This is a genomic window from Streptomyces sp. NPDC104761 (genome assembly GCF_055583445.1).
This window is the reverse complement of the sequence record NZ_JBVJNZ010000009.1, coordinates 203,958-318,490: the sequence shown is the minus strand read 5'-3', so window position 1 is coordinate 318,490 and position 114,533 is coordinate 203,958. Positions and strand designations below refer to the sequence as shown.

The window sequence follows — 114,533 nt, the reverse complement described above, 5'->3', positions numbered from 1 at the left end:
TCCCATGTACCGAGCCGCGATCCGGGTGGCCGAATCACGCAGTTCGCCCAGGTCCTCCGACAGTCGGGCGCGCCCGTTCAGCACCACGAAGTGGAAAGGGGGCCGGTCGTCGTCCACGCAGAGGGCGACACGCCCGTCACGGGCGAGATTGCGCCCTTTCACGGTGTCCTTGCCGGTGTTGAAGATCAGCTCGTCCCCGTCCAGCAGGAACCAGACGGGCGCCACATGGGGGCTGCCGTCTGCGTTGACGGTGGACAGTTTGCCGGTGCGGGTGCCGTGCGAGACGAACGCCCGCCATTCCTCGTCGGTCATCTTCTCTGCCATGCCCCCCATCCTCCTTGCCCGGACGCCGGTGGTGGGGAAGGCTGGCGGGGAGATCCTCCAGCCAGGGGGAGACGGCACACGGGGAGACGCTTACGACATGGCCCAGAACCAGGGACTCGGCTGGCTGCTCGACGACCTGACCGAGCGCGTGGAGCACGTACGGCACGCGCTGGTCCTGTCGAACGACGGGCTGGTCACGGGAGCAAGCACCGGCCTCCGCCGGGAGGACGCGGAGCACCTGGCCGCCGTCGCCTCCGGGCTGCACAGCCTCGCCAAGGGCTCCGGACGGCACTTCGGGGCGGGGCAGGTCCGGCAGACGATGATCGAGTACGACGAGGCGGTCCTGTTCGTGACCGCGGCCGGGACCGGCAGCTGCCTGTGCGTGTTCAGCGGCGCGGAGGCCGACATCGGCCAGATCGCCTACGAGATGGCCCTGCTGGTCAACCGCGTCGGCGAACACCTCGCGGTGGACGCCCGGCAACCGGAGAGCTCCTCCGCGATAGACCTCTGACCTGCAGTTTCATCCCGCGGTGGAGTTATCCACAGGCCCGCCACGAGTCTCGCCGGACCGGCTACGGTTTTTCCACGGCGAGCGCATCCGGCGCGAGCCATCCGCTCCACGGGGGAGAACGGCCATGTCCGGCACCACCCTTGTCCAGAACCGCCAGCTCACCTGCGCACCGAGCCGCGCCGCCCGCGAACTGGGCCTCAGGCGGGGCGAGTTCGACCTCGCGGTGCACCTCGGACGGATCCGCACCGTGCCCGACGAGGGAGGTGGTGGAGGCCGCCGTGTCCCACGGACCGAGATCGACCGGCTCCGGAGCCGGTCCGAATCCCTCGGTGAGAGCGTGCGGGTCGTGGGGACGACCGAGGCCGCGGCCTTGATGGGGATCCCGGCGGGCAGGTTCACCCGCGTCGCGAAACTCGGCCTGGTCACTCCGGTCAGGTGGTACCCGAACCGCTACCGCGCCGTGGTCTGGCTCTACCTGGCGGAGGAACTGCGGCGGTTCGTGGCCGACGAGACGAACAGGCCGCTGCTCACCGGCCGTACGCCCGCGGAACTGAGCGACCGGCTGAGGGCCGGCGTGGACCAGCGGGCCCGGAACTGGCGCGGACGCCACTGCGGATTCCTGCTCAGGCAGGCCGACGGACCGTGGGAGCGGGCCGGGGTGGTGGCCGGCTTCCTGGACCCCGGCGAGATCGACGAGGTGCTCACCGACCCGCACGAGCGCGCCCGCGTGACGGCTCTGCGGCCGGCCCCGCCGGCCCACGGCGCACCGGGTTCGCCGGCCGCACAGCTCGCCGAGGAGCTCATGACGGCGGCCGACCCGGACGAGATCGACTGGTTCAGGCACGAGCTGGCCCGGGAAGCGGCGCAGGCCCGCGCACACCGGCCGGAGCCTCGTCCCACCGCACCGTCCCGGCCCCCTGCGCCTGGCCGGCCGGCACGCGCCCAAGGCCTGCGCGGCTGGCTGCTGCGCAGAAACCCGAGGCCCGCAGCCCACTGACGACCCCACCGACCCGCGGCCCGGACCGCGCCCGGGTCGGCATCCGCGCCCGCGCCGACCTACGCGTCCGTCAAAGCGCGCGGAACAGTCCCTCCTGGACGACCGACACCAGCAGCCGTCCTTCGAGGTCGTAGACCCGCCCGCGGGCCAGGCCGAGGCCGCCCGTGGCGATGGGGGACTCCTGCTCGTACAGGAACCACTCGTCGGCGCGGAACGGCCGGTGGAACCACATGGCGTGGTCCAGCGAGGCGATGTCGAAGTTCCGCGGCCCCCAGAGCGGTTCGACGGGGACCCGGACCGCGTCCAGGAGCGTCATGTCGCTGGCGTAGGTCAGCGCGCAGGTGTGCACCAGCGGATCGTCGCCCAGCGGACCGACCGCGCGCATCCACACGGCGCTGCGCGGCTCGGCGCCGGTTATCTCCTCGGGGTGCCAGCGCAGCCGGTCGACGTAGCGGATGTCGAAGGGCTGACGGCGCGCCATCCGCTCCAGCTGCTCGGGCAGCTCGCCCAGATGCTTGCGGATCTCCTCCGCGAGCGTCGGCAGCGACTCCGGGTGCGGCACCTCGCGGAACTGCGGCAGCTGGTGCTCGAAAGCTCCCACCTCAGGCTTGTGGAAGGAGGCGGTCAGATTGAAGATCGTGCGGCCCTGCTGCACGGCGGTGACCCGGCGCGTCGTGAACGACCGCCCGTCCCGGACCCGTTCGACCTGGTACACGATCGGCACGCCGGGCCGGCCAGGGCGCAGGAAGTACGCGTGCAGCGAGTGCACCGGACGGTCGCCCTCCACGGTGCGGCTGGCGGCGACCAGCGCCTGTCCCGCCACCTGGCCGCCGAAGACCCGCTGGAGGGACTCCTGCGGGCTGCGGCCACGGAAGATGTTGACCTCGATCTGCTCCAGGTCGAGCAGGTCGACCAGTCTCTCGGCCGGGTTGGTCATCGGCTGGATTCTCCTGTGCTGGGACGTGTGCGCGGGCCTGTGCCCGCAGCTGTGCGCGAACCTGTTCCGGAGCTCTTGCTCAGAGCTGGCCGACATCGGTGACGCGGACGACCGCGCGGCCCTCGGCGTCGGAGGCCGCCAGGTCGATCTCCGCGCTGATGCCCCAGTCGTGGTCGTCGTTCGGGTCGTCGAAGATCTGCCGGACCCGCCACAGCCCGTTCTTCGGCTCCTCCTGGATCACGAGCAGCTTGGGACCGCGGGCGTCGGGGCCGGTGCCCAGGTCCTCGTACTCGTCCCAGTACTTGTCCATCGCCTCGCCCCAGGCATCGGCGTCCCAGCCGGAGTCCGCGTCCATCTCGCCCAGTTCGTCGACCTGGTCGAGGGCGGCGAGCTCCACCCGCCGGAACATCGCGTTGCGCACCAGGACCCGGAAGGCGCGCGCGTTGGCGGTGACCGGCTTGACCTCGTCGGCCTTCTCCTGGGCCTCCTCGGCGGTCATCTCCTCGGGATTGGCGAGCTGCTCCCACTCGTCCAGCAGGCTGGAGTCGACCTGGCGGACCATCTCGCCCAGCCACTCGATCAGGTCCTGCAGGTCGTCGGACTTCAGGTCGTCCGGGATGTTGTGGTCGAGGGCCTTGTAGGCGCTCGCGAGGTAGCGGAGCACGATGCCCTCGGTGCGGGCCAGTTCGTAGAGCGACACCAACTCGGTGAAGGTCAGCGCCCGTTCGTACATGTCCCGGATGACCGACTTCGGCGACAGCGGATGGTCGCCGACCCACGGGTGGCTCTTGCGGTACGTGTTGTAGGCGTGGAAGAGGAGCTCTTCCAGGGGCTTCGGGTAGGTGATGTCCTGGAGGCGCTCCATGCGCTCTTCGTACTCGACACCGTCCGCCTTCATGGCGGCCACGGCCTCGCCCTTCGCCTTGTTCATCTGGGCGGCCAGGATCTGGCGCGGGTCGTCCAGGGTGGACTCGACCACGGACACCATGTCGAGGGCGTAGGACGGCGATTCGGGGTCGAGGAGTTCGAACGCGGCCAGGGCGAAGGTCGACAGCGGCTGGTTGAGCGCGAAGTCCTGCTGGAGGTCGACCGTGAGGCGGACGATACGGCCGGTGGCGTCGGGCTCGTCGAGCTTCTCGACGATGCCGCCGTCGAGCAGCGAGCGGTAGATGGCGATCGCCCGGCGGATGTGCCGCAGTTGCTGCTTGCGCGGCTCGTGGTTGTCCTCCAGAAGGTGGCGCATCGCATCGAAGGCGTTGCCCGGCCGGGCGATCACCGACAGCAGCATCGTGTGCGTCACCCGGAACCGCGACGTCAGCGGCTCCGGCTCGGACGCGATCAGCTTCTCGAAGGTGTTATCGGTCCAGCCGACGAAGCCCTCCGGCGCCTTCTTGCGCACCACCTTGCGCCGCTTCTTCGGGTCGTCGCCCGCCTTGGCAAGGGCCTTCTCGTTCTCGATGACGTGCTCGGGCGCCTGCGCGACCACGAGCCCGGCGGTGTCGAAGCCGGCCCGGCCCGCGCGGCCGGCGATCTGGTGGAACTCACGGGCGCGCAGGGTGCGCACCCGGTTGCCGTCGTACTTGGTGAGGGCGGTGAACAGCACCGTGCGGATGGGCACGTTGACACCCACGCCCAGGGTGTCGGTGCCGCAGATCACCTTCAGCAGACCGGCCTGGGCGAGCTTCTCCACCAGGCGCCGGTACTTGGGGAGCATGCCCGCATGGTGCACGCCGATGCCGTGCCGGACGTACCGGGAGAGGTTCTGGCCGAACTTGGTGGTGAAGCGGAAGTTGCCGATCAGCTCGGCGATCTGCTCCTTCTCCTCCTTCGAGCACATGTTGATGCTCATCAGCGCCTGCGCCCGCTCCACCGCCTGGGCCTGCGTGAAGTGCACGATGTACACCGGCGCCTGCCTGCTCTCCAGGAGCTCGGTGAGCGTCTCGGTCATCGGGGTGAGCTGGTACTCGTAGGAGAGCGGCACCGGGCGGGTCGCCGAGCGGACCACCGCGGTGGGCCGGCCGGTGCGGCGGGTGAGGTCCTTCTCGAAGAAGGAGACGTCGCCGAGGGTGGCCGACATGAGGATGAACTGCGCCTGGGGCAGTTCGAGGAGCGGGATCTGCCAGGCCCAGCCGCGGTCGCCCTCGGCGTAGAAGTGGAACTCGTCCATGACGACCTGGCCGACGTCCGCCTGCTTGCCGTCGCGCAGTGCGATGGAGGCGAGGACCTCGGCGGTGCAGCAGATGACCGGAGCGTCGGAGTTCACGGAGGCGTCGCCGGTGAGCATGCCGACGTTCTCGGTGCCGAAGAGCTTGCACAGCTCGAAGAACTTCTCCGACACGAGCGCCTTGATCGGCGCCGTGTAGAAGGTGACCTCGTCCCGGGCCAGCGCGGCGAAGTGCGCGCCCGCGGCGATCATGCTCTTCCCGGAGCCGGTCGGCGTCGACACGATCACGTTCGCCCCGGAGACCGCCTCGATCAGCGCCTCCTCCTGGTGGGGGTAGAGCGTGAGACCGCGCTCCTGCGCCCAGGCCTCGAAGGCTTCGTACAGGGCGTCGGGGTCGGCGGTCGGCGGCAGCTGATCGATGAGGGTCACGCCCCCATCTTGCCTGGCCCACCCGCCCAGGGGGGAATCGGCTTCGAGCACGAAGATCATGGCCGCTACGCTGTGTCGCCGACGGAGCGTCATCGCACCCGGTCAACTGGACAGCGGCATACGAGGAATGGGGCGGGCAACGGCCATGATGGGACCAGCACACTCACTGTCGGGGGCGGCCGCCTGGCTCGGCGTAGGAGCCGCGGCGGCGGCGACCGGGCACACGATGCCCTGGCCGGTGCTGCTGGTGGGAGCGCTGATCTGTGCCGGGGCCGCGCTCGCCCCGGACCTCGACCACAAGGCGGCGACCATCTCGCGTGCCTTCGGACCGCTGTCGCGCTGGGTCTGCGAGATCGTCGACAAGCTGTCCTACGCCGTCTACAAGGCGACCCGGAAGCAGGGCGACCCGCGCCGTTCCGGCGGCCACCGCACCCTGACGCACACCTGGCTGTGGGCGGTGCTGATCGGCGGGGGCTGTTCGGCGGCGGCGATCCTCGGCGGCCGCTGGGCGGTGCTGGCGATCCTCTTCGCGCACATGGTGCTGGCGATCGAGGGCCTGCTGTGGCGGGCGGCGCGCGGCTCCAGCAGCGACATCCTGGTGTGGCTGCTGGCCGCGACCAGCGCCTGGATCCTGGCCGGCACCCTGGACAAGCCGGGCAACGGCTCGGCCTGGCTGTTCACCCAGCCCGGCCAGGAGTACCTGTGGCTGGGGCTGCCGGTGGTGCTGGGGGCGCTGGTGCACGACATCGGGGACGCACTGACCGTCTCCGGCTGCCCGATCCTGTGGCCCATCCCGATCGGCCGCAAGCGCTGGTACCCGCTGGGCCCGCCGAAGATCATGCGGTTCCGCGCGGGCAGCTGGGTGGAGCTGAAGGTGCTCATGCCGCTTTTCATGGTGCTCGGCGGCATAGGCTGCGCGGCCGCCTTGAACGTGATCTGAACCGGCGGCCGCGGTCGGCCTTCGGGGGTCTGGAGTGCCTTCGAAGGCCACGAGGGTCAGCGAGGGGGTTTCCTTCGAGGGGTTTTCGAGGGTCAGCCCGCCGTCCCCGAGCCGCCCCCGTAGCGGCGCTCGAACGCGGCGACGCGACCCTCCGTGTCCACCGTGCGGGCCTTCCCGGTGTAGAAGGGGTGGCTCTCGGACGAGATCTCCACGTCGACCACCGGGTAGGTCTGGCCGTCGTCCCATTCGATGGTCTGGTCGCTGGTCGCGGTGGACCGGGTCAGGAAGGCGTACCCGGCGGCGCGGTCGCGGAAGACCACGGGGTGGTAGTCGGGGTGCTTGTCCTGCTGCATGGCGGCTCCTCGAAGGAGGGGGCGGTAGGGCCGGGGCGGCCGGGCTCAGCCGTAGGCGGTGTCCTCGTCGACGATGTGCATGGCGGCCTCCTCCGCGGAGGCCCCGGCGCCGTCGATGCCGATGTCGGTCGCGACGAGGCCGCTCTCGTCGTCCTCGTGTGCCCCCTCGTTCGGGGCCACGAGCCGGCCGGAGCGCAGGTCGCCGACCTCGTTGTCCAGGAGTTCGCCGTCGCTGCCCTGGCAGTCGCCGATGCCGTCGCCGTCGGGGGCGGCCGGTTCGGGCAGCTCCTCGGCGAGCCGCTGCTCCAGCGTCTCGCCCTGGTGGCGCTCCGCCGCGGTCACCCCGGTGTGTTCCACCGCCCACGGCCGCTCGGGCGGGGACCAGCCACGGTCCAGGGGATCACTGACGCCGTCGGACTCCAGCGTGTCCTCCACGTCGAGCAGCCCCGTGTCCTCACGGATCTCGGATCCGTCGGGCTGGTAGACGTCGTCCCCCCATCCGTCGGCGGTGGTCACGGCTACCTCCAGGGAGTGAGGACGCGGTCCGTACGGCGGGCCGCCGGCATTCCGGCCAGGGGGCGCGTGCGCCGAGAACCTGACGGTTCGCGGCCGGCCCCCGAACCGGTGCCGCTCTCCAGCCTTCCACCCCTGCTCGCACCCGCGCAACGGCACGCGGGCGCGGCGGGCGCAACCAGCGCATTCGGACCGGTCGTCCAGGGAGAGCGCACCGACCTGTGCGAGGCGCGCATTCGATTTGCCGCACTATGTGATGTATGCGTCGGCTGGGCGGCGCCGACGGCCTGTCCGCCATCACCTCGGTCGGCCGGCGGGGAGACCGACGGCTGTGGTCCGGGGGCGGCGGGTACCCGACGGCCTTCGCCGGGTAAGAACGTGCCGGAGCCACGAGGGAAGGGGCGGACGTATGAGGCGGGTGCTGCGGCCGGGTGCCCGGTGCGCCCGGCTGCGTTTCGACGGCTGGATCGCGGGCCTCGGCACCGCCTCCGGCACCCGCGTCGTGCTCGGCCACTGGCCCCGGTCGCCGTTCGGCCCGTTCAGCGACGTGATGCTGGAACGAGGTGACGGGGAACGGCTGCTGCTCGCTCCGACCCGGCGGACGGCGGAATTCGTCAGCGGCACCTACGGTTTCGACGCGGTGCACGTCGTACCGGTCGACGTCGCCGTGCGCGCCGACACCTGGACCGTCACGGCCGGACCGCTCCGCCTGCGCTTCACCACCGGGCGCCGCACGCTCCTCGGCCACCTGCTGCGCGCGGTCCCCGGCCCGCTCGCCGGCCGTCCGGCGTGGTCCGCGATCACGGACGGGGCCGCCCGCGTGCTGGTGCCCGGCGTGCGGACCCGCGGTACCGCGGGCAGGGGCCGCAGGGAGTGGTACGGCGCGCGGGACCTGCTCGCGATCCGTGAACTGTCGGGCACCTACGACGGTGCGGACCTGGGCGCGCTCACCCCGGTCGAACCTCCTGTGCGGTTCGGGTTCGGCTCGGTCCCGCGCCGCCCCGCGCTCACCCGGGTCACCACGACGGTCGAGGTCGAGTGCTCCCTTCCCCTCGCCGGGGCGTCCGGGGTGGCGGCGTTTCGCGGGCCGCCCGGGTCACACGGTGCGGTCCGAGAGGACCGCTCCGGCCCGTCGTAGTGCCTCATCGTGGCCGAAGAGCCCGGGGAGTCCTCCGGTGTGGACGAAGACGGTGCGCTCACCCGGGCGGATGTCCCCCTCGCGCACCGCCGCGACGAGACCGGCCATGGCCCGCCCGGTGTAGACGGGATCCAGGACGAGCCCCTCGGTCCTGGCGGCGAGCAGGACCGCCTCGGCCACCGGCTCGGTGAGGCTCGAGTAACCGGCCCCGACCTGGTCGAGCCGCAGCCGTGGCCGCCGCGGGGCGGGGGAGGGCGCGTACAGCTCCGTCAGGAGCAGGCCGAGCGTGTGCTCAGGATCCGCCACGGCCCCGCAGTGCACCCCCAGGACGCGGTCCTCGCCCAGGGCACGCACCAGCCCGGCCATCGTGCCACCGCTGCCCAGCGCGACCACGGCGGTGGCGAGGTCGGGAGCCTGCGCGAGGAGCTCGTGGCCGCCGTCGACGTAGCCGAGGGCGCCGAGGGGACTCGATCCGCCGAAGGGGATGAGCGCCGGAGCCGCGTTCCCCTCGCGCAGCTCCGCGACGACACGGTCGAGGACGGCGGCGAGTCCGGCTCCGTCGACCGCGCCGGCCCACACGATCCGGGCGCCGAGGAGGCCGTCGAGTGCCAGGTTGCCCGCGGCCGTGCCGGTGGGCTCGCCCGCGAGGACGAGCACCACGTCCATGCCGAGCCGGGCCCCGGCCGCCGCGGTGAGGCGGGCGTGGTTGCTCTGCGGGGCCCCGCTGGTGACCAGGGTGCGCGCGCCCTCGGCGAGGGCCTGTCCGCAGGTCCACTCGAGCTTGCGGACCTTGTTCCCGCCGCCGCCGAGCCCGATCAGGTCGTCCCGCTTGATCCACAGGTCGTCCGGCCCCAGTCCCAGTGCCTGCGCGAGCCGCGGGGCGGGTTCGAGCGGTGTCGGCCAGGAGGCCAGGGTGACCTTGCGGTGCTCCTCGCGCGTCGTGCCCATCCGACAACCCCTTCGTCTCCGTGCCCGCGTGCCGGTCCCGGTGCACCCCATGCTCTCGCGGGGAAGCGCCTCGTCCGGCACGGGCCTTGCGCCGCCTGGTCCGGCGTCAGCCTCGCGCCGCCCGCGGGAGCCCCGCAGGCCCGTCAGCCGTGCCAGGACCGCCACAGCGCAGCGTAGGCGCCGTCGGCCGCCACCAGCGCGTCGTGGCTGCCGAGTTCGCTGATCCGGCCGTTCTCGACCACGGCGATGACGTCCGCGTCGTGGGCGGTGTGCAGCCGGTGCGCGATGGCGACCACCGTCCGGCCGTCCAGGACCCGGGCCAGGGACCGCTCCAGGTGGCGGGCCGCACGCGGGTCCAGGAGCGAGGTCGCCTCGTCCAGGACCAGCGTGTGCGGGTCGGCCAGTACCAGCCGGGCCAGCGCGATCTGCTGGGCCTGCGCCGGGGTCAGGCCGAGCCCGCCGGAGCCGACCTCGGTGTCCAGGCCCTCCTCCAGGGCCCGTGCCCAGCCGTCCGCGTCGACCGCCCCGAGCGCCGCCCACAGCTCGGCGTCCGCCGCGTCGGTCCGGGCGAGCAGCAGGTTGTCGCGCAGGGAGCCCACGAAGACGTGGTGCTCCTGGTTGACGAGGGCGACATGGGAACGGACCCGCTCGGCGGTCATCCGGGAGAGTTCCGCGCCGCCCAGGGTGATCCGGCCGTCCCGGGGCGCGTAGATCCCGGCGAGCAGCCGGCCGAGCGTGGACTTGCCGGCGCCGGAGGGGCCGACCAGGGCCAGCCGGGTGCCGGGCGCCACCTCCAGGGAGACCTGGCGCAGCACGTCGACGCCCTGGAGGTAGCCGAAGCGGACCGCGTCCGCGTGCACCTCCCGGCCGGCCGGGGCCAGCGCCGCGTCCCCGGCGTCCGGTTCGATGTCCCGGACGCCGACCAGCCGGGCCAGCGACACCTGGGCCACCTGGACCTCGTCGTACCAGCGCAGGATCAGGTTCACCGGCTCGACGAGCATCTGGGCGATGAGCGCGCCCGTGGTCAGCTGGCCGACGTCGATCCAGCCCTTGAGGACGAAGACACCGCCGATCATCAGCACCGAGCCGAGGACCGTGGTGTGGGTGGCGTTGACGGCCGGGAACAGCACCGACCGCAGCCACAGGGTGTAGCGCTCCCACGCCGTCCACTCCTTGACCCGGCGCTCGGACAGGGCGATGCGGCGGGCGGCGAGCCGGTGCGCCTCGATGGTGTGCCCGGCGTCCACGGACTCCGCGAGGGCGGCGGCCACGGACGCGTACCCGGCGGCCTCGGAGCGGTAGCCGGAGGGCGCCCGCCGGAAGTACCAGCGGCAGACGACCACCAGGAGCGGCAGGGCGAGCAGCACGGTGGCCGCCAGCGGCGGAGCCGTCACCACGAGCCCGCCGATCAGCAGCACGACCCAGACCACGCCGATCGACAGCTGCGGCACCGCCTCCCGCATGGCGTTGGCGAGGCGGTCGATGTCCGTGGTGATCCGGGACAGCAGGTCGCCCGTGCCCGCCCGCTCCAGCACGCCCGGCGGCAGCCCGACCGACCGGACCAGGAAGTCCTCGCGCAGATCGGCCAGCATCCGCTCGCCGAGCACGGCTCCCCGCAGCCGTACCTCCCGCACGAAGACGGACTGGACGGCGAGCGCGAGCACGAACAGGCCGATGGTCAGGCCCAGATGGAGTTCGCGCGCGCCGTCGGAGACCCGCTCGACGAGCCCGCCCAGCAGGTAGGGGCCGGCCATGGAGGCGACCACGGCCACCGTGTTGACCGCGATGAGGACGGCGAAGGCCCGGCGGTGCCGGCGGAACAGCTCGGCCACGTAGGCACGGACGGTCGCGGTGGCGCCGACGGGCAGGGTGGTGGCCGTCGTCGGGGCCGCCGGGTCGTACGCCGGCGGTGCGACGCCGATCATGCGCTCTCCTCGATCTCTTCCAGCGCCCTGCGGCCTCGCAGCGCGGTCTCGGTCTCGTCCGTCCCGCGGCCTCGCAGCGCGGTCTCGGTCTCGTCCGTCCCGCGGCCTCGCAGCGCGGTTTCGGTCTCGTCCGCCCTGCGGCCTCGCAGCGCGGTTTCGGTCTCGTCCGCCCTGCGGCCTCGCAGCGCGGCTTTCGTCTCGTCCGTCCCGCGGCCTCGCAGCGCACCTTCGGTCTCGCCGGTCCGTGCGCGCAGCGCGGATGCGTTCTCCTCGGGCGCCGCGTCCCGCAGCGCGGCCTCCTCGTCCGTCTCACGTGTCACCACCGCGCGGTACCGGCGGTCGGTGCGCACCAGTTCCCGGTGCACGCCGACCGCCGCGACCTCGCCCTCGTGGACGAGGACCACCCGGTCGGCCCGGTCGAGGAGCAGCGGCGAGGACGTGAACACCACGGTCGTACGGCCGGACCGCAGCGCGCGGATGCCCTCGGCGATCCGGGCCTCGGTGTGCGAGTCGACGGCGGAGGTCGGTTCGTCGAGGACGAGCACTCCGGGGTCGGTGATCAGTGACCGGGCCAGCGCGAGCCGCTGGCGCTGCCCGCCGGACAGGGACCGGCCCCGCTCGGTGATCCGGGCGTCCAGCGGGTCGGCGACGTCCAGCGAGCCCTGGACCAGGGCCTCCAGGACGTCACCGCACTGGGCGGCGGCCAGCGCGTCCTCGGCCCGCACGGCTCCGGAGGCCGGCACGTCGAGCAGGTCCCGCAGCGATCCGGAGAGCAGCACCGGGTCCTTGTCCTGTACGAGCACCGCGGTGCGGGCGGCCTCCAGGGACAGTTCGTCGAGCGGTACGCCGCCGAGCAGCACCGAGGTGCCGGCGTCGGCGGGGTGACCGCCGAGCCGTTCGGCGAGGAGTCCGGCCGCGTCGGGGTCGCCGCAGACCACGGCGGTCAGCCGGCCGGCGGGGGCGAGCAGGCCGGTGGCCGGGTCGTACAGGTCGCCCTCCGGCACCGTGTCCGCCCGTGAGCCGCCCGTGTCCGTGGCCCGTTCCAGGGAGAGCACCCGAGCCGCCCGCTTCGCCGACGGGCGGGAGAACGAGTAGGCCATGGCGATCTCGGTGAAGTGCTGCAACGGGTAGTTGAGGATCATCACCGCGCTGTAGACGGTGACCAGTTCGCCGACGGTGACGCGGCCCTGCCGGGCCAGGTGGACGCCGTGCCAGACGACCGCGATCAGCAGCAGCCCGGGCAGCAGCACCTGGATCGCGGAGATCAACGACCACATCCGGGCGCTGCGCACGGCGGCGTGCCGTACCTCCTGGGAGGCGCGGCGGTAGCGGTCGAGGAAGAGGTCCTCGCCGCCGATGCCGCGCAGCACGCGCAGTCCCGCGACGGTGTCGGAGGCCAGCTCGGTGGCCCGGCCGGCCTTGGTGCGCTGGAGGTCGGCGCGCCGGGTGGCCCGGGGCAGCAGCGGCAGCACGGACAGCGCCACCAGGGGCAGCCCGGCGGCCACGACCCAGCCGAGGGCAGGCTGGTAGAAGACCAGGGCGACGCCGACCACGACGACCGTCAGCGCGGCGGCGGTGAAGCGTGAGACCGCCTCCACGAACCAGCCGATCTTCTCCACGTCGCCGGTGGAGACGGCCACCACCTCACCGGCCGCCACCCGGCGGGTCAGCGCGGAGCCCAGCAGGGCGGCCTTGCGGGTGAGCAGTTGCTGGACCCGGGCCGCCGCGGTGATCCAGTTGGTGACGGCGGACCGGTGCAGGAAGGTGTCGCCGACGGCGATCGCCGCGCCGCACAGCACCAGCAGACCGCCCGTCAGGGCCAGCCGGGTGCCGGAGCGGTCGACCACGGCCTGGACGGCGAGGCCCACGCAGAACGGGAGCGCGGAGACGGACACGAAGTGCAGCAGCCCCCAGGCCAGTGCCTTGAGCTGACCGCCCAGCTGATTCCGTCCCAGCCACCACAGGAACCGGGGGCCCGAACGCGCGTCCGGCACGCCGGGATCGGAATACGGAAGATCTTGAATCTGCATGGCGTCCCAGCGGTTCGGGTCGGGGGGAGGTGGCGACAAGCCGTGAAAGGTTCGCCTCGGAGCGTGGTCGAAATCAAACGGTTTTCCGCGCCGACCGCGCCGACCGGCGCAATCCACTGCCTTCAGGTCAGGGCTTGCCAGCCCGAACGCGCTGAATGACATGAAATTCAATTAATTGACCGATATCTGATGCCAGGATGGCCGGGTGCAGATCAAGAGTGTCCGGCGGACGGCCGTCACGGCGGCGGCGGTGATCGGGGCCGTCCTGGTGACCCTGAGCGCCTGCGAAGCGTCACCGGGCGGCGGCGCGAAGAACGGTCTGCCGGGGCCGCACGTCGGGGCTCCGGGAGTTCCGCCGGCCGCGTCGGCCCCACCGGCCCCGCGGGCCGCCGCGGCGGACCCGGACTGGCAGCAGCCTGACCGGTCCGTGCCGGTCGGGGATCCGGGCCGGCTGCCGGGAGTCGGCGGGCTGCTGCAGGCGGAGATCCCCGCGGACACCCGCCAGGTCGTCGCCGTGTACGGCGAGGGCGCGGACTCGGCCGACTCCACGGTCGTGCTGTACACCCGGCGGGACCGAGGCTGGCAACCGGCGGGCAGCTGGCCCGCCCACAACGGGCGGTCCGGCTGGACCACCGACCACCACGCGGGTGACGGACGCAGCCCGGTCGGCGTCTTCACCGTCACCGACGCCGGCGGAGTGCTCCCGAACCCGGGCACCCGGCTCTCCTACGCGCAGGGCCGGGACCTCTACACACCCCCGCACTCCTGGAGCCGGGCCTACCGGCACGACTTCGACTACGTCATCGCCATCGACTACAACCGCCTGCGGGGCACACCGCCGCACGACACCACGCGCCCCCTGGGCGCCGCCCGCGGCGGCGCCATCTGGCTGCACCTCGACCACGGCAGCGGCACCTCTGCCTGCATCGGCCTGCCCAGGGAGGCCATGGCGTACCTGCTGCGCACCCTCGACCCGGCCCGCGATCCCGTCGTGGTGATGGGGGACCGGCCGGCCCTGCTGTCCTGAGCGGGTCCGGTGCGGTCCGTGGTCCGGCTGTGGTCACTGGCCGTCCGGGACGGCCTCGCTCCCGGCCGCGCCCGTCGTGCCGTCGGCGTGCGTGTCCAGCACGTCCACGTCGTCCGCCCGGACGTAGGCGAGCCGGTGACCGAACTGGATCTCGTAGTACCGCTGCTGACCCACCACCACGGGCTGGGGTGTGGCGGAGATGGTTGACCGTTCGACGTAGGAGCCGCCCAGCTCGGACTGTGTCACGTACCGCTGGCCCGCCCGAAGGGTGTACGGCAGCGGAGTGTCGTCCTCCTCCTCCATCCCGTCCGGATAGGCCTCCTGCTCCGGCAGGGCCCGCCCGAACACCGGGATCTCGTCCAGGCCCTCCTTCGGCGTCACCATGCGGCCGCTCGCACCGACGGCCGTCGGGTGCACCGCGGGGTTCTTGAACCACGCCTTGTTGCCCTGGTACCAGATCGCCGTCCACTCGCCCCTGCGGTCGGCCACGGCGAAGGTCTGGCCTGTGGAGACCCGCGACCCCAGGTCGCTCACGTCCTCCGTGGACGGGTCGCCGTCCGGCCTGCGGCCCGGGTCCTGGATCAGCGGAGCCTTCTCGTCCGGCCGGGTGTACAGGCGCACGGCGCTGGAGCCGTGCGGCAGGCACCGCTTGCCCTCGCCCTCGCACCCCGTGTACCGCGGTTTGTGGGTGGCGTAGTCCGGCAGGATCATCACCATGGGACTGTCCGGTCCGGCCGTGGCCTTCAACGGTGCGCCGAGGAGGTCGAAGTAGTGCCGCCAGTCCCAGAACGGCCCGGGGTCCTCGTGCATGTCGGGGATGCTGTCGCCGGTCGGGGACGGCACGTTGTCGTGGCCGAAGATGTGCTGCCGGTCCATCGGGACGTCGTACTTCTTGGCCAGGTAGCGCACCAGGCGGGCCGAGGACCGGTACATCTGCTCCGTGTACCAGGTGCCGGGGTGGGCGAGGAACCCCTCGTGCTCGACGCCGATCGAGCGGGCGTTCACGAACTGGTTGCCGGAGTGCCAGGCCTCGTCCTTGGTCCTGACGTGCTGGGTGATGTGGCCGTCACTGGAGCGGATGGAGTAGTGCCAGGACGCCTCGGTCGGGTCCTGCACGGTCTTGAACATGTTCGGCAGCGTCGACTCGGTGTCGTGGATGACGATGTACTCGATCCGCTGGTCCCGGGGCCGGTCGGCGAGGTCGTGGTTGCCGTAGTCGCCGTCCTCGTCGATCTCCTCGTAGGGGGCGGCGAGCCAGTCGCAGGCCAGGTCGGCCGGGCACTCGACCTCCTTCGGCCGCTTGGGGGCCTGCGGGCCGGGGTGCGGGCTGACGCCGGGGGTGGCGGGGAGGTCGACCTTCTGGCCCTCGGCGGTGGTCCGGTGCGCGCCCCGGCGGATCAGCCCGAAGACGTCGTTGGCGTACGTCCTCGCCGACGTGATGTCACGGGTACCGGGGAAACGTTCCACCGCCTGCCACCAGTCCTCCGGGTCGGTGCTGAGCGGCTTGCCCAGGTGCCGTTGGGTGGCGGCCAGCAGCGCCGCGCCGCCGCGTACGTTGGCGACGGCGTCCGTCCGCAGCTGTTTGGCGGGGACCTTGATCAGCCGTGCGGCGCGTTCCAGGTCGGCGGGTCGCACGGCGTGGCCGCCCGCGGCGAACGCCGTTCCGGTGAGCGGGTCGGCCTTGCCGCCGTCCGCCTCCGGCGGGCCCGGCGCGGGTGACCGGTCCGGGGTGCGGACCAGGGTGTTGTCCACCAGGTGCATCGGGCCGTAGCCCCCCGCGATGCTCGGGGCGCCCGGGTGGGTGTCCCAGCGTGACTGCATGTAGGACACGCCCATGAGCACGCTGCGCGGTACGTGGAACTCGCGCGAGGCGTTCGTGAAGGCGTTCTGCAGACTCTGCTCCTCCGAGTCGTCGGTACCGGACGCCGGGAGGATCAGCAGCGGTGGCAGCAGCGCGGCCGTCGCGATCAGGCAGGCCGTCAGGGTGCACGTCCGGAGGGCACTGGGCACATGTTCGGCGACAGTTCTTCTCATACCAGAGGGTCTCCAACCGCTTGCTGAGGGTCTCCAAGCACGCTCGTCGCAACCAGGGCAAGGGGGTTGCCCTTCACGTCACCCCTCGTACGTTTCCGTGCCCGGCGCGACACGGCGCGCCGAGCGTCGACCGGGTGGCCCAGCGCTCCGGCAGAGGCCACCCGGTCGGCGGGCAACGGCCCGTCGGCCGCGGCCGGCCACGCGCCGCGCGGCTCAGTCCTCGACGGGGTCCACCTGCCAGTCGGGATGCCCCGGCATCGGCGGGGTGTGGGGCCCGTACAGCCAAGGCGTCAGAAACGGCGTCAGATCCTCGCCCGCGACCTGGGAAGCGAGCGCGACGAAGTCCTTCGTTCCGGCCGCGCGCCCCCGGAACCGGGTCACCCAGGTGCGTTCGATCCGGTCGAACGTCGCGTCACCGACCTTCTCCCGCAGGGCATACAGCACCAGCGCCGAGCCGTCGTAGCGCATCACCTTGAACAGCGTCGGCTCCGTGGGCTCCGCCGGGGCGCCGTCGTCGTGGCGCCACTGGTCGTGCTGCTCGTAGGCCGCCCGCATGGCGTCCTCCATGCTGACGCCGCCGTGCTCGGCGGAGTACAGCCGTTCGTAGAAACGGGCGTGACCCTCGCTCAGCCACAGGTCGGACCAGCGTCTGACGGCGACGCTGTCGCCCGTCCAATGGTGTGTCAGCTCGTGCACGAGATTGCGTTCGGCATCGACGCGGTCGCCCAGCAGGTCGTCCTTCGGGACGAGGGACAGCGACTGCGTCTCCAGCGCCACCGGCAGGTCGGTGTCGCCGACGAGGACGCCGTAGCGGCTGAACGGGTACGGGCCGAGGTGCTGTTCCAGCCAGGCGAGGTGCTGCGGCGTGAGCGAGCGTTCGGCCTCGGTGTCCGTGACCAGGTCGTCCGGCACCACGTCCCGCACGGCCGGCCCGCCCTGCCCCCGGCCGGCGACGAACGTGAACTTCCCGATCGCCACCTGGATCAGCTGTGCCGCGATGGGCTCCTCGGAGTCGTACGTCCACTGGACCCGCCCGCCGGGCTGCCGGACGCGTTCGACGAGCCGGCCGTTGGCCACCGCGCTGAGATCCGGCGGGGTGGTGATCCGGAACGTCATGGGGGCCCGCAGGCTGGGATGGTCGTCGGCCGGGAAGACCATCTTGGCGCCGTCCGGCTGAGCGCAGATCACCGTGCCGTCGGGGGTGGGCACCCAGCCGTACGTGCGGATCGCGTCGCTCCGCTGCCGTCGCTGGTTCGGGTCGGCCGTGTAGTCGACGCGGACGGTGAACGTCCTGCCGCGCGGGATCGGCCGCGCGGGCGTGACGACGAGTTCGTCGCCGTCGCGCACGGCGCCGGCCGGCGCGCCGTCCACGGTGACCCGGTGCAGCGTGTTGCCCGCGAAGTCCAGGTCGAAGCGGGACAGGGCCTGGGTGGCGGTGGCGCTGATGGTGGTACCGGCCGGGAACGGCGTCCCGGGGGCCCGCCAGTCGAGGTCGAGCGTGTAACGGCGGACCGTGTAGCCGCCGTTGCCGTCCAGCGGCATGAGCGGGTCGCCGATGCCGGGTGCGCCGGGAGCGGGGGCGGCGCCGGACGACGCAGCCGAGGCGCCGGGGGCGGCGGAGCCGTGGCCCCGGTGCGGGGCACCGCCCGAACAACCGGTGCCGGTGAGCGCTACGGCGCCGGTGAGGGCGAGGACGGTGCGCAGGGCGCGAGCGGTCGTGATCTTCATGGCAGCACTGTGGCAGCGTCATCCGCTTATAGCACCATTTGCGGCCGTGGTGTGCGGCCGCCCGGCCGGGGTGGCCGAACGGCCCGTTGTCCACCGGTCCCGCCGTTGCGGGCGGTGGCCAACTCCCCGTAGAACACCGGCCATGAGACGACGGATCGTCATGTCCATGCTCGCGGGGGCGACTCTCCTGGCGAGCGCGCTCCTCGGCACGGGAGCGCCTGCCGCCCGTGCCGCCGACGTCCCGGCCGAGTTCGGCACCGACTGGCACGACCCGGTGACCGCGGCCCCGCCGGTCTCCGTGCCCAAGGGCGCCAAGTCCTGCCAAGTCATTCTGGCCGAGGCCCAGTTCCGCGACTTCACGCCGTACCGGGGAACGTACACGCCCCCGCGGGACTGCGGCGGCGGCTGGAGCAAGGTCGTGCTGCGGCTGGACGGCAAGGTGAAGGGCCGTCAGTACGACCGCCTGGGCTACCTGCACGTCGGCGGGGTCGAGGTGCTGCGCACCTCCACCCCCGAGCCCTCGCCGGACGGCATCCAGTGGCACGTGGAGAAGGACGTCACCCGCTACAGCGACATTTTCCGCTCCGCACAGGACGTCGAGATGCTCGTCGGCAACGTCGTGGACGACACCTACACCGGCGTCATCGACGTCAGGGCCACCCTCACCTTCTACGCGGGACGTCCCGAAGCCTCGGTACCCGACAGGGTGCTCACCCTGGCCGGCGACGGCACCACCCTCACCACCCCGCGCAACAGCGAACGCATCGTCGCCGAGGTGTACGCCACCGGGTCCGGCGGCGGCTGCGAGGAGTTCTGGTACCTGACCGTGGCCGACCCGGCGCCGTACTCCTGCAAGGCGGACAAGGGCCCCTACCGGGAGGTGCAGATCAAGGTCGACGGCCGGTTGGCGGGCATCGCCGCGCCGTTCCCGAACGTGTGGACCGGCGGCTGGTCCAACCCGTTCCTCTGGTATGTCGTGCCGGGCCCGCGCGCCTTCGACGTCAAGCCGATCGAGTACGACCTGACGCCGTTCGCGGGGATCCTCGACGACGGCCGCCCGCACCAGATCGAGGTCTCCGTCGCAGGAGTCCCCGAGGGGCAGGAGGGCTGGAGCGCCCCCGTGAACGTGCTGGTCTGGCAGGACGCGCACCGGGCCCGGGTCACCGGCGGGCTCACCGGGGCCACGGCTTCCGATCCCGTCAACTCCTCCGTCTACACCCCGGGTGCGGGGGAGTACCGGGTCGGCACCGACGCCGGGCACCGCCTCACCGTCTCCGGATACGTCGACACCTCGCACGGCCGGGTGACCACCACCGTCAGCCGCACGCTGGCCAACACCTCCGTGCACCGCTGGAACGACGGCGAGACGACGGACGCCCTCGACGCCACCTGGACGGACGACCAGAGCGTCACGGTCCGGGCGGGCGGTGCGCCCCGGACAACCCGCACCGACCGGACGTACACCATGAACGGCGCCACCACCATCGGCACCGACGACCGGCTGCGCACCGAACTCACCCTCGGCGACCGGGCGGCGGTCCGGCGGTCCGGCGGCGGCTGGTCACGGCTCGACGACACCTACACCGGGGACGCGACGTACACCCTGGACGTGGCGCGCGACCAGCGGCACGCGGTCGGCACGTCGAGCGAGCGCTACCGGCTGTACGGCCCGGACGGCTGCTACGACCGCTCGCTGGCCACCGAACAGGGGGTGCTGACGGTCGACCGCAGCCGCTGCTGAGCGACGCGGGCCGAGTTGTGTGCGACGCGTCACCCGGCACGTTGTTTACACGGCTGTGACACCGCGGTCTCCCACGGGATCAGGAACCCCTCCAGAGTGATCGACACGGAAACCGCTTTCCGCATCGCAGAAGTCCCGCTCGGCTTCGGCGAGTCGATCCCCCACAGGAGTGCCCGTGCCGCTGTCCCCACCGTCCCTGCCGCGCCGCGTCGTACGCCAACTGAGGACCTCCCTCTTCGCGCAGGTCGCCTGCGCGCTCGTGCTCGGCATCGTCGTCGGGCGGCTGTGGCCGGGGTTCGCCTCGGACCTCCAGCCGCTCGGCGACGGTTTCACCCGGCTCATCAAGACGGTCATCTCGCCGCTGGTGTTCTGCGTGGTCGTCGTCGGCATCGCCAAGGCCGGTGACCTCAGGGCCTTCGGGCGGATCGGGCTCAAGGCGCTGATCTGGTTCGAGGTGGCCAGTACGCTGGCGCTGGTCATCGGACTCGTCGCCGCCAACGTCGTCCGGCCAGGCGCCGGGATGCACGTCGATCCGGCCACGCTGAGCGCCACGGCGGTCGACGCCAAGACGGGCGGCGGCTCGCTGCCCACGACGACCGAGTTCGTCCTCGACGCCCTGCCGACCAGTTTCATAGGCGCCTTCGCCGAGAACTCCCTGCTGCAGGTGCTCGTGCTGGCCTGCCTGGTGGGCGCGGCGCTGCTCCACCTCGGGCGGACCAGGGTGCCGCAGGTGCTGCCCGCCGTCGAACAGGCCCAGGAGATCGTCTTCGCCGTCGTCGGCTTCGTGATGCGTCTCGCCCCGGTCGCCGTCTTCGGCGCGACGGCCGTCCTGATCGGCCAGTACGGCCTCGGTGTCATCGAGACCTACGCCAAGCTGATCGTCCTGTGCTACGCGGCCGCCGCGCTCTTCGTCGCCCTGCTCGCCCTCGCCCTGAAGCTTCTCACCGGGCTCAGCCTCTGGCGGTTCGTCCGCCACATCCGCGAGGAACTGCTGCTCGCACTTGGCACCGCCTCCACGGAGTCCGTGCTGCCGCGCGTGATGCAGAAGCTCCGCGGGGCGGGCGCCCGGGACGACGCGGTCGGGCTGGTGCTGCCCACCGGCTACTCCTTCAACCTCGACGGTGCCTCGCTCTACCTCTCCATCGGCACCCTGTTCATCGCCCAGGCGGTGGGCGTCGACCTGAGCCTCGGTCAGCAGATCACCGTGGTCCTGGTGCTGATGCTCACCAGCAAGGGCATGGCGGGCATCCCCGGCTCGGCCTTCCTCGCGCTGTCCGCGACCGCCTCCTCGCTCGGGGCCGTTCCGGCCGGTGCCGTCGCCCTGCTGCTCGGCGTCGACCGCATCATGGACTCGATGCGCGTCGTCACCAACCTGCTCGGCAACTGCGTGGCCGTCTTCGCGGTCTCCCGCTGGGAGGGCGCCCTGGACGTGGACCGGGCGAAGCGGGTGCTGGGCGCAGAGGCCGAGGCCGTGACGGAGGAGCCGGCCGGGGAACTGGTGTCCGAGGGCTGAGACGGTGCGCCGAAGCGGCTCCCCTCACCGGCGGGGAGCCGCTTCGGCGTGCCTCAGCAGTGCTTCGCCGCCACCGGACCGTCGACCAGTGTGTCCAGGAGTCCGGCCAGCATCTCCCGCTGCTCCGGCGAGAGCGGAGCCAGGATCTCCGCGGCCGCCGAGCGCCGCGCCGCCCGCAGTTCGCGCAGGGTCTCGTGCCCCTCGTCCGTGATCTCGATCCGGGTCACCCGGCGGTTCGTCGGATCCGGCACCCGGCACACCTTGCCGCTCGCCTCCAGACCGTCGACCAGTGTCGTCACCGCACGCGGCACCACCTCCAGGCGCTCGGCGAGGTCGGCCATGCGCGGGGGCGCCTCGTAGTGCGCGAGGGTGCGCAGCAGCCGAGACTGGGCGGGGGTGACGCCCAGATCGCGCGCCGCCAGATGGCGCTTCTGGATCCGCCACACCCTGCGGGTGAGGCGCAGCAACTGCTCGGCGAGCGGGCCGTCGGGGTCGGGGGTGCTCATGCGGGAATAATAACAGGACATTGTTCATTGTGAGCGTAGGTAACAGTGAGCTATGCTCCGTGAGTCCGTACACACCACACCCATCCGTAGGAGCCATGCCCCGAGACGAGATCAACTGGACCCCCGACGGCACCTCGGCCGGTCAACCCCGACAGGTGCGCCGCATCCTCAAGCTCTTCCGCCCCTACCGCGGCCGGCTCACGGTCGTCGGCCTGCTGGTCGGCGCCGCCTCGCTGGTCTCGGTCGCCACCCCCTTTCTTCTGAAGGCGACGCTCGACACCGCGATCCCGCAGGGCCGCACCGGACTGCTCAGCCTGCTCGCGCTGGGCATGATCCTCAGCGCCGTCCTCACCAGCGTCTTCGGCGTCCTGCAGACGCTGATATCCACCACCGTCGGCCAGCGCGTCATGCACGACCTGCGCACCGCCGTCTACGGCCGGCTGCAGCGCATGTCGCTCGCCTTCTTCACCCGCACCCGCACCGGCGAGGTGCAGTCCCGCATCGCCAACGACATCGGCGGCATGCAGGCCACCGTCACCTCGACGGCCACCTCCCTGGTCTCCAACCTGACCAGCGTCGTCGCCACCATCGTCGCGATGATCGCCCTCGACTGGCGGCTCACCATCGTCTCGATGGTCCTGCTCCCGCTCTTCGTGTGGATCAGCCGCAGGGTCGGCAACGAGCGCAAGAAGATCACCACGCAGCGCCAGAAGCAGATGGCGGCGATGGCGGCCACGGTCACCGAGTCGCTCTCCGTCAGCGGCATCCTGCTCGGCCGGACCATGGGCCGCGCCGACTCGCTCACCGCCTCCTTCGCCGAGGAGTCCGAGCAACTGGTCGACCTGGAGGTCCGGTCGAACATGGCGGGGCGCTGGCGGATGGCCGTGATCACCATCGTGATGGCCGCGATGCCCGCCGTCATCTACTGGACCGCCGGCATGGCGCTCCAGCTGGGCGGCCCGCAGATCTCGCTCGGCACCATCGTCGCGTTCGTCTCGCTCCAGCAGGGCCTGTTCCGCCCCGCCGTGAGCCTGCTGGCGACCGGCGTCCAGATCCAGACCTCCCTCGCCCTGTTCCAGCGCATCTTCGAGTACCTCGACCTGCCCATCGACATCACCGAGCGCGACGAGCCGGTCCACCTGGACCAGGTGAAGGGCGAGGTGCGCTTCGAGCGGGTCGAGTTCCGGTACGACGACAAGGGCGGCCCGGTCCTCGACGGCATCGACATCACCGTCCCGGCCGGCAACAGCCTCGCCGTCGTCGGCCCCACCGGCGCCGGCAAGTCCACGCTGGGCTATCTGGTGCCCCGGCTCTACGACGTCACCGGCGGGCGCGTCACCCTGGACGGCGTCGACGTCCGCGACCTCGACTTCGACACCCTCGCCCGCGCGGTCGGCGTCGTCTCCCAGGAGACGTACCTCTTCCACGCCTCGGTCGCCGACAACCTGCGCTTCGCCAAGCCGGACGCCACCGACGAGGAACTGCACGCGGCCGCGCGCGCCGCCCAGATACACGGCCACATCGCCGCGCTGCCCGACGGCTACGACACCGTTGTCGGCGAACGCGGGCACCGCTTCTCGGGCGGCGAGAAGCAGCGGCTGGCCATCGCTCGCACCATCCTGCGCGACCCGCCGGTCCTGATCCTGGACGAGGCGACCAGCGCCCTGGACACCCGTACCGAACACGCGGTCCAGGACGCGATCGACGCCCTCTCCGCCAACCGGACGACCATCACCATCGCCCACCGGCTCTCCACGATCCAGGGCGCCGACCAGATCGTCGTCCTCGACTCCGGACGGGTGGCCGAACGCGGCACGCACGAGGAACTGCTGGAACTCGACGGCCGCTACGCGTCGCTGGTACGCCGGGACGCCCGGCTGGAGACGGCGGGGGAACAGCCGGCACCGGAGCAGCCCGGAACGGGCGAGGCGGCCCAGCGGGAGGCGGCCCTGCGACCGGTCCGCAGGCGGGGCGACCGGGGACGCAGGCACGCGACACCGCCGGCGAGCTGAAGCCGGCGGATGGCACCGGCCGGCCGTGGCCGTCCCCGCCCCGTCGGTTGCCGCACGTCGGCCGGCCCACCTCGGCCGGCCCACCTCGGCCGACTCACCCCGGTCGGCCCACCTCGGCCGACTCACCTCGGCCGACTCACCTCGGTCGGCCCACCTCGGCCGACTCACCTCGGCCGACTCACCTCGGTCGGCCCACCTCGGCCGGCCCACCTCGGCCGGCCCACCTCGGTCGGCCCACCTCGGCCGGCCCACCCTCGGTCGGGCCGCCGGAGCCGACACATCGCGGCCGACAAACTGAAGATATGCCGGGTTTGTAGCGTTCTGCGAGCTAACGTGCCCGCATGCAGATGAACACTCCGTCACGGACCCCGCGCCGGCGGACGCCCGGCGGCCGTGGCGCCTCGACGCGCGGCAAGTCGGTCCGGCTGACCCGCCGGGGAAGGCTCGCCCTCGTCGTGGCCGGCGCCGTCGTGGCCGGTGCCGCCGTGGCGGTGCCCCTGCTGTCCCTGACCGGCGCCACGGCCGGACCCACCACCCTGGTCATCCCGGAGGGCTGGCGGGCGTCCCAGGTCTACGACGCCGTCGACAAGGCCCTCGCCCTGCCGGCCGGAAGCACCAGGAACTCCGTCGGATCCGCGGGCCTGAAACTCCCCGGCGAGGCCGGAGGCAACCCGGAGGGCTATCTCTTCCCGGCCACCTATGCCCTGGACAAGGACGCGACCCCGCAGTCGGTGCTGCGGTCCATGGTCGACACCGCCAACCAGCGGTTCGGCTGGGCCCCCGTCGCGGCCGGCGCGCAGCGCGACGCGATGAACGTCTACCAGGCGGTGACCATCGCCAGCATCGTCCAGGCCGAGGCCGCCGACAAGACCGACATGGGAAAGGTGGCGCGCGTCGTCCTCAACCGGCTGCAGCGGGGCATGCCCCTCCAGATGGACTCCACCCTCAACTACGCCCTCAACCGCAGCACCCTCAACACCACGGTGAACGACACCCGTGTCGAGAACCCGTACAACTCCTACCAGCGCATGGGCCTGCCGCCCACCCCGATCGACAACCCGGGCACGGACGCGATGCGCGCCGCGCTCAACCCGCCGCCGGGCAACTGGCTGTACTTCGTCACGGTCAAACCGGGGGACACGCGGTTCACCGCCGACTTCGCCGAACACCAGCGCAACGTCGCCGACTTCAACGCGGAACAGAAGGCGAGGACCCAGCGCTCGCCGCAGGTCTCGCTGCCGCCGCGGTGAGCGGCCGGTCCGTCACGCGGCGACCGGTTCGCCGGCCAGTAGCCGCCTGATGTCCCGTACGGCCCCGCGCCCCGCGCGGTTGGCGCCGATGGTGCTGGCGGACGGGCCGTAGCCGACGAGGTGGACGCGCGGGTCGGCGACCGCGCGGGTCCCCTCGACCCTGATCCCGCCGCCCGGCTCGCGCAGCCGCAGCGGGGTCAGATGATCAAGGGCCGCCCGGAAACCGGTGGCCCAGAGGATGACGTCCGCCTCGACGTGCCGTCCGTCGTGCCACGCCACACCGTCGGGCGTGACGCGGTCGAACATCGGCTGCCGGTCCAGGACCCCGTCCTTCAGGCCCTGCCGGATCGCGTCGTTGAGCGGAAGCCCGGTGACCGAGACCACGCTCCGCGGCGGCAGCCCCTGCCGTACCCGCTCCTCCACCAGCGCCACCGCCGCGCGGCCCGCGCCCTCGTCGAACGGGCCCTCGCGGAAGACCGGCGGGCGCCGGGTGACCCAGGTCGTGGCGGCCGCGTACGGGGCGAGTTCCAGCAGGTGCTGGGTGCCGGAGGCGCCGCCGCCGACGACCACGACCCGTTTCCCGGCGAACTCCTCGGGCCCGGCGTACTGCGCGGTGTGCAACTGCCGTCCGCGGAAGGTCTCCTGGCCCGGATAGCGCGGCCAGAACGGCCGGTCCCAGGTGCCGGTGGCGTTGACCAGCGCGCGCGCCGACCAGTCGCCGTGGTCGGTCTCGACGAGCAGCCGCCCGCCCCCGCCCTCGCGCACCGCGCGGACGTCGACCGGCCGGTGCACCCGCAGACCGAAGGTGCGCTCGTAGTCCGCGAAGTACTCCCCGATGACCTCGGCGGACGGCCGCGCCGGGTCCGCCCCGGTCAGCTCCATGCCCGGGAGCGCGTGCATCCCGTGCACCTTGCCGTAGGTCAGGGACGGCCACCGGAACTGCCAGGCGCCGCCGGGCGCGGGGGAGTGGTCGAGCACGACGAAGTCGCGGTCCGGCGCGAAACCGGTGCGCCGCAGGTGATAGGCGCTGGACAGACCCGCCTGACCAGCGCCGATGACGACTACCTCGACCTCTTCGGCCGCACGCGCATTGTTCACGCTTCTACCAACAGCGGAGACGGCCGTGGATCTTCCCGGCCCGGCCGCTGCGCCGGCCCCCACGGATGGGACAGGATGGGGGCATGTCGGATGCCTTCACCACACGAGAGCTCGACGTCGCCACCGGGAGCCGGGAGCGGGTCGTCGACCTGACCGGCGACTGCGAGGAATTCCTCCGCGAGGCCGCGGCCGGCCGCGACGGACTGCTGAACATCTTCGTCCCGCACGCGACGGCCGGCATCGCGGTCCTGGAGACCGGTGCCGGCAGCGACGACGACCTGCTGGCCGCCCTGCATACCCTGCTGCCGGCCGACGACCGCTGGCAGCACCGGCACGGCAGCCCCGGACACGGCCGCGACCACGTCGTGCCGGCGCTCGTCTCCCCCCACGCGACCCTCCCGGTGATCGACGGCCGCCTGGCGCTCGGTACCTGGCAGTCGGTATGCCTGGTCGACACCAACATCTCCAATCCCAACCGCAAGGTGCGACTGAGCTTCCTGGGCTGAGCAAGATCATCCTGGGTGTGGCCGTCGAATTTTCCGCCGGCAGTGTCGGCAGAGGGCACGATCCGCCGGGGCCGGTTCCTGAAGGAGCCGGTCCCCGGCGGGGGTTCACTGTGTCACAGGGTTACGGCAGGGGCGGGTACGCGTTCTGCATGAGCTGCTGGAACTGAGCGGAGAACCAGTGCCCGGCCAGTGGCGCGCCGGGTAGGGCGCCGGTGGGGTTGTTGCCGTTGCGGGCGTTGCCGCCGTAGGTGGGGTCGCACATACGATCGAAACCCTTGCCCTCGTCGTTGGAGACGGCTGAGCTGGAGCCGTCGGACTCCCCCGGAGGCTTGACCCAGACGTAGGCGTCGACTCCGGCGGCCGGGGCCGCGGTGGGACGCTCTCCGAGTCCGGCGCCGCTCTGGTTGCACCAGTTGCCGACGTGGATGCGCCGGTCGACGCGGCTGCCGTTGACGTAGTCGTCGACGGAGGTCGTCGGGCCGGGGCCGGTCGGCCGCGCGGAGCCGCCCCAGCCGTCGCGGGAGGTGTCGATCAGCATGCCGATGCCGGAGTTGAACCCGGCCGCGACGAGCTTGTCCCGCAGCCCGAGCGCGAACGACTGCTCGTCGACGTACTGGTTCCAGTCGACCCACTTCGACTGGCGCACGGTCTGCCCGTTGACCGTGTCGGTGACCTTGAAGTTGGGTTCCTTGACCGGGCTGTAGTTGGCGGTGTTGACGATGAACCCGGCCACGTCGTTCACGCTCGCGCCGTTGGTCGTGGCGACCTTGGCGAACTCCTGCACGGCCGGGCCGAGGTTGCTGTCCCAGCCGAGCCAGCCGTGGTGGCCGGCGTCGATGTAGTTGTACACGTTCGGGACGGCGCCGAGCCTGTCCAGGGCGTAGGAGACGCCCTTCTCGTAGTTGCCGTTGCTCTTCATGGTCACGCAGGCGTCGGTGGTGGTGGCCGTGCCGCCGGCGTTGGTGACCAGGTTGGGCAGTGAGTCGGGTTCGATGACCGTGGCGATCCTCAGGCCCGCGTACTTCGGGTCGGAGATGATCGAGGCGATCGGGTCGATGTACTGGCTCTTGTACTTGTCCAGGTCGTCGGGGCCGAGTTCGCCGTTGGAGGCGAGGGCGGCGCAGTCCCGCCCCGGCAGGTCGTAGATGACCAGCTGCACGACCAGGTCGCCGGAGCCCTTCTGCCTGAGCGCCTCGTCGAGGTGGGCGCGCAAGCCCATGCCGCCGTTGACACCGTTGATCGCGGCGATCCGGTCGAGCCATACGGCGGTGGGCTGGTTGGAGATACGGCTGCCACCCGGCTCGGCGGCGGCCCTGGCCGACCACTCCGGGTTCACGTACACCTTGGCTCCGACGTAGGGGTTGTCGACCCTGCCGTCGGCACCGCCGCCCCCTCCGCCACCGGTGCCACCGCCCGTGCCGCCGCCGTCGTCGACGTTGCAGGTCACGCCGTCGAGGGTGAAGGTGGCCGGGACGGCGTTGGTGCCGCTGTAGGAGCCCTGGAACCCGAAGCTGACCGAACCGCCGTTGGCCAGGGAGCCGTTGTAGCTCTCGTTGGCCGCCGTGACGGCGGTACCGCTCTGGGCGATCTTCGCGTTCCAGCCGCCGGTGATCTGCTGGTTGCCTGCATACGACCACTTCAGCGTCCAACTCGCCTTGGCGGCACCGTTGTTGGTGATCGTGACGGCGGTGGTGAAGCCGGTGTCCCACTGGTTCTGCACCTTGTAGTCCACGGTGCAGGGGACCGAGGCGGTGGCGGCGCCGGCCGGTGAGGTGAGAAGCGCGGTGCCCGACGTGCCGGCGACCAGCGCCAGGGCGGCTACGAGTGACATCCTGGTACGACTCATGGGTGCGTGTTCCTTCTCTTTCGAGGGTGGATCACGGATTGAGGAGGTGCGGGTGGGCGCGCCGCCCCGGTGGAGCGCGCGGTGTGCGCCGGCCGTCCGAGAGCGGTGACGGCCTGAACACCGGGAACCACGGACTACGACGGGCCCAGGTCGCCGAACCGCTTCATGACCTGATCGCTGAAGTGGCTCGACCGCGTCTTCCTTCCGGCCTCTCCGGCTGCGAGTGGCACGGCGCGGAGACCGGAGGGACGACGTGTTCCGACAGCTGCCGTTCGGGAACGCCGGGTTGTCGTCCGCGGCGGTCCTGGTGGTGCCGGACCGGGACCCTGGTGACGGCGTGATCCACCGTCCGCCAAGGGCGGCTCCCTTGGTCCGGGATCACCGGCAGGACCAAGCCCGAGACGGGCGCGACCATGCCGGCGACGGCTGGACGTACTGAACGCGGGGGTGGCGCATGAGCGACTCCTTGCAGGTCGGCGCGCCGCTGCCGGCGCGTCGTCCGATGGAACCGCTCCCACTGGTGGCGAAGAAGCTAGCGCCAACCGGTGTGCTTTCACAGGGTTGTTGCCTAACTTTCTTCGACAGGTTCAGGTCAAAACGATTCAACTCCTCAACGTCTTGACGGGCTCCGCCCCCGTCTCCACTATGGGAGCGCTCCCACTGGTTCAAGCCTTGACCCCCCACCGAGCCGCACTTCGCAAGGAGGACCAGAGACATGGATCCCGGACGCAAACACAGAGCTGTCCGGCGGCTGTGGACCGCCGTCGCGGCCGCGTTCGCACTGCCGCTTTCGATGCTCGCCACCAGCTCGACGCCCGCTCAGGCAGCCGGTGTTCAGTGCAGTGTCGACTACAAGACCAATGACTGGGGCTCCGGTTTCACCGCGGACCTGACCATCACCAACCGCGGAACCGACACGATCAACGGCTGGACGCTGACGTACGCCTACAGCGGCGACCAGAAGCTCGGCAACGGCTGGAACGGCACCTGGTCGCAGTCCGGTCGGTCGATCACCGTGAAGGACGCCGGCTACAACGGCACGATCGCCGCGGGCGCCGCAGTCTCCACCGGTGCCCAGTTCAGCTACAGCGGCACCAACGCTGCCCCCACCGGCTTCGCGGTCAACGGCACCGCCTGCGTCGGCGCGCACCTGCCGCCGGTGACCGTGCTGACCAGTCCGAAACCGGGCGCGGTCTACGCGCAGGGGGACGCGGTGCCCCTCGCCGCCACCGCGGCGGCGGCCGACAACGCGACGATCAGCAAGGTCGAGTTCTACGACGACACCACGCTGCTGGGCACGGACACCTCGTCGCCGTACTCGCTCTCGGTCTCCAGCTTGACCGTGGGCAGTCATTCGCTGGTGGCGAAGGCGTACGACAGCCTGGGCGCGTCCGCCGTGTCGACCCCGGTCGGCATCACGGTGGCCTCGGGCCCCGCACTGGTCGCCTCACCGAGTCAACTGGGCGTCCAGCAGGGCAGGTCGGGCACGTTCGCGGTGAAGCTGTCGACGCAGCCGAGCGCCGACGTCACCGTCACCACGGCCCGCACGGACGGCAACCCGGGCCTGTCCGTGACCGCCGGCTCGTCGCTGACCTTCACGCCGTCCAACTGGAGCACCGCGCAGACGGTGACCGTCACGGCCGACTCCTCGGGCACGGGGGCGGCGACCTTCACCGCCTCGGCGACCGGCTACTCCAAGGCGGCCGTCACCGTGACGGAGCTGGCGGCCTCGAAGGCGTACGACGCCCGTTTCCTGGACCTCTACGGGAAGATCACCGATCCGGCGAACGGCTACTTCTCGCCCGAGGGCATCCCCTACCACTCGGTCGAGACGCTGATCGTCGAGGCCCCGGACCAGGGCCACGAGACCACATCGGAGGCCTACAGCTACCTGCTGTGGCTGCAGGCGATGTACGGCAAGGTCACCGGTGACTGGTCGAGGTTCAACGGCGCGTGGTCCCTCATGGAGAAGTACATGATCCCCACCCACGCCGACCAGCCCACCAACTCCTTCTACAACGCCTCCAAACCGGCGACCTACGCGCCGGAGGCGGACACGCCGAACGAGTATCCGACCAAGCTGGACCAGTCCGTGCCGGTCGGTTCGGACCCGCTCGCCGGCGAACTGAAGTCGACGTACAACACGGACGACGTCTACGGCATGCACTGGCTGGAGGACGTCGACAACACCTACGGCTACGGCGACACCCCCGGCGGCACCTGCGAGGGCGGCCCGACGGCCAAGGGGCCGTCGTACATCAACACCTTCCAGCGCGGTCCGCAGGAATCCGTGTGGGAGACCGTCCCGCAGCCGACCTGCGACGCCTTCAAGTACGGCGGCAGGAACGGGTACCTGGACCTGTTCACCGGCGACTCGACCTATGCCAAACAGTGGAAGTACACCGACGCCCCGGACGCCGACGCGCGTGCGGTGCAGGCCGCGTACTGGGCCGACGTGTGGGCGAAGGAACAGGGCAAGGGCGCCGACGTCTCCGCCACCGTGGGCAAGGCGGCGAAGATGGGCGACTACCTGCGGTACGCCATGTACGACAAGTACTTCAAGAAGATCGGCAACTGTGTCGGGCCCTCCACCTGCGCGGCCGGGACCGGCAAGGACGCCTCCCACTACCTGCTCTCCTGGTACTACGCCTGGGGCGGCTCGAACGACACGAGCGGGGGCTGGGCCTGGCGCATCGGCTCCAGCTACGCCCACAGCGGCTACCAGAACCCGCTCGCCGCGTACGCCCTCAGCTCCGACGACGACCTGAAGCCCAGGTCCGCCACCGGTGCGGCGGACTGGAGCAAGTCGCTGCAGCGGCAGTTGGAGTTCTACCGGTGGCTGCAGTCGTCCGACGGCGCGATCGCGGGCGGCGCGACCAACAGCTGGGCGGGCCGTTACGCGACCCCGCCGGCCGGCACGCCCACCTTCTACGGCATGTACTACGACGAGCAGCCCGTCTACCACGACCCGCCGTCCAACCAGTGGTTCGGGTTCCAGGCCTGGTCGATGGAGCGCGTCGCCGAGCTCTACCAGCAGACCGGCAACGCGCAGGCCAAAGCGGTTCTGGACAAGTGGGTGGCGTGGGCGCTGTCCAAGACCACGGTCAACCCCGACGGCACCTACCAGATCCCTTCCACCCTTCACTGGTCCGGGCAGCCCGACACCTGGAACCCGTCGAGCCCCGGCGCCAACAGCGCTCTCCACGTCACTGTCGCCGACTACACCAACGACGTCGGCGTGGCAGCCGCGTACGCCAAGGTCCTGACCTACTACGGCGCCAAGTCGGGTGACGCCACTGCCAAGTCGACGGCGAAGGCACTGCTGGACGGCATGTGGAACAACTACCAGGACAGCCTGGGTGTAGCCGTCCCCGAAACCCGCACGGACTACAGCCGGTTCGGTGACGGCGTGTACGTGCCGAGCGGCTGGAGCGGCACGATGCCGAACGGCGACGCGATCAACTCCTCGTCGACGTTCGCCTCCCTGCGGTCCTTCTACCAGGACGACCCGGCCTGGTCGAAGATCGAGGCCTACCTCAAGGGCGGCGCCGCGCCCGTCTTCACCTACCACCGGTTCTGGGCCCAGGCGGACATCGCCCTTGCCATGGGCTCGTACGCGGAGCTCCTCGAATAGGTCCCCGCTGAAGGCCCCGCGTACGCGGCCCCGTCGCAGGGAGACGGGGTCACAGGCCGGGCGGTCCAGGACTGCACCAGGACCGCCCGGCATTTGTCAGGGGCATGATCGGCACGCCTCCGGCACCTCGATCCGCTTTGGGAGCGCTCCCGAAAGAGTGGGCGTTCCCACCGCCCCCCCACTCGTCCCAGCGGAGGATCCGCATGCAACAGTTGAAGCAACGGTGCAGGGCCCGCGCTCTGCTCGGCGCACTGCTCACGGCGCTCGTCGCGCTGGCGGCGCTGCTCACCGCCGCTCCTGCCTCGCACGCCGACACGACCATCTGTGAGCCGTTCGGCACGACCACCATCCAGGGTCGTTACGTCGTCCAGAACAACCGCTGGGGCACCAGCGCCGCCCAGTGCATCACGGTCACGGACGCCGGCTTCAGGATCGCCCAGGCCGACGGCTCGGTCCCGACGAACGGCGCTCCGAAGTCGTACCCGTCCGTGTACAACGGCTGCCACTACACCAACTGCTCGCCCGGCACCAACCTGCCGGCGCGGTTGAGTTCGATCTCGAGCGCACCCACGGGCATCTCCTACAGCTACGTGAGCGGTGCGGCCTACGACGCCGCGTACGACATCTGGCTGGACCCGACGCCACGCACGGACGGCGTGAACCGCACCGAGATCATGGTCTGGTTCAACCATGTGGGCTCCGTCCAGCCGGTCGGTTCGCAGGCGGGCAGCGCCAACGTGGCCGGGCGTTCGTGGACGGTGTGGTCCGGCAACAACGGCTCCAACGACGTGCTGTCCTTCGTCGCGCCGTCGGCGATCGACAGCTGGAACTTCGACGTGATGGACTTCGTCCGCCAGGCCGTCTCCCGAGGACTCGCACAGGACAACTGGTACCTGACGAGTGTTCAGGCGGGCTTCGAGCCCTGGCAGAACGGCGCGGGACTGGCGGTGACGTCGTTCTCCTCGGCCGTCAACCTCGGTGGCAGCACCCCTGGCGGCCCGGGCGGGGGCTCAGGCGGCCCGACGGCGTGCAAGGTGGCCTACGGCACGAATGTGTGGCAGGGCGGCTTCACCGCCGACGTCACCTTGACCAACGCGGGTTCGTCTCCCGTCGACGGCTGGAAGCTCGTGTTCACGCTGCCCGCCGGGCAGAGGATCACGAGTACCTGGAGCGCCGACGTGTCCCCCTCGTCCGGCGTGGTGACGGCCGACGGCATGGCCTACAACTCGTCCATCGCGCCGGGTGGCCAGGTGTCCTTCGGGTTCCAGGGCGCCTATGTCGGCACCTTCGCCGAACCATCCGGCTTCAGCCTGAACGGTACGTCCTGCACCACCACGTGATGACGCCGGCCCAGGCGGCCTGACGCCGGGCGCCCGGCGGCCGTCCCGCGGGGAAGCACGCCGCACGCGAGCGCGCGTCCGTCCGACCGGACCCACCCGGCTGACTCGCACGGTCAGCCGGGTGGGTCCGGCCTCTTCCGAAGCCGGCCCGTGGTGGCCTCCACCATGACCGCAACCACGTGACCCGGACGCCTGGGCCGAACGGGCGTGGATCACCGTCTGGGAGGGGCCGCAAAGCCACTGCGCCGGGCCCGACGCCACCCGCGGCCGCCGTCACGGCTGCCGCACAGGGTCAGGACCACCTTCTCGGCGGCACAGTTGATCAGGCGTGGAAGTCGTGTGCCCGGTTCCCCGGGCCCGTAAGATCGGTGATCTCGCGGGTGGGGAGAGGTGGTCATGGCCAGGCGACGTCCTGGGGCGCCGACACTGGAAGAGGTGGCCGCCCACGCCGGGGTCGGGCGGGGCACGGTTTCTCGTGTCATCAACAACGCGGCCGGTGTGAAGGAGTCGACACGCCGGGCCGTGCAACGCGCCATCGAGGAGTTGGGCTACGTGCCCAATCTCGCCGCCCGGTCCCTTGCGGGGCGGCGGGCCGACGCCGTGGCCCTCGTCCTGACGGAGCCGGACTGGAGGCAGTTCGCGGAGCCGTTCTTCTCGGAGATCGTCCGCTCGCTCGGCGACGCGCTGGCCGACACCGGGATGCAACTGATGCTGACCCTGGTCCGCTCGGGGACCGAACGGCAGCGTTTCCTGGAGTACGCGCGTGGCGGAAGGGTCGACGGGGTCCTGCTCATGTCCGTGCACGCGGGCGACCTGCTGCCGGACATGCTCGCAGAGGCGCGGTTGCCGACCGTCCTGCTGGGGCGTCGCTCGGGCGACGAATACATCAGCTACGTGGACGCAGACAATCTGGGCGGAGCCCGAAGCGCCGTCTCCCACCTGCTGAAACAGGGGTGCAGGACGATCGCCACCATCACGGGGCCACTGGACATGTACGTGGCGCAGTGTCGGCTGCGCGGCTACGAGGACGCCCTGGGACTGGCCGGTCTGCAGGGCGCGCGGTCCTTGGTCGCCGAGAGCGACTTCACGGAGGCGGGCGGACGCCGCGCCATGGCGGAACTCCTCGCACGGCACCCGGAGATCGACGGAGTCCTGGCCGCGTCGGACACCTCGGCGGCAGGGGCTCTTCAGGCGCTGCGCGCGGCGGGGCGGCGGGTGCCGGAGGACGTCGCCGTGATCGGGTTCGACGACTTCCCGCTGGCCCAGCGCACCGAGCCGCGCCTGACCACCGTGCGTCAGCCGGTGGAGGAGATGGGGCGGGCCATGATCAGACTGTTGCTGGAGGAGATGGAGGAGCCGTCCGTGGCCTGGCGCCATGTCATCCTCCGCACGGAGCTGGTCGTTCGCGAGTCGTCCTGACAGCCGCCCGCGCCCGCGGAGGGCGTCGAGGGCTCGCGGCCGGTCAGGACGCCGCGTCCAGCAGATCGACGGCGCTCTGCTGGCGAGCGGCGTCCACCTGGTCGAGCGGTCCGTACCAGCGCAGGCCGTACTGGTCGAGGGCGTTGCGGTCGCCGGCGCGGGCGCGGTCGGCCTGGCGCTCGAGGTAGGCGGTGTACGGGTGGTCCGGCAGGACCGAGTTGAGTTGGCCGAGGCCGCGTACGTCGGCGCCCTTGAAGGACGGTCCGTCGGCTCCGCAGTCGCCGCTCTCGCACGGGTCGCGCAGGATGCCGTCGGAGGTGTGGAGCAGGGAGGTCGTGGTGGCGGCGTCGGCGATCTGCCGTGCGCTGGTGAGGAGTTGGCCGTCGCCCGTGGCCCGGTACAGCTCGGCGAGCGCGCCGAGGAGCACGCCCTGGTTGTACGACCAGACGGTCTGCCCGTTGTTGCCGCAGGTGGACAGGTCGATGCCGTCGTTGACCAGGTGCGAGCCGCCCACCATGCCGGTCCCCTGGAACCAGGTCCAGCCGGCCCGGGCCCGGCCCAGGTACGTCGTGTCGCCCTGGACGCGGTTGTGGAGAGCCGCGTTGAGCTGGATGTAGAGGGAGTTGGCGATCGCGTTCTTGTACGTCCGCGCCGTGCTCCACCACACTCCGCCGCCGCAGGTGGAGTCCCAGTAGGCGGCCATGTGGTCGGCGTCCGCGCGGGCCGTGGCCAGGTAGCGGCTGTCACCGGTCAGGTCGTAGGCGGCGACCCAGGCGAGGCCCCACCAGCCGGTGTCGTCGATGTAGTCGTTGCGGAACTGCCCGCCCTGCGCGTTGACGTTGAGGTCGTAGGTACGGGCGACGGCGTACCGGTAACTGCCCATGCCCGTCACGCGGATGTTGTCGATGACGGCGGTCAGGGCGTTGGCGGAGTTCCACCAGCCGGTGGTGTCGAACAGGCCGGTTCCGTAGTCGTAGAAGGTCATCAGGCCGGTGGCCGCCGCGGTGCGCGGCTCGCCCGCGTTCCAGGTGGTGCGGGCCCAGGGGGTGCAGGCGATCTCGGCGCGGTCCCCGGCCTTTCCGCAGGCGCGCAGGGCTCCGACGCCGAGGTTGTTCCAGTCGTCCACGTTGTACATGAGGGTGCGCCGGCCGCGCTGTCCCGCGGGCACGCTGGTGTCGCCGAGCTTGCTGCCCGAACTCCAGGTGCGGCCGCCGTCGAAGGAGCGGTCGAGCCACACCTCGTCGCCCGGGTTGCCGTTGTCGATGGAGGCCCAGCCCATCGCGTCGGTGTCGTCGAAGTGCAGGACGATCGACCGTGCGTAGACGCCGGCCGTGACCGGGGTGCGGTCGCCCGGGGAGAGCGCGGGGTCCCGGGCGTCGCAGTACTTGTTGCAGACGGCCGCCGTCGCGCCCGTGTCGGCCGCGGCTGCCGGGGGCGTGAGGGTGACGAGGGCGGTGAACAGTGCCGGCGCGAGTGCCGCCGCCGGCCGGCGAAGGCGGCGGCCGCTCGGTCTGCGCACGGAGGGCATGGGGACCTCCCTGCTTCGGGGGGCGGATGTGAGAGCGCTCTCGGAACGTAGGGAAGGGAAGAGGAGGCGTCAACGTCGCGCGCGGGTACGGATGTTGCGCTCAGGGTCCGTACCGGTCTGCACTCAGGTCTGCACTAAAGGGCACCCGCCAGCACCTCGGCGGCGGCCACTCCGGAGGCGGCCGTGGCGCCGTGCGTGAAGATCTGGGCGGCGGAGGGGACGACGGTGCCCGGCAGGCCCATCTCCACGACGATCGCGTCGGGCCGGGCGGCGACCAGCTCCGTGAGGGCCTGCGCCATCCACGCGTGCCGGGCGGCGTCCCGCACCACCACGACCAGGGGCCGTCCCGAGGCGGGGGCGAGCGCCCGCGTCTCCAGCGTGCCGGCGCGGGACAGCACCTCCTCGCGGCCCACCCGGACCGAGGTCGTCCCCGGCAGCCGCTCGCCCAGCGGGGCGGCCACGCCCCAGGGGGTCTCCTTGCCGATGGCCAGATGGGTGGTGGGCACCAGTTCGACCACGTGCGGCGCGTTGACCAGGGGCAGGGCGTGCCGGACGGCTCCGTTCAGCCGGATGGCGCGGCGGGCCGCCGTGAAGCCGATGCCGTCGGCGTCCCAGACGGCGGCGCCCGCCGGCTTCAGCCCCGCCGACCAGGCCGCGAACTCGCGGACGCGAAGACTCGCCTCGGCGAGCCTCTCCTGAGGCAGGCCGCCCGCCAGGACGGCGTCCGCGAGGGCGTTCACGAGCAGGGCGGCGGTGGCCTCGTCGGCGTTCTCGCCGCCGACACAGACGGCGTCGGCGCCGGCGGCGACGGCCCGGACCGTGGCCCCGCCGATCCCGTACCGGCTGGTCACGGCGCCCATCTCGATGGCGTCGGTGACGATGATGCCGTCGAACCCGAGCTCCTGGCGCAGCAGTTCCTCCAGGATGCGGCGGCTCAGCGTGGCGGGCAGGTCGGGGTCGTAGGCGGGCACCAGCAGGTGGCCGCTCATCACCGCGCGGACGCCGGCGTCGAGGGCGGCCCGGAACGGCGGCAGGGCCTGCTCGGCGATCCGGTCGCGGTCGGCCTCGTAGACGGGCAGCCCGTGGTGGGAGTCGACCGCCACGTCGCCGTGGCCGGGGAAGTGCTTGGCGCAGGCGGCGACTCCGGCCGACTGGAGTCCGCGGATCCAGGCACCGGTGTGCCGCGCCACGACCTTGGCGTCGACGCCGAAGGATCTGACCCCGATGATCGGGTTGTCGGGGTTGGAGTTCACGTCCGCGCTCGGCGCGTAGTCGAGGCTCACCCCGGCGGTGCGCAGCTGGCGGCCCAGGTCGGCGGCGACGGCCTCGGTGAGTTCGGTGTCGTCGACGGTTCCGAGTGCGAAGTTGCCCGGCCGGGTGGAGCCGGTCGCCGACTCGATCCGGGTGACGTCACCGGCCTCCTCGTCGATCGCGATGATCAACTCCGGGTTCTCCGCGCGTAGTTGCCCGGTCAGCCGGGCGACCTGGTCGGGCGTGACGATGTTGCGGGAGAAGAGCACGACCGATGCCAGCCCGTCCCCGATCTCGCGCAGCACCCAGTCGGGGGCCTCGGTGCCCACGAACCCCGGCTGCAGGACGGAGCGCGCCAGTCGTCGCAACTCCTGGCTGTGCTTGCTGGAGACCATAGCGTGCACCCTCCTGTTGGTACAGACCAATGCGTCTCCGTCAGGCTAGCGGCACGTGTCAAGAGGGCCCGGGGCGTGCCCTGTTGGCGCAACGCGCCCTCAACTGGGGTGTTTGACAGGATGAGTTGGTCTAGTCCAAGTTGGAGGTACGCGAGTTCGAAGAGGGGCCGGTGTGGCCCGTGGTGCAGTGACCCTGCAGGCACGGTCCCCGCCCCTCACTCCGCGCAGTTGGCGACCCGGTCGGGCCGCCGGTACCTGATATCGAGGTGTGGAGCACCGCATGCCCACGACTGACCGTTATCTCCATCGAGCCCCCTCGGACATCCCCTACTTCAGCTCGGACGGCGAGACCTACCTCGCCCAGACACCCCTGCGGGACCTGACCAAGACCCGCCCGCTGCGAGTCCTCTCCGAGGAGGACCTCGCCCACTGGCAGACGTACGGCTACGTGGTGGTGAAGCAGGCCATTCCCACCGCCGCGGCCCGCGAACTGCTCGACTTCGCCTGGGAGTTCCAGGGGCTGGACCCCGAGCGCCCGGAGACCTGGTACGAGGAGCGCGAGTACCGGTCCGACCTGGACCGGGACCTGCACATCTACGGCTTCGTGGAGGCCTACCACCACCAGCTCATCTGGGACAGCCGGCAGAACCGCCGGGTCTACGACGCCTTCGTCGACGTCTGGGACTGCGAAGAGCTCTGGGTGACCCTCGACCGGCTCAACCTGAACCCGCCCAACATCAAGAACCGCGACCGGGCGCTGATCCCGGGCACCGCCGAGGGCTTCGACATCGAACTGCACTGGGACGTCGACACCACGCTCGGCGTGCTGCCGCAGCGGGTCCAGGGGATCATCGCCCTCACCGACACCAGGCCGGAACTGGGCGGCTTCCAGTGCTGCCCCGAGCTGTTCAAACGCTTCGACCAGTGGAAGGCGTTCCAGCCCGCGGACCGCGACCCGATCCGGCCCAGGATCGACCGCGCCGAGTTCCCCGTGGTGCGCCCGCAGCTCGAAGCCGGCGACCTGCTGATCTTCAACGGCCTGCTGGCGCACGGCGTGGCACCGAACACCTCCGAACGGACGGTACGCGCCGTCCAGTACCTGTCGATGATGCCGGCGCTGGAGTCCCACGCCACGCTCAGGCGCTCCCGGGTCGAGTCCTGGCGCACCCTCGCCACGCCCGACTGGAACGCGACCCTGCTGGGCGACGCCACACGCCACGAGTCCCTGCGGTACGGCAGGGCCACGCTCGACGACCTCGGCGCCAAGCTGCTGGGCCTCACCTCCTGGACCGGGGCGGACCTCGACGGTGCGCAGCGGCCGGCCGGAGAAGAGACATGCGCCGAATCTGCCTGACCCTGCCGACCAACAGGCCCTGCGCGGCGACGATCACGGCCCTGGCCGAGGAAGCGGCCTACGCCGTCCGGCACTTCGACGCCGAGGTGCACCTCCTGATCCTGGACTCCTGCGCGGTACCCGCCTTCGCCGAACACGCCGAGGCCGTGCGCCGGGCACCCGACGATCCGCGGATCGTCGTCCACCATCTCGACGAGGCACGGCAGCGGGACTTCCTGCGGCGCGCGATCGACCGGTCCGCGGCCACGAAGCCCGACCTCCTGCTGGACCTGATGCTTCCCGCCGGCGTCTCCTACGGCGCCTGCACCAACCGCGCCTTCCTGTTCGCCGCCGCACTCGGCTGCGAGTCCGTGCACCGCAGGGACTCCGACAGCCGCTACCAGGTGGTGGACGGCGAACCCGTCTTCCCCGTCCACCACGAACTGCTCTCGCTCGGCAGGCGCGCGGCCGACGCCGCCCGCCATGTCACCGGGACCGCACTCGCCGCCGACCGCATGGACCGGCGGGTGGCCATGGTCGGCAGCTCCTTCGTGGGCGAACTGTCCGTGGACATAGGCGAGATACTCCGGATCGACCCGGACGTGTACCACGAGATGGTCGGCCTGTGGGCACCCGCGCACTGGTCGCCCGAGCAGAAGCGGGAACTCGCCGAGGAGTCCTTCCGGGGCGCCGGCACGGACGTCTTCACCGCGGACCACTCCACCCTGACCGTGGTCGACCCCATGCGCGTGGACATGTGCAACATCGCCTTCCACGGAGTGCACGAACACGTGCCGCTGCCGCCGGCCACCGACACGATCGGCAGCGACTACTTCCTGATCCACCTGGTCCACGACGCCGCACTGCCCGGTGTCCTGCACAACCGGAACATCGTCAACTTCTACACCGGCGAACGCCGGACCGACCCCGGATTCGTCGCGTACCAGCTGCGCTTCGTCAAGTTCCTGCTGTCGATGCTCTACTTCAACTTCGTCTACGACCGGATGGGCCGGGTCGGCGAGTCGCTGCTCGACGGGCAGGGGCAGGTGCGCTCCTCGGTCGTGGCCCGGCTGGCCAGGGAGAGCGCGGGGCTCGACCGGGGCGAGAACGTGCGGCGGCTGGACGTCCTCGACACCGCGTACCGCAGACTCGGCGGCCGCTACGCCGAGTTCGCCGACCTGCTGAGCGGGCGCCGCGAACGCCTGCTGGACGAGGCGCGCGGCGACATCGAGGACTTCGCCCTGCTCACGGAGGCGTGGGAGCCGCTGGTCGAGGCGGCCCGCCGCACTGCCGTGCCCCGGACGCCCGGGCCGCAGCGGTGACGGCGACCATGGCCCACGTCTCCCCGCTGCGCGCCGCGCTGACGGACGCCACCGAGGACGGGATCTTCTTCGACCTGGCCGGAATCCGGCGCGGCTACCACACCCTGCGCCGCGAACTGCCCGGCGTCGACATCCGGTTCGCCCTGAAGTCCTGCCCGGTGGACGAGGTGCTCGGCTGCCTCGCGGGCGAGGGCGCCGGGGTCGACGGGGCGAGCCCGCGCGAACTGGAGCAGGCGCTGCGCGCGGGCGTGCCGGCCGGCCGGACGCACTACGGCAACACCGTCAAGTCCGACCGGGACATCGCCGAGGCCCACCGGCTCGGCGTCCGGGACTTCGCGACAGACAGCATCGAGGACCTGGCGGCCATCGCGGCCCACGCCCCGGGAGCCCGCGTGTTCTGCCGGCTGGCGACGAGCGGCGACGGCGCACTGTGGGGACTGAGCAACAAGTTCGGCTGCTCGCCCGCCGACGCGGTGCGCATCCTGGCCGCGGCCCGGGGGATGGGCCTGACACCCTCCGGACTGTCCGTGCACGTCGGCTCCCAGCAGATGACGGCCGACGCCTGGCACAGCGCCGTCGACTGTCTGGCGGACGTCCTGACCGTGCTCGGCCGGCGCGGGATCGTCCTCGACCACGTCAACCTCGGCGGCGGACTGCCGGCCCTGGGCTACCTCGACCGGCACGGCCTCCCCCTGGAACCGCCGCTGGACAAGATCTTCACCGTCGTCCGGGAGGGAATGCGCCACCTCAGGAAGGTCCACGGCGAGCACCTCTCGTTCGTCATGGAGCCGGGGCGTCACCTCGTCGCCGACCACGGAGCCGTCCGCGCCCACGTCGCCCGCCTGTCCGAGCGGCAACGGCCGGACGGCGCGCGGCAGCACTGGCTCTACCTGAGCTGCGGCAAGTTCAACGGCCTCTACGAGATGGACGCGCTCCAGTACCCGCTCGTCTTCCCCACCCACCCCGACGCCGGGTCCGGGTACGTCCCCGCCGTCCTGGCGGGGCCCACCTGCGACAGCGACGACGCCTACCCCCAGGGACACGCCCTCGTCCACGTCCCCCGGGACCTGGCCTCCGGCGACCCCGTCTGGGTGCTCTCCAGTGGCGCCTACGCGATCAGTTACACCACCCAGGGCTTCAACGGCTTCGCCCCGCTGCCGTACACCTGCGTCGGCGGAGGACGACCGTGAGCGGCGACGGTGTACGGATACGCCCCATCGCCGACGCCGACTGGGACGCCATCACCGCGATGGAGGCCGGGGCCTATGCGGAACTCGGCCTCTCCGAGGGACGGGCCGTCCTGCGGTCCAGGGCGGACGCCTCGCCGGAGACCTGTTTCGTCCTCGACGTCGGCTCCGAGCCGGCCGGATACGTGCTGGCACTGCCCTATCCCGTGTTCCGGTACCCGGACCTCGAACAGGCGGAGAAGCCCGCTGCCGGCCCCCCGCCCCGGCCACGCAACCTGCATCTGCACGACATGGTCGTGGCGGAGCGGCAGCGCGGCCGGGGACTGGGCCGGCGCCTCCTGACCCACCTCACCCGGACCGCCGGTGCCCGCGGGTTCGAACGGATCTCGCTGATCGCCGTCGGCCGCAGCGAGCCCTTCTGGTCGACCCGTGGGTTCACCGCGTACCCGGGGATCGCCCCCGGCGGATACGGCACGGACGCCGTCTACATGTCCCGCCCGAACGCCCCGGGCGCGCCCGTCCGAGACGTCCATGTCCCGGGCGACGGCCGAGCCGACGAAGCGAGTTGACGCCTGTGTTCCCTGTCCGTGATCCCTTCCAGCGCAGCCGGGTGGCGATCGCCGCGCTGTTCTGCGCCCTCGGCTTCCAGTACGCCACCTGGGCCTCCAGGATCCCCGCCATCAAGGCGGACCTCGGGCTGACCGCGGCCGAGGTGGGGGTGCTGCTGATGGCGGCCGGCATCGGAGCCGTCGCGTCGTTCCCCCTGGTGCCGGTGCTCGTGAAACGGCTGGGCTCGGCACGGCTGGCACTGCTGTCGGCCCTCTGCCTGACCCTGCTGCTCCTGGCCCTCGGGCTTGCCCCCGACTATCCGGTCGCCCTGCTGGTCATGGTCGCCGACGGCGTGTTCGTCGGGTGCCTGAACGTGGCCATGAACGCCCAGGGAACGGCCCTGGAGACCCGCTACGAACGCAACACCATGGCCCGACTGCACGCGACGTTCAGCGCCGGCTCGCTGCTCGCCGCGGTGCTCGCCTCCGGCATGAACGCGGCCACCTCCTCCGTCGCGGCACACTTCGGCGTCGCCGCGGTCGTCCTCGTCCTGCTGGCGGCACTGGCGCGCCCCGGTCTGCTCGCGGACGAGGCTCCCGCGGCGGACAAGGAGACGGAGGGGGAGAAGGAGCGCAGGAGCCGCGCCGGATGGAGCCTGCCGTCCCGGGTCACGCTCTGGATGTGCTGCGCCATGGCGTTCGGCACGGTGACCGAGGGCGCCATGAACGACTGGTCCGCCCTCTACCTGCGAGAAGTCGCCAGGGCGACCGCCGAGTTGGCGCCGATGGGCATCGCCGTGTTCTCCGGCATGATGGTCCTGGCCCGCCTCTTCGCGGACGGCTGGCGCAGCCGCTGGGGCGACGGCAGGGTCGTACTGTTCGGCAGCGCCCTGGCCGCCGCCGGGCTGGCCTTCGCCCTGCTGGCCGGAGGAGTGGCGGCGGCGCTCATCGGGTTCGCCTGCGTCGGACTGGGCTGCGCCGCCGTGACGCCGTGCGTCTACGTCGCCGCGGCCAAACAGGGCTCGGAGGCGCTGGCCCTGGTCGCGGCCATGGGCACGACGGGCCTGCTGGCCGGGCCGCCGGTGATCGGCTTCGTTGCGGGTTCGAGCAGCCTGGTGTGGGGCCTCGGAGTCGTCGCCGCGGCGGCCGTCGTGGTCTCCCTGTGCAGTACGCGCATTCAGTGGACACCGGTGAGCGGCTGACCGGTGGCCGGGTCGGTCACCCGGGTTTGCGCCACACCGAGATGTGCTTCGCGGCGTCCTGGGTGAACGGCGAGCCGTCCCAGTCGGCCACCCGGCGCTCCAGCCCGAGGCCCGCGATCCGGGCCATCAGGTCCAGCTCCGCGGGCCACGCGTACCGGTGCCGGGAGGCGTCCCGGCGGTAGCGGCCGTCCTCGCCGTCACGGGTGAGGTGGTGCGAGACGAGGATCTGCTCGACCAGGTCGAAGGTGTCGAAGCCGAGGTGCCCCGCGGAGACGTCGAACGGTACCGCGACCTGGCCGGGCGGCAGCATCCGCAGCGGCGGCACCCCCAGTTCGATCACGAACCGGCCCCCGGGCCGCAGGTGCCGGGCCGCGTTGCGGAAGCACTCGACCTGCTCGTCCTGGGTGAGCAGGTTCGAGATCGTGTTGTAGACGAGGTAGACCAGGGCGAACTCACCGGGGACTGTGGCGGTGGCCATGTCCCCGACCACGACCGGCAGGGTCTCCTCGTCGGCCTTCCGCCGCAGGACCGCCACCATGTGCTCGGAGAACTCGATGCCCGCCACCGGCACCCCGCGCTCCCGCAGCGGGACAGCGACCCGTCCGGTGCCGACGGCGAACTCCAGCGCCCGGCCGTCCCCCGCGAGTTCGGCGAGGAAGTCGACGGTCGGCCCGAGCACCGCGGCCGAGGACATCTCGGTCTCCTCGCCGTCGTAGCGGTCGGCCTCGGCCCTGCCCCACAGCTCACTGGTCGTCACGGGCGACCACTGTGCCGAGCGGACGACGGCGCTGTCCACCGGGTTTCCCGGCGGCCGGCCGCCTTCCGGACCGGGCCGGACCGGGCGCCGGAACCAGTCCCAGCCGCTGGGCGTGCAGGACGGTGCCGAGGCGGTCGCGGGTGCCGAGCTTGCGGTAGATGTTCTCGACGTGCTTGTGCACCGTGCGCGCCGAGATGCCGAGCCGGCGGCCGATCGCGTCGGCGGTCAGGGCGTCGGTGAGCAGGAGGAGGACGGTGAGCTCCCGGGGCGTCAGCGTGCACTCCGCCGCGCTCTGCTCCGCTGCACCGGCCGGCGCCGACGAGCGGCGCCACTGCTCCAGGAGCCGGCGCTGCTGCTCGACGGCGGCCAGCACCGGCTGTGCGCGCTCGGCGATCCGCAGGTGGTCGTCGGTGAAGTCCGCACCGGAGCGGTAGACCAGGCAGCCCGTGATCGGCGCGACGGTACCGGGCAGCGGGAGCGCCAGGACCTGGTTCAGGTCCAGGCCGTCGCCGAGCACCCGCGCGGTCTCGCTCACCGGCCAGGCCCGGCCCGCCAGCCGACGGGCCGTCACCGGCACCCGGCCGGGGCCGGCCGCGTAGTGGCGGGCGAAGGGGTAGCCGGAGCGCAGCACCCCCAGCGCCTCGTCGCCGAGCCGGTCCAAGGCGTCGGCGGCGGCGGGCGGCAGGCCGAGCGTGCCCTCGCCCTCGCTCCAGTCGTCCAGTTTGTAGATCAGCGTCTCCCCGCCGCACAGGCCGGTCACGGCGTCGGCCAGCAGCGGCCAGAGCCGCCCGGGCTCGCGTTCGTTGAGCGCGGCGACGGCCAGTCCGGTGAGGCGTTCGTAGGCCCTGTCCAGCCCGTGTACCACGTCTTCCTCTCCGCTCGTGCCCCTACGCAGTTCTACGCATACCCAGGCGGCGGCCGGGTGTCGCATGCTTCAACCGGGCACCGGCACCGGATGGGACGACTCCGGTCACGCGGGCCGCCGGCACGGGGGAGCGGCGGCCCGCTCCCGGCCGTCGCCGTGCCCGGTCAGCCGCCCCAGGCGGCCGCACAGAGCACCCGGTCGACCTCGTCCGTGTAGCGCGCCGCGGTCAGCCAGGCCCGCGCGAAGCGGCCGGTGTCCGCCGCAAGGAGACGGCCGAAGGCGTCGCGCGAGCGTTCCGCGGCCGCGGCGAGCAACCCGTCGAGGATATCGCCGGCCGTTCCCAGACCGTGCCGGTGCAGCCGGTGGGCGTCGGCCGCGGAGTCACCCGGGAAGGCCAGTACGCGCCGCCCGCCCGAGGCCGCCTGCTCGATCCGGCGGCGCAGCAGGTGCAGGGGCGCCTCGTCGGGCGTGCGCAGCACGTGAACCGGCGCGGCCGGCGCGAGCGGTGCGAGCGGCGCCACCGGCGCGAGCGGTGCGGCGGACGGCGGCGGCGCCGGAGCCGGCAGGTCCGCGTGCTGGAGCCGGTCCAGCCCCACGTCGACACGGCTCCCGGCACGCACGGGGTGCTCCGTCGCGAGGAGGTGGGCACGGGCGTGCGGGGCCGCGGCGAGGCGTGCGACCACCCGCAGCCGGCTGCCCCGCGCGGCGGCCAGCAGCCGCAGGTTGTCGCGGTGCGGGAGCGCCGGATGGTCGTGCGCCGCCGTCAGCCGCAGCGGCACCCCGCCGCAGTCGGCCAGCAGACAGTCGCCCGCCGCCTCGCGCACCGCGCCGACCGCCGTCACCTCCAGGAAGAGCAGATCGTGGCCGCCGTCCAGGGCCCGACCGACCTGCTCGGCCACCGGCACCGCCCACAACCGGTCCAGCGGCTCGGCCCGCCACCCGACCCCGGACGCGCGCACCGCCCTGACCCCCGCGCCGGCGCCGAGCCGGCCGGTCGGGGACACCGTCGCCCCCGACACCGCCAGCCCCGCGCGCGCCAGTTCGCGGTGGGTGAGCGCCGTGTCCCCGATGCGTACGGCCCGGTCGGCGGCGCCCAGCGCCCGGTCCGTGCCGCCCGGCGCCACGTCCGAGACCGTGTAGAGCCGCCCCTCGGCGTCGGCGGTCCAGGTGACGGCACCCGCATAGCCGCTCGTGGTGAGCACCGGCTCCGAGAACAGGCCGTAGAGCCGCAGCGAACCGTCCGGCGTGTACGGCTGCCGTACCGTGCCGCGCAGCCCCGTCAGCTCGGCACCGGTGGCATGCGGCACCCGGTGGGCCACGAACAGGGCCTCCGACAGGGCGCCGACGAGTTCGGCGAGCCGGAACGCCGGGTCGGCCGCGCGGGCCGCGCGCACTGCGGTGACCACGGAGACCGCGGCCGCGGCCGCCCGGGGCAGACCCGCCAGGCGCGCGGTGTGCGCCGCCCGCAGCAACTCGGCCTGGAGCACGGCACCGGAGCCGTCCGTACCGGCGTCGAGCACGGCGGCCACGGCATCGAAAACGGCGTGGGCCGCGGCGAGCTGCGGGGCCGTCGCCGACTCGTCGGGGACGGGGATCTCCCGGACACCCGGGAGAGGCGCCGGCTGCTCGGTGGCCTCGACGGCCCCTCCGCCCGCGGTCCCGTCCGCGCTTTCGGCGCGCGCCGCGTGCGTGGAGGCGTCCGCCACCGGTGCCGCCGAGGCCGCCGCCGCGCGGTGCAGGCAGTCCGGGGCCAGCAGACAGCCGCAGCGGATGGCCGCGGCGTCGGCCACGACGCCCCCGGGGGCGTGCAGTTCGAGCTCGGAGCCCTCGTCGTCGACGGTGATCCGCACGGTGTCGCCCTCGCGCACGACCGGCCGGCCGGCCAGCTTCGCGATGCCCGCGTCCAGCCGCTTGCGCAACCGCGGCGAGAGGGCCGCGACCAGCTCGGCCGTCACGGCCGGGGCGACGGCGGGCAGCTCCCGTTCCGTACTCGTGCTCATGCGATCTTCTCCCCTACCCAGCGGGCGAGTTCGAGCGGGCTCAGGGCGGCGACCGGCATCCCGGCGCCGACCAGCTGCCCCGCGATGCCGGTGGAGTAGCGGGGCCGCCCCGAGTCGTCGAGGCTCGCGCAGCCCAGGACCTGGCAGCCCGCCCCGACCAGCGCCCTGACCTCGGCGAGCAGTCCGCCGACCGGATAGCCCTCCTCGAAGTCGCTCACCACGACCACGAGGGTGCGGGACGGCACGGTGACCAGCTCGCGCGCGTGCCGCAGCCCGGCCGCGACATGGGTGCCGCCGCCGACGCTCACCTCGAGGAGCAGCGACAACGGGTCGTCGACGTGCCCGGTGAGGTCGACGACCTCGGTGGAGAACGCGAGGAAGTGCGTGGACAGGGTCGGCACCCCGGCCAGCACCGAGGCGGTCAGCGCCGCCCAGATGGTCGACGCCTCCATGGACCCTGACACGTCCGTGACCAGGATCAGCCGCCAGTCGGCGGCGCGCCGGGCCCAGGTCCGGAAGACCGGGCGCTCCGGGACCACCCGGACCGTGCCGTCGGCCGCCCGGCGGGCGGTGGCCAGGTTGGCCCGCAGCGTGCGCGGCAGGTCCAGGCCGCCGCCCGGGCGCCGGCTCGGCCGGGGCAGCACGCTTCCGTGCAGCGCGGGGCGCAGCCGGGTCGCCAGCTCCCGGGTCAGCGCGTCCACCAGACGCCGGACCAGCGGCCGCAGCGCGGCGAGCCGTGCCTCGGGCAGCCCGCCCGCGTGCCGCAGCACCGACCGCAGCAGGTCCACGGAGGGCCGTACGCTGTCCGGGTCCAGCTCGGCCAGCACGTCCTGCCGTCCCGTCGCGGCGGCCGCCGCCAGCACCTCCTCCCGGATGCCCGGACCGAACAGCGCCGCCAGTTCCTCCGACCACTCCCGCACCCCGGGGTACGACGCCTCGCGCCCGCCGCCTCTGCCGTCGAAGTCGCGTCGGCTGCCCTCGCCGTGTCCGCGGCCGTACAGCTCGTCGAGCGCGGTGGCCAGGGCGTGTGCCGACGTCGGGAGCCGGTCGGCGCGGCGGCCGAGCAGCAGACGCCAGCGGTCGGCGGGGGCCAGCCGGCGCTCCGTCAGGACCGTCGCGCGCCGGGCCGGTTCGGTCTCCCGAACCGTGCGCGGTGGCGGCAGCAGGCCGAGCTCGCGCAGGGATGCGCGCGCGGCGAGGTCCGCGCGGGTCCAGGTGGCCAGCGCGGCCGGGTCGACGGTTCCGGTGTCGGCCACCCGGTCGACGGCGAGGCGCTCCTCGACCGAGGACAGCAGACGCTCGCGGTCGGCCGGGCTCAGCGTGTCGAAACCGCCGCGCAGGGCCGGCAGCCGGTCCAGGAAGTCCTGGTCGGACAGCTCCGACACCCGTTCGACCAGGGGTTCCAGCGCCGGTACGGCCGCCGCCAGCAACCGTCCGGCCGCCGTCAGCAACCCCGTCAGCCGAGCGGTGAGCGCGGACCGCGACTCGGCGTCGACCGCCCCGTCCACCCAGGAGGCGACCCGGTCGCCGAACGCCGCCGGCTCCTCCTGGGCGAGCAGCACGCGGACGGCTCCGGCGGCGCCCCGCATCAACGGGGAGCCGCCGGCGGCCAGCCGGGCCAGGGCATCGGTGAGCCGGATGCCCCCCGACAGGTCGGCGCGGTGCGCGAGTTCGAGCAGGGCGCGGGCGTCGGCCGGGTCCTCGGAACCGGTCAGGCCGTCGACCTGGCGCACCGCGGCCGCCGTCAGCAGCTCCGCCGCGGCGACGGACCTGGCCGTACGGTCCTCGTCCGCGTCCGGACCGGCGATGTGCCCGTTCCGCAGCCGGTCCAGCAGGGCGAGCCCCGCCAGGAGTTCGGGCAGCGTACCGGCGTCCGGGAGCACCTCGGCGGTGTCGCCGAGCCGCTCCTCGACGAGGCCGGGCAGGCCGCAGAGCGCCGCCTGCTCCAGGCCCTCGAGCACCTGCGCGGCGGTCGGTCCACCCGCGTCCCGCTCCTTGCGGCTCCGCTCGCGGAGCAGGCCCTCGGCCGCCTGGGCGAGGGTGACCCCGCGGACCCCGGCCGCCGTCAGCATCGCGGCGGTCGCCGGGGTCCAGCGCACCTCCCAGCGCGAGGTGAGCGCGTCGGCTCCACCGGTCCCGGTCACCGGCCTGGGCTCGGCGTACGGCACGGAGCACAACGTCAGGCGGCGCAGCAGCAGTTCGCGGCGCCGGTCGAGGTCCGAGCGGAGGGGATCGAGCCGGAGGTCCCGGGCGGCGGACCCGGTGTCCGCCGGACCGGGCAGGCCGAGCGTCGTGAGCTCGGTCTCGACGGCGGGGGCGAGACCGCTGCGGGGCGCCTCCGGCGCGGGCCGGCCGACGCGGGTGCCGACCAGGACGTTCTCCATCGCCCTCGCCACCGCCCGGCCACGGCCGTACGGTTCGCCCTGAGCCAGCACGCTCTGTGTCGCCTCGACCAGCTCTCCGCGGCCCGCGGCGGGCAGGCCGCGGAGGCGGGCGAGGTCTCCGGCGAGACGGGTGATCTCGCGGGCGTCCGCCGGGCCGGAGGGGTGGCCGAGGCCGCGGAGTTCGGCGCAGATGCGGACGGCCGCGCTGGTCAGCGCCTCGTTGAGGGCGGTCGGGTCACCCGCGGTCTCCAGGACCATGTGCTGCCATTCGGGGTCGCGGATGCCGGCCGGGTAGCCGGAGCGCTCGTCCAGGAGGGCATAGGTGTAGGGGATGAGGGAGGTTGTCCATTCGGGTGCGGGTGGGTGGGGGCTGGTCGCGCCCACGCGGCGGCAGCCGCACATCGAATGCAGCCCCGCGCCCCTGAAGGGGCCCAGCAGTGCCGGGGTGTGGAAGGCGCCGACCACTGCGGCCGCCCGCTCACCATTGCCCGTGGCCTCGGCCAGCCGGGAACGCATCCACTCCTCGCGCCGCAGATCCACCTCCGACACGGCCGACTCCTCCCGCAGCGCCCAGCCCGTCAGCAGTGCGGCCCGCCGTAGAGCCTCCGGTGCCGAACCGGGCGCGGCCGCCTCGACCAGGCGGTCCCAGAGGTCGTCGCCCGGGCGGCCGGTGAGCCGGGAACGCAGCGCGTCCGACAGCCGGCCCGGCCCCTGGGCGGCCCGCTCTCCTTCCCGCCGGCCCCGGTCCGCCAGCGGAAGATCGCAGGCGACCACCGGCACCCCGCTCCGCCCGGCCCACCGCACCGCGGCCAGTTCCGGGGAGAAGTCGGCGAACGGATAGAACGCCGGGCCGCCGCTGCCGTCCGCCGGTGCCGCGGCGAGGGCGACCGGGGCCCGGGTCTCCTCGTGGGCCAGCCACGGCAGCCACTCCTGCAGTTCCGCGGGCAGTTCGACGAGGAGCACGTCCGGTCCCGCCGCGTCCAGCAGGGCGGGCACGGCGGCCGCCAGCGAGGGCGCGTGGTGCCGTACGCCGATCAGGTAGGGCCCCGCCGGGTCGGTGAGCGCGGCCAGGGCCGCCTCGGGGGAGTCGGGCACGACGTCATGCCTCCAGGACCGTGCGCAGGTCCCACAGCGTGCGCCAGGTCGCCGAGCCCTGCTCCGCGCGCCGCCGTACCGGACCGTCCCAGTAGCCGCGCAGCCGGGCCGCGTCGGCGGGGTCGTCCTTGCGCACGACGCCGAGCAGATGGCCCGGGAGCAGGCCGAGGACGTCGCGGTCGCCGGGGAAGTAGGCCGCCGCCAGGGCCAGTGCGCCCGCCACCGAGACCGCCTCCGCCGTGCTCATCACCGTGGACGGGCGCTCCACCTCCCAGCCCTCGGCGGACCGTCCCTCGCGCAGGTCACGGAACGCGGTGACCAGGGCCTCCAGAACCGCGTCGTCGACCTGGAAGGGTGCCCCGGCCCGCTCCACCGACGCCCGGGCCTGGCCGCGTACCAGCGCGGTCTCGGCGTCGAGGTCCGCAATGGGGCCCACGGTCTCGAAGTTGAAGCGCCGCTTGAGCGCCGCGGACATCTCGGAGACGCCCCTGTCCCGCAGGTTGGCCGTGGCGATGAGGGTGAACCCGGGGGCGGCGTGCGCCAGCGCGTCGTCCGTGCCCGCCAGTTCGGGCACCGCGATGCGCCGCTCGGACAGCAGCGAGACCAAGGAGTCCTGCACCTCGGGGAGGCAGCGGGTGACCTCCTCCACGCGGGCGACGGCACCCCGGGTCATCGCGGTGAGGACGGGCGAGGGCACGAGCGCCTGCCGGCTCGGGCCCTGGGCGAGCAGCAGGGCGTAGTTCCAGCCGTACTTGAGCTGGTCCTCCGTCGTGCCCGCGGTGCCCTGCACGACCAGGCCGCTGGTGCCGCACACCGCGGCCGACAGCAGCTCCGACAGCATCGACTTGGCGGTGCCGGGCTCGCCGACCAGCAGCAGCCCCCGCTCACCGGCGAGGGTCACCACACAGCGCTCGACGAGGGCCCGGTCGCCGACGAACTTGCCCTCCACGACCAGCCGGCGCGGCACGCCGTCCGGTGCCTCGGCGTCGTCGGGCAGCCGCAGCGCCAGGCCGCCGCTGCCCATGACGAAGGTGACGACGGCCCCCGGCGTCAGCCGCCAGGCGGGCGGGCGCGGACCGGCGTCGTAGGCGGCGAGGAAGGCCAGCTCGGTGGCGTACCGGTCCTCGGGTGGAACGATCTGGCGCAGGGGCGCGGTGCTGACGGTCATCGGCGGTGGTCCTTCGGGGCGATGCGGGCGGTGGTGCGGATCGTGGTCATCGGCGACGGCTCCCACGCCTGGCCCGCGTGGTCAGCTGCTCGTACGCGGGGGCGTCCCCGGTGCGCACGCGCTCCCAGGCGCGGGCGAACAGCTCCGGCACCGGGATCAGGGGGAGGGTCCGGTGGCCGTCGGAGACGGGGTAGAGGGCTTCCTTCCAGGTCTCCGACGGCAGGGCCGGAGCCTTGAGGTCGCGCCAGCCGCCGGGCAGGAAGAGGGTGCGGCCGGCCCGCGGGCGCTTCGCCTCGACGACGAGGCCGGTCGCCGCCAGTTCGGCGCGCGCCTTCTTGATCCGGGCGGGTTTCCAGCCGGTCCAGCGCGCGCAGTTGCGGTCGGTGGGGTCGGGCAGGGCCAGCAACTGGAGGTAGAGAGCGGCCGCGTCCGCGCCGAGACCGTGCGCCGCGGCGACCTCCGCGACCAGCGCGGGCACGGAGGCCGTGGGGTCCTGGGCGTGACCGGCCGGGCCGTCGGCCGCGAGGGCGCGGGCGAGTTCGTCGCCGAGGAGCGTCCGGACGGCCCGCAGCCGGGATGCCCGCCCCTCGCCGAGCAGGCCCTCCAGGAGCCCGAGGACGGGGTCGTCGGCGCCGCTCAGCGCGCCCGGCCGGAGCAGCACATGCTCCGCGTCGTTGTACCAGGGGTGCAGCACCAGCGTGTCCCCGGCTCTCGTCAGCCCGTGCGCGTCGCCGCCGCCGGTCTCGGGCAGGCCGAAGACCTTGCGCAGCTGCACCGAGGTCGGGCCGCCCTTCTCCGTCCACTCCAGGTCCAGGTCGAGCAGCAGCTCGGGATCGGCCAGCCGCCGGCGCACCGCGTCGAGTCCGTCCGTCAGCCCGGCCCGCAGCGGATGCCCGTACGGCAGCACGTACGCCAGCGCGGCCAGGCTCTCCACGGCCCCCGCCAGCGTGTACGAGCCGGGCACCGCGGACGGGTCGGCCGGTGCGAGGTCACCGTCCTTGCCGGGCCGGAACACCGTGGTGCGGGCGAGCCAGGGGGTGCGCGCGGGGTTGAGCACCGCCTCGGCGTGACCGGCCGCCACACCGGCGAGATCGGTACTGAGGTCCTCCGGCAGACGTACCAGGGTGCCGAGGCGCTCGGCCCACAGCCGGCCCGCGGCCGCCGTGTCGGGGCCGGTCGTCCACAACTCGGCGGGGTCGTCCGGCAGCAGCGCACCGAGGAGCGCCACCTGCTCGTCCTGGCCCAGCGAGTTCAGCAGCTGGGCGCCGAGGCTCCGCTGCCGGGGCTTGAGTCCGACGGTCGCGAGTGCCTCGGCGACGGGGGCGTGCGGGTGGCCGGCAAGGAGCACGGTCGCCTGGAGCGGGCCGAGGGCGCCGTCCGTCGCGGTGACCAGTGCCTCGGGTGCCGCGGGCCGCCAGGGCGCGGCGCCCTTCTCCCGGACCAGCCTGGTCAGTTCGGCCAGCCGGTCCGCCGGAATCCCGGTGGGGTACCGGGTCTCCCGGACCAGCGTGAACTGCCCGACGGCACCGAACGCCCCGGACGGGTCGTGGTCCAGCGCCAGCCACTTGACCGTTCCCAGCGGGTCGTCGACGCTCTGGCAGCCGAGCACCACCACCGTGCGGCCGTCCCGGCGCAGCACCTGACCCGCCCGCTGCTGTTTGTCGTGCGGCTCACTGAACACGACCACGCGCAGCGTGGCCCCGAGCGCGGGGAGCGGGCCCTCGGTCAGCGCCTCGAACAACAGCAGCAGCGGTTCGCGCTGGACGTCGGTGAGGGCCGGTGAGCAGACGCGGTAGGCGAGCGGCCGCAGCGCGCCCAGGACGGGCGTCCATTCCGCACCGATGCGGGGGATGGTGTGCTCGTCGCTCTGCCAGCCGTCGCCGACGGGGGCGAGCCGCTCGGATTCCGGCAGCGGCTTGCCGTCGGCGGGTCTGCCGGACAGCACGTGGTTGACCGCGCGGATCTGGCGCAGCGCGGCCCAGCCGCCGTGCCAGGCGCTCTGCAGGGCCACGACGCCGGCCACGGCGTCGTGCAGCGTCCGATCCGTGCCGTGGTCAGGGGAGTAGTCGGCGAACATGCCCTCGGTCCGCTGCCGGGGCTGCCGCGGACGCTCCTGCGCGGGCCTGGCCAGGGACCCGGCCCTCTCGGCGATCCGCAGCGCCGCGTGAACGAGGGCGGCGACACCGGACAGCAGCCGCCGGTCGGTCAGTTCGGGCAGCGCCCGCGCCACCGCGGCCACGGCGACCGCGTCGGCGGCCGGTACCGCTGCCCTGGCCCTTTCGTCCTGGCCGGCCCGGGCCAGCGCCTCCTGCCGTTCGTCCAGGGCCGCCGCCGTCGCCTGCATCAGCTCACCGGCCGACGCGTCGGTCAGGGCGCGCAGCACGGCCGAGCCCCGCTCGTCGCGGGGGCGCAGCGCGTGCCAGAACGCGACCGGCGGCACCAGCCGGGTGCCGGCCGCGTACGTCCCGCCGGACTCGCCGAAGGAGACCCGCCCGAGTTCGGTGCCGTCGGCCGCGTACAGGGCGATACTCCGGTGCGTTTGCGCGGCGATCGGCTCGGCCCCGCCCGGCAGCCGCAGGGAGCCCAGCGGCACCCGACCGTTGCGGGCCGCCCGCAGGGTCGCCGTCCGCCCGTCCGGCGTACCCGCGGTGGTCCGCGCCTCGGCGCCCTCGCCCTCCGAGCGTACCCACCGCCCGAGGACCGTGCCGTCGGTGCCGAACGGGCTGTGCTCCAGGCCGGGCTGCAGCGGCAGCACCTCGCAGGAGCCGTGCAGCAGCGAGGCGTCCTCGCGGACGGCCGACGCCAGCAGCGCGGGCAGCGAGGCCCGCCCGTGCTCGCCGGTCGCCGGGTCGTACTCCAGCCACAGCGACTGCCGCCCCTGCCTGCCCTGGCGCCAGTACGTGGTGCCGTCGCCCAGCACCGGGCGGCCCGGCGGCACGACGGTGTCCCCGGCGTGCAGGGTGCGGCCGCCTGTGGCCCGGCCGCCACCGGGGAGCGGGATCGAGGCATTGGCCGCGTCCATGCCGGACCACCAGCCGGTGATCTGCTCACCGCCGACCGAGGCCACCTCGGACGGGTGGTTCGACCAGTAGCCCTGCTGCTTGGCACCGTCCCGCCACATCACCAGCAGCTCGCCGTCGGCGTACCGGAACCGGGGCCGCTGCCAGCGATCCAGGGCGACGGGCAGCCGCAGCTCGTGCGTGAGCAGGATCCCCTCGGGGCCGACGACGACGGCCTTGTGACCGCGCGCCACGATCAGTGCGGGCCACGCCTCGGTCACCGAAAGCTCGTGGTCCCGGTCCCCGCGCACCTCGGCGTCGAGCAGCTCCAGCGCCTCCTCCAGCGCGGGCCAGCCCAGTTCGTCCAGGATCCCGGCGCGCAGCGTACGGCCGAGGACCGGCACGATGTCGTACCCGGTGAGCCGGCGCACCGCCTGCGGGCTCTCCTGCAGCACCGCCCGGAAGGGCCGCAGCCGCTCCAGCCTCGCGTCGGCACCGGGCAGTCCGGCGACGGCGGCGAACTCCGCGGTGGTCTTCTGCAGCCACTCGCGCAGCACGTCGCCGAGCACCGGATGCGCGGCCACCGTGGGCAGGACCGCGGGCCCCTGCCCCCGGCCGAGGCCCTCGACGGCGTCGAACAGCAGCGCGCGGTAACGGGGTTCGGCGGCGACGGCCTTAAGGTCCCGCTGTCCGGGCCGCTTGTCGCGCAGCCAGAGGGCCAGCGGCAGATGCACCTGCGTGTCCGCGCCGGGCACGGCCGGCGCGATGCCCTCCGCCACGCACAGGTCCAGCAGGTCGAGATCCGCACCCGCCTGCCAGCGCCCGGTGAACAGGTCGACGGGGCGTCCGGCCGCCCGCAGCCGGGGCGCCATCCGCTCGGCCAGCGCCAGCGTCGCGGGGGAGCGGTGCGAGTACGCCGCCCCGTGCTTGCGGTGCTGGGCCCACCGGCCGAGCCACTCCGCCGCGTCGACCTCCCCGCCGCCGTCCTCGGTGAGCAGCAGGTCGGCCCCGCACTCCGCCAGCAGCGCCAGCCAGAACTCGTCGTCCTCCACCTCACGGCCGAGACCGGCCGGCATGATCTCCAGCAGCCGTACCCGGATCCCGGGCCGCCGCTCGGCGAGGACCGGCAGCACGTTCCGGTAGGCGTTCCAGAAGGAGGCGGGCGCCCGTACGGCGGCCGGGGACGCGAGCAGGTCGGCGACCAGCGCGCACTCCTCGGTGACCCGGTCGAGGCCGGCCGCCTTGATCAGCCCGCGCGCGTCCTGCGGCAGCGAGGCGTACGGCGGCATGCCGGCCGCGCACCGCTCCACCGTCAGCTGCCGGAACTGCGCCCAGGCGGTTGCCGGTTCGAGCCGGCGCGCGAGGTCCTTCACGTACTCCTTGAGCGCCTTGACGGTGAGCGCTCCGGCGAAGGCGAACTCCAGGAACACCGCCCGCTGCCGCTCCTCGTCCACGGCCAGCGCGTGCACCCGCTCGGCCTCGCGCGCCTTGCCGAAGAAGGCGGCCGCGTAGGTGGTGTTCTCGTGCTGGAGAAAGATCCGGGCGGCCTGCTCGTAGAAGGTCGGCAGGAAGTGCGGGACCGCGCGGCCCAGCCGCTCGCCGAGCGCCTCGAAGCCGTCCTTCGCGTTGCCCGGCTTGGACTTGGCCTGCCGGGCCAGCCGCTCGACGTCCTTGACCAGGGCGAGGGCGTGATGCCCGTTGGCCGGGTCGTGCACCAGCGCCCAGGCCGGGAAGCCCAGGGTCTCCCGGCGCACCTGGCCGACCTCGGGCGCCTCGGGCTCCCTGGCCAGGCCGAGGAACTCCAGGGCCAGGTCCTCGGCTGCACCGAGGGTGCCCGGCACCAGCCGGACCACCCTCCGCTCGTCCAGGGCGGGGTGCGTGTACGTGCGTGCGGTGAGGATGTCGGCGTCCTCCCGCGCGGTCGTGCCCGGGGGCAGGATCGCGCCGGCGTCGAGCAGCGCGGCCGTGGTGTCGTCGTACGTGGTCATGCCGCCCGCTCCTCGTCCTCGATGTCCCGCCCCGCGTACAGCGCCGCCGCCATCCGCATCCCCTCCGACCAGGCGACCGGGCCGACCTGACCCAGCCTCAGCGTGCGGCCCGCCGGATCGGTCCACGCCAGCGGGCCGGTCTCGGTCTCGAAGTAGCTGTCGTAGTCGCCGATCCAGACCCGGGCCTCGACCCCGCGGCCCTCCTCAAGGACCGAGCACACCGCGTATCCGCCGCGCACGCGGTACCCCAGCTGCGTGGCCCTGCCGTGCAGGAACCGCAGCTCCTTGAAGACCCCGCCCGCGTACTCCTCTATCTGGGTGCCCTCCGCGTCCAGCGCGGCCGGGCGGTGCCAGACCTCCCGGAAGAGCTGCTGGGCCCGCTGCTCGACGCCGAGTTCCACCGCGAACTCCCGCAGCTCCGCCAGGTCTTCGAGGAGCACCGGGTGCGGCAGGCGGACCAGCTCTGGGGTGATGCGCACGGTGTCGCCGTCGAGGTCGACCAGGCCGAGCCCGCGTTCGGCGTCGGCGTCCCGGAGGAATCCGGCGACCTCGCCGTCGGCGCCGGTGACCACCAGGTCGCGCAGCGCCGTCTGCCACGCGGGGTCCGGCCAGACCCGCGCGAGGACGGCGAGCGGCACGGGAAGCGAGCGGGTCATCCACCGCTCCACGTCGGCCAGGCACTGCCGTTCGTGGCGCTCCAGCCACTCGGCGAGCTGCCGCAGCCCCAGCACGGCCGGATCGTCCGCCAGCTTCGCGGGCACGGACTTCAGCCGCCGCCCCGCCGCGTTGCGGCAGACCACCTTCCCGTCGTCCAGGGCCACCTCGTAGTCCCCGGCCGTCACCCACCCCATGCGTGCCTCCCCGCACCGCAGTGATCAAGTGAGGGCGACTGTAGGGGAGACCACTGACAACGCCTGCCGCGGTCTGTGCCCGAAGGGGGAAATCCAGGCTCAGTTGGGGTGGCAGGGCTCGGCGCGGGGGCGGGACGAGGCGGCGGCGCGGGCCGGTTGAGGGGGTGGGGTGGGAGGGAGCCGGAGGGCTACGAAGTACGGCGCACGGCGCACGGCGGTGTGGCGTGACGCCGGTGTGGCGGGACGCCGGTCAAGGCGGGACGACGGTCGAGGCGGGACGGCGGTATCGCGAACCGCCGGACCGGCGAAAGGCACGGTCCGTACGGCAACGGCCCCGGGGTGCAGGCGGAGGGGCCTGGACCGGGGCCGTGGAGAGTGCGGCGGGAGTGGCCTCAGCCCTGTCCCGACTCCTTCTCCCGCTTCAGGTTCTTCAGCCGCACGGTCTCCTTGCGGACCTCGGCCTGCGTGGCGCGCTCCTTGGCCAGCCACTCGGGCAGCTCGCGCTTGAGTTCCTCGATCTGCTCGGTGGTGAGCGGTTCCGTCACCCCGCCGCGCGCCAGCCCCGCGATGGACACGCCCAGCTTGGCCGCGACCACCGGACGCGGGTGCGGCCCGTTGGCCTGCAGCTCGCGCAGCCACTCGGGCGGATTCGCCTGGAGCTCGGTGAGCTCGGCGCGCGAGACGACGCCCTCCTGGAAGGCGGCGGGCGTGGCGGGCAGGTACACGCCCAGCTTCTTCGCCGCGGTCGCGGGCTTCATCGTCTGGGCGGTCTGGTGCGAACTCATGAGGTCAAGGGTATCGGCCGGGCGTCCAACCCCCGACCACGGCCGGTGCCGGGCGGCCTTCCGTGGCCGGTGCCGGGCGCCCGTCCGTGGCCGGTTCCCGATGACCGTCCGCGGCCCGTTAACCTGGGCTGGTGACAGGCTCGGAGGAAACACCGTCGTTCCGGCTCGCGTACGTCCCCGGCGTGACGCCCGCCAAGTGGGTCCGGATCTGGAACGAGCGGCGGCCCGGCGTCCCCCTCACCCTCCTCCAGATCCCCGCCGCCGAGGCGTCCGACGTGCTGCGCGCGGGCGACGCGGACGCCGGTCTCGTACGGCTCCCGGTCGACCGTACGTTCTTCAGCGCGATCCCCCTCTACACCGAGACCACGGTGGTGGTCGTGCCCCGGGACCACGTGATCACGGCAGCCGAGGAGGTCACCGTCGCCGACCTCGCCGACGAGGTCCTCTTCCACCCCCTCGACGACGTCTTCGACTGGGACGCCCCGCCCGGCGAGCCCGCCTTCGAGCGCCCCGCGACCACCGAGGACGCGGTGGAACTGGTCGCCGCCGGTGTCGGTCTCCTGGTCGTCCCGCAGTCCCTGGCCCGCCTGTACCACCGCCGGGACCTCACCTACCGGCCGCTCACCGACGGCCCGGAGTCCGCCGTCGCCCTGTCCTGGCCCGAGGAGGCCACCACCGACCTGGTCGACGACTTCATCGGCATCGTCCGCGGCCGCACGGTCAACAGCACCCGCGGCCGCCAGGCCGCACCGGTCCCGAAGCCGGCGAAGGCGGCGCAGCCCGCCTCGGAGAAGGCCGGACGGGCGCAGAAGCCGGCCGCCGCGGGCAGGACGACGCCGGGAGCCCGCACCGCACGCGCGCGTGCCGCCGGCGCGAAGTCCGGCAAGCCCGCGAAGCGCGGCAAGCCCCGCCGTCGTTCGTAACCGCCGCTGGGCGCTGCCCCGGCGCCTCCCGGTCAGGGTGTCAGGCTCTCGGCCTCCGGCATCCCCTGCGCTTCCGGCGCCTCCGGTGTCTTCGCCCGTTCTCCCAGATCGGCCACCGCCAAGCCCAGCGCCACCAGGATGAAGCCCACGGAGGTGAGCAGGCCCAGCTGCAGAGCCTCGGGGGCCGGGCCATGGTGCGCGAGGTGCGCGAAGTACACCGAGCCCACCACCGCGATACCGGCCGCCGAGCCGACGCGCTGGCCGGTCTGCAGCACCCCGCCGGCCGCGCCTGCCCGCTTCACCGGAACCCGGGTCAGGGTGAGCGTGGTGTTGGGGGAGACCGTGATGCCGGAGCCGATGCCGCCGATGAGCATCGGCAGCGCCGCGGCCCACCCGAAGCTCTGCAGCGGCACCAGCCGCACCACCGCGATGCTGCCGAGCAGCCCGAGCGTCGCCCCGGTCAGGCCCATGACGACCACCTTGCGTCCGTGGCTCACCACCAGCCGGCCGCCCAGGGCGGCACCGACCGCCGAGCCGACCGCGAACGGCAGCACCGCGACCCCGGCCGCCAGGGCGCTGTACCCCGCCGCGTTCTGCAGGAAGAGGGCGAGGACGAAGAACACCGTGGTGAAGCCGGCGAAGTAGGACAGGCTGATCAGCGCGCCGAGGGTGAAGGACCGCATCGAGAACAGGTTCAGATCGAGCAGCGGTGCCCGTCCGAGCCGGCCCTGCCGCCGCTCCCACACCCAGAACAGGCCGAGCAGCACCGCGCCCACCGGCAGCAGCGCCCACTTGTCCCGTCCGGTCCACTGCTGCTCCTGCACCAGCGGCAGCATCAGCGCGAGCACGCCGCAGCCGAGGAGCAGCACCCCGAGCGGGTCGAACCGCTCCCGCCGGTCGGCCGACGCGGGACAGCGGGGCAGCAGCCGCAGGCCCGCGGCGAACGCGGCGACGCCGATGGGCAGGTTGACGAAGAACACCCAGCGCCAGCCGTCGCCGGTGCCCACGGCGTCGATGATCACACCACCGGCCAGCGGGCCGACCGCCGTCGAGACCCCGATGACGCTGCCGAGCAGCCCGAAGGCCTTGGCGCGTTCGGAGCCCTGGAACATCTGCTGGATCAGCCCCGAGGTCTGCGGCGCGACCATGCCCGCGGCCGCGCCCTGGATCAGCCGGAACACCACCAGCCGGTCGGGGCTCGCCGCGAGCCCGCAGGCCGCAGAGGCCACCGTGAACACGGCGAGCCCGATCAGGAAGGCCTGGCGCCGGCCGCGCATGTCACCGAGCCGGCCCGCCGGCACGAGCGCCAGCCCGAAGGTCAGCGCGTACCCGGAGACCACCCAGGACTGGGCGGCCTCCGTGGCGCCCAGTCCGCGCTCCATCGAGGGCAGCGCCACGTTGACGATCGAGGTGTCGAGCAGCGAGACGAAGCCGGCCGCGAGACAGACCCCGAGCGCCTTCCACCGTCGTTTGTCGGTGGCCGGCTGCTGCGGCTTTGAGCAGGTCGTGGTCATGCGGCCACGCTATGCAGGCATTCCGGGCATCGCACGACCGGCGGAGCGAACGGATGGCCGAACTGCTCCTTCCGTGTGACGGCCCTTCCCTGTGGCGGCCCGGCCGTGTGGCGGCCCGGCCGTGTGGCGGCCCGGCCGTGTGGCGGCCCGCCGTGTGACGGCCCGGGCGTCTGCCGCCGGGCGGCCGCTTCAGGACGACATGAGCCAGTCGTAGGCCGCGCGTGCCGTGAACTCCGCCTGGCCGCCGGGCAGCAGAAGGCCGGCCGTGCCGAACAGGTCGGCCCGAGCGGTCGCGCTGGGGACCGCGATGCAGCGCATCCCGGCGGCGTGCGCGGCTGCCACGCCCGGAGCGGCGTCCTCCAGCACCACGCAGTCGGCCGGTGCGGCACCGAGGCGGTGGGCCGCCTCCAGGAAGACGTCCGGCGCCGGTTTGCCGCGCGGCACCTCGTCCGCCGAGACCGTCGTGCGCAGATGGGCACCGAGGCCGGTGCCGGCCAGGATCACCTCGATCGCCTCGGGAGAGGAGCCGGAGGCCACCGCCGTCGGGACGCCCTCGGCCGCCAGCAGCTCCACGAACTTCCGCATCTCGGGGTACACGCGCGTGCCGGTCCGGGCCAGCTCCAGGTACCGCCGGTTCGTCTCCGCGAGCAACTCGGCCACCGTGGGCCGCAGCCCGTGGCGGTCGCGCAGCAGGGCGACCGTCTCCAGTGTGCTGATGCCGACGAGACGCTCGTGCGTCGCCCAGGTGTAGTCCGTGACGCCGTGCCGGGCCAGCATCTGCCGCGTCGCCTCGTAGTAGTGGGGCTCGCTGTCCACGAGTGTGCCGTCGAGATCGAAGATGACCGCGAGGCCGCCGAGATCGCTCATGCGACCAGGATGCCGTTACCCGCGTGCGGCCCGGCCGACGGACTCCACCAGCGGCAGCAGCCGGTGCGGGACCCGTTCGCGCAGCGCCACCTCGGTGCGGGTGCGCACCACGCCCGGCAGGCTGATCAGCTTCTGGATCACGTCCTCCAGGTGCGCGTTGTCCCGCGCCACCACCCGGGTCAGCAGATCCCCGCCGCCCGTGATCGAGAACGCCTCCACGATCTCCGGCACCGCGGAGAGCGCGTCCCCGACGTCGTCCAGATGCCCTTGGGTGACCTCGATGTGCACGAAGGCCAGCACCGGGTGGCCGAGCGCGGCGGGGGACAGGACGGGGCCGGTGCCCGTGATCACACCGTCCCGCTCCAGCCGGTCAAGGCGGGCCTGGAGCGTGCCCCGGGCGACCCCGAGGATCCGGGCGTACTCGCGCACGCTGGTCCGCGGCTGCTCCAGCAGCAGCCGCAGGATGCGGGTGTCGAGCTCGTCCACGGTCATCGCCTACGACTGTACCAATGGCTCACCGGCGATCCCGGCCGACCTGGTCCATTGGCAGGCCGGCCGTCAAGAGCCGTTTCTCGGTTCCGGACCATTGGCACAGCAGATTGGACGTCACTTGAGCCAGATGCCCCTCCGGTGCTCTCATGGGGGTGTCGATGGCGCTGCGGATCACCGCGGCGCCTTTTCTGTGCCGTCCGCGGGAGGGGAAGCAGTGCTGAAGAGGGTGTTCGTTGCTCCGGACCCGGGGCGGGTGCGGCTGCGCTTCGCCGCACGCGCCGTGCTGGGCATCGGCCTCGCCGTCGTGGTCTGCGCACAGGCCGGGCACTCCGTCACGGGCGCCGTCACCGGCGGCCTCGCCGCACTGCTCGCGCTGTTCACCGTCGCGGACGCCACCGTGCGCGGACAGGCCGTCACCACCGCGCTGCTGCCCGTCGTGGGCCTGCCGGTGCTCGCCGCCGCGGCCGAACTGCACGACGTCCCGGTCGCCCGCGACCTCGCCTTCCTCGCCGTCGTCGGCGCGGGCGTCTACGCGCGCCGCTGGGGCCCGCGCGGCCACAGCCTGGGCGTGTTCGCCTTCATGACCTTCTTCGTCGCCCAGTTCCTGCACGCCACCCCCGGACAGCTGCCCGAGCTGTACGCCGCCGTCCTGCTCTCCGTGGGCAGTGCCGCCGCCGTGCGCTTCGGCCTCTGGTGCTACGAGCGCCGCCTGCCCCCGCCGCCGGTGCCCGCCCCGTCCACCGGCACCGGCCTGGCCCGGGTGACCACCCGGCAGGCGGTCCAGGCGACCGCCGGCGCGGGTTTCGCGCTGGTCGCCGGGCAGCTGGTGTCAGGCCAGCGCTGGTACTGGGCGGTCGGCGCCACCTGGTGGATCTTCGTCAACACCGCCTCGCGCGGCGAGACGCTGGTGCGCGGTTTCCGCCGCGTCCTCGGCACCGTCATCGGCATCGCGCTCGGCCTGCTGGCCGCCGCCCCCGTGCACGGCGCCCCGGTCCCCACCGCCGTCCTGGTCGCGGTCGCCGTCTTCGGCATCTTCTACACGGCCGCCGTCTCCTACACCTGGATGATGCTCTGGGTGACCTTCCTCGCCGAGCTGCTCTACGGCCTGCTCGGTGTCCTCACCCCCGACCTGCTGGCGCTGCGGCTGGCCGAGACCGCGGTGGGCGCCCTCGGCGCCGTCCTCGCCGTGCTGTTCGTCCTGCCGGTCACCACCCACCTCACCACCGACGCCTGGATCCAGCGCGCCCTGCGCTGCGTGCACGCCTGCACGGCCGAGGCCGCCGCCCGGCTCGCCGGCTCCGCCGGTGCCGACCCGGCACCCCGGGTGGCCGAACTGGAACAGCTCCTCGGCCGGGTACGGCTCTCGGTCGCCCCGCTCGTTCACCCGCTCAACCCGATGCACGGCCGCAAGCGCCGCGCCCGCCGCGTCCTCGCCCTGCTGGACGACTGTGCCCGCGAGATCCGCGGCCTGGTCGCGGTCGCCGCCGACCCGGAGGCCTCGCACGACGCCCGGCTGGCCGCCGCCTGCTGGCGGGTCGAGACCGCCGTCGAGGCGCTCACCAGGGGCTCGGAGCACATCACCGCCCCCGCCGAGCCGCCCGCCGAACCCGCCCTCGCTCATCTGCACGGCCTGGAGCGCGCCCTGTCCGAGCTCGCCGAGCCGCTGCGCGCCCCCTCGGGCTCACCCCTGGTCGGCGCCTGAGACGCGCCGCCCCGCACATCCTGGTCTAGACCGCCAGCTGCTACCGTCGGCCCCGGGCGGGCTCGAACCGGCCCGTTCCGACACGTACCGGCTCGTGGTGGCCCGCGGCGATAGGGGACAGCGGTGGCAGACGGCGGCAGGCGGCGCAGGGCCTTCATCGGATCGTTCACGGCCGCGGGCGGCCCGGGGGTCGTGACGGCGGCGGTCCGTCCGGACAGCGGCGCCCTGGCGCTCCTGGAGAGCGTCGACGGCGTCCCCGACCCGTCGTATCTCGCGCTCGCGCCCGGCGGGCGCACCCTGTACGCGGTCAGCGAGACCGCCGACGGCGCGGTGGCCGCATACCACGTCCACGACGACAAGCCGCGCCTCGCCGGGCCGCCGGTCCCGGTCGACGCCAGCGGCCCCACGCACCTCAGCGTCTTCGACGGCCATGTCCTGACCGCCAACTACGGCTCGGGCAGCGTCACCGCCGTCCCCGTCCGCCCCGACGGCACCCTCGCCCCCACCCCGTCCGGACTGCTCCAGCACGCCGGCTCGGGCCCGCACGAACGGCGCCAGCGCGGGCCGCACGCCCACCAGGTGCAGCCCGACCCCAGTGGCCGCTGGGCGGTCAGCGTCGACCTGGGCACCGACTCGGTCCGCGTCTGCACCCTGGACCAGGGCGCCCCCACCCTGCACCGCGAGTTCGCCCTGCGCCCCGGCTCCGGCCCCCGCCACCTGGTTTTCCACCCCGGCGGCCGGTACGCCTACGTCGTCAACGAACTCACCCCGACCGTGACCGTCTGCCGCTGGGACGCCGCCGCCGGCACCCTCAGGCCGCTGACCGAGACCCCGGTCCTGCCCGGCGCCCCGGCCGGCGACGCCTACCCCTCCGGCATCGCCGTCTCGCCCGACGGCCGCTTCGTCTGGACGGCGACCAGGGGCGAGGACGTCCTGACCACGTTCACGGTCGACGGCGACCAGCTCCACCGCACGGCGACGGTCCCCTGCGGAGGCCACTGGCCCCGCGCGATCACCGAGTCGGGTGGCTTCCTCTACGCAGCCAACGAACGCTCGGGCAACATCACCTGGTTCACCATCGACCACCGCACGGGCCAGCCCCGCTACGACGGCTCGGTGGAGATCCCGGCCCCTTCCTGCATCGTCTTCGACTGACGTCACCTGCGGCGCCCCGTAAGGGGCGCTGGGGGTACCCCCAGCCGAAGGCTGGGGGAGGAACTGCGTGCCAAGTCCCCCACCGGGCCCGCAGCCGAACACCGACCGCACAACCCCAAGAAAAAGGGACCCGCTCCCCTCAGGGAACGGGCCCTCGACTCACGTCGGCCGACGTGCGCAGCGCATCACCGCACCGGCGCACCCTGCGGCTGCTGCGGGGCGATCCCCAGCGCGGTCGTGTACTTGGCCAGCGCCAGCTTCCCGATCGCCGGGTACGCCCCCAGCGGCTCGGCGGTGGCGCAACCGGCCTCCTCGGCGGCCGCGGCCAGCAGCGCCGCGTCGATCTCGGGCCCTATCAGGTACGGCGCCAGCGCGAGCTGCTGCGACCCCGAACCCCGCAGCTGCTCCGCGACGGAGGCGATCGAACCCTCCTGGTCCAGCGCGGCGGCCATGACCGGCACGGCCAGGCGCGCGGCGAGCAGCATGCCGGTGATCCCGGCGGCCTGCACGGCCTCGTCGCCGCCCACGGACGCCAGGATGATGCCGTCGGCCGCCGTCGCCACGGTGAACAGCCGGGCACGGTCGGCACGGGCCAGACCCGCCTCCGAGAGCCGCACGTGCAGCGCTTCGGCGAGCAGCGGGTGCGGGCCGAGGACGTCGGTCAGGTCGGCAGCGATCCGGCTCTCCATGACCGCGTGGCGGACCTGGCGCAGCAGCGCGCTGTCCGGACCGGCCAGCAGCGGCACGACGACGGCGACCGGGCCGTCCGGGGCCTTGATCCCCTCGACGCCGGCGGCGACGGCCTGCTCGTAGCGGGCGGTGCGCTCCTCGGCGGCACGGGCGAGCACGGACTGGAGGGTGGGGAACTCCGCGTCGTCCCCGTCCAGGTACCCGATGCGGGCGTCCAGGCCGGGCAGCTCGGAGCGGGCGATGCTGACGACCTCCTCGGCGAGGCCGCGCGTGGCCGCGCTGGGCGTACCCGGCACCGCGAGGACGAGCGCGGGCGCGTCCTCGGGAGCCACCAGCGGCTCGGGGCGGCGGTGCCGTCCGGGCTGGCGGGGGCGCGGCATTCGTACAGGCAGGCCGGCGGGCCCAGTGGGGGAGCTCATGGCGCCGCATGTTACTGGCTATCTGGGCTCCCTTGTTCGGGGAGGGTGCAGGTGAGCGGTATCCGTCCGCTTTTGTCTGATGAGTTACGCATGATTCGGAGGTGATCCCGCCATCTGTCGGACACTTCGTGTCCCGGTGGGATCAAAACCCTTTTGTGTGTACAAGTTTTGTGTGTACAACGGACAGCAGTTTCTCATCACCCGGCAGAGTGAGCCGCCCGCTGACCAGGTCACCCGCGACGCGTACCGCTCCGTGCAGCGGGTCGCCCTCCGCCGTCACCTGCCGTGCCTGGGGGAGAAGGCGTGCCAATTGCTCGGCCAGCGGTACGAGAAGCGGGTCGCCCAGCCTGAACAGGCCGCCGGTGCGGGCGACCAGGGGTTCTCCCTCCGCGGGGCAGACGGCCGCGGCCGACTCGGCCATGTGCCGGGCGGCGGCACGCAGGATCGCGGCCGCGACCGGGTCGCCCGCACCGGCGCAGTCCGCGACGCACGGGGCGAAGGAGGCCAGTACGGCGGGCCGGTCGGTGCGCGGGTAGAGCTGTCCCGGCAGCCCGGGCAGTGGTCCGAACCGGTCCTCGGCGGCGGCCCGCAAGGGGGTCGAGCCGCCGTCCCGCCCGTCGAAGGCGCGCAGTGCCGCCTCCAGCCCGGCCCGGCCGATCCAGGCGCCGCCGCCGCAGTCGCCGAGCAGGTGCCCCCAGCCGTCCGCCCGTCGCCACCGGGTGAGATCGGTACCGGTCGCGATCAGACCGGTTCCGGCGGCGACCACCGCGCCGGGGCGCGCGCCGAGGGCGCCGACGTACGCGGTCACGGCGTCGGCGGCCAGCGCGACCGTCCGCACCCCGAGCTCGCGGGCCAGCGCGCCCGGCAACTCGGCCCGCAGCGCGTCACCGAGGCTCGCCAGCCCGGCGGCGCCGACGACCGCTGTCGTCACCTGCTCCAGCCCGTACGCGCCGGCCAGCGCCCGTGCCATGGGCAGGAGCTGTTCCAGCAGGTGCCCGGGGTCGAGGCCCCGCGCCCCGGTCCGCACCGGCTCCCGGGACTCCAGCGGCGCCGACGGCTCGCGCCCCGGCACGCCCACGACGGCCCGTAACCCGGAGCCGCCGGAGTCGACGGCGAGGAAGCCCGCCTCCCGGGGCCCGCCGCCCCCGTCACTCACGGCAGACGCCAGTCCACCGGCTGTCCCCCCTGCTGGATCAGCAGGTCGTTGGCGCGGCTGAACGGACGGGAGCCGAAGAAGCCGCGGTCCGCCGACATGGGCGAGGGATGCGCGGACTCCACCGCCGGCAACTGCCCGAGCAGCGGGCGGAGATTGCGGGCGTCGCGGCCCCACAGGATGGACACCAGCGGCTTGCCGCGGCCGGCCAGCGCCCGGATCGCCTGCTCCGTGACCTCCTCCCAGCCCTTGCCCCGGTGCGCGGCCGGGGTGCGCGGGGCAGTGGTGAGCGCCCTGTTGAGCAGCAGCACGCCCTGCTGGGTCCACGGGGTGAGGTCGCCGTTGGACGGCTGGGGCAGCCCCAGGTCGGTGGTGAGCTCCCGGTAGATGTTGATCAGGCTGCCCGGCAGCGGGCGTACCTCGGGCGCCACCGAGAACGACAGCCCCACCGCGTGCCCCGGGGTCGGGTACGGGTCCTGGCCGACGATCAGGACGCGGACGTCGTCGAAGGGCTGCTGGAAGGCCCGCAGGACGTTCGGGCCGGCCGGGAGGTAGGTGCGTCCCGCGGCGATCTCCGCGCGCAGGAAGTCGCCCATCGCGGCGATCCTGCCGGCCACCGGTTCCAGGGCCTTCGCCCAGCCCGGTTCGACGATCTCATGCAAGGGTCGTGGTGCCACGGCGTCACCCTACTGCCGTACACGGGTCGGCGATCAAGCCGAGGCCGTCGTGGTCGCGGGACGACCGGGGGCGACCGGACCGGCGCCCCGGATGACAGAAACCGCCCTCCTTCCGGGGACCCGGCCTCAGGCGACGACCGCCGCCCGCACGCACAGCACGTCCGGCAGGTGGGAGGCCAACTGGCGCCAGCTGTCGCCGTCGTCGGCCGAGGCGAACACCTCGCCGTTGCGGTTGCCGAAGTACACGCCGGCCGGATCCGCGTCGTCCGTGCAGAGCGCGTCGCGCAGCACCGTGCCGTAGTGGTCCTCCGGCGGCAGTCCCGCCGACAGCGGCTCCCAGGTCCGGCCCGCGTCGGCCGTGCGGAAGACCCGGCAGCGGTGCCGGGCGGGCACCCGGTCGGCGTCCGCGTTGATCGGGAAGACGTACGCCGTGCCCCCGCGGTGCGGATGGGCGGCCGCCGCGAAACCGAACGTGGACGGCAGCCCCGCGCCGATGTCGGTCCAGTGCGCCCCCGCGTCGTCGCTCCGGTACACGCCCCAGTGGTTCTGCAGGTACAGCCGGTCCGGATCCCCGGCGTCCTGCGCGATCTTGTGCACGCACTGGCCGAACTCCGGGTCGGGGTCCGGCAGGAAGACCGCGGAGACACCGGAGTTGGACGGCGTCCAGCTCGCGCCGCCGTCGCCGGTGCGGAACACGCCGGCCGTCGAGACGGCGACCGTCACCGCCTTCGGGTCGCGCCGGTCGGTGACCACGGTGTGCAGGCCCTCACCGCCGCCGCCCGGTACCCACTTGTCGCGGGTCGGGTGCTCCCACAGCGGCCGGACCAGCTCGAAGCTCTCTCCCCGGTCCTCGGACCGGTACAGCGCGGCCGGTTCGGTGCCCGCGTAGACCACGTCCGGCTCGGCGGCGGCCGGGTGGAGCTGCCAGACCCGCTCCAGGGAGGCACCGGTGTCCTTGGGGAACTTCACGGCGGGCCGGGCCGGTTCGGTCCAGGTGCGGCCCAGGTCGTCGGAGTGGAAGACGGAGGGTCCCCAGTGCGCGCTGTCGCCGCCCGCCAGGAGCCGGGGCCGCGCGCCCCGGGTGTCGATGGCGACCGAGTAGATCGCCTGCGCGTTGAAGCAGGGACGCTCGTCGAACTCCCAGGCGCCACCTCGCCGCCTGCCGAGGAAGAGCCCCTTGCGGGTCCCCACGGCGAGCAGTACCTCGGTCATGCCGATCACCTCCATGACGTCCTTGTCACAGTCCTTGTCAGAGTCCTTGTCACCGTCCTGGCCGCAGTCCGGTGCGCACTCGCGCGCACAGTTCCTGCCACAGCCGGCACTCGGACATCGGCCAGTCTGCACCCCACCACTGACAGTCACCCGAGAGCCGGCGTCGGCGCAGGTCGGAGCCGCCGTGTCGGCCGGCCGGACAAGACGGCGGAACGCGTTCCGGAAGACGCCTGCGCGAGCGGGGTCGGTCGTGCGACCGTCGACTCGGAGTTCGCCCGTGAGCAACAGGGCGGCCGCTCCCGTATGGGAGGGCGGTCCGGGCTGTCCGTGCGCGCGTGAGGAGGATGCCTTTGAAGGCGTTCCGTGGTCCGAAGGTCTGGCTGTGGCGCTGGCGGCGCAACCCGCTGAAGCGCCGTGCCGACACGATGGAGGCCTGGGTGCTGCTCGGCGCCTGGCTTCTGACCCTGCTGGCCGGGGTGTTCGCCGGCCTCGCGGCGGCCCGGTCGGTCGAGGACGGCCTGGCCCGCGAGCGGGTCGAGTGGCACCCGGTCGTGGCCCGTGTCCTGGACAAGGCCCCCGGCTCGGCGGGCACGAAGTCCGGCTCCTCGGGATCCTCCGAGTCCTCCGACTCGTCGAACGGCGAACGGGTCTGGGCGCGTGTGGGCTGGACCGTGGCCGACGGTTCCGCGCACTCCGGTCAGGCGCGGGTCCCGGCCGGCAGCAGGGTCGGCACGCCGGTCACCGTCTGGACGGACCTCGAGGGGCACCTCGTCACCCGGCCCGCCACCGCCGCAGAGGCACACCTGCGCTCCGCGCTGATCGGCGGCCTGGTCGGGCTGAGCGCGGCCGCCGTCCCGTTCGTCGCCGGTCTGGTGGCGCGCGGCCGGCTGGAGCGGCGGCGGATGGACCGCTGGGACGCGGAATGGGCCCGGCTCGGACCGCAGTGGGGCCGGATGACCGGCTGACTCAGGAGCCCGGCGGTCCCCGCGGCCGGGCCGAGCGGCCCGGCCGCCGGTTCACGGGGAGTGCTGGGCCAGTGCCCGGCGGCAGTCGGCGAGCAGCCGCTCGTCCTGGGCGATGTCGTGGCTGCCGTACCCGCCCGGCCGCGCCGTGTGCCGCCGGGCGCAGGCGACTTCGGCCGCCACCAGGTCGCCCAGCGGGGCACCCGCCGGGCCCATCTCGGCCAGACACCCGGCGATCGCGCCCCGGGTGCAGGGGTTCTCCGACCAGGCGGCCCGGAACACCGGGAGTACGGGTTCCGGATCCCCGTCGATCCGCCACCACGCCTCGGCCGCCGCCACCCGTTCCCGGACCCTGCCGGACCCGGCCAGCCGGCGCAGCGCCGGCAGCGCGCCGCGGGCGGCCGCTCCCAGCCGGCCCAGCTGCTCGGCGGCCGTCCGCGCACTGCGGCTGCGGCCGTGCGCGAGCTCCCGCAGCAGCACGGAGAGTACCGCCGCCTCGTCCCCCTCCGCCGACCACAGCGCCCCCGCCGCCAGGGCCGCGTGCCGGGTGTCCAGGAGCCCGCGCAGGACCGGCGCCGCCGCCCGGGCCGCCGTACCCAGGACGTCGAGCGCCCGCACCGCCTGTCCGACGAGGGCCTCCCTGGCCCCCAGCCCGTCCGGTGCGCCGCGCAGCAGCCGCAGCACCTCGGGCACCGCCGCCGGGTCCTTGAGGGCGGTGACGGCCGCCAGCAGCGGCGCGGCCACTTCGGCCGCCTCGGGCGAGTCCGGGTCGACCTGGCCGAGCCGGCGCCGCAGCGCGGGCGCGAGCGGGGCGGCCGCCGGGCCCAGATGCACGATCTCGAAGCCCAGCCCACCGGGCACCACCGGTCTCGCCAGCAGCTGGGACAGGGCCGGCACCGCGCGCGGATCGCCGCTTCTGGCCAGCGCCTTCAGCGGACCGCCCAGCGAGGGTCTGCCGCGCTCCCAGGTGTGCACCCACAGGTCGGGCCGCACGGTCACCAGCGCGTGCAGCTCGTCGGCGGCCGGCGCGGCCAGCCCGAACAGATCCACCAGCACCGAGACCGCCGCGTCCCGCAACTGGTCCTGCTCGAACCCCAGTTGCCTGCCTATCAGTGAGACCGCCGCCGAGAAGTCGGCCCGCCAGCCACGGAACAGACCGGCCGACATCCACACCGCGTTGCACCGGTCCATCGGGTCCGGGCTGCTCAACTGGCCGACGAGCAGCGCGATCCGGTCCGCCACCCGGTCGTCCAGCGCCCGGTGCAGGGTGCGCAGCAGATACGCGCCCTCCTCGTCCGAGGGCCGCAGCCGCCGTATCCGGCCGACCAGGGTGTCGGCGTCGGCCCGGTCCGGACCGGCCGACCGCCGCTCCGAACGCTCCCTGAGCAGCCGGACCGCGGTCGGCACCAGGTCGGAGGGCAGCCGCTCCGGCGCACCGAGGCCCAACTGCCCGAGGGCGGCCAGCCGGGCTGCCGGCGCGTACGGCGGCCGGCTCTGCGCGGCCAGCAACTCCACTGCCCCGGCCGCCCGTTCGAGACGGCACCGGACGAACAGCCCGAGGGCCTCGGTCAGGGCGAGCAGCACCTGCTCGTCGCGCTCGACCGTGCTCCGCCGCCGTAACAGCGCCAGCACCCGCTCCGGTTCGTCGAGGAAACGGACCAGCGCCCCGGGCACTGCGCGGCGCACCCCGGGGCACGGGTCGTCGGCCAGCGGGACGAGCGCCTCGGCGCCGGCGCGGACGGCGGCGCCGGCCCGGGGACCGGCGCTCTCCGCGCCGATGCTGGCCAGCAGTTCGACTATGGCGCCCCGGTCCCGCACCTCCGGGCGGGAGGCGAGCGCGAAGAGGAACGGGACGCAGGCGAGTGTCGCGTCGTACACGTTGCCCTGGTGGTGCACCGAGCCGTACATCCCGTCGAGCGCGGCCTGCCGCTCGGCCGCGTCCGGCGAGGCCAGTCCGCGCAGCAGTCCGGGCACGTCCGCCGCGCTGCCGTACGCGTGCCGCAGCGAGGCCCAGTCGACCTCGTCGATCCCCGTGAACACCGTTGTCCTCCCCGGACGAGTACCACCTGTTCCGGAGTCTGCACCACCGCACTGACAACGATGCGGAATCGGACGGCAACTGTGTGCGATCCGCCGACGGCCGGCGGCCGCCCGCGGATCGCGCGGGGATCAGTTCCGGCCAGGAAGGGCCCGCTCCAGGATCGCGTCGAACCCGGTGCCGGCGGGCAGGGTGCCGAAGGCGTGCCCCCAGTCGCCGCCGAGCCTGGAGGCGCAGAAGGCGTCCGCGACGGCGGCCGGGGCGTACCGGACCAGCAGCGCGGCCTGGAGCGCGAGCGCCATCCGCTCGACCAGTCGGCGCGCGCCCACCTGATCGGTCTCGGCCAATTCGTTCTTCAGCCGGGTCACGGTCGCGTCCAGCCGGGCGTCCGCGCCGCGCGCGAGCGCGAGTTCGCCGAACAGGGCGTCGGCGGCGCCCGGTTCGCGGGACAGCGCGCGCAGCACGTCGAGCGCGTTGACGTTCCCCGAACCCTCCCAGATCGACAGCAGCGGCGCCTCGCGGTAGTGCCGGGGCATGCCGGAGTCCTCGACGTAGCCGTTGCCGCCCAGGCACTCCAGGGCCTCCGCGGTGAAGGCCGGGCCCCGTTTGGTGACCCAGTACTTGCCGACGGCGGTCGCGATCCGCCGGAAGGCCCGCTCCTGCTCGTCCCCGCGCACCGCGCGGTCCGCCGCCCCCGCGAGCCGCAGGGTCAGCGTGGTCGCGGCCTCCGACTCCACCGCCAGGTCGGCCAGCACATTGCGCATCAGCGGCTGGTCGACGAGCCGCGCCCCGAACGCGCTGCGATGGCGCACATGATGGCCGGCCTCGACGAGCGTCCTGCGCATCAGGGTCGCGGAGTTCATCACGCAGTCGAGCCGGGTGCAGTTGACCATCTCGATGATGGTCTTCACCCCCCGTCCCTCGGCTCCGACCAGCCAGGCCACGGTCCCGTCGAACTCCGGCTCGGAGGACGCGTTGGATCGGTTGCCGAGCTTGTCCTTCAGCCGCTGGATGCGGAACGCGTTGCGGCTGCCGTCCGGGAGCACGCGCGGCACGAGGAAGCAGGACAGGCCGCCCGGCGCCTGGGCCAGCACCAGGAAGACGTCGCACATCGGCGCCGAGGTGAACCACTTGTGCCCGCGCAGGGTGTAGACGCCCGGCTCGGCGGTGGGCGTGGCGGCCGTCGTGTTCGTCCGTACGTCGGAGCCGCCCTGCTTCTCGGTCATGCCCATCCCGGCGAGCAGCCCCGGCTTCTGCGTGGGCACGCGCAGCCCCGGCTCGTACTCCCGGCTGGTCAGCAGCGGTTCGTACACCTTGGCCAGCTCGGGCTGGGCGCGCAGTGCCGGGACGGCGGCGTACGTCATGGACGTCGGACACCCGTGGCCGGATTCGGTGTGGCCCCACACCAGTCCGCCCGCCGTCCGCGCGACATGGGCCCCCGGCCGGTCGTCCGCCCAGGCCGCCCCGGCCAGGCCCTCCTCCACCGCCGCCCGCATCAGGTGGTGCCAGCTGGGGTGGAAGTCGACCTCGTCGATCCGGTTGCCGTACCGGTCGTGGGTGCGCAGCTCCGGCTCGTGCCGGTTGGCCAGCTCGCCCCACTCCTGCGCCTCGGCGCTCCCGGCCCGTGCCCCGAGCCGCCGGATCCCCGCCTCGGCCCACCCCGCCCCTTCCCGGCGCAGCCCCTCGATCAGGGCCGGGTCGTCGGCGGCGTCGTACGGGGCGAGCGGGGGCGGCTGGTTGGTGACGTCGTGGGTGGCGTACTGCGGCTGCGGGAGTGCGGCGGTCGGGTCCATGACTGCACTGTTGCATTAATCCTGCGGTCGCAGCAATAGTGCAACAACAGGCCGCACGTACAGTACGTGACCATGCGCATGAAGGACGTGTCCGCCGAGCCCGCCGACGTCGGCCTGCCGCCCCTGTCCGCCCGGTCGGTCGTGCTGAGCCTGCTGCTGGGCACGCATCCGCCGGAGCTGCCGGTGAAGGACCTGATCCGGTTCGTCGAGCCCTTCGGGATCGGCGGCTCCACGCTCCGCGCCGCGCTCAGCCGCATGACGGCCGCCGGCGACCTGCGCCGCACCGGCGACGCCGTCTACGGCCTCAGCGACCGGCTGCTGGCCCGCCAGCGCCGCCAGGACGAGGCGGTACGGCCCCGCACGCGCGCGTGGCGAGGCGAGTGGGAGATGCTGGTCGTCACGGCCACGGGCCGCGACCCCGCCGCACGCGCCGACCTGCGTACCCGCCTGACCTCCCTGCGCCTGGCCGAACTCCGCGAGGGCGTCTGGCTCCGCCCGGCGAACCTGGCGAGACCGGTTCCCGCCGACCTCGCGGCGACCACCCAGTCCTACACGGCCCGCCCCGACCGCCCCGCCCCCGAGCTGGCCGCCGACCTCTGGCCGTTGACCACCTGGTCGGCCACCGCCCGCGCCCTCCTGGCCCGGGCGTCCGCGTCCCGCCTCCCGGCCGACCGCTTCACGGTCTTCGCGGCGGCGGTACGCCACCTGCTGACCGACCCCGTGCTGCCCCCGGAGCTCCTGCCCGCCCACTGGCCGGGCGACGAACTGCGCGCCGCGTACGCGCGGTACCGGGCGGAACTGGGCGGGCCGGCCGGGACCTGGGCCGGATGATCCCGGCGGCAGGCTCCGGCGAGACGCTTGACCTTGCCCTCGGGGGCAGGGTTCGGCGTTCGTCGAGGTGAGAGACATGCGGATCAGCGGGCCGGCCCGCGCGGGAGATCCGGGCGCTCGGCGGGCTCGGGATCCCGGTGGAGCGCACCCGCCGGGCGGCGCTGGTCGCCCACCTGCACGAGGCCGCTCACCGCAACGCGTGAGACCGGGCGGAGAGCGGTTGCCCGGCGGGCCCGTCGCGCGGACGTGCCCGCGCCGGGGGAGCGGTGTACGGTCGAACCACCGTGTGCATGCGCTTCGCAGCCGACCCCAGGCCAGTGGCCCAGACGCTCCGGGAGTGCCCATGGCTCAGCAGACGAACATCGCCGCGCAGACCGCTTTCGGAGAGGCCGTCGTCACCGGCGACCTCGATGCCCTCGACGGGATCGTCGCGGCCGACGCGACCGACCACGATCCCGCTCCGGGACAGGGGCCCGGGCCCGGCGGGTACAAGACCATGTTCGGCGAACTGCGAACGGCCTTCCCCGACTTGAGCCTCCAGGTGGAGCACCTGGTCGCCACCGACGACGAGCTGGCCTTCGCCTACGTCATCTCCGGGACGCACCTGGGGCCGCTGATGGGGCATCCGGCGACCGGCAGGAAGGCCAGCTACCGGGGCATGCAGATCAGCCGCTTCGACCGCGACGGCAAACTCGTCGAACGGTGGGGCAGCAGCGACGAACTCGGCATGCTGCGCCAGCTCGGCCTCGTCGAGGTGTGAGACGGGCGCGGCCCGGTGGGGCCGCCGCCCGCCAGGATGCGGCGGCCGGTCGAGCTATGCGGACTCGGCTCCGGTGGGGACCGTCCCCGGAGCCGAATCCGCCCTCGACGGCAGGTGGTTGAAGAGCAAATTCAGGACGATCGCCGTCAGGCAGCCCGCGCTGATGCCGCTGTTCATCACCGTCTGGAACCAGTCGGGGAACTGCGCGTAGACCGTCGGCACGCCCACCGGCAGCACGCCCACCGCCACGGAGACGGCGACCACCGTCAGGTTGTTGTTGCCCGTGAAGTCGACGGCCGCCAGCGTGCGCAGGCCGCTCGCCGCGACCGTGCCGAACATCACCAGGCCCGCGCCGCCCAGCACCGGAGCCGGAATCGCCGCGACCACCGCGCCCAGCTTGGGCAGCAGGCCGAGCAGGACCAGGATGCCGCCGGCCGCCGCGACCACCCAGCGGCTGCGCACCCGGGTCATCCCGACCAGGCCCACGTTCTGCGCGAACGCCGTGTACGGGAAGGTGTTGAAGACACCGCCGAGGACGGTCGAGAGGCCGTCGGCGCGCAGGCCGTCGGCGAGGGAGCGCGCCTCGACGCGCCGGCCGGTCAGCTCGCCGACCGCGAGCAGGTCACCGGTCGTCTCGGTCATCGTGACCAGGGCCACCACCAGCATGGAGACGATCGCCGAGGCCCGGAACGTGGGCGCCCCGAAGTGGAACGGCGTGCTGATGCCGAGCCAGTCGGCGTCCCCGACCCCGCTGAAGTCCGTGAACCCGAAGGGCACCGCCACCGCCAGGCCCACCGCGATGCCGATCAGGACCGCGATCCGCGCGAGGTAGGCGGGCGCGAACCGCTGCACACCGAGCACCACCGCGAGCACGAAGGCCGCCAGCGCCAGGTTCTTAGGCTCCCCGAAGTCCTTCGCACCGGCGCCGCCCGCCGCCCAGTTGCCGGCCACCGGCAGCAGCGAGACCCCGATGACCAGGATCACCGTGCCGGTGACCAGGGGCGGGAAGAAGCGCAGCAGCCTGCCGAAGACGGGTGCCAGGAGCATGATCGCCAGGCCTGCGACGATCACCGAGCCGTAGATCGCGGGCAGTCCGCCGCCCGTCGTGCCGATGAGGACCATCGGCGAGACCGCCGCGAACGTGCAGCCCTGCATGATCGGCAGCCGGACGCCGAAGCGCCAGAAGCCGACGCACTGGATGAGCGTGGCGATGCCGCACACCAGCAGGTCGGCGGTGATCAGGTACGCCAGGTCGGCGGGCGACAGCTTCATCGCGCCGCCCACGATCAGCGGGACGGCGACCGCGCCCGCGTACATCGCGAGCACGTGCTGGAGGCCGAACGCGGTCAACTGCCGTGCGGGTGGGACTTCGTCGACGGGATGGACGGAGGCGCTGGTGGTGGCCATGGGGACTCCAGAGCGGGGACGACATCCGGACAGCACGAGACCGTAAGCGGTTTGAACAGTTTGTTGATTTCCGGTCTGTTGCCGATACGTGTCATGCCCACCTGGACGCGGGCGGATCCCGCTCCGCTACGACCCGGGCCGCGCCGCCGCCAGCAGGGAGTTCCAGTCGGCCAGCTTGACCACGCTCCGGCCGAGCCGGGCGCCGAGCGCCGCCTCGGCCCGCTCGATCGCCTGCCATCCCGTCCACGGGACCGGCTCGATGCCGGCCGAGCGGAGTGCGGCGACCGGATCCTCCGGCACCGCCTTGCGCAGCAGCGCCGGCGCGTCCTCCAGGAGGGAGGTCACCGTCTCCTTGGCGTCGGGCCGGTTGGTGCCGATGACGCCGGTCGGGCCGCGCTTGATCCAGCCGGCCACGTAGTCGCCGGGCACGCCGAAGCAGCTGTCCAGGACCCGGCCCGCCTCGTGCGGCACGGTGCCGCTCTCCTCGTCGAACGGGAGCCCCTCCAGCGGCACTCCGCGGTAACCGACCGACCGCAGCACCAGCTGCGCCTCGATGGTCTCGTACCGCCCGGTGCCGCGCACCCCGCCGCTGCCGTCCGGCTCGGTGCGCTCGAAGAGCACCGCGCCCACCCGGCCGCCGTCGTCGAGCAGTTCCACCGGGCGCAGGAAGAAGCGCAACCGGATGCTGCGGTCCGCGCCCCGGGCGCCGGCCTCGGCCCAGCCGCGCAGCACCTCCACGTTGCGGCGCTGGGCGGCGGGCAGCGCGGACGGATCGGCGCAGGCCGGATCGAGCGCCAGGTCGTCCGGCTCCACCCGGACTCCGGTCTCCGGCAGCCCGGCCAGCTCGCGCAGCTCCTTCGTGGTGAACCGCGCCTGCGAGGGCCCCCGCCGGCCCACCACATGGACCTCTCTTATCCGGCTCGCCGCCAGTGCCGTCAGGGCCGCCTGCGGCATGTCGGTGGGGCTCAGCTCCGCCATGCCCCGGACCAGCATCCGCGCCACGTCCACCGCGACGTTGCCGACCCCGATGACCACCGCCGACCGGGCGTCGCGCACGAACCCGGCGTCGACGGCGTCCGGATGCGCGCTGTACCAGGACACGAACTCGGTCGCCGACCAGCTGCCCGGCAGTTCCTCGCCGGGAATCCCGAGCCGCCGGTCGGTCGCGGCGCCCACGCAGTACACCACCGCGTGGTACAGCTCCCGGAGCCGCTCCACGGGCAGCCCGCCCGCGCCCCCGACCCGCACTCCGCCGAGGAACCGCACCCGCTCGTGCTCCAGCACGGTGCGCAGGTTCCCCTGCAGCGACTTGATCTTCTCGTGGTCCGGGGCGACGCCGTACCGCACCAGGCCGTACGGGCACGGCAGCCGGTCCAGGACGTCCACGCACACCGTGGGGTCGAGCTGGACGAGGTTCTGGGCGGTGTAGCACCCGCTCGGCCCGGAGCCGACGACGGCGACACGCAACACGGGGGACTCCTTGCCCGAGGGGCTGGTGGTTCCAGCATCCCACCGGGCCGGCCGCCTGGGCAGGAGCCGCTGGGGTGACGTGCATGCGTGTCAGCGTGCCCGGAGTGTGATCATGTGAGCGCGTTGTGCAGCCGCGAGAAACGTCCGCTGCGGACCGTCCCGAGCCCGGGAGCCGCCTAGCCGGCTTCGGGTCCGGGCTCCGAGCCGGGCTCGGGCCGGTCCTCGGTGGCGAAGAACCGGGACAGGTCCCGCCGTTCGGCCGTGGTCGCGGACTCCCGGGGCAGGCCCAGCTCGAGGTCGAGCCCGTAGCGCTCGAACAGCTCCGCCCGCAGCGCCGGGATCGGCATCGGCACACCGGGCACCAGCGCCGCGTACACCGCGCCCATCAGCATGGCGCGCAGCATGGGGTAGTCGGCCTCGACGTGGTGCGAGCCGTAGCGGGCGACGGTGTCGCCCAGCAGCTCCGCCAGCCGCCGCTGCTCGGGGCACTGCACGAAGCCCTCGGCCTGGAGCAGGCCCGCCATGTGCTGGCGCATCAGCACCGGCCGGTCCTGCGCGAGCCCCAGGATCGCGTCGATGGCCCGGGCCAGCCGCTCCCGTCCGTCCTCGGTGTGCGGCTCGTGTTCCAGCGCCTCCTCCAGCGTGCGGTGCATCAGCCGGTGCACGGCGGACTGGACCAGCTGGCGCTTGCCGGGGAAGTAGTACGACACCAGTCCGCGCGCCGACCCCGCCCGGTCCGCGATGGCACCCAGCGTGGTCGCCTCGAAACCGTGCTCGTCGACCAGCTCCACCGCGGCCTGCAGCAGCCGCTCACGCGAGCGCCTGCGCAATTCTTCATTGACCGAGGGGCTGCGGGGGGACATCCTGGAACTCCTGCGTTGACTGGCTGCCAGCCAACTATAATCGACGCAGTCGGCACCGCCCTGTGCGGGGCCTGTTCAGGGCTGCCGTCCGTCCGGGGCGACACGGGGGAGCGTCTCGGGCGGACGGCGCGACAGGTCAGACCTGGGTGGGCGTGACCGGTCGGCGGGCCGCGCCCACCAGGTCCAGGACCGCGAGCAGCGCGTCCGGGCGTTCGGCCACCGGCAGGTGGTCCACGAAGTGCACGCGGCAGCCGAGCGCCGCCGCACCGCCGTCGGCCGCCCTGCTGTCCCCGACCATCAGCGTCTCCTCCGCCTTGGCACCGAGCGCCTCCAGCGCGACCGTGAAGAGCCGGGGATCCGGCTTCTGGACGCCGTGTTCGTACGACAGGACGTACGTGTCCACGTAGGCGTCGAGCCCGTGCTCGCGGAAGACCGGGCGCAGGTCCCAGCCGATGTTGCTGACCACGCCGACCCCGACGCCGTGCTCGCGCAGCGTGCCGAGGACCCGTGCCGCGTCCGGATACGGGGACCACGCCCGCGGGTCCATGTGCCGCTCGTACAGGGCGTCGTGCAGGGCCGGGTCGGGCAGCGTCACCCGGCGGGACAGGCCGGTGTAGGCGGCCCGGTGCAGTTCCGCGCTCTCGTCGCGCACCGCCCACACGTCGGACAGTTCCGCGGGCAGCTCGGCCGGGAAGGCCCCGCCGGGCTGTGCCCCGGCCGTCTCGAGCGCCCGCGCCGCATCGGTCAACTCGGCCTCGCTGAGCGGTACTCCGGCCTCGGCGAGTACCGCCCGCAGCCAGGATTCGGTGGACTCGATACGGAAGAGGGTCCCGGAGAAGTCGAAGAGCACGGCAGTCATGTGCCGGACTCTACCGACGGCCGGTGCGGCACGGGCCGCGGAGGGGCTACCGTCGGGGGCGTCCCCGGCCGTCGCGCTCCCCCTCGTACGCCAGCACCGCCAGCGCCACCACCAGGGCGCCGAGCAGCCAGCCGCCGAGCACGTCCGAGGGCCAGTGGACGCCGAGCCACACCCGGGTCAGGCCGACGCCCACGACCGAGAGCCCGGCCGCGGCGAGGGCCGTGCGCCGTATCGCGCGACCGGCGCCCAAGCGGTGCAGCAGCCACAGCAGCAGGCCGCAGACCACCGTCGCCGTCATGGCGTGCCCGGACGGGAAGGCCGGGTAACGGGCGGAGTCGACCGGATCCGGCCACACCGGACGCGGGCGGCCCACGGCGGCCTTCAGGGACTGCTGGGCGACCGTGCCGAACGCACAGGTCAGGCTCAGCCACAGCGCGGTACGCCACGCCGAGTGCCGCCACACCAGCCACACCGCGACCGCGGCGCACAGCAGACGCATGGTCAGCGGGTCCCAGACCCAGTCCGCCAGGACCCGCAGCACCTGTGTGGTGCCGTGGTCGGCCACGGCCCGGCGGTGGGCGCTCTCGGCGATGCCCTCGTCCACCGCGACCAGGGGAGGCCACTCGCCGGCGACGAGGGCCAGCAGCAGCGCCGACGACAGGGCGAGGACGGCGGTCGTGAGCAGGGGGGCCGGGCGGTCGCCGGGTGGGGGGAACATGACGTGATCTTTGCCGAATCATTGCCCGCGGGGCAATTCCCCTGACGGGTACGGCTCTACCCGAGGGCGCGCAGGCTCGGTACGAGCGCCACCAGTACCGGGACGACCGGGACCAGGGCGGCCGTCGCGGTCAGCCGCAGCCGGTGCCGGGCGGGGAGGCGGTCAGGGGCGGTGAGCAACCGGTCGACCCGCTGCGGGACATGGGCGTGCGGGGCCGGCCCGGGGCCGAACACCCCGCGGTCCTCGTTGAGTTCGACCAGGGCGAGCGCGGTGGTGAGGCGGCCGTGGCGCCGCGAGGCCACGTCGTCGGCGGCCAGTTCGACCAGCCGGTGCATCTCGTCCCGGAACGCGGCGAACACCGGGATCTGCGGGAACCCGCCCGCCAGCGCGGCCGAACAGTGCAGCAACCAGTCGTGCCGGGCCTGTGCGTGGCCCTGCTCGTGGGCGAGGACCGCGTCCAGCTGACGCCCCTTCAGGCGCCGCAACGCGGCCGTCGTCACGACGAGTCGGGGTGCCGCGCCGGGCAGCCACCAGGCATCCGGGCGCTCCCCCTCGAGGACGACGAGCCGACCGCCGGCCGGTTGCTCGCCGGGCAACAGCGGCGACCTGAGCAGCAGTTCGGCCTGCTGCCGGTTGCGTCGGGCCCTGGCCCGGGCGATCTCCCGTACCAGCATCGCCCCGCTCCACAGCCCGGCGCAGGCGAGCGCCACCGCGGTCACCGCCGCCCACGGGCCGGTCGTGCCCAGCGCGTAGGCGTCCACCACCCCGCTCGGAGCGGTCGCGAAGACGTGTCCGCGCACCGCCTGCCAGGCCGCCGCCGCGCTCAGCGTCATCGACAGCGCGCAGCACAGCAGGACGGCCGCCACCACGCACTGCCACACCCACAGCGCGACCACCGGCTCCCGGTCCGTCCAGTCGGCCCGGGCGAGCAGCCGGGGGCCGGCCACGGCGGTCAGGGCGCCGAGCAGCAGCAGTGCCACGGGGACCATCATGGCCAGCACCCTATGAGCGGGGGACCGCTCACGGGTACGGGCCATGACACCAAAGTGACGCAAGCAACGTCTGCGCCGCGCGTGCCGTCACGTCCTCACAGTGCCAGCAGCATCGCCACCATGCCGATCCCCATCGACAGCCGGCACGCCCGCGCCAACTCCGGCCGGTCGCCCCACCGGAGGGCCCCCGTCCCGGCGGCCGCCGCGACCGGGACGAGCCGCGCACCGGACAGCAGCACGTAGCCGGTGAAGTAGAGCAGCAGCACCCCGGTCACCAGCGGGACTCCGGCACCGCCGTGATGGTGGGCGCCTGGGGTGGCCGCCATCGCCACCGCCATGTAGACCATCGCCGCCGCTCCGATCAGATGGTGCAGATGGTGCGAGCTGCTGCGGGCGCTCCACAGGGCGCGCAGCGCGGCCGCGCCGAACACCGCCGCATACGCCGGCCAGGCCCACCCCGGCGGCGTGAACACCGTCGCGGGCACGGCCATGACGGCCATGCCGAACCCCATCAGCGCCTCGCCGCCCGCGGCGCGCCGCTGTTCCAGGACGCTGCTGCGCATCCGCAGCAGGCAGTAGGCCCCGGTCGCCGCGCACAGCGCGACCAGCAGCCAGCCGGGCGAAGCCGGTCCGTGCACGGCGCACCTCCCCGCTCGACGTCTCGTCGTTGGATGCGATGCCCCGGCCGTACGGCGCGCACGCGAGCGCAAGGGTGTACACGGGGAGCATTCGCCGGAGCACAGCCGGTGACCAGGGGCGTTCGAGAATGCTTTACAGGTAAAACACATGCTAAATTGATGGGTATGAGCACCGCGCCCCCTCCGACCACCCGCCGCCTGCCCCTCGCCGGTGCGCTGCGCCTCGGCCGGCCCTCCGACATCTGGTTCAAGCCCGCCTGCAGCGTGGTCGCCGCGGTCGCCCCGCCCAACCTGGCCCTGCTGGCCCTCGGCCGCCTCGACCTGGCGATGTACACGATGGCCGGATCGCTGTGCGCCCTCTACGGCCACAACCGCCCCTACCCCGCCCGCGCCCGCACCCTGGCGTGGGTGATCCTCGGCATGGTCGGCGGCCTCGCCGTCGCCCTGACCGCCGCCTCGCTCACCACCTACGCGGTCGTCCTGGTCACCGTCGGCGCGCTCATGGCCGCGGTGCAGAAGGTCCTCTGCGACGCCACCCGCGTCGGCCCGCCCGGGAACGTGGTCCTCACCTTCATCAGCTCCGCCTCCCTGTTCGCCCCGCAGGCCCTCGGCCAGGTCCCCGGCCACGTCGGACTCGCGCTCGCGGCGGGCGCCTGGGCCTGGCTGGTCGGCATGGCCCCCGGGCTGCTGCGCCCGCACGGCCCCGAGCGCCGGGCCACCGCCCGGGCCCTGAACGCCACCGCCGCCTACGCCGACACCCGCGGCACCGACGACGGCCACGACCGGGCCCGGGCCGCCGCGGCCGCCGCCGTGCAGGCCGCCTGGCAGTCCCTGCTGGCCACCGGCGCCCGCACCGACCGCACCCGGCGCGCCCTCGAACACCTCGTCGTCCGCGCCGAGGTCGCCCTCGCCGCCCCGGCCGACGCCGACCCGGCGCTGCTGAGCGGCTGGGCCCGCGCCCTCGGCGGCACCGGACGCGTCCCACGGGTCGCCGGCGCCGACGACGACCTGCTCGGCATCGACGCCGAACTCTCCGTCCCGCGGCGCCCGTTGTGGCGCCGGCTCGGCCCACTCGCCCCCTTCGCCGTCCGCACCGCGCTCGGCTGCGCCCTGGCCGGCTACGCCTCCCTCGCCCTGGGTGTCGGCCGCCCCTACTGGGCGCTGGTCACCGCCGCCTCCCTCTACCAGGCCAACGTCACCCTCACCTGGAGCCGGGGCGTCCAGCGCGTCGTGGGCAACCTCGTCGGTGTCCTCGTCTTCGCCGCCGTCGTACCGCTCGCCCACCTCCACCCGGCCGCCCTGGTGCTGTGCTGCCTCGCCTTCAACTTCGGCGCCGAGGCACTGATCGGCCGCAACTACTGGCTCGGCAGCGTCTGCGTCACCCCGATGGCCCTGCTGGTCACCGAGTTCGCCCGCACCCAGGACGCGGGACAGCTGATCACCGAGCGGGTCGTGGACACCCTGGTCGGCGCGCTCGTCGGCTTCGCGACCGCCGTCGTCGTCACCAACCGCCGGGCCGGCGACCGCATCGGAGACGCCCTGACCGCCGTCGAACAGACCCGCGAACAGGCCGCCCGCCTGCTCGCCGGGCCGCAGCCGGCCCCGCGCGCCCTGGAGGCCGCCCGGCGCGCCCTGTCCGCGGCCCTGGCCGACCTGCGCGCGGCGGCCGACGCCGCGTCCGGGGAGTGGTGGCAGCGCGCGCTGCCCCAGGAGCGGGTCGTGCTCGCCGAGCTGTCCGGACACCGTACGCTCGCCGCGACGGTACGACGCCAGGAAGCGCACTCCTGGGACGGCGCGAGGACAACGGAGGACGTACGGCCATGACGGCGACCAGCGGACGACCGGCGGCCGGGAGCGACGCGGACGGGGGCGCGGGAGGCCGTGTGGGAGGCGGTGCGGGCGGTGGCGCCGGCCGGGACGACACGGTCGCGGCCGTGGTCCGGCAGTGGCGGAGCGTCCATCCCGCGCTGGACACGGGTCCCATGGAGGTCATCGGCCGGATCAACCGCTGCGCAGCCCTCCTCCAGCAGGCCGAGGACGCCCCGCTGCGCCGGGCCGGCCTCAGCCGCCCCGAGTTCGACCTGCTCGGCGCGCTGCGCCGCACCGGTCACGAGCTGACCCCGGGCGAACTCGCCAAGGAGACCTTCTCCTCCGGCGCCGCCGTCACCAAACGCCTCAAGCAGCTCACCGAGCGCGGCCTGGTCGAGCGGCGCGGCGACGCCCGTGACCGCAGGGTCGCCCACCTCCGCCTCACCGACGCGGGGCGCGACCTCGTCGACGGCATCCTGCCCGAGCAGCTCGCCTACGAGACGGCCGTGCTGTCCGTCCTCGCCCCCGAGGGACAGGGCGAACTGGCGGGGCTCCTCGCGGAGTTGCTGGGCCGGCTGGAGGGCAGGACGGGCGTGCTGCGGGTCTGATCCCGGCGGCGCCGCAGACGACCTGCGCCACGGCGCGGCACTGCCGTCCGACCGCTCAGATCTGCGGCCGGTACCGCAGCGGGTGGTCGGCCGGTACCTCCACCAGCACGATCCGGGTCCCGTCCGGATCGGCGACCCACATCTCGACCAGGCCCCACGGCTCCTTCACGGGCGGGCGCACGATCGCGACGCCCTTCGCCACCAGCTCCTCGTGCGCCGCCGAAGCGTCCGCGACCTGCAGCCACAGCTGCACGGCCGGCGAGGGCGGCGTGTCCGACCGGCCGGAGACCTCCAGGAACCCGCCGCCGAGGAAGTAGACCGTGCCGCGCTCCGGGCCCTCGCCGAACTCGCGGTAGACGGCGAGACCGAGCCGCTCACCGTAGAAGGCGCGGGACCGCTCGGGGTCGGTGGGGTGGATCAGCGTACGGCTGCTCAGTACATGCACCATGCGACCGGAGCGTAGTGGCAGGCCACGGCGGGAGCCGGGTGGCACGGGTGCCGCGAAGAGGAGCAGGGCCGCAGGGATAGGCTCGGGGCCGGCTCAGTAGCGCTGGAGAACGGAGAACCCGCCCATGGAGAACGCCGCCGCCGGACCGGCCTTCCGCGACGCCACCGACGCCGACGTGGACGTCCTGGTCGCGTTGATCGAGTCGGCCTACCGGGGCGACGCCAGCCGGGCCGGCTGGACCACCGAGGCGGACATCCTGGAGGGGCAGCGCACCGACCCGGAGGGCGTCCTCGAAGTGATCAAGGCGCCGGACGGCAAGCTGCTCGTCGTCGAGCGGGACGGCGGGGTCGTCGCCTGCTGCCAGCTCGAACACCGTGGCGACCACGCCTACTTCGGCATGTTCGCGGTGAGCCCCGCCCTCCAGGGCGCCGGCCTCGGCAAGGCCGTCATCGCCGAGGCGGAGCGCCAGGCGCGGGAGGACTGGGGTGCGACCGAGATGCACATGACGGTGATCTCGGTGCGCGAGGACCTCATCGCCTGGTACGAGCGGCGCGGCTACCGCCGTACGGGAAAGACGACCCCGTTCCCGTACGGCGAGGAGCGCTTCGGCATTCCGCTGCGCGCCGGCCTCGAGTTCGAGCTGCTGGTCAAGCAGCTGGTGTGAGGCGCGGGCGACTGGTCAGGCCGTGAAGCGGGCGGTGCGTTTGATCTCCGGGTAGTCGGTCGTCGCACCGTCGAGCTGGAGCGCGCGCACCAGCCGCAGATCGTCCTGGGTGTTCACCACCCAGCCGATGACCCGCAGGTCCGCCTTGCGGGCGTGCTCGACGACCTCCAGGGTCAGCCTGCGGATGTTCAGGCACACGGTGGCCGCGCCCGCCTCCTGGGCCCGCTCCACGACATCGGTGCCGTAGCGGCTGGCGATCAGCGCGGTGCGCACCCCCGGCACCAGCCGGGCGATCTCGGCGACCGCCTCGTCGTGGAACGAGGACACCTCCACCCGGGACACCAGGTCCCGCCGCTGCATGACCTCGGCCAGCGCCCTGGCCGCGGCCACGTCCTTGATCTCGGCCTGCAGCGGCGTCCGCACCGCGTCCAGGACCTCCTCGAACACCGGCACCCGCTCGCCCCGGCCCGCGTCCAGCCCGCGCAGCTCCTCCAGGGTCTTCTCGGCGATCGGTCCGGTGCCGTCGGTCGTGCGGTCCACCTCCGCGTCGTGCATGACGACCAGCGCGCCGTCCTTGCTGAGGTGAAGATCGAGTTCGATCAGGTCGAGGCCGGCCTGCTGGGCGGCGACGAAGGAACGGAGGGTGTTCTCGGGCTCGACGCCCATGACTCCGCGGTGACCGATGGTAAGGAAGTTCAAGATTCAACTCGCTTCCGTCGACGGCGGCGGTGGGGCAGACGTGCGGACCGTACGACGGACGTCGCTGTCCACGCGGCTGGGCGCAGCCTAATGGCCGCCCGTCGCGATGAACCCGTACCTACACGGGGGGATTGGTGTGGCGGGCGCGCGGCACCTGGCCCGTGCCCCGGTCGGCGGTCACCCGGTGGTGGGCGCGTCCCCTCGCCCATTGACCGGCCGGATCCGTGCGGTCCACCGGAGCTGACGCCTCGTCACAGGTCGTAGTGAATGTGAGCGCCTTCACGGTTTCGCACAGGAAAAAGCGCGGTGAAGAGGGGACGCCGCAGGATAATTTCCGGAGGGTCCCCTTGCTGGGAGAAACCCCGTACGCATACGGTGTCCCTACGGAAGCTTCTCCCGTGGAGGATGGGTCATGACGGAAATTCTTGTGCAGGCGGGTTCGGAGGGACAGGTCTCTCCGGTGACCAGGGTGGTCGAGCACCCGGCGTGGCCCGTGCTCAAGGATGCCGTGGAGCGGATCCGGCCATGGCAGTCGAAGGACGGATCCATCGACTTCGAGGCCGAGGGTGCGCCCGCACGGGCCGACGCCGAGGCGGCCGTGCGGCGTGTCGTCGAGGCCGTGGAAGAGCTGTCCGCGCTGCTCCCGCACGACGCCGACTACCACCACGCGCTGGTGACGGACCTGCGGCGCTGGGCCGTCGGCGGCTTCCAGGTGCCCGACTTCCTCGACTCGCTGCTCGCCTTCCAGCCCGCGGCGGGCCGCGCGGACGGCCTCCAGCACCTGGTCGTCTTCCCGATGTACACGCAGAACGGCAACCCGGACCGCAACCTGGAGGCGGTCGTGCTCCGCATGGTCTGGCCGGACTGGCTGGCCGAGCTGGAGCGCACCCGGTACGACAACCCGCTCTTCTGCGGCATCAAGTTCGAGGACTTCACGGCCGGCTACGACACCAACTCCGCCGTCCTCTTCCCCGAGACCATCGCCGTGCGCGAGGCGCCGGAACGATTCTCCTGGGGCGGCATCTTCTGCGACCGCGAGGCGGCCCGCTTCCGCCGGGTCACCGACGCCGCCGTCGGCATCCTGGGCCTCGAACTCCCCGAGGACATCGCCGCGATGGTCCACGACCAGAAGCGCTGCGAGGAGGCCTTCGTCCTGTGGGACATGGTCCACGACCGCACCCACAGCCACGGCGACCTGCCGTTCGACCCGTTCATGATCAAGCAGCGCCAGCCGTTCTGGATGTACGGCCTGGAGGAACTGCGCTGCGACCTCACCGCCTTCAAGGAGGCCGTGAAGCTGGCGGCCGACGGCGTCCCGCAGGCCCGGGACGTGCAGTACGCGGTGCTCTTCGACCGCATGTTCCGCTTCCCGGTCACCGGCGACCGGGTCCGCAACTACGACGGGCTCGGCGGCCAGCTGCTCTTCGCCTACCTGCACAAGCACGACGTGGTGCGCTGGACCGACAACAAGCTCGCCATCGACTGGGAGCGCGCCCCGCAGGTGACCAACCAGCTGTGCGCCGAGATCGAGAAGCTGTACAAGGACGGCATCGACCGCCCGAAGCTCGTCCACTGGTTCGCCGGGTACGAGCTGGTCGCCACCTACCTCGCGCCGCACCCGGGCTCCCGGTGGGCCAAGGGCCCGGACGCCCTGGACCTGACGCTTCCGCCGCGCAAGCTCGTGGACGACGTGCTTCCCGACGAGTTTCCGCTGAGCATGTTCTACGAGGCCCTGTCCAAGAAGCTGAAGAACGTGATCGCCGAGACCAAGGGCATCACCGCGGACAGCGCCGAGCCGGTCGCCGCGTGAGCGACGGGCTGCGGAACACGGCTCAAGAGGGGAACGACATGGTGGGCAACGGGGCTCTCAGAGGTGCGGTGATCGCGGTGGCCGGCGCGGGCGGACCCGCGGGGCGCGCGACGCTGATGCGGCTGGCCGAGGCCGGCGCGACCGTCGTCGGGGCGGACAACGACCCGCAGCGCCTGTCGGAGGCGGTGGACGCGGCCCGCTACGCCTCCGGCGGCGCGACCGTCACCGGTGACACGGTGGACCTGCTCGACCTCCAGTCCACCCGGGACTGGGCCACCCACATCGAGAAGGACTTCGGGCGCGTCGACGGTCTCGTGCACCTGGTGGGCGGCTGGCGGGGCAGCGAGACCTTCACCAAGACCAGCCTGGACGACTGGGACTTTTTGGAGCTGCTGCTCGTCAAGACCGTGCAGCACACCTCCCTCGCCTTCCACGAGGCGCTGCAGCGCAGCGAGCGCGGCCGGTACGTCCTGATCAGCGCCGCCGCCGCGAGCAGGCCCACCGCGGGCAACGCCGCGTACGCCGCGGGCAAGGCCGCCGCCGAGGCGTGGACGCTCGCGCTGGCCGACTACTTCCGCAAGGCCGGGGGGCCCGAGGGTCCGACCTCCGCCGCTGCCATCCTGGTGGTGAAGGCGTTGGTGCACGACGCGATGCGCGCCGAGCGGCCCAACGCGAAGTTCGCGGGCTTCACGGACGTCAAGGACCTGGCCGAGGCCATCGAGGGCGTCTGGAGCAAGTCCGCCGCCGAAGTGAACGGGAACCGTCTGTGGCTGACCGAGAAGCCGTGAACCCTCCGAAGACCGACGCGCGTCGCCACCACGACCCGCAGGTCCGCGGTTTCGCCAGTGACAACTACGCCGGAGCCCACCCCGAGGTACTGGCCGCCCTGGCCCTCGCCAACGGCGGCCACCAGGTGGCGTACGGCGAGGATGAGTACACGGAGAACCTCCAGCGGATCGTCCGCAGCCACTTCGGGGCCACGGCGGAGGCCTTCCCGGTCTTCAACGGCACCGGCGCCAACGTCGTCGCGCTCCAGGCGGTCACCGACCGCTGGGGCGCGGTGATCTGCGCCGAGAGCGCCCACATCAACGTGGACGAGGGCGGCGCCCCCGAGCGCATGGGCGGGCTCAAGCTGCTCACCGTGCCCACCCCCGACGGCAAGCTCACCCCGGAGCTCATCGACCGGCAGGCGTACGGCTGGGACGACGAGCACCGCGCGATGCCGCAGGTGGTGTCCATCACCCAGAGCACCGAGCTGGGCACCCTCTACACGCCCGACGAGATCCGCGCGATCTGCGAGCATGCCCACGCGCACGGCATGAAGGTGCACCTCGACGGCTCCCGGATAGCCAACGCGGCGGCCTCCCTGGACGTCCCGATGCGCACCTTCACCAACGCCGTCGGCGTGGACATCCTCTCCCTGGGCGGCACCAAGAACGGCGCGATCTTCGGCGAGGCGGTCGTGGTGATCAACCAGGACGCCGTCAGCCACATGAAGCACCTGCGCAAGCTGTCCATGCAGCTGGCGTCCAAGATGCGCTTCGTGTCGGTCCAGTTGGAGGCCCTGCTCGCCAAGGACCTGTGGCTGCGCAACGCCCGGCACGCCAACGCGATGGCCCAGCGGCTCGCCGAGGGCGTCCGGGCCGTGCACGGCGTGGAGATCCTCCACCCGGTGCAGGCCAACGGCGTCTTCGCACGGCTCCCGCACGACGTGAGCCTGCGCCTGCAGAAGCGCTTCCGGTTCTACTTCTGGGACGAGGCGGCCGGGGACGTGCGCTGGATGTGCGCCTTCGACACGACCGAGGAGGACGTGGACGCGTTCGTGGCGGCGCTCAAGGAGGAGATGGCGCGCTGAGGGCTCCGCCGGGGCGCCGTGGTCTTCTGGCTGCGGCGCCGTCGGGGCTCATCGCGCCCACGCGGCGGAGCCGCATTTTGACACAGCCCCGCGCCCCTGAAGGGGCGCCGCAGAGTCCACCTCATCGCATAGATATGCGGTCTGTTGTAAACTCATTGACGCCCGGGTGATCGCATTCATATGCTCTGCCGGCATGGAGCTGATCCAGAAAACCGCTGACCTGTCTGCCTACTTGGCTGCTGACGAGGTCATCGACCATGGCCATCCGCTGGTACTTGAGACGGCCGCTCGGCTGGCTGCGGGAGTCGAGGACTCGTATGCCTATGCGCGGGCGGCCTATGAATTCGTGCGGGACGCCATCCCGCACTCCCAGGACTCCGGCGATCTGCGCGTGACCTGGCGTGCCTCGGACGTGCTGGAGCGGCGTACCGGCATCTGTCATGCCAAGGCCCATGCCCTGGCCGCCCTGCTGCGTGCCGAGGACATCCCCACGGCCCTGTGCTACCAGCGCCTCACGCACGACGACGCCGGTGGTCACGTCGTGCACGGCCTGGTCGCCGTCCGCTTCCACGGCGCCTGGCACCGGCAGGACCCGCGCGGCAACAAGCCGGGAGTGGACGCGCAGTTCTCCCTCGCCGGCGAACGGCTGGCCTGGGTCCCCGATCCGCAGTCCAATGAGATGGACTATCCGGTCCTGTATGCTGAACCTCATCCGGCCGTGCTCGGCGCCCTCCAGGCGGCACTGGACCGCCCGCACCTCTGGAAGACGCTCCCCACCGCACTCTGAGGCAAGGCCCATGACTCTCACGCTCACCGTGTCCGACGAGGTGCGCGCCCTCGCGCCCGGCTTCACGCACCTCGTCATCGAGGCCCACGGCCTGGTCAACGGCCCCAGTACGGAGGCGAGTTCGGCGCTCCTCGACGACGCGGCCCGCCGCCTGGCCGTACGCCTCGACGGGCGCGCCCCGCACGAGGACCCGCACATGGTGGCCTGGCGGGCCGTCTACACGGCCTTCGGCTCCAAGCCGTCCCGCACCCGCAACTCGGCGGAGGCGCTGGCGAAGCGGGCCCTCGCGGACGGCGGCCTGCCCCGGATCAACCTGCTCGTGGACCTCTACAACGCCATCAGCGTCGCCCACCTGATTCCGGTCGGAGGTGAGGACCTCGGCCTGATCCAGGGCGCCATGCGCCTCGTCCGTGCCAGGGGCGAGGAGGACTTCGTGACCGTGGCCGGGGGCGAGGAGACCGTCGAGCACCCCGATGCCGGTGAGGTCGTGTGGTGCGACGACGCCGGCGTCACCTGCCGTCGCTGGAACTGGCGCCAGGGCCCGCGCACCCGCCTCACGGAGCGGACGACCTCGGCCGTCTTCCTGCTGGAGAGCCTCGCCCCGATGCCGGTGCCGGACGCCGTGGCGGCGGGCGCCGAACTCGCCGAGCTGCTGGCGAAGTTCAGCCCGGGCGCCCGTGTCGAGGTGCGCGCGCCCGAGCCGGCGGGCTGAGACTCAGACCGCCTCGGCGGCCTTCAGCTGGTCCAGCGTGGGGGCCGTGCCGCCCAGGTGGGCGGGGAGCCACCAGGTGTCGGAGGCGTCCTTCGGGCGGGCGGGGTAGGCGCGCTGGGCGGCGTCGAGGAGCTCCTGGACGCGCTCGCGCAGCCGGCGGGTGATGGCGCCCGCGTACTGGTCCCGGGGCGCGTCGACCGGCTCGCCGACCCGGACGGTGATGGGCAGGTGGTTCCGCTTGAAGTTGCGCGGCTGGCCCTTGGTCCAGATGCGCTGGGTGCCCCACAGGGCCATCGGCACGAGCGGGACGCCGGCTTCCTGCGCGAGACGCGCGGCACCCGACTTGAAGCTCTTCAGCGTGAAGGACTGGGAGATCGTGGCCTCCGGGAAGACCCCCACGATCTCACCGGACTTCAGCGACTCCAGCGCGTGCTCGTAGGCGGTCTCACCCTGATTGCGGTCCACCGGGATGTGCTTCATCCCGCGCATCAGCGGGCCGGAGATCCGGTGCCGGAACACCGACTCCTTCGCCATGAACCGCACCAGGCGCTTCTGCGGCAGCGCGGCCAGGCCGTCGAAGACGAAGTCCAGGTAGCTGATGTGATTGCTCACCAGCACGGCGCCGCCCGAGCGCGGGATGTTCTCCGAACCCTGGCAGTCGATCTTGAGGTCCCAGACCTTGAACAGCGTCTTGGCGAAACCGATGACGGGACGGTAGACCAGCTCTGCCATGGGCGGGGCGGACCCTTTCTGCTCTGCCTGGGAAAGGGGCTCCCGGCGGGAAGTTACGGAGCCGTAGGTTTACGGCGTCTCGCAGATCGTGCCCGAAGAACGGACGGGGAGCCAGCCCTGGTGCCCGGGCGTGGCGAGATTCTCGTCACGTTGGGCCCCTTGATCCACCTCGCGCTTTTAACGTGCCTTTACTCCGGGCGGGCCGTCAACCGCCGCATGAGCAGGAACATCTCGCACCCAAGGCAGTACCCGAACGCCGCATTGAGGAAGGCCGCGGCGAGCGCGAGGCCGGTCGCCGCGAGGCCCAACCATGCGGAGCCCAGCCCGAATCCGGTCAGACCGAGCCCCGCGAAGACCAGTCCGACCGCCTGTGCGAACCGCGGGGGCTCCGGCGGCTCGAACTCGCTCGGGGCGCCGAGGCGCGGTCGTACGAGTGTCCGGAATGCCCAGTCGTAGGGCGATCGGGTCACCCCGCCGGCCGCGCCGAGCGCGAACGCCAGCGTCTGCCAGGCGAGGATCCAGGGGTTTTGGGTGATGAGTGCGGCGGCCAGTACGACCGTCGTCACGGCCGCCGCGAAACGCGGCCCACGTGCGTCGATGTCCATGAACCCAGGATTCCGCCCCACGGGCCGGCAGGGGAGTCGGGAATCTTTGCAGTCTCGTGAACGCTTTTCCCTGCGGTGAGCCGTCTCGTGGATCCTTGTCCGGTGATGACCGGACTGGTGGTGTGCGTGGCGGTGCTCGCGGCGGCGGGCGTGTACGGAGTGCTGCACAGGCGGCGGAGCGGGAGGGTGAGGGTGCGCGGGCGCGACGACGGCAAGCGGCTCGGGGCGGCCGAACTCGGCGGCGAACTGGGTGAACGGGCCACGCTGGTGCAGTTCTCCAGCGCCTTCTGCGCCCCCTGCCGGGCCACCCGGCGGGTGCTGGGCGAGGTCGCCGGGATGGTCCCCGGCGTCACCCACGTCGAGATCGACGCCGAGGCCCGCCTGGACCTCGTACGCGAGCTGGAGATCCTCAAGACCCCCACCGTGCTGGTGCTCGACGCGGCCGGCCGGGTGGTGCGCCGGGCCACCGGACAGCCCCGCAAGGCGGACGTCATCGCCGCGCTGGGCGAGGCGGTCTGACGGCCATGACGATGACGGTGAGGCACCTCCCATATCGCGGAACGTACTTGACTGGGCGCACCACCTATCGTCAGCCTGACCGTATGCCTCAGGAACTCCTTCTCTTCGGACGGGTCCACGTGGACCTGGCCCGCACCGCGAGCGCGCGCTGTCCGGGCTGTTGAGCAGCCCCGGCCCCGACGACCGCCTCCCGCAGAAGGACAACTCCATGACGGCCATACCCGACCTCGGCGCCACCCGGCTCGCCTCTCCCGACCTGCTCCGCTCCGCCTTCCGGCGGCACGCGGCCGGTGTGGCGGTGATCACCGCACGCGGCGCCCACGGCCCGGTCGGCTTCACCGCCACCTCCCTCACCTCCGTCTCCGCCGAGCCCCCGATGCTCTCCTTCGGCGTCGGTACGGGCGCCTCCAGCTGGCCCGCGATATCCACCGCCGAGCACATCGGCGTCCACATCCTCGGCGAGCACCAGGCGGAGCTCGCGGCCACCTTCGCGCGCAGCGGCGCCGACCGGTTCGGGTCGCCCACCAGCTGGCGGGACGGCCACGAGGGCGTCCCGGTCCTCGACGACGTGCTGGTGTGGCTGGTGTGCCGGGTCGTGGCGCGGGTGCCGGCCGGTGACCACCGGATCGTGCTCGCCGAGGTGCTCGTCGGCGATCCCTCCCGCGCCGGCCGGCCGCTCCTTTACCACCAGGGCGCCTTCAACGGGCTGCGGGACTGATCACACACCCCTGGTTCCGCGGTTCACACGCCCCTCGTTCTGCGAACGCGTCGAGTTCCGGTTACGCTGCGTTGCGAAGGTCACAGTTCAAAGCGCTTGCTTAGCGGGAACGAACTGGGTGTACTGGTGAGTAATATTTCGTTCGGAGCGCGCGGCCGCCCCGACCGGGATGAGCCGCTTGAGGCGCCTATGCTGCCTGCAAGAGGCAGCCCAGAAAAGACGATGCAGTAGGAGAGCCGGCGTGAGCCTGAGGATCGTTGTCACTGTGAAGTACGTGCCCGACGCCACTGGCGACCGGCACTTCGCCGATGACCTGACCGTCGACCGTGACGACGTGGACGGTCTCCTCTCCGAGCTGGACGAGTACGCGGTCGAGCAGGCGCTGCAGATCGCGGAGAACTCGGACGACGACGTTGAGGTCACCGTGCTGACCGTGGGTCCCGAGGACGCCAAGGACGCGCTGCGCAAGGCGCTGTCGATGGGCGCGGACAAGGCGATCCACGTCGAGGACGACGACCTGCACGGCACCGACGCCATCGGCACCTCGCTGGTGCTGGCCAAGGCGATCGAGAAGGCCGGCTTCGACCTGGTCGTCTCCGGCATGGCCTCCACCGACGGCACCATGGGCGTCGTGCCGGCCCTGCTCGCCGAGCGCCTGGGCGTCCCGCAGGTCACCCTGCTCTCCGAGGTCTCGGTCGAGGACGGCACGGTCAAGGGCCGCCGCGACGGCGACGCCGCGAGCGAGCAGCTGGAGGCCTCCCTGCCGGCGGTCGTGTCCGTCACCGACCAGTCCGGTGAGGCGCGTTACCCGTCCTTCAAGGGCATCATGGCCGCCAAGAAGAAGCCGGTTCAGTCCTGGGACCTGTCCGACCTCGACCTCGAGGCGGAGGAGGTCGGCCTGGAGGGTGCCTGGACCACGGTCCAGGACGCCACCGCGCGTCCGGCCCGCACCGCGGGCACGATCGTCAAGGACGAGGGCGAGGGCGGCAAGCAGCTCGCCGAGTTCCTCGCGGGCCAGAAGTTCATCTGAGCCCCGCACGCGCCGACCGCCCCTCAACTGATCCAAGCAGGAGAGCATTCCCATGGCTGAAGTCCTCGTCTACGTCGACCACGTGGACGGTGCCGTCCGCAAGCCCACTCTGGAGCTGCTGACCCTGGCCCGCCGCATCGGCGAGCCCGTCGCCGTCGCGCTGGGCAACGGCGCCGCCGACACCGCCGCCGCGCTGGCCGAGCACGGCGCGGTGAAGGTCCTCACCCACGACGCGTCCGAGTACGCCGACTACCTGGTCGTCCCGAAGGTGGACGCCCTGCAGGCCGCCGTCGAGCAGGTGTCCCCGGCCGCCGTCCTGGTCCCCTCCTCCGCGGAGGGCAAGGAGATCGCCGCCCGCCTCGCGCTGCGCATCGGCTCCGGCATCATCACCGACGCCGTCGACCTGGAGGCCGGCGACGAGGGCCCGGTGGCCACCCAGTCGGTGTTCGCCGCGTCCTTCACGACCAAGTCCCGCGTCTCCAAGGGCACCCCGGTCATCACGGTCAAGCCCAACAGTGCCGCCGTCGAGGCCGCCCCGGCCGCCGGTGCGGTCGAAGCCCTCGCGGTGACCTTCTCTGACAAGGCGACCGGCACCAAGGTGACCGGCCGTACCCCGCGTGAGTCGACCGGGCGCCCGGAGCTGACCGAGGCCGCGATCGTGGTCTCCGGCGGCCGCGGCGTCAACGGCGCCGAGAACTTCGCGATCATCGAGGCCCTCGCCGACTCCCTCGGCGCGGCCGTCGGCGCCTCGCGTGCCGCCGTCGACGCCGGCTGGTACCCGCACACCAACCAGGTCGGCCAGACCGGCAAGTCCGTCTCCCCGCAGCTGTACATCGCCAACGGCATCTCCGGCGCGATCCAGCACCGCGCGGGCATGCAGACCTCGAAGACCATCGTGGCCGTCAACAAGGACGCCGAGGCCCCGATCTTCGAGCTGGTCGACTTCGGCGTGGTCGGCGACCTCTTCGACGTCGTCCCGCAGCTGACCGAGGAGGTCAAGGCCCGCAAGGGCTGAGCACCTCCCCAGGCAGTCCGAGGCCTCCGCGACCGACACCGGTCGCGGGGGCCTCGCCGTGTCAGCGCAGGCTCAGTGAGACCTGCACGGGCAGGTGGTCGCTCGGGAACTGGCCGTGCATCGAGAACGTGTCCATCGTCGCCCGGTACGTGGTCACACCCGGCGAGGTCAGGATCCAGTCGATCCGGTCACCGTCGGGCTTGAGGCGGTGGTAACCGTGGAAGGTCGCGTACTGCGGGCCGCGGTGCTCCGCCGCGTCCCAGGTGTCGACGAGCCCCGAGTCCACCAGGGTGTCGTAGGCCCGGTTCTTGTGGGCGTAGGCGTTGAAGTCGCCGGTCACCACCACGGGCAGCCTCCGGTCGAACTCCGCGATCCGCTTGACCAGGAGCGTGGCGCTGCGCTCGCGGGCGTACTGGCTCCTCTGGTCGAAGTGGGTGTTGGCGACGTAGAACTCCCGCCCGTCGTCGGCCAGGTCGCGGAAGCGGACCCAGGTGACGATACGGGGGAAGGCGGCGCCCCAGGTGTTGGAGCGGATGACCTCCGGGGTGTCGGAGAGCCAGAAGGTGTAGTGCTCCAGCGGTTCCAGGCGGCGGATGTCGTAGTAGAGGGCGGTGGACTCGTCGCGGCTGCCGCCCTCGCGGCCGGTGCCGACCCAGTCGTAGTGCGGTCCGAGGTCGCTGTCGATGTCGCGCAGCTGCTGGTAGAGGCCTTCCTGGGTGCCCATGACCTGGGGCCGTGCACGGCGCAGCAGTTCGGCCATCACCGGGCGGCGGTCGGCCCAGCTGTTGGGCTCGGCGGTGCCGGCGTACCGCAGGTTGAAGGTCATGACGTCGAGTCGGGGGGCCGGCCGCGCCGGCGCCGCGAGGGTGGCGACCCGGCGGGCCCGCGAGCCGGCGGCGGAGGCGGCGGAGGTGGTGATCGCGGCGCTGGAGAGGGGCACGGTGACCGCTGCGGCCAACAGGGCCTGCAGTCCCAGCCGGCGGGTGACTCGGCGCTGGTGCGGCACGACGGCTCCTTCAGGGGGCACAAGCCGGACGGGCGGGCGTTGAGCAGTGTGATACCCCGGAGTGTGATGAGCGTGAACATGCCCAGATGGGGGCGTGTCGCCCCGTGGACACGGTGTTGACCGCCCCGACGGCACCCGGATACCGTCATTCAACGGATTGTTGATTCCGTACAGTGGAAAACAGGAGGGTGCGGGATGGGTCAGGGCCGGCAGGAGAAGGTGGCGACGAGCCTCGCGGGCGCCGTCAGCGAGGAGATCAGCGCCTCCCTCGCACCCGTCGACGCCGAACTGGAGCGCCGCTATCCGGGTGATCCGGGGACCCGTCAGCCCGTCCACACCGTGTACGTCCCCGGCGACGCCTTCACGGCCGGCACGATCCGCTCCTGGGGCGACCGGGCCCTCGCCGCCCTCGACGAACACGCCCCCGACGCCGCCGCCTTCGCCGCCGTCCTCGGCCTGCCCGACGACCTCGCCGAGCCCGTCCACTCCAGGGTCCGCGCCAAACTCGAGCGTGAGCCGGTGGAAGACCTGCGCGTCGACTTCGAGGACGGCTACGGCCCGCGTCCCGACGCCGAGGAGGACGCCACCGCCGCCCGCGCCGCCCGGCTGATCGCGGAGGCGTACGCCGAGGGCACCGCGGCGCCGTACATGGGCATCCGGATGAAGTGCATGGAGGCACCGGTGCGCGACCGGGGCATCCGCACCCTCGACATCTTCCTCACCGGGCTGATCGCGGCCGGGGGACTGCCCGCCGGGCTCGTGCTGACCCTGCCCAAGGTGACCTACCCCGAACAGGTCACCGCGATGGCCCGGCTCCTGGAGGCCTTCGAGAAGATCCACGGGCTGGAGCCCGGCCGGATCGGGTTCGAGATCCAGATCGAGACCAGCCAGTCCATCCTCGCCACCGACGGCACCGCCACCGTCGCCCGGATGATCCAGGCCGCCGAGGGCCGCGCCACCGGACTGCACTACGGCACCTTCGACTACAGCGCCTGCCTCGGGGTCTCCGCCGCCTACCAGGCGAGCGACCACCCGGCCGCCGACCACGCCAAGGCGGTCATGCAGGTCGCCGCCGCCGGTACCGGGGTACGCGTGTCGGACGGCTCCACCAACGTCCTGCCGGTCGGCCCGACGGCCCAGGTGCACGACGCCTGGCGGCTGCACTACGGTCTCACCCGGCGCGCCCTGGCCCGCGCCTACTACCAGGGCTGGGACATGCACCCCGGCCACCTCCCGACCCGGTACGCGGCCGTGTTCGCCTTCTACCGCGAGGGCCTGGAGCAGGCGGCCGCCCGGCTCACCCGGTACGCCCACCGCGCCGGCGGCGACGTCATGGACGAGCCCGCCACCGCCAAGGCCCTCAGCGGCTACCTGCTGCGCGGCCTGGACTGCGGCGCCCTCGACAACGGTGAGGTGGCCCGGCTGACCGGCCTGACCCGGGCCGACCTGGAGGGCTTCGCGATGCCCAGGCGCGGCGATCTGACGGCCTCCGGAAAGTAGCGCGTACCGGTCAAGTCACAGCTCCTCCAGCCGACTTGAACCGACCCTGTCACTGCCCCGTACTCTGGTGCGCCATTCAGAGGTGTGTGCGAGGGGCGGAGCTTTGGTGTCGGGTTCGTACGGACAGGCTGACGGGACCGGTCGCCTGCTGGCAGGGCGGTACCGGGTCGTGGCCAGGCTCGGGCGCGGTGGCATGGGCGTGGTGTGGCGCGCCGTCGACGAGGTCCTCGACCGCGAGGTCGCCGTCAAGGAGTTGCGTGCCTACACGGACAGCGCCGGACCCGAACTGGCGGACCTCCGGCTGCGGATGCAGCGCGAGGCGCGGGCCGCCGCCCGGGTGCGGCACCCCGGGGTGGTCGTCGTGCACGACATAGCCGAGGTCGACGGCCGCCCGCTCATCGTCATGGAACTGGTCGACGGGCCCTCCCTGGACGACCTGCTGCGCGAGCGCGGCACGCTCGGGGCGCAGGAGGCCGCCCGCGTCGGCGCCGCGGTCATGGACGCCCTGGCCGCGGCCCACCGGGCCGGAGTCCTGCACCGCGACGTCAAGCCCGGCAACATACTCCTGGACCGCTCGGGCCGGGTCGTCCTCACCGACTTCGGCATCGCCACCATGGCGGATCCCGGCGACGGCTCGGCCACGCAGCTGACCGGCAGCGGCGAACTCGTCGGTTCCCTCGACTACCTGGCGCCCGAGCGGGCCAAGGGCGCGGCCCCCGGCCCGGCCTCCGACATCTGGGCCCTCGGTGCCGCCCTGTACGCCGCCGTGGAGGGCGCCTCGCCGTTCGGCCGTACGTCCACCTTCTCGACGCTCACCGCGATCGTCGGCGAGCCCCTCCCGGAGCCTCGCAGGGCCGGCCCGCTCGCGCCCGTGCTCCGGCGCCTGATGGACAAGCTTCCCGACGCCCGCCCGGACGCCGAGGAGGCCTGCGCGCTGCTCCGGGCGGTGGCCCGGGAACCGGTCCCGGACATGCCGACGACGGTCCTGCGGGAGCGGGAGCGGGAGCGGGAGCGGGAGCCCGGGCGGCCGGAGACCGGGGCCGGGTCGGCGGCGCCTCCGGCGGAAGGCGGCCCTGTCCTGGGGCCCGAGGAGGAGGCCGGTGCGGGGGCCGGTGCGGGGGCCGGGGGCGGGCGGGTCCGGAAGTCCGCGGAGGGGTCCGCCCCGGAGCACGTCGGACAGCTCGTTCCGGCGCCCGCCGCGGGACTCGTCACGGGAGCCGGTACCCCGGGTGCCGGGCTGGTGCCCGCCCGAAGACCAGCGCCCGCACTCCTGCCCGGCGCCCCGGACGGACCGACGAGCCCCGCCCGGCCGGGCCGCAGCCGCCGCCGGGCCCGGTTGCTCGTCGTGGCGGCTGTCGCCGTCGTCCTCACGGCGACCGGGCTCACGGTCGCGTTACGCAACGAAAGGGGGCAGACGGCGAAGACGGACGCGGGGCCGCCCGCGACGCAGGCCGGTGCTTCGGCGAGCGCCCGCGGCACCGGTGCCAGGCACCCGGCCGGGGCCGACCCCGTGGGGCAGGGCGCGGAGACGGGCGCCGTACCGCCCGGCAGCGCCACGCACGCCGCCGGGGGCGCACCGGCGGGACCGGCGGACGGCGCCTCCGCCACACCCTCCGGGGCGCGGACCCCCGGACCCAGCCCCTCCGGGACCGCCGATGCCACCGCCACCGCCACCGCGACGGCATCGGCCACCACCCCCGCACCCTCTGTCCCGGCCTGCGCGCCCGCGGGAGACGGCACGTACACCTGCCAGGTGCGCAGCGGCGGCGCCAAGTCCTACACCGCAGACGGCGTCAAGGCCGGCAGAGTCCGCCAGGGCGTCCACTCGTTCTACTGCCAGGCCGACCTGGGCCGCCGGGAGACCCACGGCCGGCGGACCAACGTCTGGTGGGCGCGGACCGACGACGACAAGGGCAACACCGGCGTGTACATCAGCGACGTCTACATCGAGGGCGGCACGAACGACGAGCCGCTGCCCGGACTTCCTGTCTGCTGAGCGCGCACGTACCGCTCCAGCCCCGACGCCACCGCCCACTTCCGCTCCGCGAACAGCCGGGTGCCCCGCCCGCACAGGGCCGCGTCGGCCCGCGCCCGCGCGCAGAACTGCTCGGGCGTGCCACCGAACAGCTCTCTCAACTCGTCCGACTCCGCGAGGAGTTCGGTGAGCAGGGCGTGCTCGCCGGGGTGGCGGCGGGGTGCGCCGGTGCCGTCGTGCAGCACGCCGTGCCGGTTGACGTACGCGTGCACGCCGGGGAGCGCCGTGCCGTCCGCGAGGGTGGCGCGGACGGCCGGGGCGGGCAGCCAGGCCCGCCTGAAGTTGCCGTTCGGCAGCGCTACGCCCTCGCTCGCGTCGATCACCTCCAGCTGCCGCCCGTCCAGCCACAGGACGAACAGCTCCCGTACCGCCGACGGGGCCGCGATCGGGGACGCGGAGACATAGCCGAGGCGGCTGACGTGCGCGGAGACGCCGACGTCGAGGCCGTGGACCCGGGCGCGCACCATGGGAATGGCCCCGGTGACACCGGACTCGGCCATCTTGTGCTGGAGTTGGGCGGGCGAGGCGTTGGAGCCGACCGCGAGCACCGGTACCCGGTCCTCGTCGTGCACCAGACGCCCGAGCGGCAGCAGCCGGTCGCCGTCGAGCAGCCCGGAGTCGGCCGGCCAGGCACCGGGGTAGGTCAGCGGACGGTCCCGCGGTGCCTCGTCGAGGCCCAGCTCGGCGAGCGTACGGCCGGTCACGGGCGGCTCGAATCGGTGAGCGGGTGACAGGCCGTCGTTCGGCTCGGCACGGCCGGCGTCCGACCGGTCGCCGGGCGGCTCGGCGCCGCGTGTGTCCGGCCGGTCCTTCCGCGGCTCGATTCGGTGAACTCCCGGCCGGTGGCCGTGCGGCGGCTCGGTCCCGTGCGTGTCCGGTCCGTCATGGGCGGCTCAGTCCGCCGGGGGCAGTTCGCCCGAGCCGCGGGTGATCAGCCTGGTCGGCAGCTCGATGCGCTCGGGTGCCATGAGGGTGCCGTCCAGCTGGCGGAAGAGCCGTTCGGCGGCCGTGCGGCCGAGCAGGGCCGCGTCCTGGGCGACGACCGTGAGGCCCGGGTGCAGCAGTTCGGCGAGTTCGATGTCGTCGAAGCCGACGAGCGCGACCGGGCGGCGCTGCTCGGCGAGGACGCGGATCACGGTGACGGTGACACGGTTGTTGCCCGCGAAGATGGCCGTGATCGGCTCCGGCCCCGAGAGCATCTCCTCGGCGGCCCGGCGCACCCGCTCCGGGTCCGTCACGCCGAGGGAGGTCCACGCGGCCTCGACGGCTATCCCGGCGTCCTCCATCGCCGCCTGGTAACCGCGCAACCGCTCGGCCGCCGTGTGGATGTGGGGCATGTCGCCGATGAACCCGATCCGGCGGTGGCCGTGTGCGATCAGGTGGGCGACCCCGTCCCGGGCACCGCCGAAGCTGTCGGAGAGCACCACGTCGGCGTCGATCTTCCCGGCCGGGCGGTCCACGAACACCGTCGCCACGCCCGCCCTGATCTCCGGCTCCAGATAGCGGTGGTCGTCCCCGGCCGGGATCACCACCAGACCGTCCACCCGCCGCGCGCACAGCGCGAGCGCCAGCTCCTGCTCCCGTTCCGGGTCCTCGGCGCTGGAGCCGTTGATGAGCAACGCCCCGTGCGCGCGGGCGACTTCCTCCACCGCGCGGCTCAACGGCCCGTAGAACGGGTCGGCGAGGTCCTCCAGGACCAGGCCGATGCTCGCGGTACGGCCCTTGCGCAGCACCCGGGCGCTGTCGTTGCGGCGGAAGCCCAGCGCGTCGATCGCCTCCTGGACCCGGCGCTCGGTGTCCGGCGTCACCCCGGGCTCGCCGTTGACCACCCGCGACACCGTCTTGAGGCCCACGCCGGCCCGCGCCGCCACGTCCTTCATCGTCGGCCGGGTCCCGTAACGGGAGCCGGGGAGACGGTCTGCGCGGCGGGAGGTCTCGGGCACGATGCGGCGTCCTGTCCTGTCGTCCACGGGATGCATGGGCTCACGGATGGTGTCTGGGCTCATGGGTTTGTATCAGGGATACACAGACTCGTGGGTTTGTATGAGGATGTGGCGTCGAGCATAGAGCCTGGACAACGTTGTCAGATGCAAGGGAGACTGTCCACCGCAATCTCCGGCCTGCGTCCCCACCGCTTGACCGGCCTGTTGTGTCACTCGGCTACTCATGGTTGACGGGGAGAACTGACTCTGATGCACACCGACCTCGTGGCGGCCCTCGACATCGGCGGCACCAAGATCGCCGGCGCGCTGGTGGACGGTCACGGACGGATCCAGGCGCGCGCCCAGCGCGCGACACCCGCCCAGCAGGACGGCGAGACGGTCATGGGGGCCGTCGAGGAGGTGGTCGGCGAACTCGCCGCTTCACCGCTGTGGGGGCGCGCCCGCTCGCTCGGGATCGGCAGCGCGGGCCCGGTGGACGCCTCCGCCGGCACCGTGAGCCCGGTCAACGTGCCCGGCTGGCGGGAGTATCCGCTCGTCGAGCGGGTGCGGGCGGCCGCCGGCGGGCTGCCGGTCGAGCTGATCGGCGACGGTGTCGCCATCACGGCCGCCGAACACTGGCAGGGCGCGGCCCGCGGCCACGACAACGCGCTGTGCATGGTGGTGTCGACGGGCGTCGGCGGCGGCCTGGTGCTCGGCGGAAGGCTGCACCCCGGCCCGACCGGCAACGCTGGTCACATCGGCCACATCAGTGTCGACCTCGACGGGGACCCCTGCCCCTGCGGATCGCGCGGCTGTGTCGAGCGCATCGCGAGCGGCCCCAACATCGCCCGGCGCGCGCTGGAGGGCGGCTGGCGGCCCGGTCCGGACGGCGACACCTCGGCGGCGGCGGTGGCGGCCGCGGCCCGGGCCGGCGACCCCGTCGCGGTGGCCTCCTTCGAGCGGGCCGCACAGGCGCTCGCGGCCGGGATCGCGGCCACCGCGACCCTGGTCGAGATCGACATCGCGGTGATCGGCGGGGGCGTCGGCAAGGCGGGGGACATCCTCTTCACGCCTCTGCGCAAGGCCCTCACCGACTACGCGACCCTCTCCTTCGTCCAGCGCCTCACGGTCGTACCGGCCCAGATGGGCACGGACGCGGGCCTGGTGGGCGCCGCCGCGGCCGCGCTCGCCGCCAGGCCGGACGCGGAGGCGGCGGGGGTCTGACACCGGTCCGACGGAGGCCGTCGGGCCGCGCAGGAACGTTCAGGCCGGTCGGCCGGGGTTCAGGTCCGGCCGGCCGGCCGGTCGGCGGGCGGAGGTGCGCTCGCGCCAGGCGCCACCCGCGGGCGCGGCCGGCCGCCCGGTGCCCTTGGCGGGAGCGGCCTGCCGCCCGGTGCCCGCTCGGGCGTACCCGCGTTGCTCCCCTCGCGGGTACGCCCGTGACCACCGGCCGCCGGCACAGTTGAGACGGGCATGAAGAAGCGCAGCATGCTCGCCATCGCCAGCCTGGCCACCGGATTCGTCGTGGCCGCCATCACCCCGTCCCACGCCGCCGACGAAGGCGGCCCGCTCGGCGACCTGTACGTCTCGGACACCCTGGAGCACGTCGGACACGTCGTCGGCGAGGACAGCTTCCAGACCGACCCGGACTTCCTGGGGCAGATGTAGCCGGGCGGAGACCGAGGGGACGGCAGTGCCGGTGTTCCGGGTGACGGACACCGGCACTCCGGTTGCGCGCCCTCAACGGGAACTGGTTTCCGTGGCAGTGTGGAGCGGGCAAGCCACAGGGGGCCAACAGAAGAGGGGGAGTCCGTGATCGTCTGGGTCAACGGCGCGTTCGGTGCGGGTAAGACCACCACCGCACGTGAACTGATCGAACTGATCCCGAACAGCACGCTCTTCGACCCCGAGCTCGTCGGCGGGGCGCTGACACACCTGCTGCCGGCCAAACACCTCGCCGAGGTCGGAGACTTCCAGGACCTGCCGATCTGGCGCCGGCTGGTGATCGACACCGCGGCCGCGCTGCTCGCGGAGCTGGGCGGAACCCTGGTGGTACCGATGACGCTGCTGCGCCAGGAGTACCGCGACGAGATCTTCGGTGGCCTCGCCGCCCGCCGGATCGCGGTCCGGCACCTGTGCCTCACCCCGGCGGAAACGATCCTGCGCGAGCGAATAGCCGGCCGCGAGATCCCGCCCGAGCTGCCCGACGGGGAGATGCGGATCCGGCAGTGGTCGTACGACCAGATCGAGTCCTACCGCACCGCCCTCGCCTCCTGGATCAGCGCCGACGCCCATCTCGTCGACACCAGCGCACTCAGTCCGTACGAGGCGGCGGTGCGGGTGGCGGAGGCGGTGGGCAGTGGCGAAGCTGCGGTATGTGACATAGTACAAACCCCCGAACCCACCGCCGAGACCGTCGCCGCAGGCGTCCTCCTCTTCGACGAGCACAACCGCTTCCTCCTCGTGGACCCCACCTACAAGGCCGGCTGGGAGTTCCCGGGTGGTGTCGTCGAGCCCGGTGAGGCCCCCGCCCGGGCGGGGGTGCGGGAGGTCGAGGAGGAGACCGGGATACGGCTGGAGGAACTGCCGGGGCTGCTCGTCGTCGACTGGGAGCAGCCCGCACCGCCGCGCTACGGCGGCCTGCGCCTGCTCTTCGACGGCGGCCGGCTCGACTCCGCCGAGGCGCGGCGGCTGGTGCTGCCGGGGCCGGAGCTGCGGGACTGGCGGTTCGTCACCGAGCAGGAGGCCGCCGACCTGCTGCCCCCGGTGCGCTACGAGCGGCTGCGCTGGGCGCTGCGGGCCCGCGAACGCGGTGCCGCGCTCTATCTGGAGGCCGGTGTCCCGGTCGGTTGACATTGTCTAAAGGTCCGTCAAGTCCTCGCCGCAGCAGTGATGTTGGCGGGGACTTTGGCATTTCGGGGGCGTGTGTAGGGGACTTTGCGCGGGGCGGAAGGTTCCTAGGGGGAAACGAGGGTGAATTGTCGCCGTCCCGGTATGAACAAGAACGTGAAGCAGGTACACAGACGTTCTACCGTCGGTGCGCAGCTCAACTTCCTCGCGGCCGCTGGCCGCCGTGCACAGGCCGGACAACGACCGGCTGAAGGAGGGACATGCGCGCGCACTCTTCGGCCCTCACGAGGGGCCTCGCACTGACCGCCGGGCTCGTCCTGGCGCTCGCCGCCTGCAGCAGCGGGGGAGGCGGCGGGGGCAGTGGCGGCAAGGGCACCTCCGCCGGTCTCACGTCCTGCGCCACCCAGGGCAAGGCCGACACCTGCAACTCCGGCACCACCAAGGCCGGCGGCACGTTCACCTACGTCATCGAGAAGAACATCCAGCAGTGGAACGTGCAGGACACCAACGGCAACACCTTCGAGAACGCCGAGGCGCTGAGCCCCGTGCTGCCCCAGGTCTTCGTCCCGCAGCCGGACTTCAGCGTCAAGCTCAACACCGACCTGGTGACCTCGGCGACCCAGACGAGCGCCAGTCCGCAGACCCTCGTCTACAAGATCAGCCCCAAGGCGTCCTGGAACGACGGCACCCCGATCACCGCAGACGACTTCGTCTACTACTGGCGCACCAACGACGGCAAGGACTGCCCGCCGCCGCCCGCCAGCGACTCCACCCAGACCAAGGGGTGTCTGCCGGAGACAACGGCCGGCTACGACCGCATCAAGTCGGTCACCGGTTCCGACAACGGCAAGACCGTCACCGTCGTGATGGCCAAGCCCTACGCCGACTGGAAGTCCCTGTTCGGCGCGGGCTACCCGTTCTACCCGGCGCACGTCGCCGAGAAGGTCTCCGGCGCCAAGGCGGGCGACGCGGCCCACCTGACGGCCGCCCAGATGACCCAGGGCTGGCAGTACTTCCAGAAGAACCCGCCCACCAAGTACGCGACCGCGGGCCCGTACAAGATGACCGAGTGGGTGGACAACGACCACGCCACCTACGAGCCCGACCCGAAGTGGACGGGCAAGAAGGCCACCCTGCAGCGGCTGATCTTCAAGGTGATCTCGGACGCCACGCAGGAGCCGATCGCGCTGCGCAACAACGAGGTCCAGGCCATCTACCCGCAGCCCGAGGTCGACCTCGTCAACCAGGTCAAGGCCATCCCCGACGTCACCTACACCATCGGCAGCGGGCTGACCTGGGAGCACTTCGACCTCAACCTGCACAACCCGGTGATCGGCAAGTACCTGGCCCTCAGGCAGGCGATGTTCACGGCGATCAGCGTCAAGGACATCATGGCCAAGACGGTCGCCCAGTTCGACCCCGGCGTGAAGCAGCTCTACAACCACAACTTCGTCCCGGGGACGGCCGGTTACAAGGACGTGGTCAGCGCCAGCGGGCAGGGCTCGGGTGACCTCACCAAGGCCAAGAAGTACCTGACCGACGCCAAGTTCACCGGCGTCGGCACCGCCCTGAAGACGCCGGACGGCACGGCGGTCGGACCGTTCAACTGCCGCTACACCACCGGCAACCAGATCCGGCAGAGCGAATGCCAGATCCTGCAGAGCGACCTCGCCAACCTGGGGATCAAGGTCACGATCAAGCCGATCGGCGCCGCCGACCTCGGCACGGTCCTCGCCGGCCACCAGTACGACATCGTCGTCTTCGCCTGGGTCGCCTCGCCCTTCGCGATCAGCGGCGCCCAGCAGCTGTGGACGACCGGAGCAGGCGGCAACTACGGCGGCTACAGCAACAAGCAGGTCGACTCCCTGATCAGCACGGCCATCGGCGAGACGGACCAGACCAAGGCCGCCGCCCTGCTCAACCAGGCCGACCAGATCATGGTCAACGACGCCTACGTGCTGCCGCTCTACCAGAAGCCCACCTTCCTCGCGGCCCAGACCCGGTTCGTCAACATGCGCAACAACTCCACCAACGTCGGACCGCCGTACAACGTCGGCGAATGGGGCCTCAAGAAGTAACCCCAGCGACCACTCGGATCCGCATCCCGGCCCCGGCGACCCCGGGGCCGGGCCACCGCGAGAGAAGACCGCATGCTCGCCTACACCGTGCGCCGCATCCTCGTCTCCATACCCGTCCTGATCGTCTCGACGTTCATCGTCTTCCTGGTCGTCGTCAACTCCGGCGACCCCGTGGCCAACTTCGCCACCTCCCGGCAACCGCCGCCCAGCAAGGCCGCCGTGGCCGCCTTCGCCCGCCACATCCACGCCGACCAGCCGGTCGTGGAGCGCTACTGGAACTGGATCACCGGCGTCCTGCACGGCGACTGGGGCCCCTCCGTCCAGTCCAACCTGGACATCGGCCACGACCTGTTCACCCGCTTCCGGGTCACCGTCACCCTGGTCGCCGCCGCCATGCTGCTCGCCCTCGTGATGGCGGTCGTCTTCGGCGTGTTCAGCGCGATCCGCCAGTACAGCGTCGCCGACTACACCATCACCTTCCTCGGCTTCCTGTTCCTCGCCATGCCCGTGTTCTGGTTCGCGGTACTGCTCAAGCAGGCCGGGATCTGGTTCAACCAGGAGACCGGCAGCCAGTTCCTCGGCACCATCGGCGAGAAGTCCCCGTACCTCGACGTCGACACCACCTGGAACGAGTTCACCGACCGCATCGGCCACCTCATCCTGCCCACCATCACCCTGGCCCTGGTCTCCTTCGCCTCCTGGACCCGCTACACCCGCGCCGCCATGCTCGAAGTCCTGGACAGCGACTACGTGCGGCTCGCCCGCGCCAAGGGGCTGCGCCGCGGCCGGGTGCTCACCCGGCACGCCCTGCGCACCGCGCTGATCCCGCTCGCCACCGTCACCGCCCTCGACATCGCGATCATCCTCGGCGGCGCGGTCATCACCGAGACGATCTTCCAGTGGCACGGCATGGGCGAGATGCTCGTCCAGGCCGCCACCACCCTCGACGTCTACCGGACCATGGCCTGGCTGCTGCTGTCCGCCGTCGTCGTCATCGTCTTCAACCTGTTCGCCGACCTGCTCTACGCCGTACTCGACCCGAGGATCCGCTATGACTGACGTCGGAGCAGTCGGGCCGGCCGGTACCCGCACGCCGGGCGACGACCACGAGTTCACCGTCGTGCAGCGCAGCCAGACACAACTCGTCCTGCGCCGCTTCCTGCGCCACCGGGCCGCGATGATCAGCCTGGTCGTGTTCTTGCTGATCGTGCTGTGGGCGTTCATCGGCCCGCACTTCTGGCACTACTCGTACGCCAGGTTCACGCCCGACAACTCCCAACCACCCTCCTGGAAGCATCCGTTCGGCACCGACTCCTCGGGGTACGACGCCTACGCCCAGGTGATGCGCGGCACCCAGACCTCCCTGAAGATCGCCATCCTCATCGCCCTCGGCTCCACCCTGGTCGGTGCCGTGTGGGGAGCCGTCGCCGGCTTCTACCGCGGATTCGTCGACGCGTTGATGATGCGCATCGCCGACCTGGTGCTGACACTCCCGCTGTTCGCGATCGCGCTGGTCATCTCCTCGCGCAGCGGCGGCTCCTGGTACTGGATCGCCGTGGTGATCGCCGGACTGACCTGGGCGTACGTGTCGAGGGTGGTGCGCTCGACGGTACTGTCGCTGCGCGAGAAGGAGTTCGTGGAGGCCGCCCGGGCGCTCGGCGCCTCCGACACCCGGATCATCTTCCGGCATCTGCTGCCCAACGCGCTCGGCCCGATCATCGTGAACGCCACGATCCTGGTCGCCACCGGCATCCTCACCGAGACCGCCCTGTCCTTCCTCGGGTTCGGCGTCCAGCCGCCCGACACCTCCCTCGGACTGCTGGTCGCCCAGGCACAGACCGCGGTCGACACCCGGCCCTGGCTCTTCTACATCCCCGGCGCCTTCATCATCGCCATCGCCCTGACCATCAACTTCATCGGCGACGGACTGCGCGACGCCTTCGACCCCCGGCAGCAAAGGGTGCGACAGTGACCGACACCGGCAACGGCAAGGGCGGCATCGACAGGGTCGTGGGGAAGGACGAGGAGTCCGGCGCGGTGCTCGAAGTCGAGGACCTGAGCGTGGAGTTCCCGACCGAGGACGGAGCCGTACGCGCGGTGCGCGGCGTCGGCTACCGGCTGGAGCGCGGCGAGGCACTGGGCATCGTCGGCGAGTCGGGATCGGGCAAGTCGGTCACCGCCCTGGCCGTGATGGGGCTGCTGCCCGGCTCGGCCCGGGTGCGCGGCTCGGTCCGGTTCGAGGGCACGGAACTGCTCGGGATGTCCGACGCCCGGCTCTCGGACGTACGCGGCAGCGGCATCGCCATGGTCTTCCAGGACCCGATGACCTCCCTCAACCCCGTCTACACCGTCGGCTACCAGATCGCCGAGACGCTGCTCCGGCACAACCCGCGCCTCGGTAGACGTCCGGCCCGCGCACGCGCCGTGGAACTCCTCGGCACGGTCGGCATCCCGAGTCCCGAACGGCGCGTCGACAGCTATCCGCACGAACTCTCCGGCGGCATGCGTCAGCGGGTCGTCATCGCCATCGCGATCGCCAACGACCCCGACGTCATCATCGCCGACGAGCCCACCACCGCCCTCGACGTCACCGTCCAGGCGCAGATCCTGGAGGCGCTGGAGGCCGCCCGCGCCGAGACCGGCGCCGCGCTCGTCCTGATCACCCACGACCTGGGGGTGGTCGCAGGACACACCGACCGGGTCGCCGTCATGTACGCCGGGCGGATCGTGGAGACCGGCTCCGTCGAGGAGATCTTCTACACCCCGCGCATGCCCTACACCCTGGGCCTGCTCGGCTCCCTGCCCCGCCTCGACCGCGAGGAGGACCGCCTGACCCCCATCACCGGGTCCCCGCCCTCACTGCTCAACCTGCCCCCGGGCTGCCCCTTCGCGCCCCGCTGCCCGATGCGCCGCGAGCCCTGCGACACCACCGAACCCGCCCTGCGCCCGGCCGGATCCGGCACGCACCGCAGCGCCTGCCACTTCGCCGACGAACTCGTGGACGCGGCGGCCGGCGAGGTCTTCGACGCCGTCGGCGCCGACACCGAGGCCCTGGCCCGGTTCGCGGACCTGGAGGACGACGCCCGATGACCGATCCGCTGCCCCTGCTGCCCCCGCTGCCCGGCCACGGCGGCACCGGCGCCCCCGTCCTCCAGGTCCGCGACCTGGTCAAACACTTCCCGGTGATGTCGCGCGGCGTGGTCCGCCGCCGGGTCGGCGACGTGCACGCCGTCTGCGGGGTCTCCTTCGACCTGTACGAGAACGAGACGCTCGGCCTGGTCGGCGAGTCCGGCTCCGGCAAGACGACCGTCTCCCGGACCCTGCTCAACCTGGAGACGGCCACCTCCGGGACCGTCCATTACCGGGGTAGGCTGCTGACCGACCTGAGCAGACGTCAGATGCGCCCGCTGCGGCGCGAGTTGCAGATCGTCTTCCAGGACCCCTACGCCTCCCTGGACCCCAGGATCTCCGTCCACGAGATCGTCGCCGAACCCCTGCGCATCCACGGCCGCTACGGGCCCGGCGGCGCCGGCGAGGTACGCGAACTGCTCCGCCTGGTCGGCCTCAACCCCGAGCACGGCAACCGTTTCGCGCACGAGTTCTCCGGCGGCCAGCGCCAACGCATCGGCATCGCACGGGCGCTGGCGCTGCGCCCCAGGGTGATCGTGCTGGACGAGCCGGTCTCCGCGCTGGACGTGTCGATCCAGGCGGGCGTCCTCAACCTGCTGATGGACCTCCAGAGCGAACTCGGCCTGTCCTTCCTGTTCGTGGCGCACGACCTCTCCGTGATGCGGCACGTCGCCGGCCGGGTCGCGGTGATGTACCTGGGCCGCCTGGTGGAGATCGCCCCCGCCCGGCAGCTCTTCGCCCGCCCCGCCCACCCCTACACCCAGGCCCTGGTATCGGCGATCCCGCTGCCCGACCCGCGCAAGGAACGCGCCCGGAAACGGATCACCGTCCAGGGCGACGTCCCGAGCCCGGTCCGCCCGCCCAGCGGCTGCCGCTTCCGCACCCGCTGCCCCAAGTTCGCGAACCAGCTCAGCGACAGCGAGCGCACCGCCTGCGTCGAGCAGGTGCCGGACCTGGTCGACCGGGGCGGCGGCAACCCGGTCGCCTGCCACTACGCGGAGAGCGTGCAACTGCTGTGACCGTCCGGGTACGGGAACGGCGTCAGCCGGCTCTCCCGCTCCAGCCGCCGGCAGAAGACCTCCATGCCGGCGGCGAGCGGGGCGTGCCGCACCAGCAGGTCGGCGGCGGTCCGCGGGATGCCCTCGGGCCGTACCCCGCCGGCACACGCCCGCACGAACTCCGCGCGCTCCTCGCCCCGGTACCCGTACAGGCCGGTGACCAGCCAGATCACCAGGTGGTAGGCGGTGTACGCGCGGTCGTAGTGCCGGTGGCGGTCGAAGAAGTCCCGTTCGTCCGGACCGAGCCGGAAGCGTGAGCTGAGGGAGAGCCCGAAGTCGGTGAGGTACAGCTGCCGGCCGTCGGTGAGGATGTTGCGGAAGTGGGCGTCGAGGTGCAGGAGAGGACTGTCCGAGAGGAACGCGGTGAGTTCCTCGAGGCCGTGGGCCGCGAAGGCGCAGGCCTGGTCCGCCCGGTCGGTACGCAGTTCGGCGTCCAGCCAGTCGTGCAGGGTGTGCGGGACCTGCTCCAGGAAGAGGGTGAGGCTCGCGGAGGCGTCCCGCAGGCCCTCGATGCGTGCCCGCAGGCCCGCGGAGCCGCCCCAGTAGGCCACCGCCCCGTCGACGTCGGCGAGTTCGCCGGGCAGCGGGGCGGGCGGTTCGGGCAGCACCCGCCAGTGGTGCAGCAGCGGGAAACCGGGGAACCGGCCCGTCAGCACCCAGTCCGTCGTCACCTCGTGCGCGGCCAGCTCCCGCCAGGCCCCGAACCCCGGGGAGCCGATCGCGCCGATGCCGTAGTGGCAGTACGGCGGCAGACCGAAGAGGTTCTCGGTGGAGCGGGCGTGCCGCGGTTCCTGTTCCCGGTCGGACAGGGGGATCCGCTTCACGAACACCGGCCTGCCCTCCACCGTGAGCCGCACCGCCCTGCCGCCGATCCCGGTGCCGAGCGGTGCGCCGGCCGCGACCAGCTCGGTCAGTTCGGCGTCGCTCAGCAGGGCCAGGGAGGCCGCGACGCCGGTGTGCGCGGCGATGCGGTGCGCGGTGTCGGTCATCCCTCCATGGTCACCGCGGCGGGCCGTACGTGTCCGCTGATTCCTGCAGTGTCCGTGCCGCGTCGGCGGTCACCGGGTCCCCGTGGCCGAAGCACACCGTCTGCGCGTCCAGGGCCGCCAGCCGCCGGAAGGAGACCACCGCCCGGTCCCGGTCGAGGTTGAACACCCCGAGCACCACCGCACCGGTCCCCGGTGTCGCCGCCACCGCGTCCCCGGTGAACAGCACACCGTGAGAGGGGAGATGGAGGGCGATGCTGCCGTTCGTGTGGCCGGGGACGTGGACTACCTCGGCACCGCCGCCGAAGTCCAGGACGTCCCCGTCGGACAGCTCCGTCACCTCGCCCGGCGGCACCGGCGGGCCGTCGGGCAGCAGTCTGGCCGCCGCGGCATGGATCGGCCGCTCCCACTCCTCGAACACCGGCGGTGGACCGGGGAGTTCGCCCCGTATGACGGGCGCGTCCAGACGGTGGGCCAGCACCTCGGCCCCGCTCAGCCCGGCGAACTCGGCGGCCCCGCCGACATGGTCCTCGTGGAAGTGGGTGAGGACGATCCGCCGTACCGACGAAGGGGACCGCCCCAGCGCCGTGAGCGCGTCGGCGATCGGCCGGCCCGAGCCGGGCGGGCCGGCGTCGACCAGGGTGGAGGCGCCGGTCTCCGGGTCGTGCCAGAGGTAGGCCTGGCCCACCGGGAAGCGCAGCAGGTGCAGCCGGGGGAGCAGTTCGACGACGTCCATGTCCCGACCGTAGGGACGCCCCCCGGTCCACGGCGAGGCTCCTCCGCTGTGGGCGGAGCGATTCGGCCCACAGCGTAGGGCGGCGGATCGGGGACGTCCGCCGCCCCGTGGGCTCAGCCTGCCGCGTAGTTCCGCAGGAACAGCGCCTCCGCCACCGACAGCCGCTCAAGCTCCTCGGGGGACACGCTCTCGTTGACGGCGTGGATCTGCGCCTCCGGCTCGCTCAGGCCGATCAGCAGGATCTCGGCCTGCGGGTAGAGGCCGGCGAGGGTGTTGCACAGCGGGATGGAGCCGCCCTGGCCGGCGTACTGCATCGTCTCGTCCGGGTAGGCCACCGCCATGGCGTCGGCCATCGCCAGGTACGCCGGGCTGGTGGTGTCCGCGCGGAACGGCTGGCCCTGGCCGACCACCTCGGTCCGCACCCGGGCGCCCCACGGCGTGTGCGCCTCCAGGTGGGCCTGCAGCAGCTTGCCGGCCTCGGCCGCGTCCACGCCCGGCGGCACCCGGAGGCTGACCAGGGCGCGGGCGCCGGCCTGCACCGAGGGGGTGGCGCCGACCACCGGAGG

At 72.9% G+C, this 114,533-nt stretch carries 95 protein-coding genes (2 of these 95 cut by a window edge); 46 read left to right on the top strand and 49 right to left on the bottom strand.

Annotation, left to right across the window (positions count from 1 at the left end; genetic code table 11):
* Window positions 1–324 carry the 5' portion of a PPOX class F420-dependent oxidoreductase gene (locus ACZ63F_RS25435; protein ID WP_469713905.1) on the bottom strand. It extends 105 nt beyond the left edge of the window, so 324 of the gene's 429 nt are visible here — the first part of the coding sequence; the start codon lies at window positions 322–324; its stop codon lies beyond the left edge, outside the window.
* Between the two features lie 97 nt (window positions 325–421).
* On the opposite strand from ACZ63F_RS25435, the gene ACZ63F_RS25430 reads away from it, so the two are divergent.
* Window positions 422–835 (top strand): roadblock/LC7 domain-containing protein, encoded by a 414-nt coding sequence (locus ACZ63F_RS25430; protein ID WP_469713904.1) that lies wholly within the window; start codon window positions 422–424, stop codon window positions 833–835.
* 124 nt (window positions 836–959) lie between these two features.
* Entirely contained in the window at window positions 960–1,832 is an 873-nt protein-coding gene (locus ACZ63F_RS25425) for a DUF6397 family protein (protein WP_469713903.1), read from the top strand.
* A 70-nt stretch (window positions 1,833–1,902) separates the two neighbouring features.
* Here the strand turns inward: ACZ63F_RS25425 and ACZ63F_RS25420 are convergent, their stop codons facing one another.
* Together ACZ63F_RS25420 and ACZ63F_RS25415 are read right to left on the bottom strand one after the other, a co-directional pair.
* Window positions 1,903–2,769, bottom strand: coding sequence for an acyl-CoA thioesterase (locus ACZ63F_RS25420; protein ID WP_351956081.1), 867 nt, complete (start codon window positions 2,767–2,769; stop codon window positions 1,903–1,905).
* Between the two features lie 79 nt (window positions 2,770–2,848).
* On the bottom strand, window positions 2,849–5,362 hold the full coding sequence (locus tag ACZ63F_RS25415) for a DEAD/DEAH box helicase (protein WP_469713902.1): 2,514 nt from the start codon (window positions 5,360–5,362) through the stop codon (window positions 2,849–2,851).
* Between the two features lie 145 nt (window positions 5,363–5,507).
* Between ACZ63F_RS25415 and ACZ63F_RS25410 the strand changes: the two genes are divergently transcribed.
* A complete protein-coding gene (locus ACZ63F_RS25410; RefSeq protein ID WP_469713901.1) occupies window positions 5,508–6,302 on the top strand; it encodes a metal-dependent hydrolase in 795 nt (264 codons plus the stop codon).
* 92 nt (window positions 6,303–6,394) lie between these two features.
* Here the strand turns inward: ACZ63F_RS25410 and ACZ63F_RS25405 are convergent, their stop codons facing one another.
* On the bottom strand, window positions 6,395–6,655 hold the full coding sequence (locus tag ACZ63F_RS25405) for a type B 50S ribosomal protein L31 (protein ID WP_093497627.1): 261 nt from the start codon (window positions 6,653–6,655) through the stop codon (window positions 6,395–6,397).
* Between the two features lie 45 nt (window positions 6,656–6,700).
* Window positions 6,701–7,171, bottom strand: coding sequence for a DUF5709 domain-containing protein (locus tag ACZ63F_RS25400; protein ID WP_469713900.1), 471 nt, complete (start codon window positions 7,169–7,171; stop codon window positions 6,701–6,703).
* 406 nt (window positions 7,172–7,577) lie between these two features.
* On the opposite strand from ACZ63F_RS25400, the gene ACZ63F_RS25395 reads away from it, so the two are divergent.
* The gene (locus ACZ63F_RS25395) at window positions 7,578–8,306 is read left to right on the top strand and encodes a hypothetical protein (RefSeq protein WP_469713899.1); all 729 of its coding nucleotides are present in this window, start codon (window positions 7,578–7,580) and stop codon (window positions 8,304–8,306) included.
* On the opposite strand, the gene ACZ63F_RS25390 is transcribed toward ACZ63F_RS25395, so the two are convergent.
* From ACZ63F_RS25390 to ACZ63F_RS25380, 3 genes are all read right to left on the bottom strand, one after another.
* Window positions 8,265–9,254 carry a D-cysteine desulfhydrase family protein gene (locus ACZ63F_RS25390; RefSeq protein WP_469713898.1) on the bottom strand — a complete coding sequence of 330 codons (990 nt, stop codon included), beginning with the start codon at window positions 9,252–9,254 and terminating at the stop codon, window positions 8,265–8,267. The two genes, ACZ63F_RS25395 and ACZ63F_RS25390, sit on opposite strands and share 42 nt — an antisense overlap.
* Before the next feature lie 143 nt (window positions 9,255–9,397).
* Complete coding sequence (locus tag ACZ63F_RS25385; protein ID WP_469713897.1) at window positions 9,398–11,179, bottom strand: ABC transporter ATP-binding protein; 1,782 nt, start codon at window positions 11,177–11,179, stop codon at window positions 9,398–9,400.
* Complete coding sequence (locus ACZ63F_RS25380; protein WP_469713990.1) at window positions 11,176–13,209, bottom strand: ABC transporter ATP-binding protein; 2,034 nt, start codon at window positions 13,207–13,209, stop codon at window positions 11,176–11,178. The genes ACZ63F_RS25385 and ACZ63F_RS25380 overlap by 4 nt, the downstream gene beginning before the upstream one ends.
* 205 nt (window positions 13,210–13,414) lie before the next feature.
* Between ACZ63F_RS25380 and ACZ63F_RS25375 the strand changes: the two genes are divergently transcribed.
* Complete coding sequence (locus tag ACZ63F_RS25375; protein WP_469713896.1) at window positions 13,415–14,236, top strand: L,D-transpeptidase family protein; 822 nt, start codon at window positions 13,415–13,417, stop codon at window positions 14,234–14,236.
* A gap of 33 nt (window positions 14,237–14,269) precedes the next feature.
* On the opposite strand, the gene ACZ63F_RS25370 is transcribed toward ACZ63F_RS25375, so the two are convergent.
* Window positions 14,270–16,270, bottom strand: a complete 2,001-nt coding sequence (locus ACZ63F_RS25370; protein ID WP_469713895.1) for an N-acetylmuramoyl-L-alanine amidase — start codon at window positions 16,268–16,270, stop codon at window positions 14,270–14,272.
* A gap of 213 nt (window positions 16,271–16,483) precedes the next feature.
* On the bottom strand, window positions 16,484–17,998 hold the full coding sequence (locus tag ACZ63F_RS25365) for a M1 family metallopeptidase (RefSeq protein WP_469713894.1): 1,515 nt from the start codon (window positions 17,996–17,998) through the stop codon (window positions 16,484–16,486).
* Window positions 17,999–18,140: 142 nt separating this feature from the next.
* On the opposite strand from ACZ63F_RS25365, the gene ACZ63F_RS25360 reads away from it, so the two are divergent.
* Together ACZ63F_RS25360 and ACZ63F_RS25355 are read left to right on the top strand one after the other, a co-directional pair.
* Window positions 18,141–19,739, top strand: coding sequence for a peptide-N4-asparagine amidase (locus ACZ63F_RS25360; protein WP_469713893.1), 1,599 nt, complete (start codon window positions 18,141–18,143; stop codon window positions 19,737–19,739).
* A 175-nt stretch (window positions 19,740–19,914) separates the two neighbouring features.
* Window positions 19,915–21,252: a cation:dicarboxylate symporter family transporter gene (locus ACZ63F_RS25355; RefSeq protein WP_469713892.1), complete on the top strand. Its 1,338-nt coding sequence runs from the start codon at window positions 19,915–19,917 to the stop codon at window positions 21,250–21,252.
* A 53-nt stretch (window positions 21,253–21,305) separates the two neighbouring features.
* On the opposite strand, the gene ACZ63F_RS25350 is transcribed toward ACZ63F_RS25355, so the two are convergent.
* A complete protein-coding gene (locus ACZ63F_RS25350; RefSeq protein ID WP_351956092.1) occupies window positions 21,306–21,758 on the bottom strand; it encodes a MarR family winged helix-turn-helix transcriptional regulator in 453 nt (150 codons plus the stop codon).
* Between the two features lie 95 nt (window positions 21,759–21,853).
* On the opposite strand from ACZ63F_RS25350, the gene ACZ63F_RS25345 reads away from it, so the two are divergent.
* On the top strand, window positions 21,854–23,770 hold the full coding sequence (locus tag ACZ63F_RS25345; protein ID WP_469713891.1) for an ABC transporter ATP-binding protein: 1,917 nt from the start codon (window positions 21,854–21,856) through the stop codon (window positions 23,768–23,770).
* 341 nt (window positions 23,771–24,111) lie between these two features.
* Entirely contained in the window at window positions 24,112–25,020 is a 909-nt protein-coding gene (mltG, locus tag ACZ63F_RS25340; RefSeq protein WP_469713890.1) for an endolytic transglycosylase MltG, read from the top strand.
* Between the two features lie 12 nt (window positions 25,021–25,032).
* On the opposite strand, the gene ACZ63F_RS25335 is transcribed toward mltG, so the two are convergent.
* Window positions 25,033–26,118 (bottom strand): NAD(P)-binding domain-containing protein, encoded by a 1,086-nt coding sequence (locus tag ACZ63F_RS25335; RefSeq protein WP_469713889.1) that lies wholly within the window; start codon window positions 26,116–26,118, stop codon window positions 25,033–25,035.
* An 83-nt stretch (window positions 26,119–26,201) separates the two neighbouring features.
* On the opposite strand from ACZ63F_RS25335, the gene ACZ63F_RS25330 reads away from it, so the two are divergent.
* On the top strand, window positions 26,202–26,624 hold the full coding sequence (locus ACZ63F_RS25330; protein ID WP_469713888.1) for a secondary thiamine-phosphate synthase enzyme YjbQ: 423 nt from the start codon (window positions 26,202–26,204) through the stop codon (window positions 26,622–26,624).
* A 121-nt stretch (window positions 26,625–26,745) separates the two neighbouring features.
* On the opposite strand, the gene ACZ63F_RS25325 is transcribed toward ACZ63F_RS25330, so the two are convergent.
* Entirely contained in the window at window positions 26,746–28,470 is a 1,725-nt protein-coding gene (locus tag ACZ63F_RS25325) for a glycoside hydrolase family 6 protein (RefSeq protein ID WP_469713887.1), read from the bottom strand.
* A gap of 715 nt (window positions 28,471–29,185) precedes the next feature.
* Here ACZ63F_RS25325 and ACZ63F_RS25320 point away from each other — a divergent pair.
* From ACZ63F_RS25320 to ACZ63F_RS25310, 3 genes are all read left to right on the top strand, one after another.
* On the top strand, window positions 29,186–32,104 hold the full coding sequence (locus ACZ63F_RS25320; RefSeq protein ID WP_469713886.1) for a glycoside hydrolase family 48 protein: 2,919 nt from the start codon (window positions 29,186–29,188) through the stop codon (window positions 32,102–32,104).
* Window positions 32,105–32,307: 203 nt separating this feature from the next.
* On the top strand, window positions 32,308–33,444 hold the full coding sequence (locus tag ACZ63F_RS25315) for a glycoside hydrolase family 12 protein (protein WP_469713885.1): 1,137 nt from the start codon (window positions 32,308–32,310) through the stop codon (window positions 33,442–33,444).
* Between the two features lie 396 nt (window positions 33,445–33,840).
* Window positions 33,841–34,863, top strand: coding sequence for a LacI family DNA-binding transcriptional regulator (locus ACZ63F_RS25310; RefSeq protein WP_469713884.1), 1,023 nt, complete (start codon window positions 33,841–33,843; stop codon window positions 34,861–34,863).
* Between the two features lie 43 nt (window positions 34,864–34,906).
* On the opposite strand, the gene ACZ63F_RS25305 is transcribed toward ACZ63F_RS25310, so the two are convergent.
* Together ACZ63F_RS25305 and ACZ63F_RS25300 are read right to left on the bottom strand one after the other, a co-directional pair.
* Complete coding sequence (locus ACZ63F_RS25305; protein WP_469713883.1) at window positions 34,907–36,391, bottom strand: glycoside hydrolase family 76 protein; 1,485 nt, start codon at window positions 36,389–36,391, stop codon at window positions 34,907–34,909.
* A 134-nt stretch (window positions 36,392–36,525) separates the two neighbouring features.
* Window positions 36,526–38,037, bottom strand: coding sequence for a glycoside hydrolase family 3 protein (locus ACZ63F_RS25300; RefSeq protein WP_469713882.1), 1,512 nt, complete (start codon window positions 38,035–38,037; stop codon window positions 36,526–36,528).
* A gap of 280 nt (window positions 38,038–38,317) precedes the next feature.
* Between ACZ63F_RS25300 and ACZ63F_RS25295 the strand changes: the two genes are divergently transcribed.
* From ACZ63F_RS25295 to ACZ63F_RS25275, 5 genes are read left to right on the top strand one after another with little or no spacing between them, the layout of a single operon-like run.
* Window positions 38,318–39,391, top strand: coding sequence for a phytanoyl-CoA dioxygenase family protein (locus ACZ63F_RS25295; RefSeq protein ID WP_469713881.1), 1,074 nt, complete (start codon window positions 38,318–38,320; stop codon window positions 39,389–39,391).
* Window positions 39,373–40,692 (top strand): DUF6271 family protein, encoded by a 1,320-nt coding sequence (locus tag ACZ63F_RS25290; RefSeq protein WP_469713880.1) that lies wholly within the window; start codon window positions 39,373–39,375, stop codon window positions 40,690–40,692. Before ACZ63F_RS25295 ends, ACZ63F_RS25290 begins: the two co-directional genes overlap by 19 nt.
* An 8-nt stretch (window positions 40,693–40,700) precedes the next feature.
* Window positions 40,701–41,882, top strand: a complete 1,182-nt coding sequence (locus ACZ63F_RS25285; protein ID WP_469713879.1) for a type III PLP-dependent enzyme domain-containing protein — start codon at window positions 40,701–40,703, stop codon at window positions 41,880–41,882.
* 59 nt (window positions 41,883–41,941) lie between these two features.
* Complete coding sequence (locus ACZ63F_RS25280; protein WP_469713988.1) at window positions 41,942–42,448, top strand: GNAT family N-acetyltransferase; 507 nt, start codon at window positions 41,942–41,944, stop codon at window positions 42,446–42,448.
* Window positions 42,449–42,453: 5 nt separating this feature from the next.
* A complete protein-coding gene (locus ACZ63F_RS25275; RefSeq protein ID WP_469713878.1) occupies window positions 42,454–43,629 on the top strand; it encodes an MFS transporter in 1,176 nt (391 codons plus the stop codon).
* Window positions 43,630–43,645: 16 nt separating this feature from the next.
* Here the strand turns inward: ACZ63F_RS25275 and ACZ63F_RS25270 are convergent, their stop codons facing one another.
* The 8 genes from ACZ63F_RS25270 to ACZ63F_RS25235 all read right to left on the bottom strand — a co-directional run bounded on the left by ACZ63F_RS25270 (window position 43,646) and on the right by ACZ63F_RS25235 (window position 58,521).
* The gene (locus tag ACZ63F_RS25270) at window positions 43,646–44,386 is read right to left on the bottom strand and encodes a class I SAM-dependent methyltransferase (RefSeq protein WP_469713877.1); all 741 of its coding nucleotides are present in this window, start codon (window positions 44,384–44,386) and stop codon (window positions 43,646–43,648) included.
* On the bottom strand, window positions 44,373–45,251 hold the full coding sequence (locus tag ACZ63F_RS25265; RefSeq protein ID WP_469713876.1) for a helix-turn-helix transcriptional regulator: 879 nt from the start codon (window positions 45,249–45,251) through the stop codon (window positions 44,373–44,375). The genes ACZ63F_RS25270 and ACZ63F_RS25265 overlap by 14 nt, the downstream gene beginning before the upstream one ends.
* A 164-nt stretch (window positions 45,252–45,415) precedes the next feature.
* Window positions 45,416–47,251 carry a hypothetical protein gene (locus ACZ63F_RS25260; RefSeq protein ID WP_469713875.1) on the bottom strand — a complete coding sequence of 612 codons (1,836 nt, stop codon included), beginning with the start codon at window positions 47,249–47,251 and terminating at the stop codon, window positions 45,416–45,418.
* Window positions 47,248–50,730, bottom strand: coding sequence for a vWA domain-containing protein (locus ACZ63F_RS25255; protein WP_469713874.1), 3,483 nt, complete (start codon window positions 50,728–50,730; stop codon window positions 47,248–47,250). Before ACZ63F_RS25255 ends, ACZ63F_RS25260 begins: the two co-directional genes overlap by 4 nt.
* A 4-nt stretch (window positions 50,731–50,734) precedes the next feature.
* Entirely contained in the window at window positions 50,735–51,898 is a 1,164-nt protein-coding gene (locus ACZ63F_RS25250) for an ATP-binding protein (RefSeq protein ID WP_469713873.1), read from the bottom strand.
* Between the two features lie 46 nt (window positions 51,899–51,944).
* Window positions 51,945–56,885, bottom strand: a complete 4,941-nt coding sequence (locus ACZ63F_RS25245; RefSeq protein WP_469713872.1) for a hypothetical protein — start codon at window positions 56,883–56,885, stop codon at window positions 51,945–51,947.
* Complete coding sequence (locus tag ACZ63F_RS25240; protein WP_469713871.1) at window positions 56,882–57,736, bottom strand: DUF4132 domain-containing protein; 855 nt, start codon at window positions 57,734–57,736, stop codon at window positions 56,882–56,884. Before ACZ63F_RS25240 ends, ACZ63F_RS25245 begins: the two co-directional genes overlap by 4 nt.
* Window positions 57,737–58,128: 392 nt before the next feature.
* Entirely contained in the window at window positions 58,129–58,521 is a 393-nt protein-coding gene (locus ACZ63F_RS25235; RefSeq protein WP_351956110.1) for a DUF5997 family protein, read from the bottom strand.
* A gap of 131 nt (window positions 58,522–58,652) precedes the next feature.
* Here ACZ63F_RS25235 and ACZ63F_RS25230 point away from each other — a divergent pair, with 131 nt between their 5' ends.
* Window positions 58,653–59,444, top strand: a complete 792-nt coding sequence (locus ACZ63F_RS25230; protein WP_469713870.1) for a LysR family substrate-binding domain-containing protein — start codon at window positions 58,653–58,655, stop codon at window positions 59,442–59,444.
* A 32-nt stretch (window positions 59,445–59,476) separates the two neighbouring features.
* Here ACZ63F_RS25230 and ACZ63F_RS25225 read toward each other — a convergent pair whose 3' ends face one another.
* The 3 genes from ACZ63F_RS25225 to ACZ63F_RS25215 all read right to left on the bottom strand — a co-directional run bounded on the left by ACZ63F_RS25225 (window position 59,477) and on the right by ACZ63F_RS25215 (window position 62,317).
* The gene (locus ACZ63F_RS25225; RefSeq protein ID WP_469713869.1) at window positions 59,477–60,958 is read right to left on the bottom strand and encodes an MFS transporter; all 1,482 of its coding nucleotides are present in this window, start codon (window positions 60,956–60,958) and stop codon (window positions 59,477–59,479) included.
* A 189-nt stretch (window positions 60,959–61,147) separates the two neighbouring features.
* Window positions 61,148–61,825: an HAD family hydrolase gene (locus ACZ63F_RS25220; protein WP_469713868.1), complete on the bottom strand. Its 678-nt coding sequence runs from the start codon at window positions 61,823–61,825 to the stop codon at window positions 61,148–61,150.
* 15 nt (window positions 61,826–61,840) lie between these two features.
* The gene (locus tag ACZ63F_RS25215) at window positions 61,841–62,317 is read right to left on the bottom strand and encodes an Lrp/AsnC family transcriptional regulator (protein WP_352358793.1); all 477 of its coding nucleotides are present in this window, start codon (window positions 62,315–62,317) and stop codon (window positions 61,841–61,843) included.
* 214 nt (window positions 62,318–62,531) lie between these two features.
* On the opposite strand from ACZ63F_RS25215, the gene ACZ63F_RS25210 reads away from it, so the two are divergent.
* Together ACZ63F_RS25210 and ACZ63F_RS25205 are read left to right on the top strand one after the other, a co-directional pair.
* A complete protein-coding gene (locus ACZ63F_RS25210) occupies window positions 62,532–64,019 on the top strand; it encodes an FUSC family protein (RefSeq protein WP_469713867.1) in 1,488 nt (495 codons plus the stop codon).
* A gap of 123 nt (window positions 64,020–64,142) precedes the next feature.
* Entirely contained in the window at window positions 64,143–65,174 is a 1,032-nt protein-coding gene (locus ACZ63F_RS25205) for a lactonase family protein (protein WP_469713866.1), read from the top strand.
* Window positions 65,175–65,359: 185 nt separating this feature from the next.
* Here ACZ63F_RS25205 and ACZ63F_RS25200 read toward each other — a convergent pair whose 3' ends face one another.
* From ACZ63F_RS25200 to ACZ63F_RS25185, 4 genes are all read right to left on the bottom strand, one after another.
* Window positions 65,360–66,283, bottom strand: a complete 924-nt coding sequence (locus tag ACZ63F_RS25200; RefSeq protein WP_351956117.1) for a sirohydrochlorin chelatase — start codon at window positions 66,281–66,283, stop codon at window positions 65,360–65,362.
* 142 nt (window positions 66,284–66,425) lie between these two features.
* Window positions 66,426–67,439, bottom strand: coding sequence for an N-acetylglucosamine kinase (locus ACZ63F_RS25195; protein WP_469713865.1), 1,014 nt, complete (start codon window positions 67,437–67,439; stop codon window positions 66,426–66,428).
* Window positions 67,436–68,113, bottom strand: a complete 678-nt coding sequence (locus ACZ63F_RS25190) for a uracil-DNA glycosylase (RefSeq protein WP_469713864.1) — start codon at window positions 68,111–68,113, stop codon at window positions 67,436–67,438. Before ACZ63F_RS25190 ends, ACZ63F_RS25195 begins: the two co-directional genes overlap by 4 nt.
* Before the next feature lie 126 nt (window positions 68,114–68,239).
* Entirely contained in the window at window positions 68,240–69,325 is a 1,086-nt protein-coding gene (locus tag ACZ63F_RS25185; protein ID WP_469713863.1) for a WD40/YVTN/BNR-like repeat-containing protein, read from the bottom strand.
* Between the two features lie 344 nt (window positions 69,326–69,669).
* Here ACZ63F_RS25185 and ACZ63F_RS25180 point away from each other — a divergent pair, with 344 nt between their 5' ends.
* The gene (locus ACZ63F_RS25180) at window positions 69,670–70,290 is read left to right on the top strand and encodes an Rv1733c family protein (RefSeq protein ID WP_469713862.1); all 621 of its coding nucleotides are present in this window, start codon (window positions 69,670–69,672) and stop codon (window positions 70,288–70,290) included.
* 51 nt (window positions 70,291–70,341) lie between these two features.
* Here the strand turns inward: ACZ63F_RS25180 and ACZ63F_RS25175 are convergent, their stop codons facing one another.
* Window positions 70,342–72,327: a HEAT repeat domain-containing protein gene (locus ACZ63F_RS25175; protein ID WP_469713861.1), complete on the bottom strand. Its 1,986-nt coding sequence runs from the start codon at window positions 72,325–72,327 to the stop codon at window positions 70,342–70,344.
* A gap of 129 nt (window positions 72,328–72,456) precedes the next feature.
* A complete protein-coding gene (locus ACZ63F_RS25170; RefSeq protein ID WP_469713860.1) occupies window positions 72,457–74,118 on the bottom strand; it encodes a DNA alkylation response protein in 1,662 nt (553 codons plus the stop codon).
* 72 nt (window positions 74,119–74,190) lie between these two features.
* Between ACZ63F_RS25170 and ACZ63F_RS25165 the strand changes: the two genes are divergently transcribed.
* Complete coding sequence (locus ACZ63F_RS25165) at window positions 74,191–74,949, top strand: PaaX family transcriptional regulator C-terminal domain-containing protein (protein WP_469713859.1); 759 nt, start codon at window positions 74,191–74,193, stop codon at window positions 74,947–74,949.
* A gap of 343 nt (window positions 74,950–75,292) precedes the next feature.
* A complete protein-coding gene (locus ACZ63F_RS25160) occupies window positions 75,293–75,709 on the top strand; it encodes an ester cyclase (protein WP_469713858.1) in 417 nt (138 codons plus the stop codon).
* A gap of 54 nt (window positions 75,710–75,763) precedes the next feature.
* Here ACZ63F_RS25160 and ACZ63F_RS25155 read toward each other — a convergent pair whose 3' ends face one another.
* From ACZ63F_RS25155 to ACZ63F_RS25125, 7 genes are all read right to left on the bottom strand, one after another.
* Window positions 75,764–77,116 (bottom strand): nucleobase:cation symporter-2 family protein, encoded by a 1,353-nt coding sequence (locus ACZ63F_RS25155; protein WP_469713857.1) that lies wholly within the window; start codon window positions 77,114–77,116, stop codon window positions 75,764–75,766.
* 126 nt (window positions 77,117–77,242) lie between these two features.
* Entirely contained in the window at window positions 77,243–78,586 is a 1,344-nt protein-coding gene (locus ACZ63F_RS25150) for an FAD-dependent oxidoreductase (protein WP_469713856.1), read from the bottom strand.
* 176 nt (window positions 78,587–78,762) lie between these two features.
* Window positions 78,763–79,449: a TetR/AcrR family transcriptional regulator gene (locus ACZ63F_RS25145; RefSeq protein ID WP_469713855.1), complete on the bottom strand. Its 687-nt coding sequence runs from the start codon at window positions 79,447–79,449 to the stop codon at window positions 78,763–78,765.
* 136 nt (window positions 79,450–79,585) lie between these two features.
* On the bottom strand, window positions 79,586–80,308 hold the full coding sequence (locus ACZ63F_RS25140; RefSeq protein WP_469713854.1) for an HAD family hydrolase: 723 nt from the start codon (window positions 80,306–80,308) through the stop codon (window positions 79,586–79,588).
* A gap of 46 nt (window positions 80,309–80,354) precedes the next feature.
* On the bottom strand, window positions 80,355–81,026 hold the full coding sequence (locus ACZ63F_RS25135) for a phosphatase PAP2 family protein (protein ID WP_469713853.1): 672 nt from the start codon (window positions 81,024–81,026) through the stop codon (window positions 80,355–80,357).
* A gap of 56 nt (window positions 81,027–81,082) precedes the next feature.
* Window positions 81,083–82,018 (bottom strand): M56 family metallopeptidase, encoded by a 936-nt coding sequence (locus ACZ63F_RS25130; protein ID WP_469713986.1) that lies wholly within the window; start codon window positions 82,016–82,018, stop codon window positions 81,083–81,085.
* 95 nt (window positions 82,019–82,113) lie between these two features.
* The gene (locus ACZ63F_RS25125; protein ID WP_469713852.1) at window positions 82,114–82,656 is read right to left on the bottom strand and encodes a DUF5134 domain-containing protein; all 543 of its coding nucleotides are present in this window, start codon (window positions 82,654–82,656) and stop codon (window positions 82,114–82,116) included.
* A 165-nt stretch (window positions 82,657–82,821) separates the two neighbouring features.
* Here ACZ63F_RS25125 and ACZ63F_RS25120 point away from each other — a divergent pair, with 165 nt between their 5' ends.
* Both ACZ63F_RS25120 and ACZ63F_RS25115 read left to right on the top strand, forming a co-directional pair.
* Window positions 82,822–84,480, top strand: coding sequence for an FUSC family protein (locus tag ACZ63F_RS25120; protein WP_469713851.1), 1,659 nt, complete (start codon window positions 82,822–82,824; stop codon window positions 84,478–84,480).
* On the top strand, window positions 84,477–85,073 hold the full coding sequence (locus ACZ63F_RS25115; RefSeq protein WP_469713850.1) for a MarR family winged helix-turn-helix transcriptional regulator: 597 nt from the start codon (window positions 84,477–84,479) through the stop codon (window positions 85,071–85,073). Before ACZ63F_RS25120 ends, ACZ63F_RS25115 begins: the two co-directional genes overlap by 4 nt.
* Window positions 85,074–85,128: 55 nt before the next feature.
* Here ACZ63F_RS25115 and ACZ63F_RS25110 read toward each other — a convergent pair whose 3' ends face one another.
* Window positions 85,129–85,521 carry a VOC family protein gene (locus ACZ63F_RS25110; protein ID WP_469713849.1) on the bottom strand — a complete coding sequence of 131 codons (393 nt, stop codon included), beginning with the start codon at window positions 85,519–85,521 and terminating at the stop codon, window positions 85,129–85,131.
* Between the two features lie 124 nt (window positions 85,522–85,645).
* On the opposite strand from ACZ63F_RS25110, the gene ACZ63F_RS25105 reads away from it, so the two are divergent.
* Window positions 85,646–86,185, top strand: a complete 540-nt coding sequence (locus tag ACZ63F_RS25105; RefSeq protein WP_469713848.1) for a GNAT family N-acetyltransferase — start codon at window positions 85,646–85,648, stop codon at window positions 86,183–86,185.
* A 15-nt stretch (window positions 86,186–86,200) separates the two neighbouring features.
* Here ACZ63F_RS25105 and ACZ63F_RS25100 read toward each other — a convergent pair whose 3' ends face one another.
* Entirely contained in the window at window positions 86,201–86,884 is a 684-nt protein-coding gene (locus ACZ63F_RS25100) for a glycerophosphodiester phosphodiesterase (protein WP_390643279.1), read from the bottom strand.
* 412 nt (window positions 86,885–87,296) lie between these two features.
* Between ACZ63F_RS25100 and ACZ63F_RS25095 the strand changes: the two genes are divergently transcribed.
* The 5 genes from ACZ63F_RS25095 (at window position 87,297) to ACZ63F_RS25075 (ending at window position 92,048) form a co-directional block, all read left to right on the top strand.
* Window positions 87,297–88,694 carry a DUF6421 family protein gene (locus tag ACZ63F_RS25095; protein WP_469713847.1) on the top strand — a complete coding sequence of 466 codons (1,398 nt, stop codon included), beginning with the start codon at window positions 87,297–87,299 and terminating at the stop codon, window positions 88,692–88,694.
* Between the two features lie 41 nt (window positions 88,695–88,735).
* A complete protein-coding gene (locus ACZ63F_RS25090; protein ID WP_351956431.1) occupies window positions 88,736–89,482 on the top strand; it encodes an SDR family NAD(P)-dependent oxidoreductase in 747 nt (248 codons plus the stop codon).
* Window positions 89,479–90,549, top strand: coding sequence for a threonine aldolase family protein (locus tag ACZ63F_RS25085; RefSeq protein ID WP_469713846.1), 1,071 nt, complete (start codon window positions 89,479–89,481; stop codon window positions 90,547–90,549). The genes ACZ63F_RS25090 and ACZ63F_RS25085 overlap by 4 nt, the downstream gene beginning before the upstream one ends.
* A gap of 193 nt (window positions 90,550–90,742) precedes the next feature.
* Complete coding sequence (locus tag ACZ63F_RS25080; protein WP_469713845.1) at window positions 90,743–91,336, top strand: transglutaminase domain-containing protein; 594 nt, start codon at window positions 90,743–90,745, stop codon at window positions 91,334–91,336.
* A gap of 10 nt (window positions 91,337–91,346) precedes the next feature.
* Window positions 91,347–92,048: a B3/B4 domain-containing protein gene (locus ACZ63F_RS25075; RefSeq protein WP_469713844.1), complete on the top strand. Its 702-nt coding sequence runs from the start codon at window positions 91,347–91,349 to the stop codon at window positions 92,046–92,048.
* A 3-nt stretch (window positions 92,049–92,051) separates the two neighbouring features.
* Here ACZ63F_RS25075 and ACZ63F_RS25070 read toward each other — a convergent pair whose 3' ends face one another.
* Both ACZ63F_RS25070 and ACZ63F_RS25065 read right to left on the bottom strand, forming a co-directional pair.
* On the bottom strand, window positions 92,052–92,780 hold the full coding sequence (locus tag ACZ63F_RS25070; protein WP_352363077.1) for a lysophospholipid acyltransferase family protein: 729 nt from the start codon (window positions 92,778–92,780) through the stop codon (window positions 92,052–92,054).
* Between the two features lie 188 nt (window positions 92,781–92,968).
* Window positions 92,969–93,385, bottom strand: a complete 417-nt coding sequence (locus ACZ63F_RS25065; protein ID WP_469713843.1) for a DUF4395 domain-containing protein — start codon at window positions 93,383–93,385, stop codon at window positions 92,969–92,971.
* 105 nt (window positions 93,386–93,490) lie between these two features.
* On the opposite strand from ACZ63F_RS25065, the gene ACZ63F_RS25060 reads away from it, so the two are divergent.
* The 4 genes from ACZ63F_RS25060 to ACZ63F_RS25045 all read left to right on the top strand — a co-directional run bounded on the left by ACZ63F_RS25060 (window position 93,491) and on the right by ACZ63F_RS25045 (window position 96,667).
* Window positions 93,491–93,904: a TlpA family protein disulfide reductase gene (locus ACZ63F_RS25060; RefSeq protein WP_469713984.1), complete on the top strand. Its 414-nt coding sequence runs from the start codon at window positions 93,491–93,493 to the stop codon at window positions 93,902–93,904.
* Window positions 93,905–94,112: 208 nt separating this feature from the next.
* Window positions 94,113–94,622: a flavin reductase family protein gene (locus tag ACZ63F_RS25055; protein WP_352092088.1), complete on the top strand. Its 510-nt coding sequence runs from the start codon at window positions 94,113–94,115 to the stop codon at window positions 94,620–94,622.
* 241 nt (window positions 94,623–94,863) lie between these two features.
* Complete coding sequence (locus ACZ63F_RS25050; protein ID WP_469713842.1) at window positions 94,864–95,652, top strand: electron transfer flavoprotein subunit beta/FixA family protein; 789 nt, start codon at window positions 94,864–94,866, stop codon at window positions 95,650–95,652.
* Between the two features lie 52 nt (window positions 95,653–95,704).
* Window positions 95,705–96,667 (top strand): electron transfer flavoprotein subunit alpha/FixB family protein, encoded by a 963-nt coding sequence (locus ACZ63F_RS25045; protein WP_351956145.1) that lies wholly within the window; start codon window positions 95,705–95,707, stop codon window positions 96,665–96,667.
* A gap of 61 nt (window positions 96,668–96,728) precedes the next feature.
* On the opposite strand, the gene ACZ63F_RS25040 is transcribed toward ACZ63F_RS25045, so the two are convergent.
* Complete coding sequence (locus ACZ63F_RS25040) at window positions 96,729–97,673, bottom strand: endonuclease/exonuclease/phosphatase family protein (RefSeq protein WP_469713841.1); 945 nt, start codon at window positions 97,671–97,673, stop codon at window positions 96,729–96,731.
* A gap of 195 nt (window positions 97,674–97,868) precedes the next feature.
* Here ACZ63F_RS25040 and ACZ63F_RS25035 point away from each other — a divergent pair, with 195 nt between their 5' ends.
* Window positions 97,869–99,173 carry a DUF6986 family protein gene (locus ACZ63F_RS25035; protein WP_469713840.1) on the top strand — a complete coding sequence of 435 codons (1,305 nt, stop codon included), beginning with the start codon at window positions 97,869–97,871 and terminating at the stop codon, window positions 99,171–99,173.
* 103 nt (window positions 99,174–99,276) lie between these two features.
* The gene (locus ACZ63F_RS25030) at window positions 99,277–101,169 is read left to right on the top strand and encodes a serine/threonine-protein kinase (RefSeq protein WP_469713839.1); all 1,893 of its coding nucleotides are present in this window, start codon (window positions 99,277–99,279) and stop codon (window positions 101,167–101,169) included.
* Here the strand turns inward: ACZ63F_RS25030 and ACZ63F_RS25025 are convergent.
* Together ACZ63F_RS25025 and ACZ63F_RS25020 are read right to left on the bottom strand one after the other, a co-directional pair.
* Window positions 101,115–101,912: a hypothetical protein gene (locus ACZ63F_RS25025; RefSeq protein WP_469713838.1), complete on the bottom strand. Its 798-nt coding sequence runs from the start codon at window positions 101,910–101,912 to the stop codon at window positions 101,115–101,117. The genes ACZ63F_RS25030 and ACZ63F_RS25025 overlap by 55 nt on opposite strands.
* A gap of 189 nt (window positions 101,913–102,101) precedes the next feature.
* Window positions 102,102–103,187, bottom strand: coding sequence for a LacI family DNA-binding transcriptional regulator (locus ACZ63F_RS25020; RefSeq protein ID WP_469713982.1), 1,086 nt, complete (start codon window positions 103,185–103,187; stop codon window positions 102,102–102,104).
* A 213-nt stretch (window positions 103,188–103,400) separates the two neighbouring features.
* Between ACZ63F_RS25020 and ACZ63F_RS25015 the strand changes: the two genes are divergently transcribed.
* The 8 genes from ACZ63F_RS25015 (at window position 103,401) to ACZ63F_RS24980 (ending at window position 112,206) form a co-directional block, all read left to right on the top strand.
* Window positions 103,401–104,354, top strand: a complete 954-nt coding sequence (locus tag ACZ63F_RS25015) for an ROK family protein (protein ID WP_352363060.1) — start codon at window positions 103,401–103,403, stop codon at window positions 104,352–104,354.
* Between the two features lie 249 nt (window positions 104,355–104,603).
* Complete coding sequence (locus ACZ63F_RS25010; protein ID WP_352363058.1) at window positions 104,604–104,798, top strand: hypothetical protein; 195 nt, start codon at window positions 104,604–104,606, stop codon at window positions 104,796–104,798.
* Window positions 104,799–104,942: 144 nt separating this feature from the next.
* Window positions 104,943–105,983: an NUDIX hydrolase gene (locus tag ACZ63F_RS25005; protein WP_351956153.1), complete on the top strand. Its 1,041-nt coding sequence runs from the start codon at window positions 104,943–104,945 to the stop codon at window positions 105,981–105,983.
* Window positions 105,984–106,240: 257 nt separating this feature from the next.
* Window positions 106,241–108,058, top strand: coding sequence for an ABC transporter family substrate-binding protein (locus ACZ63F_RS25000; protein ID WP_469713837.1), 1,818 nt, complete (start codon window positions 106,241–106,243; stop codon window positions 108,056–108,058).
* 72 nt (window positions 108,059–108,130) lie between these two features.
* The gene (locus ACZ63F_RS24995; protein WP_469713836.1) at window positions 108,131–109,117 is read left to right on the top strand and encodes an ABC transporter permease; all 987 of its coding nucleotides are present in this window, start codon (window positions 108,131–108,133) and stop codon (window positions 109,115–109,117) included.
* A complete protein-coding gene (locus ACZ63F_RS24990; protein WP_469713835.1) occupies window positions 109,110–110,030 on the top strand; it encodes an ABC transporter permease in 921 nt (306 codons plus the stop codon). Before ACZ63F_RS24995 ends, ACZ63F_RS24990 begins: the two co-directional genes overlap by 8 nt.
* Window positions 110,027–111,148: an ABC transporter ATP-binding protein gene (locus tag ACZ63F_RS24985; protein WP_469713834.1), complete on the top strand. Its 1,122-nt coding sequence runs from the start codon at window positions 110,027–110,029 to the stop codon at window positions 111,146–111,148. Before ACZ63F_RS24990 ends, ACZ63F_RS24985 begins: the two co-directional genes overlap by 4 nt.
* Complete coding sequence (locus ACZ63F_RS24980) at window positions 111,145–112,206, top strand: ABC transporter ATP-binding protein (protein WP_469713832.1); 1,062 nt, start codon at window positions 111,145–111,147, stop codon at window positions 112,204–112,206. Before ACZ63F_RS24985 ends, ACZ63F_RS24980 begins: the two co-directional genes overlap by 4 nt.
* Here the strand turns inward: ACZ63F_RS24980 and ACZ63F_RS24975 are convergent.
* The 3 genes from ACZ63F_RS24975 to ACZ63F_RS24965 all read right to left on the bottom strand — a co-directional run.
* Window positions 112,179–113,234, bottom strand: a complete 1,056-nt coding sequence (locus tag ACZ63F_RS24975) for a BUD32 family EKC/KEOPS complex subunit (protein WP_469713830.1) — start codon at window positions 113,232–113,234, stop codon at window positions 112,179–112,181. The genes ACZ63F_RS24980 and ACZ63F_RS24975 overlap by 28 nt on opposite strands.
* A gap of 10 nt (window positions 113,235–113,244) precedes the next feature.
* Window positions 113,245–113,967, bottom strand: coding sequence for an MBL fold metallo-hydrolase (locus ACZ63F_RS24970; protein ID WP_469713829.1), 723 nt, complete (start codon window positions 113,965–113,967; stop codon window positions 113,245–113,247).
* A gap of 113 nt (window positions 113,968–114,080) precedes the next feature.
* Window positions 114,081–114,533 carry the end of a M20/M25/M40 family metallo-hydrolase gene (locus tag ACZ63F_RS24965; RefSeq protein WP_469713827.1) on the bottom strand. The gene runs 903 nt beyond the window's last position, so the window shows 453 of its 1,356 coding nt (coding positions 904–1,356); its start codon lies beyond the right edge, outside the window — the gene reads right to left on this strand; the stop codon is at window positions 114,081–114,083.

Coding starts and splice junctions, on each gene's coding strand:
- mltG (WP_469713890.1), top strand. CDS start 24,112: ATGCAGATGAACACTCCGTCACGGACCCCGCGCCGGCGGACGCCCGGC.
- ACZ63F_RS25165 (WP_469713859.1), top strand. CDS start 74,191: ATGCGCATGAAGGACGTGTCCGCCGAGCCCGCCGACGTCGGCCTGCCG.
- ACZ63F_RS25365 (WP_469713894.1), bottom strand. CDS start 17,998: ATGAAGATCACGACCGCTCGCGCCCTGCGCACCGTCCTCGCCCTCACC.
- ACZ63F_RS25300 (WP_469713882.1), bottom strand. CDS start 38,037: ATGGTCTCCAGCAAGCACAGCCAGGAGTTGCGACGACTGGCGCGCTCC.
- ACZ63F_RS25110 (WP_469713849.1), bottom strand. CDS start 85,521: ATGGTGCATGTACTGAGCAGCCGTACGCTGATCCACCCCACCGACCCC.
- ACZ63F_RS25305 (WP_469713883.1), bottom strand. CDS start 36,391: ATGCCCTCCGTGCGCAGACCGAGCGGCCGCCGCCTTCGCCGGCCGGCG.
- ACZ63F_RS25410 (WP_469713901.1), top strand. CDS start 5,508: ATGATGGGACCAGCACACTCACTGTCGGGGGCGGCCGCCTGGCTCGGC.
- ACZ63F_RS25220 (WP_469713868.1), bottom strand. CDS start 61,825: ATGAGCGATCTCGGCGGCCTCGCGGTCATCTTCGATCTCGACGGCACA.
- ACZ63F_RS24970 (WP_469713829.1), bottom strand. CDS start 113,967: ATGGACGTCGTCGAACTGCTCCCCCGGCTGCACCTGCTGCGCTTCCCG.
- ACZ63F_RS25285 (WP_469713879.1), top strand. CDS start 40,701: ATGGCCCACGTCTCCCCGCTGCGCGCCGCGCTGACGGACGCCACCGAG.
- ACZ63F_RS25235 (WP_351956110.1), bottom strand. CDS start 58,521: ATGAGTTCGCACCAGACCGCCCAGACGATGAAGCCCGCGACCGCGGCG.
- ACZ63F_RS25115 (WP_469713850.1), top strand. CDS start 84,477: ATGACGGCGACCAGCGGACGACCGGCGGCCGGGAGCGACGCGGACGGG.
- ACZ63F_RS25020 (WP_469713982.1), bottom strand. CDS start 103,187: ATGCATCCCGTGGACGACAGGACAGGACGCCGCATCGTGCCCGAGACC.
- ACZ63F_RS25295 (WP_469713881.1), top strand. CDS start 38,318: ATGCCCACGACTGACCGTTATCTCCATCGAGCCCCCTCGGACATCCCC.
- ACZ63F_RS25160 (WP_469713858.1), top strand. CDS start 75,293: ATGGCTCAGCAGACGAACATCGCCGCGCAGACCGCTTTCGGAGAGGCC.
- ACZ63F_RS25145 (WP_469713855.1), bottom strand. CDS start 79,449: ATGTCCCCCCGCAGCCCCTCGGTCAATGAAGAATTGCGCAGGCGCTCG.
- ACZ63F_RS25035 (WP_469713840.1), top strand. CDS start 97,869: ATGGGTCAGGGCCGGCAGGAGAAGGTGGCGACGAGCCTCGCGGGCGCC.
- ACZ63F_RS25010 (WP_352363058.1), top strand. CDS start 104,604: ATGAAGAAGCGCAGCATGCTCGCCATCGCCAGCCTGGCCACCGGATTC.
- ACZ63F_RS25350 (WP_351956092.1), bottom strand. CDS start 21,758: ATGAGCACCCCCGACCCCGACGGCCCGCTCGCCGAGCAGTTGCTGCGC.
- ACZ63F_RS24990 (WP_469713835.1), top strand. CDS start 109,110: ATGACTGACGTCGGAGCAGTCGGGCCGGCCGGTACCCGCACGCCGGGC.
- ACZ63F_RS24975 (WP_469713830.1), bottom strand. CDS start 113,234: ATGACCGACACCGCGCACCGCATCGCCGCGCACACCGGCGTCGCGGCC.
- ACZ63F_RS25405 (WP_093497627.1), bottom strand. CDS start 6,655: ATGCAGCAGGACAAGCACCCCGACTACCACCCCGTGGTCTTCCGCGAC.
- ACZ63F_RS25315 (WP_469713885.1), top strand. CDS start 32,308: ATGCAACAGTTGAAGCAACGGTGCAGGGCCCGCGCTCTGCTCGGCGCA.
- ACZ63F_RS25290 (WP_469713880.1), top strand. CDS start 39,373: ATGCGCCGAATCTGCCTGACCCTGCCGACCAACAGGCCCTGCGCGGCG.
- ACZ63F_RS25180 (WP_469713862.1), top strand. CDS start 69,670: ATGCCTTTGAAGGCGTTCCGTGGTCCGAAGGTCTGGCTGTGGCGCTGG.
- ACZ63F_RS24980 (WP_469713832.1), top strand. CDS start 111,145: ATGACCGATCCGCTGCCCCTGCTGCCCCCGCTGCCCGGCCACGGCGGC.
- ACZ63F_RS25070 (WP_352363077.1), bottom strand. CDS start 92,780: ATGGCAGAGCTGGTCTACCGTCCCGTCATCGGTTTCGCCAAGACGCTG.
- ACZ63F_RS25425 (WP_469713903.1), top strand. CDS start 960: ATGTCCGGCACCACCCTTGTCCAGAACCGCCAGCTCACCTGCGCACCG.
- ACZ63F_RS25140 (WP_469713854.1), bottom strand. CDS start 80,308: ATGACTGCCGTGCTCTTCGACTTCTCCGGGACCCTCTTCCGTATCGAG.
- ACZ63F_RS25095 (WP_469713847.1), top strand. CDS start 87,297: ATGACGGAAATTCTTGTGCAGGCGGGTTCGGAGGGACAGGTCTCTCCG.
- ACZ63F_RS25075 (WP_469713844.1), top strand. CDS start 91,347: ATGACTCTCACGCTCACCGTGTCCGACGAGGTGCGCGCCCTCGCGCCC.
- ACZ63F_RS25120 (WP_469713851.1), top strand. CDS start 82,822: ATGAGCACCGCGCCCCCTCCGACCACCCGCCGCCTGCCCCTCGCCGGT.
- ACZ63F_RS25310 (WP_469713884.1), top strand. CDS start 33,841: ATGGCCAGGCGACGTCCTGGGGCGCCGACACTGGAAGAGGTGGCCGCC.
- ACZ63F_RS25000 (WP_469713837.1), top strand. CDS start 106,241: ATGCGCGCGCACTCTTCGGCCCTCACGAGGGGCCTCGCACTGACCGCC.
- ACZ63F_RS25105 (WP_469713848.1), top strand. CDS start 85,646: ATGGAGAACGCCGCCGCCGGACCGGCCTTCCGCGACGCCACCGACGCC.
- ACZ63F_RS25185 (WP_469713863.1), bottom strand. CDS start 69,325: ATGACCGAGGTACTGCTCGCCGTGGGGACCCGCAAGGGGCTCTTCCTC.
- ACZ63F_RS25155 (WP_469713857.1), bottom strand. CDS start 77,116: ATGGCCACCACCAGCGCCTCCGTCCATCCCGTCGACGAAGTCCCACCC.
- ACZ63F_RS25420 (WP_351956081.1), bottom strand. CDS start 2,769: ATGACCAACCCGGCCGAGAGACTGGTCGACCTGCTCGACCTGGAGCAG.
- ACZ63F_RS25325 (WP_469713887.1), bottom strand. CDS start 28,470: ATGAGTCGTACCAGGATGTCACTCGTAGCCGCCCTGGCGCTGGTCGCC.
- ACZ63F_RS25370 (WP_469713895.1), bottom strand. CDS start 16,270: ATGAGAAGAACTGTCGCCGAACATGTGCCCAGTGCCCTCCGGACGTGC.
- ACZ63F_RS25385 (WP_469713897.1), bottom strand. CDS start 11,179: ATGATCGGCGTCGCACCGCCGGCGTACGACCCGGCGGCCCCGACGACG.
- ACZ63F_RS25065 (WP_469713843.1), bottom strand. CDS start 93,385: ATGGACATCGACGCACGTGGGCCGCGTTTCGCGGCGGCCGTGACGACG.
- ACZ63F_RS25260 (WP_469713875.1), bottom strand. CDS start 47,251: ATGAGCACGAGTACGGAACGGGAGCTGCCCGCCGTCGCCCCGGCCGTG.
- ACZ63F_RS25320 (WP_469713886.1), top strand. CDS start 29,186: ATGGATCCCGGACGCAAACACAGAGCTGTCCGGCGGCTGTGGACCGCC.
- ACZ63F_RS25430 (WP_469713904.1), top strand. CDS start 422: ATGGCCCAGAACCAGGGACTCGGCTGGCTGCTCGACGACCTGACCGAG.
- ACZ63F_RS25395 (WP_469713899.1), top strand. CDS start 7,578: ATGAGGCGGGTGCTGCGGCCGGGTGCCCGGTGCGCCCGGCTGCGTTTC.
- ACZ63F_RS25080 (WP_469713845.1), top strand. CDS start 90,743: ATGGAGCTGATCCAGAAAACCGCTGACCTGTCTGCCTACTTGGCTGCT.
- ACZ63F_RS25240 (WP_469713871.1), bottom strand. CDS start 57,736: ATGGGGTGGGTGACGGCCGGGGACTACGAGGTGGCCCTGGACGACGGG.
- ACZ63F_RS25225 (WP_469713869.1), bottom strand. CDS start 60,958: ATGACCACGACCTGCTCAAAGCCGCAGCAGCCGGCCACCGACAAACGA.
- ACZ63F_RS25055 (WP_352092088.1), top strand. CDS start 94,113: ATGACGGCCATACCCGACCTCGGCGCCACCCGGCTCGCCTCTCCCGAC.
- ACZ63F_RS25170 (WP_469713860.1), bottom strand. CDS start 74,118: ATGGACCCGACCGCCGCACTCCCGCAGCCGCAGTACGCCACCCACGAC.
- ACZ63F_RS24995 (WP_469713836.1), top strand. CDS start 108,131: ATGCTCGCCTACACCGTGCGCCGCATCCTCGTCTCCATACCCGTCCTG.
- ACZ63F_RS25015 (WP_352363060.1), top strand. CDS start 103,401: ATGCACACCGACCTCGTGGCGGCCCTCGACATCGGCGGCACCAAGATC.
- ACZ63F_RS25380 (WP_469713990.1), bottom strand. CDS start 13,209: ATGCAGATTCAAGATCTTCCGTATTCCGATCCCGGCGTGCCGGACGCG.
- ACZ63F_RS25045 (WP_351956145.1), top strand. CDS start 95,705: ATGGCTGAAGTCCTCGTCTACGTCGACCACGTGGACGGTGCCGTCCGC.
- ACZ63F_RS25245 (WP_469713872.1), bottom strand. CDS start 56,885: ATGACCACGTACGACGACACCACGGCCGCGCTGCTCGACGCCGGCGCG.
- ACZ63F_RS25360 (WP_469713893.1), top strand. CDS start 18,141: ATGAGACGACGGATCGTCATGTCCATGCTCGCGGGGGCGACTCTCCTG.
- ACZ63F_RS25215 (WP_352358793.1), bottom strand. CDS start 62,317: ATGACCGTGGACGAGCTCGACACCCGCATCCTGCGGCTGCTGCTGGAG.
- ACZ63F_RS25130 (WP_469713986.1), bottom strand. CDS start 82,018: ATGATGGTCCCCGTGGCACTGCTGCTGCTCGGCGCCCTGACCGCCGTG.
- ACZ63F_RS25250 (WP_469713873.1), bottom strand. CDS start 51,898: ATGACCGTCAGCACCGCGCCCCTGCGCCAGATCGTTCCACCCGAGGAC.
- ACZ63F_RS25060 (WP_469713984.1), top strand. CDS start 93,491: ATGACCGGACTGGTGGTGTGCGTGGCGGTGCTCGCGGCGGCGGGCGTG.
- ACZ63F_RS25345 (WP_469713891.1), top strand. CDS start 21,854: ATGCCCCGAGACGAGATCAACTGGACCCCCGACGGCACCTCGGCCGGT.
- ACZ63F_RS25135 (WP_469713853.1), bottom strand. CDS start 81,026: ATGTTCCCCCCACCCGGCGACCGCCCGGCCCCCCTGCTCACGACCGCC.
- ACZ63F_RS25330 (WP_469713888.1), top strand. CDS start 26,202: ATGTCGGATGCCTTCACCACACGAGAGCTCGACGTCGCCACCGGGAGC.
- ACZ63F_RS25390 (WP_469713898.1), bottom strand. CDS start 9,254: ATGGGCACGACGCGCGAGGAGCACCGCAAGGTCACCCTGGCCTCCTGG.
- ACZ63F_RS25200 (WP_351956117.1), bottom strand. CDS start 66,283: ATGAGCTCCCCCACTGGGCCCGCCGGCCTGCCTGTACGAATGCCGCGC.
- ACZ63F_RS25280 (WP_469713988.1), top strand. CDS start 41,942: ATGGAGGCCGGGGCCTATGCGGAACTCGGCCTCTCCGAGGGACGGGCC.